This is a genomic window from Staphylococcus xylosus, from assembly GCF_002732165.1.
GTDB classification, from domain to species: Bacteria; Bacillota; Bacilli; order Staphylococcales; family Staphylococcaceae; genus Staphylococcus; species Staphylococcus xylosus.
The window spans coordinates 57,672-173,014 of record NZ_MRZO01000003.1 but is presented as its reverse complement, the minus strand read 5'-3'; the positions used below and the strand labels follow the sequence as shown (position 1 = coordinate 173,014).

Genomic DNA, 115,343 nt, shown 5'->3' with positions numbered 1-115,343 from the left:
GTTCCTATTATAAGAATAGGTCCAACAAGTCCTGTCCATCCTTTTCCAATAGCTAGTGCAGCTGCTGTTGTGGGTCCACCTGCTGTGGCATTACTTGCTAATAATATTTCTTCAATTTTAAATTTAAATGCTTTACCTAACAACAAACTTAACCCTAAATTAAAAATAAGTATCATAATAACAAAAACAAAGAGTAAAGGTGCCGTTGTTATAATTGTGGCAAAAGAGGCAGGAATCCCTATAACTACAAAGAAAATATAAATTAAAAAAGTTCCTATTTCAGATGCACCAGCTAACTTTTCAAAGAAGTCTCCCCATATCGCTACCACAATTAATGTTAAAGTAGTTAATAAAAGATAGGCATCTCCAAAGAAAGAACTAATAATAGTGAGCACAACGTTACTTTTAGGTATCCATTGTTGAACCAATTCAGCACCTTTAAAACTTACTGCTACAAGTGTTATTGCACTCGCTACCGAAAATGCTATATCTAGCAATTGAATTTTTTTGGGTTGCCAATACGATTGTTGCACCTTTGGAGATTGTTCTATATTATAATCTGTTTTAAAATACTTTTTAATTAATGGAAGTGAAGGGAGCGCAATTAATAGCATAAAGTACAACGCCATAACGCTATTATCTGCGACTACTGTTGATGACACCATATCCCCTGGTGTTTCAAGTTTAGAGCTTAACGCCGCAAAATTAACTCCACCACCAATATAACTACCTGTCATCATCGCTCCTATCTTATTCAAATAAGGTATCCATTGATTTAATATAATAAATGCAACAAATGTTCCAATCATAGTTCCTATCGAAGCAATGAAGAATATAATCAACAATCTTCTACTTTCTTTCCATATTTTCATAATATTAGAACTAAATAACAGTAATGGTATCGATAAAGGTACAATGTAATCCCATACAGTATCATAAACTGGTGAGCTCGTTGGTATCACCTTAAAGTTAGATAATACCATCGCACCAACAAGTGCAATAATAGCCCCAGAAATTTTACTAGCCCATTGATACCTCTGTTCTAAAAATAAGCTCATAGTTGCCCACACAATAATGATTGCCCATAAAATCCATGTATCTCCTTTGTCTATAAGTGCCCCCACTACCATAAAATCATCCCCTTGCTTATATTTGTTTTAATCTATTACCTATATTCTATCAGTCTCAGTTGTATATTTTTATAATTTTCTGAAAAATTAATTGTCTATACGTTAGCTTATTGATATTCTTACAGTTATAGCGTCATAAACAAGGGGGAAATAATTATGAAACAAAAAATCGGGTTATTTTTAGGCCCTTTACTTTTTCTTATTTTTTACTTTATTCCTGGGATAACAGGGTTGGATGACTCACCTAGAGCTGTACTTGCAGTTACACTATTTGTGGCAATATGGTGGATAACCGAAGCTATTCCTATACCAGCAACATCCCTACTTCCATTAATTCTACTTCCATTAACAGGAGGCACTGATGAAGTTATCGCATCGAGTGCTTATGCTGATCCTATCGTATTTATGTATATGGGTGGATTTATTATTGCTTTAGCCATTGAGAAATGGAACTTACACAAGCGTATTGCAATGACCATTATATCAATGATGGGAACAAGTAGTAACCGTATCATCCTAGGTACTATGATTGCTACCGCCTTTATCTCTATGTGGATTTCAAATGCGGCTACGGCACTCATGATGTTGCCTATTGCTTTAGCACTCATCAAAGAAATTAAAGACGCACAATTTCTTAAGCCTGAGTCTGCTAGTAAATTTAGTAAAGCACTCCTCCTAACTGTAGCCTATTCGGCCTCTATAGGTGGACTAGCAACACTTATCGGTTCAGTGCCAAACGCCGTTTTTGCGGCAATTGCGTCGTCTAGCCTTGATAGGAAAGTATCCTTTGCTCAGTGGATGATTTTTGCCGTACCTCTTACTGTCATATTATTAGCAATTCTTTATTTCTTACTAACGAAATGGTTATTCAGAATTGAAGATGCTGATCATATATCATCAGATTTTGCGAAGAAAGCATTACATGATTTAGGACCTATGTCTAAGGAAGAGAAACTTACGGGAATTGTTTTTCTATTTGTCAGTCTTTTATGGATATTTGGCGGATTACTCCCTGGTTCATTACATATAACAGACACTAGCATTGCAATGTTTGGCGCAGTATTACTGTTTCTCATTCCTGCAAAATCCAAAAAAGGAGGGCTACTTATATGGGGCGATATGACTAAACTCCCTTGGGGTATACTACTCTTATTCGGAGGCGGGTTATCTTTAGCTGCAGCCTTTGAAGATTCAGGACTTACAAAATGGTTTGGTAGCATGATGGGAATTGTAAAACCTCTACCATTAATATTAATCGTGCTAGTATTATCAACAGCAATTCTATTTTTAACAGAGGTGATGTCAAACACAGCTGTTTCTAATATGTTGATGCCAATTAGTATTGGCTTTGCAGCAGCGATTAGCCAAGATCCGTTTATAATTATGGGTATAGTTGCCCTTTCATCTACATGTGCATTTATGCTGCCGATTTCAACACCACCGAATGCAGCCATATTTAGTTCTGACGAAATAGAGATGAAAGATATGGTGAAAGCTGGCTTTATATTAAATATTTTCGCTATCATTGTAATTTCACTCTTTGCTTACTTCTGGTTACCTATCGCATTCGGATTATAAAAAATAAATTAAACACAATCATTTAATATACAACATACAACTTATGTATGATACACTTTCTATACTATGGACGCATGTTTTACTAGAAAAAACACTGTAAAATAACGTTATAAACTTATAGAAGGAGTCAATAATTATGAAATTCTTATTTAAAGGAGCGATAGCAATTGTCTTAATACTTGGTATAGTAAAAACATTCCAGGAACACGATGTTGTTTCAGAAGCGACAAACTATTATAACCAAGTTAAAAGTGGTGAAATTGTACAAAGTATTGAAAACATTAACTTCGACAGCTTAAAAAATTTAGATTTCAATGATCTGAAACCTTCAGATTTCTTCTAACGTTTATACACTTTCTTCTAGATAAAATAATCTACAACTGACATAAATTGTTTATACTGAAATTTCCAAGACAACCTTCAGACATAAAAGCAACGAGACAGCCAAAAGACTGTCTCGTTGCTTTTTATTTTTAATTTTATATTATGATGTGATATAGTCTCCGCCATTCACATGTATAACTTGACCAGTAATATAAGAACTGTCTGCATATGATGCTAAGAAAACGTATGACGGTGCAAGTTCTGCTGGTTGCCCTCTTCTTCCCATTGGTGTATCTCCACCTTGATTCTCAACTTTATCTTCTGAAAAAGTAGCAGGAATTAATGGTGTATAAATTGGTCCTGGCGCAACAGCATTTACTCGAATACCTTGATCAATTAAAGATGACGCTAATGAACGTGTAAAAGCAACGATTGCACCTTTTGTAGCAGAATAATCAATCAGATGAGCCGATCCTCTATAAGCAGTTACACTTGTAGTATTTATAATTGCATCACCATCTGTTAAATGCGGTGCTGCAGCTTGTGATAAGAACATCATGCCAAAAACATTTGTTTCAAACGTCTCTTTAATCTGTTCTGGCGAAACATCTTCAAAGTTATCCTGAGGGAATTGTACGCCTCCATTGTTAACTAATATATTTAATCCTCCAAAATCTTTAACGACTTTATCAATTAAATTTTGTGATGCGTCGACACTTTTTAAGTCATGCGCATATGCTTTCGCATTGACACCTAATGAAGTTAATTGTTCTACTACCGCTTCAGCATCTTCCTGTTCATCGAAATAACCAATCGCCACATCTGCCCCTTCTTTGGCATATAATACCGCAACAGAGCGACCAATCCCCGAATCTCCCCCAGTAACCAATGCAATTTTACCTTGGAGTTTACCACCACTTTTGTAACCTTCCATCTCAGTAATAGGTTGTGGATTCATATCTTTTTGTATACCTGGCTGTCTATCTTGCGTATATCCTTTAATTTCTTTATGGAATTCAGTTAAATTCATATGCTACATACCTCCATTTTACCCTTTTACTGCCAAATACCACTTTCAATAGGAATCAAACATGTTCGACCAACATTCAATAGTAAACAACTTATTAATACCACAAAAAAAGCCTTTGAGAAATATACGGATTTCCCAAAGGCTTACATGGTATAAACAACGTGCAATTTATTCAGCAGACACCTCTGCTAATCATTTATATCTACTTTGTAGTAAATATACTTTTTCTAGAATTAACCAATATAGGCAAGCTTACTTCCATCTATAGCAGTTAAGTTCTATCTTATTTTAAATGACTTCTATGATTTCCTTTAAATTGAATGCTTTACGATCCTACTTGAATGTACAAATGCCATAATTGCAAATATACAATACACAACAGAATAAGTACCCATAACAATATAAACTGGTAACATACTATTACCGCCCATAAGTAATATAAATGCTTTTGCTGCAAAATAAGCATGCAGTAAGGATACAATGAGAGGTAAGCCAAAGTTAAACATCACTTTTAAAGCTAAACCTTTTAACATATCGTAATGTGTATAGCCAATTTTACGTAAAATAATAAAATTTGGTATTTCATCTTCAGTTTCATCCATCTGTTTAATGTAGATGATACAGCCCGCTGCGACTAAAAAGGCTAATCCTAAAAATGATGTAACAAATAATAAAATACCTACAGTATCATCCATCGATTGACGTACCATTTTTTTCGATTCGATATTTGGCGACACTGATTTAGCAACTTGGTTTGCTGCTTTCCAATCACTTTGTTTTTCCAAATTATAACCAAATTGTTGTCTTGTTTCGCTAGAATTAAGTTTTAAATCATTATATTTATCATCACTAACTAATAACACCGGACTACCAAAACTAATTGCACTCATGAAGTTAACGTCTTTTTCTGATCCAACGACTTTAAACGTTTGTTGGGATTGATTTTCTAACACAATCTCACCTTTTTCATTGTGCTGAACCATTCCTCCAGGAGCTACCATATTAACCACTTTCGCACGATTACCATTAACTTGATTATCATTAAAATTTTTGTTGCTCGTAATTAACATCGAATCACGTTTAAACATATCTGGATTACCATTATCTTTAAAAAAAGTATCTTTCGACATTTTCACTTCAGAAACTTCTTTATACTTTTTATCAAAATCGATATGCGCTTCTTTCATTTTACTTTCAAATGACTCTGCTTGTTTATTGTCAATAAAATTAAAATCTTGAGGTGATGTCAAGGCGACATTATCATCAATAGTTGATTTACTGATTGCCCCAAAACAAAGAACAGTAACCGTTACTGCCGATATAGTTGCAATTATCGTTAACGACAAAGCATTTTTCTTCATTCTATGCATGATTGAAGATGTAAATACAACATCAGTGATTGACACTTTGCCACGTTTTGCATTTTTTATCATTTTAAAAATAACAGATACAGAACTTCTAAAGAATAAATAAGCACCTACTACTGTTAAAAACAATATAATAAATGGTGTAAACATCATGTTACTTGAGAATTTCCCAAACATTTCTGTAGACATATAATAGCCAATCACAATCATCACAATACCTAAGATACCTGAGCAAACCTCAACTATTGATATGGTATTCTTTGATACTTCTGATTTTGTACTATCATTCATCATCGATAAAATACTACGTCTGCGTAAGAAAATATAGCTTTGTATAATAATTAGCAGCATAGATATGAATATTAGTAAACCTGTTTGAAATACTGCAGCAAATTGGAAAGTTAAAGCTACACTTGTACTAATATGCAAAACTTTTAACACAACCATGAGTAATAACTTAGATCCAAACACCCCTACTATGACACCAATGATACCAGTGACTAAAAACATAGCAATCTGTTCAATTATAAGCATGCGCAATATATTAGACTTAGTTAGGCCAATCAATTGGAATAAAGCAAATTCACGCGTACGTCTCTTAATAAACAATTGATTTGCATACATTAGGAAGATAATGATGATAAAAAATAAGAAATAAGATCCAACGTCAGACCCCTTTCTTATAATTGCCATTGAATTCTCATTATTAATACTATCTGTATATTTTAAAGTCACGAAACTAAAATATAATACGATACTTACAATCAATGAAAAAATATACATCGCATAATGACGTAAGTTCTGTTTTAAATTCTTAAGTACAATTTGATTAAAACTCATGTGCGACACCGCCTAATGCCGTCTGCATATGAATAATATTTTTATAAAAGGCTTGATTTGAATCATCACCTTGGTACACTTCAGAGTGAATATTGCCATCTTTTAGCATGATTACTCTATTAGAATAACTTGCTGCGACAGGATCATGTGTAACCATAACGATTGTCGCTTCTAAATTTTTATTTAAATCTTCTAAGCGATTTAACAAATCTTGTGCACTTTTAGAATCTAATGCACCTGTTGGTTCATCCGCAAATATAATCGCTGGTTTATGAACGGACGCACGCGCTGCTGCAGTACGTTGTTGTTGGCCACCAGATATTTCATTAGGGTATTTATGGCCTAAATCTTGAATCCCTAAAGCCTTAGTGACTTCACTATAATTTTGCTCTTTCTCTGTTTTAGACATTTTTTGAATGGAAAGTGGTAACATAATATTTTCTTTAACTGTAAGTGTATTTAGCACACTATAATTTTGAAAAATAAAGCCCACTTCTTTTTTTCTGAAATCAGCTAATGCTTTATTACTCATTTTATTTATTTTATTGCCATTGATTTCGACCGTACCACTCGTAATATAATCAATAGAACTTAAGACGTTTAGCAATGTTGTTTTTCCTGATCCTGATGGCCCCATTATCGTAACAAACTCGCCTTTTTCTATAGAAAAATCAAGGCCTTTAAGCACTTCTTGTTGTCTATGTCTGTTGCCATAGCTTTTAGTAAGCCCCTCTACTTTTAATATAGACATGTCCTTCACTCCTTAAATAATTTATAACCTTAGTTTAACTAAGACGCAGTATATTTTCGTTCGTTTCATCTAACAACCTTAGGTTCTAAAATGACAAACTTGTCACACCTTTTGAAAATCATGATTCACTCATATTTTGAACTTTTTATTTTAGAGCTACTTTTATAGCTTAGGAGTAATAACTTTCACCATATGATATAATAGTCTAGTTCATTTTTAAATAAGGAGTAAAATAGATGTTAAATAAAATCAAACGCGAATGGCTAACCGCTCCAGGAATCAATATATTGGCTGGTATCGTCGTCGCCTTAGCATTAATTCCAGAAGCCATTTCATTTTCAATTATAGCAGGAGTAGACCCTATGGTTGGTCTATATTCCTCCTTTATTATTGCAGTTGTTATTTCTTTCGTAGGTGGAAGACCAGCTATGATTTCTGCAGCAACAGGATCTGTAGCTCTAGTTATTGTACCTTTAGTACGTGATCACGGTGTCCAATATTTATTAGCAGCCACTATTCTAATGGGGCTTATTCAAATTATTTTCGGCATATTAAAAATTGGTCGTTTAATGAAGTTTATCCCCAACTCTGTCATGATTGGTTTCGTTAATGCCTTAGCAATCATGATTTTCTTAACACAAATCAAACATATTTTTGGCATATCTTTTGCTACTTATCTATTTGTTATCGTTACCTTATTGATTATCTACCTTTTACCACGTATTTTTAACAAGATACCTGCACCACTAATTGCAATCATATTATTAACAGTAGCTTACATAGTGACTGGTGCAAATGTAGAAACAGTTGGAGATTTAGGTGAAATTAAACGTTCATTACCTCAATTTTTTATTCCTGATGTTCCGTTCAACTTAGAAACACTAAAAATTATTTTCCCATATGCCTTATCTATGGCGATTGTTGGACTTGTGGAAAGCTTGCTTACAGCTCGAATTGTTGATCAAGCAACAGATACCTACAGTAGTAAAAACCAAGAATCTCGTGGCCAGGGAATCGCCAATGTTATCACCGGTTTCTTTGGTTCTATGGGTGGCTGTGCGATGATCGGTCAATCTGTAATCAATGTCCGCTCTGGTGCTACGACGCGCCTTTCAACCTTCACTGCTGGTGTGTTCTTAATTATTTTAATCATCGTATTTGGTGATTGGGTCGTTGAAATTCCGATGCCAATTCTAGCAGCTATTATGGTTATGGTTTCTGTGGGGACTTTTAATTGGGGGTCATTTAAATTCATTAAAAAAGCACCTCGTACAGATGCGCTCGTGATGCTTCTTACCGTAACTATCGTATTAATTACAAGCAATTTAGCATTAGGCGTAATTATTGGTGTAATTGTAAGCGCCTTGTGTTTCGCTACCAAAATTTCAAATGTTTCCGTACAATATGAAGAAATTGACCATGCTATTCATTACAATATCAAAGGGCAAATCTTCTTTGTTTCTATAGATTCATTAATGAACCAACTCAATTTAGAATTACGGGACAAAACTATCTATCTAAATTTTAAAGAAGCACATTTATGGGATGATTCAGCAGTTAATGCCATAGACACATTAATTGAAAATTACCATAAAAAGAACAACAAAATTTATGTCCAGCATCTAAATAAAGATAGTCGTAAAATTGTTAACGAATTAAGTAAAGTAAACCAGCAGCATCTTTTATAAATTCAAGTTAGTTCGCATAGAATACAGAATAAGCATATTAAATTGATTTTGTTGTTTCATTTATTAAGTTCCAACAAAACTAAACTATAGTAAAGTAAAATACGATTATTTTTTATTATTAGTGTGTTTATCATTGAATCAACCTTACGAACAGAATGTATAAAGCAAACAAGCCAAATTAGTAAATCATTATCGTAATATCTTGAGGGACTAGAAATACAAAGTCAATTTGTAAATTTTGATTTTGTATTTCTAGTCTCTCTTTTTTAAAACAACAACATTGACAACTATACCTACTAGGGGTATATTAATGGTGTAAAGATTCTATTGTTACGGACATTTATTTGCAACCTGAAAGGAGGCTACTCCAATGAGTGAACAGAAAAAAACTACTTTCAATATTACGGGTATGACATGCGCAGCTTGCGCTAACCGTATTGAGAAAAATTTAAACAAAATGGATGATGTTGAAGCTAACGTTAACATAACAACTGAAAAAGCCACAATAATTTATAACCCTAGCTCGACTTCGTCTACTGACCTTTCCAATACAATAGAAAAATCAGGATATGGCGTATTAAATGAAAAAGTTGACTTAGACGTGACAGGCATGACATGTGCCGCATGTTCTAACCGTATTGAAAAGGTATTGAATCGTACTGATGGTGTAGAGGAAGCTAACGTAAACCTTACAACTGAAAATGCTACGATTTTATATAATCCTAATTCAACTTCCGTCGATACTTTAATTGAAAAAATTCAAAAATTGGGCTATGATGCACAGCCTAAAAAAGAAGCTGATGAAAAACAATCACACAAAGCAATAGAGTTAAAACGTAAACTTACAAAATTAATTGTTTCAGCTATATTGGCTTTCCCGTTACTATTAACTATGTTTGTACATCTCTTTAACATGCAATTGCCTTCAATTTTAATGAATCCATGGTTTCAATTTATCTTAGCAACTCCGATACAATTTATCATTGGTTGGCAATTTTATGTTGGGGCATATAAAAATCTTCGCAATGGTTCAGCAAACATGGATGTATTAGTAGCATTAGGAACGAGCGCAGCCTATTTTTATAGCTTATATGAGATGATTAAATGGCTGAACAATACAGAGATTATGCCTCATTTGTATTTCGAAACAAGTGCTGTACTCATTACACTTATTTTATTTGGTAAGTATTTGGAAGCACGTGCAAAATCACATACAACAAATGCCTTAAGTGAATTGCTAAACTTGCAAGCTAAAGAAGCACGTGTACTACGTAATAATGAGGAATTTCTGATACCTTTAAGTGAAGTCGTAGAAGGCGATTATTTAATTATTAAACCGGGAGAGAAAATACCAGTAGATGGAAAAATTGTCAAAGGCAAAACTTCTGTAGATGAATCCATGTTAACCGGTGAATCTATACCTGTTGAAAAAACACAGCGCGATTATGTTATTGGTTCAACAATGAATCAAAATGGCGTGCTCACAATCGAAGCCACGAAAGTTGGAAAAGACACTGCGCTCGCTTCTATTATCAAAGTAGTTGAAGAAGCTCAAGGTTCTAAAGCACCTATTCAGAGACTTGCTGATATTATATCTGGCTATTTTGTGCCTATTGTAGTTTGTATTGCTATTCTAACATTTACTATATGGATTACTTTAGTACGCCAAGGCCAATTTGAACCAGCTTTAGTAGCAGCAATTGCCGTCATGGTTATTGCTTGCCCTTGTGCACTTGGGTTAGCCACTCCTACTTCGATTATGGTAGGTACTGGAAAGGCTGCCGAAAACGGTATTCTATTTAAAGGTGGCGAACATATTGAACGTGCGCATCAAATCGATACCGTTGTCTTAGACAAGACAGGAACTATCACATACGGAACACCTGTAGTTACAGACTTTGATGGCGATAGTGAAACATTACAATTATTAGCTAGCGCTGAAAAAGCTTCTGAACACCCACTCGCAGAAGCTATCATTAATTATGCAAAAACAAAACAAGTTGATTTATTAGAAGTTCATGACTTCGAAGCGGTACCTGGACGTGGCATCAAAGCTACAATTGACGGAAAATCTTTATTGGTGGGTAATCGTAAATTCTTAGAAGATTATCACGTAACCATTAATAGTTCTGAACTACAATTATCCCAGTTTGAACAATCAGGTAAGACGGCTATGTTGATAGCGGTTGATCAACAATTAAGTGGTGCAATCGCAGTAGCTGATACTGTCAAAGATTCTACCAAGAAAGCAATCCAACAGTTACATGATTTAAATATAGAAGTCGTTATGTTGACTGGAGATAACCAACTTACAGCAGAAGCCATTGCTTCACAAGTTGGTATAGATACAGTCATTGCACAAGTGTTACCAGAAGAAAAAGCGACTAAGATAAAATCATTACAAGCTAATAATAAGACTGTAGCTATGGTAGGAGATGGCGTAAATGATGCCCCAGCATTAGTCCAAGCAGATATAGGAATTGCTATTGGTACAGGTACAGAAGTTGCCATAGAAGCCGCTGACGTTACCATTCTTGGTGGTGATTTGTTACTCGTACCTAAAGCAATCACAGCTAGTAAATCGACTATACGTAATATACGTCAAAACCTATTTTGGGCATTTGGTTACAACGTTGCAGGCATTCCTATTGCTGCACTAGGTTTACTCGCACCATGGATTGCCGGTGCTGCAATGGCTTTAAGTTCTGTAAGTGTTGTCGCTAATGCGCTTAGATTAAAACGCATGAAATTATAATTAAAATTTGAGATGATTATATGACAAATCATTTTTAAGGAGGTGATTGATATGGCAACTGAAACAATTAAAGTAGAAGGTATGAGTTGTGAGCACTGTAAACATGCAGTTGAAAGTGCCCTAACAAATCTTGATGGTGTATCAACAGCTGATGTTAACCTTGAAGAAGGTAATGTTAAAGTTGATTTTGATGATAACAAAGTCACATCACCAAACATGTACGAAGCAATAGAGGATCAAGGTTATGACGTAAAATAAAGTTGCTAGGACATATTTAATGTCTCGGTCTCAACTCAGTGTGATAGCAGTAATTAAATAGAGTTGAAAAAAGCTTTTAAACCAGCCTTTTTCAACTCTATTTATCCATACCGGAGTAGGACAACGAAATCTTCTCTAACAAATTAGATTTCTGTCCTGCTCTTTTTTTATATTTTCACGGTTTAAATCTATATTTGCTCTCTTATTAATTCACGCGTAATTTAGTATCACCAGTCTCAATAACTTCGATTGTTGCATCTAAAGCATCGACAATTAGGTTTTCAACAGCAGCATCTGTATAAAAAGCAATATGAGGCGAAACAATAACATCTTGTCGTTCGATTAATTGCTTTAATACTTCATCCTTTAATCCCGTTTGTCGTTGGTCGCTTGGAAACAATCCTTTTTCACATTCATATGTATCAATTGCTGCCCCTTTTAAAATACCGTTATCCAGCGCATGTACTAACGCACTAGTTTTTACAATGGATCCTCTTGCACAATTGATAAATACTGATCCTGGTTTAAATTCATTAAACAATACATCATCAAATAAATAATCGCTATCCTTACTTGCAGGAATATGAACCGTAACAATATCAGCCTCTTGCACAGCTTCTTTTATACTATTGGCATACGTTAAAAATGACTTATAGCTTTCATTAGGGACAACATCGTAAGCAATCACTTCAGCTTCAAAACCTTGTGAAAAGATCTTAGCAACGATTGAACCGATACGACCAGTTCCTATAACAGCAACTTTCAAATCTTTAATAGAGCGTGATAAGATCTCTGGTTGCCATCTAAAGTCATATGAAGCTGTTTTTTGTTGTATATCATTATAGTTTCTAACCAAATTAAGCGCCTGTGACACTGTGTATTCAGCAATAGAATGCGGTGAATAAGATGGCACATTAGAAATAATTAAATCATATTTTTGAGCTAAATCGAAATCATATATATCAAAACCAGCACTTCGTTGAGCAATTTGCTTAATTCCAAATTCATGCAACTTGCGATATACATCTTCACCAAAAGGAATTTGCTGTGATATCGAAACACCATCAAATCCTTTTGCACGATCGACAGTTTCTGATGATAGTAATGCTTCATCTAAATCGACAGTTACACTATGCTTTGTTGACCATGCCTTAATATAAGGTATATCTTCTTCTCTTACTCCAAAAATTTTAATACTTGTCATAAGTTAATCACTCCAATCAGATTTGTTCTATTCATAAAGATGCTTAAGCGCTTGTATCCTTTCTGCAGCCTCTAATAATGATTCATCATCTAATGCTAAAGAAATACGCACATAATCTTTTCCATGTTCTCCAAATGGTATACCTGGCGCAACAAGGATTGACTGTTCTTGTAATAAATAATCAACAAAACTTTCCCCATCAAAGTTTCTTGGCGTACGTAACCATAAGAAAATGCCACCTTTCATTGGTTCAAAAGGTATGTCGGCTTGTTGTAGTTTAGCTTCAAATTCATCTCTACGACGTTTAAATGTTATATTTTGCTCTTCTAGAAAAGCGTCATAATTATTCAAAGCGTATGTTGCTGCGTCTTGCAATGCGCCAAACATACCTGCATGTGTATGTGATTGATATTTTTTTAATGCTTGTATAATATCTTTGTTTCCTACTGCAAAACCCACTCGAAATCCTGACATATTGTAGCCTTTTGATAATGAAAAAATTTCTAATGCTAAGTCTTTTGCTCCTTCTGCTTGCAATATGCTAGGATTTTTAGCATCGAAACCAAAAGCACTATATGCAAAATCATGAACGATTTTTGTCTTTGTTCCCTTAAAACGCTCAATCGCTTCCTCAAATACTGATTTTGTAGCAACTGAACCTGTCGGATTATTTGGATAAGTCAAATAAACTAAACGAGTATTGAGTAATATTTCTTTGCTTATTTTGTCCCACTGAGGCAAATAATAAGGAGGTTCTAAAACGAGTGGTTGTGGTCGGGCATCAGCAAGTAATACCCCAGCTTTATAATCCGTATATCCAGGATCTGGTAACAACACATTTTCCCCTGGATTCACGATGCATGTTGGTAAACCTACAAGACCATTTTTAGTACCATATAAAATACATACCTCATCTTCTTTATCTAATTCAACTTGAAATTGTCTTTGATAAAAATCTACTATTGCTTGTTTAAATGAGTCTTTACCATGGAAAGCAACATACTTTTGATTGTCGGGCTGACGTAGCGCATCAGCAAAACAGTCAATAATTCCTTTGGGCGTTTCACCATCAGGAATACCTACAGCCATATTAATTAAAGGTAATGGACCATGTTCTACTTTCTGGCCCATTGTTCTTGCAAAATAACTATCTGGTATCTGTGCCAATCTATCTGAAATTATCATAAAAATCCTCCTATTAAAAAAACTATATGCCGACTTGTGTGGCATATAGTTACACATGTCACCTATCTTTCAAGCATTATTGCTTGTTGGAAGTAGCACAGTACTTTTATAACAAAGTCTGTTGCTGAAGCTTCATCAGGCCAAATCCCTCAGCTTCTCTGGATAAGTTTATTAAATTACCATTAATTTTATCAGAATATTCACGCTTGTCAATCTACTTATAAAACAAAAAATTGACATCAAAATCTCATAGTGTAATAAGATTCTGATGTCAGTCACATAAAAACATCCAATTAAATAATAAAACCCGGAACATATATGTTCCGGGTTCTTCAATCTAAGACAACTAAATATTTCTATTTAGTTATTTAGATCCTACCACCATCCATTAGAAGCACGGAAAGCCATAGCTGCTTCCATTGAACCGTAACGGCTTTCACCGTAGTTAATCATACCTTTAGTTTGGCTAGCTACTGAACCAGTTCCCCATGATTCTTTAGTTTGACCTAAACCTCTGTAACCAGCTGGGTTAACCGCATTTGGGTTACCACTTGATTCAGGCATTACAATTGAATTCCACATAGCTTCTGTACCACCAGCAGCTAAGAATTGAGCTTTAACTGACCCACCAGTTGATGCAGCTGATGTTTGAGCAACTTTGTAAGTTCTAGTTGCAGCACTTGTTTGAGTGTTTGAAGAAGCTTTAGGCGCTTCAACTGCTGCTACTGGAGTATTGCTTGATTGTTTTTGAGCACTTACTTCACTAGCTGAAGTTTCGTTAGTGTTTGTAGTTGCTTGAGTAGTTACGTCTTGTACTGAGTTAGAAGTTGCACTTTGAGCACCTGCAGCTGTGTAATTCCATGACCAAGATTGACCATTTGAAGTGAATGTATATTCATTTCCACCTAAAACGAAGTTATAGTTATACGCGCCAGCGTGTAATGGTTTTTGGTTTAATTCTTCAGGATTGTTTTGAGCTAAATCAGCTAAATGCGCTTTGTCGATATTTTCTTCTGAAGCGTGAGCTTGATTGTGGTCTGCTGTTGTTGCGTATCCTGTTACACCTAATGCTACTGCTAATGATGATGCTAAAATTGTTTTCTTCATAATTAAAAAATCCTCCAATTAAAATCTTTTTAAGTAAAATTATATTTTCGTTAAATTATTTATCGTATGTGCTGTAATCGATTAATTTTTATGTTTTATTTTTTCGCCACAAATAATATAACACATATTTCGCCTTTTTATATTACACTTCAATAACAAAACGTTACAAAAGAAACTATACTTTGTAACATTGAAACATCGCTGTTTTGTTTTGTAATGCATAATTCTTACATCATTTTCAAATTATATTGTGTATAGCGCTGTTATATTAAGCTTCATAACTTTATCATCGAATAATCTTACGTAGTCTGAATTATTACAGCAAATCTTTTTGTTACACAACTGTAAAATAATAAAAGGACAAAAAAATTATACTTTGGAGTAAAACTTGCAAATTTTTTTGTCTGAAATTTAAAAAGACCACTGTTTTGTGGCCTTTTTAATATATTTTCTTCTTTTGTCCATCATTCAAAACATTACATTATATTACAGAAATAACGATACATTTTAAACATTATTTATAATTTTACGCCAAGAATTTGAAGATTTCTCTATCATATAGCTTTAATGTTTTCATATAAAACGTATTTATCAAATATCCCATTACGAACGGAACTACAAAAAATGCAATAAATACATACATTAAGTTTAATAATATTGAATGTTCCATAAATCTAAATGCACTAATTGGCCCAACAAGCCCAATGATTCCAAAACCTGCTGATTCTTTTGTTCCACCAATTCCTATGAGCGCACCAACAAAGCCAGTGATTAGTGCATTAGAGAAAATTGGTAATAGAATAATAGGATGCCTTACCATATTAGGTATCATCATTTTCACACCACCTAAAAAGATTGTTAAAGGCACACCAGCTCTATTTATTTTTAACGTACCTGCAACTAATGCACCTTCACATGCCACAATCCCCAGTGAAGCAGACCCAGCAGCTAAACCGCTAATACCTATAGCTAATGCAGTTGCTACAGTTGATATAGGTGAAATAATTATAAAACTAAATACTAATGCAATAAGCATAGACATCAATACTGGTTGTAATTCTGTAAATGTATTGACTAAATTGCCAATACCAGTTGTAATCATTTGGACATATGGCAATATAAGTACACCTATAAAACTCGCTATCACACCGACAATGGTCGGCAGAATAATTAACGTTAAACTACCAAATCTTTCACCAACGACTAATATTAAAAACACAGCAATTGCTGCAGTGATCATTGTGTTAATAAGATCTCCAACACCTACAAGCATCCAAGCACCATCTTTAAATTGCGCTGCGCCACTCCCAACAAAAGCAGAACTCGCGACGACAGCCGTTGCTAAAGGTGATAAATTGAACCGCATTGCTATTAGTGCACCAACTAATAATGGTACAGTAAATTGAATACTTTCTACTACTTGTAATAATGTTTGAAAAACCTGGTACTTAGGAGCGAAAAGTTTGAATAATTCTCCTAAAATAGCGTTAGGTATTAACCCTGCTACTATGGCAATCGCTACACCAGATAGTACATTATATAAAAATTGTTTTGGACTTACTTTAATCATAGAAGTTCCCCCTAAGCTGAAATAAATACTAATATATCATATTTTCTTAATTTTCAGAATATTGTTTCTGTATTTTCCTCAAATATTTTTATATCTTCGAGAAATTTTTTTATCAAGATAGCAACTAAAATTACCCACCTACAATTAAAATATTGCAATATAAAAAGTAGGCAACCGAAATCTCAATTTTTAAATTCGATTTCGTCTACCTACTTCTATATATAATTCACATATTTCCTAATGATATTATTGCAAGGAAAGAAAATGTTAGTAAAACAAAATTGCAATTTCATTGCTTCATTAGACTTGCTGTTAGGACAAGCCCTTGAGATGCCGTTTCAAAAAATTCCAATTTTTGCAATTGGTTGTTCTTAGGTAAATTTTTTTCAAATTGTTCCCATATCCATATAGCAATATTTTCAGCAGTTGTATTCATTTCGGGTAACGTATCATTTACCAACTGACCATCTAGATATGGTTCAATTTCTTTTTGGTATAATTTATCAACTTCATTAAAATCTAATGCCAATCCATATTTATCTATGTCTGATAAAATCTCAATATTAAATTGATATTGTTGATCCTCTAGGTCTTTATGCGCTGTATTTGTAAAATAAATTCGATTATCACAAGTGAATTCATAATAATTCTTTATCAAAACTTGGCCATCCCGATATTTAAACTGGCCAGGTGGCTGAATATGATCAAATTTAGTCATTACGGTCACTCCTATAGTCATTTTTATTAATATACCCTTTTATATAACAAGTACATATTTATCCGTAAACGTTTTTCATTCAATTTTTAAAGGTAATGATTAAACTAATAGGTAAACATTTGAGGAGGTTTATTATATGACGATATACATTCAAAGAATTTATGAAGACAAACAACAAGAAGGCTTAAGGATACTTGTAGATCGCGTATGGCCAAGAGGTATAGCCAAAGACGATGCACATTTAGATCATTGGATAAAAGAAGTGGCGCCAACTTCCGAATTAAGAAAATGGTTTAACCATGACACCAAGTTATATGCTGCTTTTAAAGAAAAGTACAAGAAGGAACTCCGTGAAAATATTGATCAAAAACAAGCATTTGAAGAATTGCAAAATAAAGTTTCTGAGACTGATAAAGATATTATTTTATTATTTGCTGCTAAAGATAAAAAACATAATCAAGCTATTGTGCTTCAAGAGTTACTACAGTAAACAACCATAATTATCGTAAACAAACGTAAAACTACCGCTTATCCTATCAACACTTTAGGGTAAACGGTAGTTTTTTATAATGATGTTATAATAAACGCTTTGGTTATTTGAGTTCGTATAGACTTTTCTCACCATCTGGTAAATTTTCAACAAAATCTTTAGGATCTTCCGCGTAATCATTACCGATCCCACCATTCATTCTCTGAAAATGAAGATGAGATCCGGTCGTTTGTTCCCCCGTATTACCAGAGAGTGCAATTACATCTCCCGCTTGTACATTGTCTCCTACTTTAACTTTAAATTGGTTTAAATGCATATACCATTGGTGATACTGTCCGTTCGTTTCAGCTATTTGCACTACCTTGCCACCTAAGTCATTCTCAAACGTACGAGTAACCTTGCCATCTGTTGCAGTTTTAACTGGCGTATCTTCAGGCAAATCATAATCTATTCCATAATGCTTCCCATCAAAACCGCTAAACTCATATTCACCGAAATTTTCAGTTTCTCTGCTTCGATCAAAAAAATCTGTATAAGATGTCGAGCGCTCATTTGTATTATTTTGATTTCTGATTTCTGAAAAATTTTCATTTATACTTTTTTGTATATAATCCATATTCATCATTAAGAAAATAAATGGAACGATTATAATGATTAATAGTACAATTGTTTTTAACGTATTTTTCACTAAATGAATCACCTTTTAAATAGTTATTATTAGTTCATAAGTATACTTTTTATAGCTCTAAAAAACTAATAATACGCTTAAAAAGCACCTCATACTTTAGTTTGACGTAAAAATCTATAAACTATTTCTTATTTCTGCTTCCACATATAACTTAAAACTGTACAATTATTATTTTACAGGTATTGAAGCACGACCAAACAGTGTACATACAACTCTCATTTAAATTTTCACTAATTAGTTATTGGGCATCACCATAACTTTTAAGTATATCTTCCATTAATATCCATACGCGTTCAACATCTACAGTAGTCGCAAAATAAGCATTTTTTTCATTATTTGTAATATCATTTAAATCAACAGCCATCGTTCCATAGGTAAGTGCACTTTGGTATTCGATATCAATATGTGTGTGTTGCATGGTAAATAAATTGGGTTCTAATAAATACAAAATAGTACAAGCATCATGTATAGGGCCACCATCCATATTAAAGTGTGTTTTATATGTAGATTTAAAGAATTCTAAAAGTTCCACTACAAATTTTGCAATTTGATTATCTATAGCTTTAAATCTGTTGATGATGGCATCGGTCGCCAACACTTGATGTGTTACATCTAAACCAAACACGTTAATAGGTACGCCACAATCAAATACACGTTTTGCCGCTTCAGCATCAACCCAAATATTAAATTCTGCAGTAGGCGTCCAATTTCCAAAGGTTCCTCCACCCATAATTGTTATAGAATCTATATATTGTGTGATACTTGGCTCTTTAATTAAAGCCGTTGCAATATTCGTCAAAGGGCCTGTAGCCACTAGTGTTACAGGTTCATCACTCTGTTTTAGTGTTTCAATTATTACATCAACGGCATGACTTTGCGTTGGTTTTAACGAAGGTACTTCTGGTAATTTCGGACCATCTAATCCACTATTACCATGTATTTGTGATGCAAATGAAGCTGGCTTAATCAATGGTCTTGTAGCACCAACAGATACACTAATATCTCCTCTTCCCATTACTTCCAATACATTCAAAGCATTTTTCGTATTTTTTTCAACTGATTGATTACCAGCCACTGTTGTTACAGCTAATATATCTAACGTACTATTTTTAGCTCCTGCTAATATTAACGCAATCGCGTCATCATGCCCTGGATCACAATCCATAATAATTTTTTTACTCACATTCTTCACTCCAATCATAAAAATATATGACGTGTATATTTCAAAGTTAAAAGTTATTAGACTGCATGTTTTTTGTACTGTCTATACATAATTGCAAGTACAACTAACCACAACGGCGCAAAAATAACACCTATTCGTGTCTCTGGATTTACAAATAATACACAAAAAATAAAAGCAAAAAATATAATGATACATAACGCCATTATCTTACCACCAGGCATTTTGAATTTACTTCCCTTATGTAAATCAGGTCGAGCACGTGTATATCTATAATACGCAATCATAATCAATGTCCATATAAATATATTTAATACTGTAGAAACCGTACTAATATAAACAAATACAGTTGTCGCATTAGGTATAAAATAATTTAGTAATACTGCAAAGAGCAATAATGTACATGTTACTAATATTGCTGTAACAGGTACGCCTCTACGATTCGTTACTTGGAATTTAGGTGGCGCTTGTTTTCTATCTGCTAATCCAAATAATGTTCTACTATTTGCAAATATACCACTATTACAAGCAGATGCCGCTGCAGTTAACACAACAAAATTAATAATCCCTGCAGCAAATGGGATACCGACTAACGCAAATACTTTAACAAACGGACTATTGTCTGGATCTAACTGATTCCAAGGTATAATAGAAATAATGACTGCTAGTGCACCGATATAAAATATTAAAATTCTAAACGGTACATTATTAATAGCTTGTGGAATAGTTTTGTGGGGATTTTTAGTTTCTCCCGCTGTAATACCAATCATTTCAATACCTAGGAAAGAAAAAATAGCCATCTGGAATGACATTAAAAATCCTGACATACCATTTGGAAAAATCCCCCCATTATTATAAATATTAGAAACACTTGCATGTCCAAATGGTGTTTGATAAGCCATTACAATCATAACAATACCTATAATAATCAATGCGATAATAGTAACAACCTTAATAATCGCAAACCAAAATTCTAACTCTCCAAACAATCTTGTACTTAGTAAATTGAATGACATTAGTAATAAAATACACGCTAATGCCGATAACCAATTTGGAATTTCTGGATACCAAAATGATACATATTTAGCTACCGCTGTAACTTCTGCCATACCAGAAATAATCCACGTTAACCAATAAGTCCAACCAGTAATAAAACCAGCGAGTGGGCCAACATATTCATTTGTTATATCCGCAAACGAATTGAATTTTGTATCTGAAAGCAACATTTCTCCCATAGCCCGCATAAACATAAATAATGCAAATCCTACAATAATATATGTAAGTAAAATTGATGGACCTGCCAAACTAATAGACTGACCAGCTCCTAAGAACAAACCTGTACCTATTGCGCCACCAATAGCAATTAATTGTATATGCCTATTACTTAACTCTCTCTTTAATCTGTCTGCCATAGTTCCTAACCCCTTAACCTTGAAATATGTGCACATTTCTATTTTACTACTTTTTTACTTGAACAAGAACGTTACAACAAAATCACATTAATAGTGTGTTAACATGCTTTTAGCAAATAATTTCTCCTATTATATTTACTATTAATTCAATAATAAAAAAATCAAACCTCTTTATGTATGCGCTTACATAATATTACAATCATAAATCAACTATATTCATATTTCAACTTAAATTATTTTTTTAAAAGTTTTCTATACATTACTTATATTGTATTCATAAATATTCTACTCTTGCTTATATTTAAAAAACTGTTAAATTAAAAATATTAACTTATATATAAGGGGAGATTTGATGCGCGCGATCTTTATAGGCATTCTCGGAGCGTTATTTTTTTCAGTCACTTTTATACTAAATCATTCAATGGCAAGTAGTGGTGGCAATTGGTTATTCAGTGCCTCATTACGTTTTATATTTATGTTCCCATTTCTTTTTATTTTTGTTTATATAAAAAAAAGACACCGATACATACTTGGACATATTAAAAAGCACTTCTTACAATGGTTACTTTGGAGTACTCTTGGTTTTGTCTTTTTCTATATTCCAATTACATTTGTCTCTAATTACAGTCCAGGTTGGTTAATATCAGCAACATGGCAATTAACAATTATATGTGGTTTATTACTTGCACCTTTATTTTATGAATATGTTCAGCTTGATAAACAATTAGTTAAAGTTAGGGAACGTATTTCTTGGCGTTCTGTTAGTACTTCTAGCGTTATGGTATTTGGTGTCGTGTTAGTTCAAATACCTCAAATTACGTCCATAGAAATGCAAACCTTTATTCTATCTGTTGTTCCACTAGTCATTGGAGCTTTCAGTTATCCTTTGGGTAATCGTAAAATGATGGAACTTGTCGACAATGAATTAACAACAATTGAACGTATTTATGGTATGACTTTAGTTACGTTACCTATCTGGGTTATTATCTTTGTAATCGGTGTTTTGAACAGTGGATTCCCCTCTGCTAACCAAGTATTACAAACGTTTTTAGTCGCTGTATTTTCTGGTATTATAGCGACTACGCTTTTTTTCTATGCGACAAATTTAGTAAAAAACAACCAAGCTAAATTAGCTGCTGTTGAAGCAACTCAAGCTACCGAAATAGTCTTTACACTCATTGGTGAAATGTTATTTTTAGGGTTACCTTTACCAGATCCTATTAGTATTATTGGTATCATTATTATCACTTTAGGTATTTTTGTTTATAGCTTTATGAATGCCAAAATTAGAGAAAACAATAGTGAGATTCAAAATTTCAACTAATTTATCAAATTACATCAATGTATACTATTTCGTTATAACTTCAAAACGATTTTCAAAATATAATGAATACTATGTCTTCAACTTGAACCAAACAGTCACATTGACATTCTCCTTTGAAAGCAAGATAATTTATATCAAATAATATGCTAGTGATTTAAATTAAAGGAGGTTCAAGGTCAATGCCGACATCTCATGTTGACCCAAGAATTACCAGAACTAAAAAATTATTAATGGATGCCTTCCGAGCTATAGCAAAAGAAAAGAAACTTCAATCCATAACAGTGAAAGACATTACAGACCGTGCAACTGTTAATCGTGCAACGTTTTATGCTCATTTTTATGATAAATATGACATTATGGACTATACATTATCGGAAACTTTACTTAAAAACTTAAATGACTCATTAAATATATCAACGAAACTTAATGAAGAAACACTATGTAAAAGTTTTATTACTATCACAAACTATATTCAACAGACGCATAATGAATGCAAGTTAAATAGTGAAGCTTATGGACAAGTTGTAGAGAAAAAGGTGAAAGAAGAATTAGAAGATATCTTTTTAACACTGCTAGTACAACAACACGTTAACGAAAATCGTGAAACGCTTGCTACAACTGCGAGATTTTTGTCTTGGGGACTTTATGGAACGGCAAAGCATTGGTTCCATACGAGTCAATTACCAGCTCAAACTTATATTAAACAAGCACTTCCTTTCCTAATGAATCAAAATACTAATTAAATATATTTAAAGAGCGGAGCTATAAAACCAAATGGCATTTTTGATTTTATAGCTCCGCTTTATATTTTATACTGTAATTTAAATATCATTTTACAATTTCAAATGTATATTTCTTAATTCTTTATTCTCTATTTTCATTTATAAAATCTAACACTTTACCTGTTATCGCCACTGCGCTATTACTTTCGCCTTCAATACCACCTTGATGTAATCCAATGACTTCATTATTTTCATTAAAGAGTGGTGAACCAGAGTTACCACCATAAGTACTCGCATCATATGTAAGTATATTGCTATTATTAGCTAAAATCTCACCTTTACTTTCCCACATTGTCGCTAGTGACTTATCTCCAGGATAACCAGTAACTGTTATAGGTGCACCTTTACTAACATTTGAAGCGTCTTGTAACGTTGCTGGTTGAACAACATCACCTACTGATTGACCGTTTTTATTTTTATTAAAATGAACAACCACTAAGTCTTCCTCACCAGGGTACGCTTTTATTTCTTTTTCAGTAAAAGAACCATTAGGAAATGTATCAGCATCTTGGGCAGCTGGTGCAAAGGTCATGTTGCCATCTGAAAGGTCTGCAACATGTTTATTCGTTAACACCGTATTCTTATCTATTACAACACCTGTTGCGATATTGTCTCCAATATTGATATAACCAATAGATTGATAATGTCCACTATTTGTATTTTCAATTTGTGTTCTATCTTCGTTGGGTAATATAACTCTTGGCATTGCTTTGTTTTCAGCAGGACGATCTGCTGTATTTTGCGTCGCTTCAGTATCTTGCGCTGTTGCATTAGTATTCTGAGCATCGACCTTACTATCACTATTAAACATTGCTAATGACAATGCAGCAATAAAAGCACATGCAATACTATTAATTAATATTCTTTTCAACATAAATTAACCCTCCAATAAAATATAAATCTCTTCTTCAATTTAAAGAAGTTTCTAAAAATAATCAAATTATATTATATTTTAAATTTCTTTGTGAAAAAGCATTTCATTATTTATAGAATAATTTATATTCATTAAATAAAGATTTGCATATCTAAACAACATTTAACATTATTTGTTGTTTACACGATATATGCATAAACATGTTGTTTGCTTTAAACAGAAACACGTTATACAATACATCTATACAACAGGTGTTAGTTAGACAATTCGTGTTGTAAATTAAAAGTTAGGAGGGATAGACGTGACAACAATCCAACACCATCATGGCTTCCAACGAACTTTTCAAAAGGATCACTTGACCTTAGGGTTAGCATTTCCTTTCGACAATTCGGAAGACCATGAATTATCATTTGAAAATCAAATTGAGTTAGCTCAATTTGCTGAAGAACTCGGATTTACTAGCCTATTTGTACGTGACAGTCCGCTTTATAGTCCACATCTAGGAAATGTAACGACAAACTACGATCCATTTGTATTTTTATCTTATCTCAGTGCCAAAACATCTAAAATCGCTCTCGGAACCTCTAGCATTGTTGCTACATTACGTCATCCGATTCATATAGCTAAGGCTGCTACTTCTCTTGACTTAATTTCAAATGAGCGCTTTTTGTTAGGTATGGCGACGGGAGACCGTAAATTTGAATTTCCTACATTTAAGATAAAAGAAGAACAGTTAACAGAAACATTTCAAGATGCTATTTCGGCTATAAATGAGTTATGGCAAGTACATTCACCAGATATATCGAACTCAATATTTGAACTATACGAAGATTCAGGGCTACAAATGTTGCCAAAGCATAAACATATCCCAATGTTTGCCACAGGATATTCAAAACAACAAATGTCTTGGTTAAAGTCAAATATGGACGGATTAATGTTTTACCCACAACCATTTCAACAACAGAAAACGCTACTTCAAGAATGGCACAACAATGATACTTTCAAACCATTTATGCACCCGCTTGTTGTAGATTTATCAAACCAACCGAACGAATTAGTGAAACCTATTAAAGGTGGTTATCGTTTAGGTAGAAATACTTTAATAAAAATTCTAAAATCCTATGAAAAAATTGGCACAAATCATATTATGTTACATTTAAAATCAAGCGATAGATCATATAAATCATTATTAACAGAAATTGGCGATTATGTAATACCACATTTCCCGCCACATTTATTACAGGAGGAATATAAAAATGACATTATTAGACAGAATTAATGAACTTGCAAATAAAGAAAAAGTAGAAGTATTGAGTGTTGAAGAAAAACAAGAGCAACACACATTAAGACAAGAATATTTACAAATGATTCGTGGACAAGTTATTAACACATTTTCAACAATGAAAGTAGTTGATCCATTAGGTGAAGATGTAACACCAGATAAAGTTTATAAATTACGTGAAGAAATGGGAACATTAGATCTTAACTAAATCACAAAAAAGGAGTGAGTCAGCAATCTAGTTTAAGATAGATTGCTTGCTTGCTCGCTCCTTTTTTTATATCTTATTATGCCAAGATTTGTTTCATAGAACGTTTAACACTTCCCGCATACATATCACCAAATTTAACTAAGTGAACCATCAATAAGTATAATCTATAGAATTCGAGCCTCTGTTCTACCCCTTTATTTAGTGGATAGTATTTATCATATTCATCGTAAAACTCCTCTGTAAAGCCACCAAACACAGTAGTAATACCCAAATCAAATTCTCTATCCCCATATAATGGCGCTGGGTCAAATAACGCTGGCGAACCATCTGCCAGGAACATATAATTGCCGCCCCATAAATCGCCGTGCAATAAAGAAGGTTTACTTGGATGTTGTTTTAATGTATCTACAATTACTGAACGTGCAGATTCATATTGTTTAACATCGTCGTCGCTCCAAGCGCCCTGCTCTACTAAGGTATCTTTCAGATGATCTAAGCGTCGATCTACAAATAATGTTATCCAACTATCTGTCCAGCTATTATCAAATTTTATATCCCCGCCTTCATAAGGCAAATCAAAACCAAACTTGTCATTTTTTTGTTGCTGACTATGCATTTGGGCTACTAATTCCCCCAATGCTTCTTGACTCCCTGAATAACCTTCATCCAAATAAGTTAATAGTAAATAAGCGTCACCCTCAATTTCACCACTACCTATTACTCGTGGGGCAGTAATCCCAGCTTCTTCAAAAAGCTCTAAACCTGAAATTTCAGCATCAAAAAAAGATGCGTTTCGGTTTCGTTGAACTAATAAAAAATAAATTTCCTCAGCTGTTTCAATTTTAAATGCTTCATTTACATCTCCACCGTTAACAGGTGAAATAGACTTTATATTATTTAAAGGCAGTTGTGTTTGCCATGACTGTTTCATGAGTTATACCTCCAATTGTTAAAATTTAAAATAAGCACATCATTATTATTGCCTTTTTTCATCTTATGTAATCACACACAAGTTCAAATAAATTATATGTGAAAGTTTTAATAATTCTTTTATTTACTCTAGGCATATAATACGTAAAATGCTAGTCTATTAAAGACATCATTTTCAATTTTACTTTTACAAAATTGATTAGGCACTCATCACAATACATAGTTTTATTACAAATAATTTGATAAATGGAGCGATTATGATATGTACAAACTCATCAAACCTATTTTATTCCAAATAGATCCTGAAAAAGCGCACGGGATGACAATTAACGCACTCAAATTCGTCCAAAAATATCCAAAACTTTTACCTGTTGTTAACCAATTATTCCACTATAAAAATGAACACTTACACCAAAATATCAAAGGCATACATTTCGAGAACCCAATTGGATTAGCAGCTGGATTTGATAAATCTTGTGAAGTACCTAAAGCCTTAGAAAACGCTGGTTTTGGTGCACTTGAATTAGGGGGTATCACACCTAAACCACAACCCGGTAATCCCAAACCACGTATGTATCGCTTAGTAGAAGATAACGCACTGATTAACAGAATGGGTTTTAATAATTTAGGCATGAATAAAGCTTTAAGTAATCTACGTAAATATAGTTATCAAATTCCGATAGGTCTAAATGTTGGGGTTAACAAGACTACATCTCATGATGCGCGTTATGAAGATTATATTAAAGTTATAGATACATTTAAAAATGACGTTACTTTTTTCACGGTGAACATCAGCTCTCCTAATACAAAAAATCTACAAAGTTTCCATGATAAAGATGAATTCGCCCAATTGTGCGAAGCTATTCAATCTTATAAAGAAAATCAAAATCTAAATGTACCTATTTTCATCAAGCTTACATCTGATTTAACATTAGACGGTCTTGGTCAAATGCTAGAGCCGATAACGCAAACTTTTGACGGTATTATACTAGCTAATACAACTCAGCAACGTGAGCATTTAAATTCAGACAACCGTCATGAAACAGGCGGATTGAGTGGAAGACCGTTATTCAACCGCAATCTAGAATTAATTTCATATGCTTATAAGCAAACAAATGGCAAATTCTTAATTATTGGTACAGGTGGTATTTTCAATGATGCTGATGTCATTAAAATGTTACGTAGTGGTGCTTCATTAGTGCAAATATATAGTTCTTTAGTTTTTGAAGGACCTGGATTAACTCAAAAATTAAATAAGCAACTAGCACTTTATCTCAAATCTAATGGTTATAATAACGTTAGTGAAATTATTGGATTAGACGCCTAATATTTCTAGGTGCTTGTTTGCACTCATTCTTGCACTGCCTCTTTTACTTTAATAATAATAGGGTATATGTATAATAAAAGGAGGTAGTGCCATTATGTATAAAAATATATTATTAGCTTACGATTTTGATAATTCGTTTAACAATGTACCTGAAGCGTTGCAAAATCTAACCGTTGGCGTGGATGATGCTGAAATCACAGTGTTTCATGTTATACCGGAAAGTGAGTTAGAAACTTCAGTACGGTATGATAATAAACATTTTGAAGATTTGGCACATGAAAAAAGCGAATTACTCGAACCTTTTGTTAATCAATTAAAAGACCTAGGTTTAAATGTAAATATTAGATTTAGTACTGGCTACATCAAAAACTCAATTTTGTCAGAAATTAAAGAACACAGCTATGATATTGTTGTAATGAGTAATACGCGTACAAAATCAGATATTAAAAATATACTTGGTAATGTGACACACAAGATTGCAAGTAACGTGGATATACCCGTACTTATTATAAATTAGCCTTCATACAAAAAACTCAATGCTTCTATTCATTTATGATAGAGACATTGAGTTTATTTTTTATTGATGTTGCTTCAAATACTGTTCAATCACTTGTAAGACACCAGAGTCATCATTTGAAGGTGCTTTATGCTGGGCAACCGCTTCTACCTCCGGACTGCAATTAGCCATCGCGTAGCTATGTGTAGTTAAACCTAACATTTCTAAATCATTATTGGCATCTCCAAATGCTAATAACGCGTCTTGTTCAATACCCCATTGTTTTAATATATCTTGAATTGCAACACCTTTATTAACATTTGGTAAAATAAGATCTACACTGTCGTTACCACTTGTTACTGCGCGTAACTCTCCTCTAAATTTAGTTTCTAATGTATCCATAACTTCTTTAACTAAATCTTTATCTTTGATGCGCATAGCAACTTTCACAAAATTATCATCCTCTATTTGCTCAAAGGACTCTACTTTTTCAATATCATAATAGTAATTACTAATAAAATTCAAAAATTCTTCGCTGCTTGTCTGCTTGACATAAGCTGATTGAATACCACTCAATACAATGTCCGTTAACTCAAAGTCTGCTGTAAGTGTCTCCACTACATCATAAATAAGTTGTGGATCAAAATAGTAAGATGTCACCAATTCATTATCATAATAAGTAACAGCACCGTTTTCAGCAACATACGTAATATGTTGATCTTTTTCTGGAAAAAATGACTGTAATTGAGCATATTGATTACCACTTGCCACAATAAATTTAATATCTTGCCGTTTCAATTCATAAAATATTTTCTCAAAATATGCCTTATCATATGTGTGATCTGATTTTAAAAATGTACCATCTTTATCTACTGCGATTGCTTTTATCATCATTGATACTCCTTTCTGTTTTCGAGGTATAATTAAATAGTCATATACTTGTTTAAACTACATTACAATAATATTAAAAAGGTGACCATCAATATCTTTAAATAAACCGCCATAATAACCTTCATGCATAGTACCACTTTGTAGAACTTGTCCACCTGACGCTTCAACTTGTTCTAATAAATAATCCACATCTTCTGGTTCAGCCACAGAAATAGAAATTAATGCACTATTACTTCCGACATTTGAAACTTGAGCAACTTTCTCAAATTGATTGCGTTCAATAAGCATTATGATTTTATTATCTAAAGTTTCAATTCCTCTCATTTTATCTAAAACTGCTTCGTTCCTTTTAATTGTAAAACCTATTTCACTAAAAAATGTTTCACTTGCTGCTAAATCCTCTACCGGTAGATTAAGCCAAGATGATTGTATATTCATTTTAGTCCCCCCATTTTTAATCACCATACCATACTCCACTTTTAAAGCGCTATAATGAAACTATCTCATCCCTCGTCTTTCTCGCTTATACGGTAATTTCCTTAATAAACTACGATAATAAATTCATATTTATTTGACACATAATCTCTAAATGAGTTAAAGTTTTTAACATCTTATTTGCTTATTTTCAACACTTTAAAGCATCTAAAGATAGTTATAACCAAATTATGATGAAATTAAAGTATATTATTAATCATCAGTATTTTATGGCATTTGAATAATCAAATCCTACATATCTCTGATTATTCGTTTTACATTAGCCATATTGTTTTAACTAAAAGGAGTAAAATAAAATGACTATTACAATCAATGTGCACGTCTTACACACTGGTTCAGTGATAGTAGATGAAGCATTACCATTCAACTATAAATATAATCCCCCTTTAGCATGGACTGGATTATTTAGATCTAAAAAGAACCAACTGCGTCTACCTGTATCTGTCTATCTTATAGAGCATCCAAAGGGCCTTGTTCTAATTGATACGGGTTGGCATGAAATCAATCGAACAAAGCCTATTAAAAATTTAGCTTTTCAATATCCAATAAACAAATCAGTTCTACCTAAAGTTTCCGCTGTACATGAACAAATTGAAGCATTAGGCTATCAACCTACTGATATAGATTATGTGATGTTGAGTCATTTACACTGTGATCATGCTGATGGCTTGGCACATGTAGCTGATGCAAAAAATATCTTAGTCAGTGAATTAGAATGGAATGCTGCAAATAACGATAAAATTCACTATCTTCCACACCAATGGGACAATATTAATATTCAAACTTATCCTTTAACAGATAATGGTATTGGACCTACAGGTAAATCCTTTGATTTATTTGGTGATGGTACACTCGAGTTTATTCATACACCTGGGCATAGCGCTGGACTATGTACTACACGTGTTAAAGCGCATAAAGATGATGCACCATATTTATTGTTGGCCTCAGATGTAGGTTATGCTGAAAAATCTTGGAAAAACGGCATTTTGCCTGGTCTCGTAATAAATAAAGATGATGCAATCAAATCATTAAATTGGGTAAAAGCCCAAGCAATAGACGAACACTGTATCAAAGCGATTGCCAATCATGATGTCGAAGTCCAACCACAAGTCATTTCATTATAAAGACAATAAAGTTTGGTATTTGATGTGCAACTATGATAATCAAACACAATATAAATATAATAATCTTAATATATGAATAGATAAACTTAGCTTGTAAGGGCGAGAGTGAGTGATAATTTAATTATACTTATTCTCGCCCTTTATATATATTTCTAAAATCAATAGATTACAAGATTCACCACCACACAAAAGAGTAAATATTCACTTTAAACAACTAATAACACTCAAACGAGCTATATTTCACTATTTTACATATAAATTTCACAAAATTTTCTGAATATTTAGAAGTATTTATGCTATGATATAAATTATCATAATTTAGTTATAAAGTTTTACGATATAGTATTCATTGGGAGAGGTTTATTATGAAAGATTTTTTTAACAAAATTTTTAAAAGGGCGGAACCATCCGTTTATCAAGTGAAAGATGCTCATTTAAATAGAACATTACGAGTTAAGGATTTTTTAGCTTTAGGTGTCGGCACCATAGTTTCTACTTCTATTTTCACGCTGCCCGGAGTCGTTGCAGCACAACACACAGGTCCTGCAGTTGCACTTTCATTCTTACTAGCAGCAGTAGTAGCTGGTCTTGTTTCTTTTGCATATGCTGAAATGTCGTCTGCAATGCCTTTTGCTGGTTCGGCTTATTCATGGATAAATGTAGTATTTGGTGAGGTGTTTGGCTGGGTAGCAGGATGGGCCTTACTTGCAGAATACTTTATTGCTGTCGCCTTTGTTGCATCAGGTTTCTCTGCGAACTTACGTGGTTTAGTTTCACCATTAGGACTCGAATTACCAAAATCACTTTCTAACACATTAGGTAATGATGGTGGTGTCATTGATATTGTCGCAGCTATCGTAATTATTCTTACAACTTGCTTATTAGCATACGGCGTATCAGCAGCTGCACGTATCGAAAATATACTTGTCGTCATTAAAGTATTAGCCGTATTATTATTTATTGTCGTAGGTTTAACAGTTATTGATTTCAGTAATTATGTACCATTTATTCCAGAACATAAAGTTACCGAAACTGGATCCTTTGGAGGGTGGCAAGGTATCTATGCTGGTGTGTCTATGATTTTCTTAGCATATATTGGTTTTGATTCAATTGCTGCTAATTCGGCCGAAGCAATCAATCCACAAAAAACAATGCCTAGAGGAATCTTAGGTTCACTATTAATTGCAGTAGTACTATTTGTTGCAGTTTCACTTGTGCTTGTCGGCATGTTCACGTACTCAGCATATGCTGGTAACGCAGAACCTGTTGGTTGGGCTTTAAGACAAAGTGGATTTGGTGTAGTAGCTGCAATAGTACAAGCAATTTCTGTAATCGGTATGTTCACAGCACTCATCGGTATGATGTTAGCAGGTTCGCGCTTACTGTATTCTTTTGGTCGAGACGGTCTCTTACCTTCTTGGTTAGGAAAATTAAATAATAAAAACTTGCCTAATCGCGCACTAATAATACTTACTATCATTGCAGTTATTATTGGGTCAATGTTCCCATTTGCGTTCTTGGCTCAATTAATATCTGCCGGTACACTTGTCGCGTTTATGTTTGTTTCTATAGGAATTTTTGGTTTACGCCCTAGAGAAGGTAAAGACATTCCAGTACCAGCATTCAAAATGCCTTTTTATCCTGTAATGCCCATTATCACATTCGTGAGTGTAGTCATCGTATTCTGGGGACTAGGTTCAGAAGCAAAATTATATACACTTGCCTGGTTTATCATAGGGCTAATTATTTATCTCGTATACGGTGTGAGACATTCTAAAAAAGGAAAGCCTTCTTAATAAACAAAAACAGGTTCGGAACATTAATGTTGCGAACCTGTTTTATATGTTAGCAAAAGATTAATCTTCATCCTCATCTATTTGGGATAACTTACGAATATTAGAAAAGTCTACTTTTTTAATTAATTTTTCATAGGTATTTAAAGCCGATTCTGTGATTTTAAGTCCTTCTTCTGTTAAATAGATATACATAGCACGTTGATCTTCAACACATTCTTGCCTTACAACTAATGCTTTTTCTGGTTTTTCTATTCGTACAATCAATCTAGACATTGCACTTTGGCTTAAATCAACAATTTTTATCAAATCATTAATTTTGTATTTTTTTCCTTTAGCTTTATAAATTTCATATAATACATAAAATTCTTTCAAACTTAAATTGTAAGATTGCTTCATTTTTTTCTCAATTAATGTTTCTATATAATGAACGTATTTGGTTAATTGTACCCAATTATCGATTTTTTGTTGTTTTTCCATCATATCCTCCCAAAGATATATCTATGATTACTTCTCATAGTTTATCTTTTACTCATAAAAAATCATTTATATTAAAGTTAGCCAATGTAATATACATCCTTCATATATAAATCCCTAATACTCAATTTATTAATTGTTATTAATATTTTACATCATCATAACGTATATTGAAATATTTGCTGAGACCTTTATCAATTAATACATAAATTTGATAAGTATTGCTAAAACATTTATACATCCTTAATACCAATTAATTATTAAACTTCTGTTTGACCAAAAATAATACCTAAAAAGTGCTCACTAAAAAGCATCAATCCATTATAAAGAATAGATTGATGCTTTATTAGAGCATGGTGTTATAAATCAATTAATGTTGTAATAATTTTTCTTTTAAATCTTTACGTTCATAATCTAATGAATAAGGATCATTTAACCAGTAAATACCTTCATCTACTTTAAACGTTTGCCCTTTTTTCACTGCATCTGTATTCTTCCAAACATCTTTATTTTCGAATGATAAATCACTGCCTTTAGCAACTGGTGTTACCACGTAATCACCTGTCATTTCAGGAATTTGTTCTTCAGAGATATCTGCCAAATCATTTTCTTGTGTTGCTTTTTCTACTTTTTCAGGCATTTTCAGTCCAAAGGAATCATATAGAATTTCACTGCCGTGGCCATATGTTTTTCCTAAGGCGTAGATTTTTTTATCAAAGTCTTTAATAATTGATACTGTAGTATCTGCACCAATTGCGTCTTTAATTTCTTTTCCATCGTCTTTCGTTTTTTCTTCCCATTGCTTAACCCATGCGTCTGCTTTATCTTCTTTACCTACAATTTTACCTAACTCTTTATGTTGTTCTTTATAGTCATGTTTCATATAGTCAAAAGCTATTGTAGGTGCAACTTTATTTAATTTTTTGATATTTTTATCTGTATTGTACGTAATTATCAAATCTGGTTTTAGTTTTGCTACACTTTCAACATTTTCAGCATCTACTTTTTCTACATCTTTAAATTTATCTTTTAAAACTTTACTATCGTTTACAATATTAGCTACGCCAACGATATTGGCATCAAGTTGTTTCAATCCCCCAGCATATGTAGCACCTAAGACTACAATACGTTTAGGTTTTTTCGGTATTTCAACTTTTTCTCCTGAGTCTTGTTTATATGTTGTCTTTTCACTATTTTCCTTTGACGACTTGTCATTTGAACCATTGCCACATGCTGCTAACATAAGTATTAAAGCTAGCAATGGTAATAATATTTTTTTCATGCGTAAAATATCCCCTTTTCTCATATTGAATATAATTATACATGAAGTTATATGATTCTCAATAATATGACGCACATTATTTTTAAAATTAAAACATATAGTTTTTCTATCATTAAAAATTAAAAACAGCTACCTAATAAATTGCTAGTAGCTGTTTCGTGTATTCATGGCGCTGTTTGTCGAATAAAAATTTAATATTAAAATCATCTATGATTTCACCATTTTTCATGACAATTAATCGTTCAACGATTTGATTTAAAAATGCTAAATCATGAGATATTAATAACATACCTTTGTGTGTATCTGCGTAGTACTGTTTTAATACTCCGATCATACTTTGCTCAGCAATAACGTCTAAGCTAGCTGTAATCTCATCGCAAACCAACATATCTGGTGCTAACATCAATGTACGAATCGTATTAAAACGTTGTAATTGGCCACCACTTAATTGATCGGGGAACCTATTCAATAACTTTTCGTCTAGGTACATGTTTTTCATTAGTATATGCATTCGCTGACGAACTTCATATGAGTTTGAGTCACGATGATACTTTATCGCTTCTTCTAAAGATTTGGAAATTTTAAATTTTGGGTTAAAACTATCATAAGCATGTTGAAATATAGGTAATAATCGAAAATTATTATTTGTATATTGTTCTTGAGGTACTGGTAATAGACCTAAAATAATTTGTGCCAATGTCGTTTTACCAGAACCACTCTCACCTACAATACCTACAATTTCATCTGACTGTATAGTAAGATTTATATTATTTAAAATAGGGGTTTGACCATATTTAAAATTCAAGTTACTTATGTTAATCATTACTGCTCCCCTCCTTTAATTGGCTACGGGAGTTAAATAATTTCAAGCTATATGGATCTACATCATGATTTTTAAAGGCTTGTATATGGTTTGAATCGACTATTTTTCCTTTTTGGATCACGTGTATCCAATCGCTAAAATTTAAAACATGTGATAAATTATGCGTTATTAGTAAAAGCGTAACTTTATGAACCTCTGCCAAATGTTTGATTAGGTTCATAATGTTAGCGCCTGTTATCACATCTAGTGATGCAGTGGGCTCATCAGCAATAATTAATTTCGGATTGAGCATCAACACACTCGCTATTTGTACTCTAGCAAGTTGCCCACCTGACAGACTAAAACGGTAACTATCCATTGTTTTATCAGGTACTAAATCAACCCATTCAAGCGCTTGCGTTACAAATTTTTTAGCCTTAGCTTTATCTATCTTATAGTGTTGCCTATAAATCGCAATCAATTGTTTACCTAATTTCGTATGCTCATTGAAGCTATGCGTATAATCTTGAGAAATAAAACCAATTTCTTTTCCCAAAAGTTCGTGCATATTCAACAATTTTTCACTGTCATAATTTAAACTGTCGTAGGTCATTGTTAAATTATCAGGTAGTTGTTGCACTAACGCTTTGGCAGTCAAACTCTTTCCCGAACCACTTTCTCCTACCAAAACATTTACTTTACTTGCTTTTAAATTGAGATTTATGTGATCTATCAATGTAGTACATCTTTCATCTTTAATTGTTAAGTTGTTAATCTCAAATAAATTAGTCATACGTATCACGCTTTCCTTTTAATAATTTATCTCTTAATGCATCGCCAGCTAAATTAAACAAGAGAATAGTTGCTGTAATTAAGCACGCTGGAACAATTAAAAGTAACGGATATGAACTAATATAATCTCTGCCTGTATTCAACATTGCTCCCCATTCAGGTGAAGGTGGCTGTGCGCCTAAACCAAGAAATGAAAGCGATGAAATATATAATATTATTTTCCCAAAATCTACTGTCATCAGCACAATAATAGATGGTAAAACTTGTGGAAAGAAATGTTTAAAGATAATGACATGTGTTGGCACGTTAAATAATCGAGCCATTTGTATATAAGGTTTTGTGATTTCACTACTTACTATTGAACGGGTCAACCTAGTGTAAGTCATCCATTTAATAATGGTAATTGCTATAACCAAATTCCAAATACTAGGTTTAAAAAAACTAGCAAATGCAATCATAAGGACAAATTCAGGAATACTTAATCCTATATCAATAATGCGCATAATAATTGTATCAACGATGCCTTTTTTGTAACCAGCAATTAATCCTAATGGCATGCCAATTATGACCGTAATCAACAAGGTAATCAAACTAATAATCAATGTATACCTTGCACCAATAATAACTCTTGAAAGTAAATCTCTACCATAATCATCTGTGCCTAACCAATGGTTTAAGCTCGGCAGTTCAAGACTACTTCCTAAATTCACCTCATAAGCGTTAGTTGCTGACACAAAAAATTGTGCGATGATAAGAACCAATAAATACAATGCAAACACATAAAATATAAGATGCTGTTTATTTAATTGCTTCATTATATTTCACCATCCTGTCTTTGCCGTTTCTTAAGATGGCGTGTGTTATTGAAACGGCGTTTGGGCTCTAACCATAACAATAATAAATCACTTACTGTATTAGCTAAAACCACAAAGAAACCAATCATAATTACCGCACCTTGTACAACAGGGTAATCTCTTGCACGTATACTATCTACTAGGAAGTGCCCAATACCTGGTATTCCGAATAAATTTTCAATGACAACAGTGCCTCCTATAAGACTCCCCACAGACATACCTAGCACCGTTATAACAGGTAAAATCGCCGGTTTAAACAAATCACCCCACAAAATGTATCTTTCAGACATACCTCTAAGACGTGAAGCCTCAACCTCTTTAGATTGGTATAATTCTATTAAATTCGATCGCATCAATCTGACATAGTATGCGCTCATACCCACACTCAATGCTATCACAGGTAAAATGTAGCCAGCTATCGTATCTATACCTGAAGATGGCAAAACATTAAATTTCTGCGCAAAAATATAAATTAAGATTGTACCTAAAAAGAATGAAGGAACACTCACCGTAAAGGATGTTACAGTTCTAATAAATATATCAACCCACGTATGATAATATTTCGCTGCTAAAATCCCCATTGGAATTGCTGTTAGCAAGACAACCACTATAGTTAGAAAAGCAATGCTTAATGTCGGCGGTGTATAATAAATTAATTCTTTTATTACGGGTTCACCTGTTTGGTAGCTCGTTCCGAAATCAAGCTGTACAATTTGTCCTAACCATTGAAAATATTGTATGACAACTGGTTGGTTTAGTCCTAGCTTTTCTTTTGTAGCTTCTACTTGGTCTGAGGATACATTTGCTATATCTAAATGTAGAATTTTATTAACTGGATCGCCAGGTGTTAGTTTCATTAATATGAATGTAATGCTAGAAAGGACAAACAATACAACGATCATTTGTCCAATTCTAGAGAGTATATTTTTAATTATCATTATTTCTTATCGACCTTATAATCGATTAAATAGATACCCTCGGGTGTTGCTTTTAAGTTCTTCACTTCTTTGTTCATGCCGACGATATTATCCATATATGAAATATAGCTATTTGCAAAATCATTTTGCGTAATGCTAATAATTTCATTTGTTAATCGATTACGTTCAGATTTATCTACTGTTTTATTAAACTCATCGATTAATGCTGTTACTTTCTGATTGTTATAGTCTCCAGAATTAATTGCACCTTTAGGTTTGTATGCCTGATTAAAGAAGTACCCTGTATCTCCTCTAGGTATTGTACCAAAGCTATATAAAGAGGCATCCCATTGCTTTTTATCACTTAAATAACCTTCAATATCATCTACATTGCGAATAGTAATATCGATATTGGCTTTTTTAGCATCTGATTGAATGACTTGTGCCATTTTAGGCAGTTCTGGTCGCCCATTATACGTAGATATAGTTAATTTTAATGGATGCGATTCAGAATATCCTTCTTCTTTCATAATTTGTTTGGCTTCTTCTAAATCTTGTTTTTGTATAGGTTGCTTATCTATGAAATCTAATTTTGTATTAAATGGTCCTGTAGCTGGTTGAGCATGATTCTTAGAGACATTACGCGCGATACTTTCACGATTAATAACTTTATCTAGCGCTTTACGTATAGGTTTTGACATTTTGTCACTTGCATGATTGTACATAAGTAATGACGTTCTAAATCCTGATACTGTATCAGTAGTTGTCTTATCTCCATCTTTCAACTCTTTTTCCTTTTCAACAGGAACATCTGTAATTACATCAGCTTTACCTGATGCTAAATCACTTGTACGTGCATTACCATCTTCTTGATATGTAACATTTACATGATCTAGCTTAGGTTTACCTTGCCAGTAATCATCAAAACGATCTAACTTGATATTTTGAGATTGCTTATAGTGTTTAATTTGGTATGGTCCTGTACCAACAGGCGTTTTATTAACATCTTCTACCTCTGTATCGTAAATTGCAGAAAACGGACTTGCTAACTCTGACACTAATTCAGGATAAGCTTCTTTTGTAGTAATCGTAATATTTTGACCATCTACATTAATATCTTTAATTGGAAGCGACCCTTTAACGAGATCACTTTTCTTAATACTTTCTTCCAAACTAGCTTTTACCGCTTCGCCTGTCATTTTCTTACCATTTTGGAATTTAATATCATCTTTTAACTTAATATCCAATTGTGTTGGTGATTTTTGTTTGTATGAATCAACCAATACTTTTTCAACTTTACCATCTGCACCAGCTTTAAATAAAGCTTCTGCAGCACCTATTTTCACAGGCACGTCTGTCTCATAAGGTGCAATAGAAGTTGTTTTTAATGGCAGTTCAACGTCTAAAGTTTTTCCTTTGGACTCATTGCCTGAACCACTACACCCCGCTAAGACTACGGCTGATATTGCAAGTAATGAAACAATTTTTTTCACTATAATTCCTTCTTCCTAATAAATTAATAATCAATTAGAAAATCGAGCTACTCTTAAACGATGCCTATATTATAAAATATGATTTAGGATATTGATTCTATAATGCCACGCTAATCAATTTGTTGTACCTTCATTTGATTACCTGCAAACAACATAATCCACGTCGCTATAATAAAAGGAAGCGTAAACACTGGCAAACCGAACGGCGTTAATAAAGTCGTCATGCCCGCGTGTAATACAACTGTCAAAAGGATTCCTAAAACAATGCTGACATATCGTTGAATCCTAGTACGGAAAGCAACACCTAAAGCCAGCACTGTAAGTATGACATTATATCCAAATAATCCATCATTAATTTGATCATGATTTGCACCAAGCACTAATACAGCAGTAAAACCAATTAAATTGGCTACTATAGCAAATAAACCAGCCTTTCTTGAAGCAATAAAAATACCTATAAGAATCAATAATCCTGCCATAATACTCTTCAACAAGAATATTTCACTAAAGCCTGATAAAAAAGCATTTATAAAATGTATACTATGTCCTGAAAATTGTATCTCTTGTACTATATCAGGCAATATATTGACATCTGCATTTACAAACTTAAATTGAAATGACATTAGTAAGATTACCCAGCTAACAAACACATATGGCATAGTTAACATAGGCACACCAAAAGGCTTAAAAAATTCTCTAAATGCTGAGCCGATTGGCATTGTAATCACAATTGCTATAAAAGCAATTAATATACTGTACCATTCTGGCACTAAAAATAGTGTCAATGCAATTGCTGTTAGTACTGGATTGAAACCTGCTAATCCCGTATTAATCTCTTCTTGTGAGTAATTTGTTCGTTTCGCTAATAATAATGCAATAATACTCGCAGCTAAGGCCATAATACCAACTTTCCAATTTCCTACGAATAAACCTAATAAAATAAATAGCCCTGTCCATGCATTATCTAAGAGCAGTACTTGTGCGATGTTCTTTAATATGATTCGAACAGCGTTCACATTGTCACCTAGTTTCTATACTTATTCCACCATACAATATAATATATTATACCGGATAAAATTTAAAGCAATACATATTTAATTTCAACCCTATTTTTTTCGTCATTAATTTAATTCAGAGGGTTATTCTTGTAGTATACGTCCAATCGTCTTATTATTAGATTAGTCACATACTATATATTTATTTTATAAAAACGTCGAAAGGTAGTGAGCATGTGCATTTTACACAACGTGAACAAGACAAACTAATGTTAGTTATTGCAGCGGATTTAGCTCGTAGACGTCAACAAAGAGGTCTTAAGTTGAATTATCCTGAGGCAGTTGCCATTATAAGTTTTGAGTTATTAGAAGGTGCAAGAGATGGAAAAACTGTTGCAGAACTTATGAGTTACGGCAAGCAAATACTAGGTGAGGATGATGTAATGGAGGGCGTTTCAGATATGTTAACCGAAATGGAAATTGAAGCAACTTTCCCTGATGGTACTAAATTAATTACCGTTCATCACCCAATTGTGTAGAGGAGGAAGTTAATTATGAAACCTGGCGAAATTATAGTTAAACGTACAGAAATTGAAGTTAATCGCGGACACAACGCTACTATACTCGATGTAAAAAACACAGGAGATCGCCCTATTCAAGTAGGTTCTCATTATCATTTTTTTGAAGCGAATCCCGCCTTACAATTTGAACGAGAAAAAGCTTATGGGAAACGTTTAGACATCCCTGCTGGTGCCGCAGTGCGTTTTGAACCTGGTGACGAAAAAGAAGTTCAGCTCGTTGAATATAGCGGTAAAAGAAGAATTTTTGGTTTCCATGGTGAAGTGAATGGACCTATTGACGAGGCGCGTGTTTATAAGGCTGAAGATGACGACAGCGCTACAGAAGTTATAGCTGAAGAAAATAAAGTCAGCGAAAATGCTAATAAAGAAAGTGGGTATAACAGATGAGTTTTAAAATGACGCAATCACAATATACAAGTCTATATGGCCCTACTGTCGGAGACTCTGTAAGATTAGGAGATACCAATTTATTTGCTCGTGTCGAGAAAGATTACGCAACATATGGTGATGAAGCCGCATTTGGTGGCGGTAAATCAATCCGTGACGGTATGGCTCAGAACCCTAATGTGACACGTGATGATAAACAAGTAGCAGATTTAGTAATTACAAATGCGCTAATTCTTGATTACGATAAAATTGTTAAAGCAGATATTGGTGTCAAAAATGGTTATATTATGAAAATAGGTAAAGCTGGCAACCCAGATATTATGGATAACGTAGACATTATTATTGGTGCAACTACAGATATTATTTCTGCAGAAGGTAAAATAATAACAGCTGGCGGTATCGATACTCACGTCCATTTCGTAAATCCTGAACAATCTCAAGTTGCCCTTGAAAGTGGTATTACAACGCATATCGGTGGTGGGACAGGAGCATCTGAAGGTGCTAAAGCAACTACTGTTACTCCAGGCCCTTGGCATTTACATCGTATGTTACTAGCAGCAGAATCGTTACCTTTAAACATTGGTTTTACTGGTAAAGGCCAAGCAGTTAACCATACTGCTTTAGTAGAGCAGATACATGCTGGCGCTATCGGTTTAAAAGTACATGAAGACTGGGGTGCGACACCTTCAGCATTAGATCATGCCCTTCAAGTTGCTGACGATTATGACGTTCAAATTGCATTACACGCAGATACATTAAACGAAGCAGGCTTTATGGAAGAAACAATGGCTGCGGTTAAAGACCGTGTACTGCATATGTACCATACAGAAGGCGCAGGTGGCGGACATGCACCTGACCTAATTAAATCCGCAGCTTATTCCAACATACTACCATCTTCCACAAACCCTACTTTACCTTACACTGTAAATACAATTGATGAACATCTAGATATGGTTATGATTACTCACCATTTAAATGCTTCTATACCAGAAGATATTGCTTTTGCAGATTCACGTATTCGTAAAGAAACGATTGCTGCAGAAGACGTATTACAAGATATTGGTGTATTTAGTATGGTTAGCTCTGATTCACAAGCTATGGGACGTGTCGGTGAAGTAATTACAAGAACTTGGCAAGTTGCACACCGTATGAAAGAGCAACGTGGTTCACTAGATGGTGACAGCGAATATAATGACAATAATAGAATCAAACGCTATATTGCGAAATATACAATTAACCCTGCTATTACTCATGGTATTTCAGATTACGTAGGTTCAATCGACGAAGGTAAACTCGCTGATATAATTATGTGGGAGCCCGCATTCTTCGGCGTTAAACCTGATGTCATTGTTAAAGGTGGATTAATAAACACTGCAATTAACGGGGATGCTAATGGTTCTATCCCAACTTCAGAACCACTAAAATACCGTAAGATGTATGGTCAACTTGGAGGAAATATGCAAGGTACTTCAATGACATTCGTATCTACTACTGCTTATGAAAATGATATTGGCAAATTATTAGGTTTAAAACGTAAATTAAGACCTGTGCATAATATTCGTAAGCTAACTAAAGCAGATATGAAAAATAATAGTGCAACGCCAAAAATAGACGTTGATCCGCAGACATATGAAGTATTTGTAGATGGTGAAAAAATCACGAGTGAACCAGCTACAGAACTACCATTAACACAACGTTATTTCTTATTCTAGGAGGTTAAAAATGATCATCGAAGAAATCGTAGGTAATATTGCTAACATTTCAGATAGCGATAAAGGAAAACATATAGAAAAAGTATATTTAGAAAACTCTGATTTAGTTAAACGCATTCAACGTGTTAAAACAGATCACGGTAATGAAATTGGTATCCGTTTAAAACAGCCAATCGACTTACAATATGGAGATATTTTGTATAAAGATGATACTAATATGATCGTCGTAGATGTAAATTCTGAAGATTTGCTTGTAATTAAACCTCGCTCTTTACAAGAAATGGGAGATATCGCTCATCAACTTGGTAATAGACATTTACCTGCGCAATTTACAGAAACTGAGATGCTCGTTCAATATGATTACTTAGTCGAATCACTATTGAAAGATTTAGGGATACCATATGAACATGAAGATCGTAAAGTTAATAAAGCATTCAGACATATAGGTCATTCACATGATTGATCACGCACACCTACGCTTGTTTCAATTTTGTGATTCACAATTTCCAACAGGTGCTTTCAGCCATTCATTTGGACTTGAAACTTATATCCAACGCGATATCGTTCATGATGAACAAAGTTTTCAGCAATGGCTCATACTTTTTCTAAATGAACAATTAACTTATGCTGATGGCTTAACGATGCGTCTCGTATACAATGCGCTCGAACAAGATGATACACAAGCTATTTTACGATTAGATCGTATCCTTTTTGTACAAAATATACCAAAAGAAACACGGCAAGGTTCTAAACAGATGGGTAATCGTATGGTGAAACTTGCTTCTGAGCTATATGATAGTGATTGGTTAGACTGGTATCATGCTCAAATGCTTGATAAAAAAGCGATATTACACCCCGCTATTTGTTTTACTATGCTTGGCCATCATCTCGGGGTCGATATAGAAACGATTATTGATTACTATTTATATCAAAACGTATCTAGCCTTACTCAAAATGCAGTACGCGCAATACCCTTAGGTCAAACTGCTGGGCAACGTATCGTTCATCAAATGATACCTATCATGAAAGATACTAGAGATCATATTATGACTTTAGATGAATCACAACTTGGTATTACTGCACCAGGTTTAGAAATCAACCAGATGGAACATGAAAACGTGAACGTAAGAATTTTTATATCTTAGGAGGTCAAACTTTATGACAGACACAATTAAAATAGGTGTTGGTGGACCTGTTGGTGCAGGAAAAACGCAACTTATTGAAAAAATTGTAAAACGCTTAGCAAAAGACATGAGTATTGGTGTCATCACGAATGACATTTATACAAAAGAGGACGAAAAAATATTAGTTAATTCTGGCGTATTACCTGAAGACAGAATTATCGGTGTAGAAACGGGTGGTTGCCCCCATACAGCTATACGTGAAGATGCCTCAATGAATTTTGCTGCAATTGATGAATTAAAAGAACGAAACGATGATATCGAACTTATTTTCATCGAATCTGGTGGCGACAATTTAGCTGCTACTTTCAGTCCAGAATTAGTAGATTTCTCTATCTATATTATCGATGTTGCTCAAGGGGAAAAAATCCCTCGAAAAGGTGGACAAGGTATGATTAAATCCGATTTCTTTGTTATAAACAAGACTGACTTAGCACCTTATGTTGGTGCGTCATTAGAACGCATGGCCGAAGATACAAAAGTATTCCGTGGCAATCGTCCTTTCACTTTTACAAATCTTAAAACAGATGAAGGTTTAGATGAAGTTATTGAGTGGATAGAACAAGACGTATTTCTTAAAGGGTTAGCTTAATGTCTGATGGACAGAATCAATGGACCGGCCAATTAGATTTAACTGTCTTTAATAATGGCAAGAAATCGGTGGCGCGTGATATTTTTTCGAAAAAGCCTTAAAAGTCATGCGACCAGTTTATTTAAATAACTCTGATATACCTACATTTTATATTGTAAATGTAGGTGGCGGTTACTTAGATGGAGATCGTTACAAAATGGATTTTAATATTGAACCTAATGCAAAAGTTATCTTAACTTCACAAGGTGCTACAAAAATTTATAAAACACCTAATGATCATGTAGAACAATACCAAAACTTTAGTATTCAAGATGATGGATATGCTGAGTATGTAGGCGATCCAATTATCGCTTTTGAAAATGCAAAATTCTATCAACATAATACTTTTCATTTAAAACCTACAGCTGCATTATTTTATACAGACATATTAACTCCAGGTTATTCTAAAGATGATAAAAAATTCAGTTATAAGTATATGCACCTATTAAATGAAATTTATGTTGATGATGAATTGGTAGTTTTTGATAATACTTTGCTTGACCCATCCAAGAATAAAGTCGATGGGCTTGGTTATATGGAAGATTACACACACTTAGGGTCGTGTTATTTTATACACCCTAATGTAAATCAAAAATTAATCGACAGTGTTTATGAACAAATCAAGCATTATCAACAGCAATATGATTGTCGTTTCGGCATCACTAAGTTACCAACACACGGTTTTAGCATTCGAATATTATCAAACAAAACACAAATAATAGAAAAAATATTGACGACCTTACAAGAATTTGTAGTAAAAACAATATTTGATCGTGATGTGGATTTTTTAAGAAAATATTAAAAACTATAATCTAAAGGAGAGCCCAAAATTTTGCGCTCTCCTTTTTATATTAATCTAGTTTGATAATTTAACTAACGACTAATCTAAATAACACTTACTGTAAAACTCATGGTATTATAATTAAAAAACTAAATTATATTCAAGAACCACACAAGACTAGATACTAATAATACAATCGTCGTAATATAAATTGTTAATTTTTGACTTTTTTTCAATTCATTTTCTTTTTTAGTAAACAAACTAAATAATGTCCCATCTTTCCCCATTAATAAAGTAATAGAATAAATAAGTAAAACTAAAGATAAAATAAATAATATTAATGCAACGAACACCATAAAATCCCCCTCCCATCTGAGTAACATTCACTAAAATTACTAATTGTCATACCATCTTAACCTAGTTTATTAATAAAGAATACCAAATGCTTTTTATAAATAAACAAATTGTTAACTCTGTACTTTTATTATTGCTACAATAGTAAAGGCTAATAAATAATTTCTGGTAGGAGTGATCTTGTGATAGAAGAATATATTTATAAAAACACAGTACAACCATCTTGGATAGATAATAATAATCATATGCATGATGCGCAATATTATTCCGTATTTAGTGATGCAGTCGCTGGATTTTTGGAACATATTGATTTTTCAACTGATTATCGTCACAGCCAAGACGTTACAATATTTAACGTTGAAGCGCACATTTCTTATTTAAAGGAACTATTACTTCACGATGCTTTTTACATCAAGATTCATATTTATAATTATGATGCTAAACGGATACATTTATTCTTAACTATGTTCAACGCAAATAATGAACGCACTGCTACATATGAAGCGATGATGATGGGGGTTAACAACCATACTAGAAGTAGCACAGAATTCCCAACACCTATTCAAGAAAAAATTAAAAATTATTTTGATCAACAACAACATTTTGATGCACCTAAACAATTAGGTCATGTTATTCAAATACCTCAAAGTAAATAGTGCATTGCGACATACTTCACTTTTGACATCATATCTCTCTATTGATACCATAAGGTAGAATGACCATTCTATTTTGGAAGTGTGAGATACTATGTCGCAGAAGAAACAAGATATACTGAGTGTTGCGGAACGTTTATTTTATGAGCATGGCTTTCGTGGTGTTGGTTTAAAGCAGATTATTCAAGAAGCAAATGTTGCAACCATGACACTATATAACCATTTTGAATCTAAAGATAATTTAGTAGCACAAGTATTAAAACAAAGAGAAGCACGCTATTGGCGTTATCTCGATAGTTTCGTCGAAAAACGCCCAGATAAGCCTTTTATTTCAGCCGTTCAAGCACATTGTCAATGGCTTAATGACTACTCTTATAAAGGTGATATGTTTATGCGAGCGATTGAAGATTATGCTGATACTGATAATGAAATCGAAAGCACTGCAAGAGGACATAAAGCACGCCTGTTGCATTATTTAGAAAAACTCGCTAACGATGCAGGTATTGATAACGGCTATGATCTCGCTGTACAATACACATTGTTATTAGAAGGCACAACTTCAATGACTGCATTACTGGGGTCTAAAGAAGCTACTGAACATGCTATTACTATGGCAAAGTTATTATTACATGAAGCGCATAATCAATAAATCATAGACGAGTAGGTACTAGTATTCGAAAGAATCACTATCCTACTCGTTATTTCAAAACAAAAATAGAATGAACATTCTATATATTTTTATCTTTTATTAGAATGAGCATTCTATATAAATGTGGAGGTATTTTATGAAATTTTCAAAACTTGTATTACCAGGTATCGCTATGATTGCTACGACTTATGGCTTGGGCAGATTTAGTTTTGGTCTCTTTCTCCCAGAGATTTCCACAGACTTAAGGTTAACAGCTTCTCAAGCGGGTATGATTTCATCACTATTTTATTTGGCCTATTGTTTTACAATTATTTATTCTACGTTGAAAACTGACAAGGTCGGCCCTAAACGGATGATTATCTTTGCAGGGCTTTCTGTATTAATTGGCTTAATTCTAATAGGCTTCTCATCAGATACAATCATACTTTCCTTAGGTGTCATATTTGCTGGAGCTAGTACTGGATTAGTATCACCACCCTATGGTTATACAATTTCTTTATGGATTAAAATGCAAGATCAAGGCAAAGCAAATACATGGATTAATTCAGGTACAAGTTTAGGTTTAGTGTTCACTGGTATAACTGCTATGTTTATCTTTCTTGATTGGCGTGACACCTACCTAATCTATGCATTTATATCATTAATTGTATTAACTTGGAATTATATTATAATTCCAAGTCTACAACAGGATATTAAAATCGATACTGGTAGTTTGAATATCAGAGATATTTCCGCTAGTAAACGTATTGTAATGGCTTCTACAATACTCGGTGTTTCAACTGCACCATTTTGGACCTTTTCAAAGTCATTTGTTCAACTTACTGGTCATTACTCAGATATAGCTCTTTCTATATTTTGGATTTTAATTGGTATTTTCGGGGTGATTGGCGGTATATCTGGAGCTATTATCGATAAGAAAAGTCTTCATTTTGCGTTTAATATCGGCGTAATTGCGTTAGCATGTGCCACAGTTTTACTAGCATTCACCCCAAATATATGGTTACTCCCATTTATTTCATCTTCATTATTTGGTATGAGTTATATATTTTTAACAGGTGTTTTACTTGTTTGGGGGATTAAATTATTTGTAAAAAATGCTTCGTTAGGTATAGGTATTCCTTTTTTACTATTAGCAGTTGGACAAATCATCGGTTCTTCTTTCGCAGGTGTATTCATAGATATACTAAGCTACAAACAGACTTTTTTAATATATGGCGTAATTGGTTTCATACCTCTATTAATTTATCCTAAGGTTGAAATTACCAAAAGCAAAGTACCTAAAGGATACTATAGCAAATTACAACAAACCAATGCTGATGTTTTAAATTCAGAACGTTCTTTTGAATTTGAAACACCATCGCAAACAGAATATAACAATAATTAAGCTATTCAATTTCGTATAAATTGAAAATAACCCAGTTTTCTTCTGAAAATGATCAGACCCTTTAAAGAAGTTTTTAACATCTTCTTTAAAGGGTCTGATTAAATGAAGTATTTCCTGGGTTATCTTTATATCTAATTAATTTAAAGTACTTAGTGCTGTTTTTAAATCTTCTACTAAATCTTCTGTATCTTCAATACCAACAGACAAACGAATCAAGCCGTCTGCAATGCCTTCTTTCTCACGAATATCTTTTGGTATAGATGCATGCGTCATTAACGCAGGTACGGAAATTAAACTTTCTACCGCACCTAAACTTTCAGCTAACGTAAAATACTTAGATGCTTTAATTACTTGCTTAGCACTTTCTATATCTGCAACTTCAAATGCAATTACACCTGTATGCCCTTCTGCTTGGCTTTGATGAATATCATAATTTAAGTGAGTAGCAATACTTGGGTGGAATACTTGTCTAACAGCATTATGTTCTTGCAACATTGCTATAATTTCAAGGGTATTGCGTTGTACTTGTTCCATACGTATACCTAAGGTTTTAATACCTCGAATTAATAAATAACTATCTTGTGGTCCAAGTACACCACCTGTTGAATTTTGAATAAATCCAATACGTTCTGCTAATGCTTCGTCATTTGTAGCAACTAAGCCAGAAACAACATCACTGTGACCTCCGAGATATTTTGTTGCAGAATGCAATACAATATCGATACCAAATTTTAATGGATTTTGGAAATAAGGTGTCATAAACGTATTATCTACGACGGAAATCAAATTATGATTTTTAGCTAGCTCGGCAGATTTTTTAATATCTGTTACACGTAATAATGGATTAGATGGTGTCTCAATGTATAACATTTTCGTTTCAGGTTTAATATATTGTTCAATTTCGTCAATTTTTGTTGTATCAATAAAATCAGCTTCTATACCAAAACGAGTAAACACTTTAGATAATGCTCTATACGTGCCACCATAAACATCTGAATTAATTAATAAATGATCACCTTTATCTAACAACATAATAACTGCTGAAATGGCTGCCATACCAGAACCGAATGCATAGCCAAATTGCCCTTCTTCTAAATCTGCAATTAGCCCTTCCAACGCAGTTCTTGTAGGATTCGCAGACCGTGAATATTCGTAACCTTGTCTCATATCCCCAATATCATCTTGAATATAAGTACTCGTTTGATAAATTGGTGTCGTTACTGCGCCTGTGTATGGGTCTGTTGTCACGCCGCCATGTATTAATTGTGTTTTTTTATTCATAATCATTCTCCTTATAATTTAAGATTTGTTTTGACATATATCGGTCACTTCCATCAGGAAAAACTGTGACAATAACACCTTTGTTAATATGTTTTTTTATGTCTAGTGCTCCCTGTAGTGCTGCCCCTGATGAACTGCCAACTAAGAGCCCTTCTTGTTGAGCGATTAATTTTACATTTTTAAATGCGTCATCATCGCTGACTTTTATAATATCCGATACTAATGTTTCAGGTAAAAATGATGGCCATTGTTCAGAACCAATGCCTTCTATATCATGTGCATGTGCTTGGCCACCGCTTAAGATAGATCCTTCAGGTTCTACTATGACACTTTCAATATTAAATTGAGATAAATGTTCAGCAATACCTGCAAAGGTTCCGCCAGATCCTACACCACCGACAAAATAATCAATGTCATCTAGTTGGTCCGTAATTTCCTGTGCTAAGGTATATTGATAGGCTTCAGGATTATGTTTCGATTCAAATTGATTTAAATAAAAAGCTCCCGTTTTTGATTCGAATTCTCGTGCTGCTATTTTTGCACCTTCCATACCAAGTTCTTGATCTGTTCTTATTACTTTCGCTCCTAAAGCTTTTATAATAGACACTTTTTCTTCAGAGAAACCTAAAGGCGCAAAGATTACACTATTTAGACCATAATAGTTGGCTGCAAGAGCAACGCCGATGCCCGTATTACCAGCTGATGCTTCAACTACTGTATCGCCCTCATGAATCGCACTATCTTTCAAAGCTACCTCGATTAAATGCTTCCCTAATCTATCTTTTATGCTACCGCCAGGGTTGAACTGTTCTAACTTTGCATAAATTTGAACGTCTTTATTACTAAATGATTTTAAAAGTACAAGCGGTGTGTTTCCTATTAAGTCAAAACCAATCATTTTTTCCTCCATGAATTAACCATTTCCATTCTTTTTCACAATATCCTACTATAACGATAAGAATTATAAACAATTTCTCTTCTCTTTGCAACCTCTTTGGATTAAATACATTGTAAAAAACACAAATTAATTCTTACTTTTTTAATAAGAAATGGTTGAAAAGGTTAAAAAGCTCTTGTATAGTGAAAATTATCAGAAAATTCTAATTTTAGGAGGATTTATATCATGACTCAAAACCCTTGGCATTTAGATACACTTTCCATCCACGGCGGTCAAGTAACAGATGATTTTTCAAAATCACGTGCAGTTCCTATTTATCAGACTTCTAGTTATGTATTTGATAATACTGAACATGCGAGAAAGCTTTTTGCTTTAGAAGAACCTGGCAATATTTATACTAGAATAATGAACCCAACGCAAAATGTTTTTGAAGAACGTATTGCAGCACTTGAAGGTGGCATCGGAGCTTTAGCGACGTCTTCAGGACAAGCTGCAATTCATTTAGCACTCTTAAATATTGTAGAATCTGGAGACGAAATTGTAGCTTCTTCTAACTTGTATGGAGGAACTTATAATTTACTAAATGTTACTTTTAAAAAATTAGGAATCAAAGTTCATTTTGTAGATCCAAGTGACGCTGAAAATTTTGCACACGCTATTACCGATAAAACAAAAGCTGTTTATGCTGAAACTATAGGTAATCCAAAAATTGATGTGTTAGACATTGAAGCAGTCGCAACCGTTGCCCATCAAAATAACATCCCTTTAATTGTGGATAATACTTTCCCAACACCATATTTACTACGTCCTTTTGAATTTGGTGCAGATATTATTGTACATTCAGCAACTAAATTTATAGGTGGTCACGGTACTTCTATAGGTGGTGTTATTGTAGATAGTGGTAATTTCAATTGGGATAATGGTAAATTCCCAGGCCTTGTGGAACCTGATTCAAGTTATCATGGCATTTCATATGCTAAAGATGTTGGAGAAGCAGCCTATATAACGAAGGCACGTGTACAATTATTACGTGATTTAGGTTCAGCAGTGTCACCGTTCAACGTTCATGAATTTTTATTAGGATTAGAAACTTTACATTTACGTTTAGAAAGACACTCTGAAAACGCCTTGCGTGTTGCACAATATTTGGAACAACATCCAAACGTAACTTGGGTGAATTATCCAGGATTAGAAAACAATAAATATCACGATCTTGCCCAAAAGTATTTACCCAATGGTCAAGGTGCAGTGCTCACATTTGGTGTAGACGGTTCTGTTGAAGATATTGCAAAATTTGTTGATGCTTTAAATCTATTCTCTCACTTAGCAAATGTTGGGGATTCTAAATCTTTAATCATCCATCCTGCTAGTACTACACATTTACAATTATCACCTGAAGAACAACAAGCTTCAGGCGTTGTACCAGAACTTGTAAGATTATCAGTTGGAACTGAAAATATTGATGACATAATTAATGACCTTGAAAAAGGTTTTAAAGCATCACTTGAAAATTAACGTAGGAATTTTCTTAGTGATGCTTATGCAAAGATTACTTTTGTATTCCTTTAAACACTTGAAAATTAGCGTAGCAATTTTCTTAGTGATGCTTATGCAAAAGAACACTTTTGTATTCCTCTAACCACTTGAAAATTAACGTAGCAATTTTCTTAGTGATGCTTATGCAAAAGATTACTTTTGTATTCCTTTAAACACTTGAAAATTAGCGTAGCAATTTTCTTAGTGATGCTTATACAAAAGAACACTTTTGTATTACTTTAACCACTTGAAAATTAACGTAGCAATTTTCTTAGTGATGCTTATGCAAAAGAACACTTTTGTATTCCTCTAAACACTTGAAAATTAGCGTAGCAATTTTCTTAGTGATACTTATGCAAAAAAACACTTTTGTATTCCTCTAACCACTTGAAAATTAACGTAGGAATTTGCTTAGTGATGCTTATGCAAAACAAAACTAAACTAAAAACTAGGTTAATACTAAAAAGGCTGAGGCAAATTAATTGCCTCAGCCTTAATCATATATCATATGTAAAAATGAATAGTGAAGTACAATACATAGGTTCCTCCTATCCACCAGTCAATGAACTTTTTAGACTCCCTAGGACTATGACCTCACACAAACCTAAGCCTCCCCTCTATATTCGCTATACCTTTATCTATGCTTTATATTTCATATTGAATTTGTAAATTAATATTGGGATAATAATCATATTAATCGCATAAGTTGGGGTGTTCATTTGAGTGAAAATAAAGACAAGTTAACCGTAAGTGTTATCCTATTAGCTGGAAAGATACTACTTTCCTCTGGTGCTGAAGTATCAAGAGTAGAAGATACCATGCGCCGCATCGCAATTTGTATGGGCTATTATAATAGCCAAGGTTATGTAATTAATGTGTTCATCAACTTTTCATTAAGCGAAGAACATGACACACGTATATTACGCATAAACAAAAACAGCACCAACTTATTAAAAATATTTCAAGTTAATTCAATTTCTAGACAGCTTACCAGTAACCAACTATCTATTGATCAGGCTTATATTCTATTAAAAAATATCGATCGCGCTAATTTAAGTATTCCATTATGGAAAAAGGTAATGGCTGCAGGAATAATTTCATTAAGTTTTCTATATTTACAAGGGGGAACCTGGGCAGATGCAATCACCACAATTATTGCCGGGTCAATTGGTTTCTTAATTGTTGAATATATGCAGAGTAAATCATTGACGATGTTTATTCCTGAATTTGTGGGTTCTTTTGTACTTGGTATGCTGGTTATTTTGGGGTCCAATTTATTTAATGTCAATAAAATGTTCGGTCCAGCGATGATTGCAGCTGTTATGCCAATAGTTCCAGGTGTACTAATAACAACAGCTATTCAAGATTTGTTCGGAAGACATATGTTAATGTTTACAGCCAAGTTCTTAGAAGCACTTGTAATCGCATTTGCTATAGGGTCTGGCATTGCTATCGCTTATCTCATCTTTTAAAGGGGGGATCGTAATGACGATTCTATTCACATTTCTATGTAGTTTCAGTGCATCTTACTTTTTCAATGTGATTTACGATGCACCTAGAAAAATATTCTTACCTGCCGGATTGGCTGGCGCTATGGGTTATTCCATAACTTTTATTTTAGAAAGAAACTTTCATATGGATAGTATATACACAAGTTTGTTAGGAAGTTTAACACTAGGTTTAATAGCACATATCTTAAGTCGTGTTTATAAAGCACCAGTTGTGTTATTTATGATTCCTGGTATTATACCTTTGGTCCCTGGTAGCATTGCCTTTAGAGCGACCCAGCAACTTGTGACGCTCAATTTCACAGATGCTACAAATACATTTATTCGTGCTATTTTGATTGCTGGATCAATTGCTCTAGGCCTGTTACTTTCTGACCAGTTATCGAAGACACTCAATATCCGTAAATTATTATTAGTGAAAAGAAACAAATTATAAAAAGTTCCACAGTGCGCATGTGATTGAAATATAAATAATGTTTCTGTCTCAACTCATTATAATGGTAAAGATGACTAGAGTTGAAAAAGCCTTTAAAAGATGTTTTTCAACTCTAGTCTCCCTTGCCTCGGAGAGAGAACAGAACCTTTTCATCAAAAATAGATTTCTGTATCACTCCCATAGACACTAGAAAGCCTTTATTTATTTTTGTTCACAAAATAAAGCCCCGTTAGCACATTCGCATCTAAATCACTTATTCTGACTACTATTTCTCTATTTTGAATCAAGTGATGTTTTTGTGCATATGCTTCAATTCGCGCTTTATAAGGTAATGAACTTTGTGTTACACCACCTCCAAGTACGATATCATATACGTTGAAGATACTATATAGGTTCGTGCATAACTTTTGTGTTAAATCTATTACTTCTTCTATCATCTGTACGATTTGCTTATTTTCTCCTGCATTATATAGTTCTATTGCTTCTCTCGTACTAACTTCTTTATTAAGCAATACACCTGCTTTTCTACTTATTGCTAGTCCAGAAATTTCATTTTCGACGCAACCATATTGTCTACAAACAGGGCATAGGTAGTCACTATTATCTTTAATAATTGTATGACCAATCTCACCGAAATTACCATCGCTACCAGAAACTAGCTTGCCATTTCTCATATATGCCATGCCAACACCTGTACTTATAGTTAAATATATAAAATCTTTTGTGCTCGATGAAACATAGCGTTGTTCTGCTAATATAGCAGCATCCGTATCATTTACAAAATATGGTTTGAATGAACTATGTTCAGTGATGAATTTACCTGCCTTAAAGCCATTGTATCTTTGCAAATTAGGAGGATTTAAAAAAACACCCTGAGTATAATCACACGGCCCAGGCATAGCAATATTTAGTACTTTATCATCCACATGTTCAACACTTTTTAAGTAAGTGTTAGCTATATTGATTATTTCAGTAAACTGTTGTTCAGGATTATCTATATACGTTTCAAATTTATGGCTCTCTATAATTTCTAAATCTTCATTAATCAAACCTACAATTGTCTTTGTTCCACCTATATCTGTACAAATTTTCAGCATGGTAATTACCTCCTATGATTACATAGATAGGCAGAGATAACTAAAATTATCTCGCCTTTAACTTTTTTATACATAGCTAACGATAAATGTCATCTCACCTTTAAATGTTATTTCTTCATCCTCAGTCGTCAGTATAAAATGTGCCCCTTTTTCTAAAGTAATAGTTTCATTATTTACCGTAACTTCGCCATTGCCCTCTACAATAGATACTAGACAATATGATTGTGGTTTTGTATAAGTTAAATGACCATTGATTATCCATCTTTCCACTGTAAAGAACGTATTAGATACAAATTGCGTATAATCCTGACCTTGAATCATTTCATGCTTAGCTGATGTATTGGGTGAGCTAGCCGAAAGGTCAATTACCTCTTTGCTTTCTTCTAAATGAAGCGCTCTTTTATTGCCATCCTTATCAGTTCTATCGTAATCATAAATGCGGTAAGTAGTATCAGAAGATTGTTGTGTCTCTAGGATTAATATCCCTTCTCCTATTGCGTGCACGGTACCCGCTGGCACATAGAAGAAGTCTCCTGCTTGTACTTTAACTGATTTGAATAATGCATCGAATTGTTTGTTATCAATCATTTGATTTAACTCATTTTGATTCTGTGCATTTACACCGTAAATAATTTCTGCATCTTCTTTTGCATCTAAGATATACCAACATTCAGTCTTACCATATTCACCTTCATACTTTTGCGCATACGTATTATCTGGATGTACTTGTACTGACAAATTATCATTTGCATCTAATATTTTAGTTAATAATGGAAACTTATCTTCTGTAGGATTTCCAAATAATACTTTGTCTTCTGCCCAAACTTCATCTAATGTTTTACCTTTATGACGTCCATTCTCAATAATGTTTGGACCGTTCGGATGTGCTGATATCGCCCAACATTCTCCAGTATGATCATTAGGTATATCATAGTTAAATGCTTTAAGTGCATTGCCTCCCCATATTCTTTCTTGAAAAACAGGTTTTAATAATAATGGCATTTATTCCTACCTCCCACTTATATTTCTTTAAGTAAGTCGTACATTTGTTGAGTTTGTGTTGCTTCAATTAACTGCTTGCGAATATTGTCGTCCATTAATGTTCGTGATAGTCTTTGTAACAGTTTTAAATGTGTATCGCTGCTATCGTTAGGTACTGCAATTAGAAATACAATATTAGGCAATGTGCCATCTAAACTCTCCCAGTCGATACCATGTTTATTATTCATTACAGCGACAACAGGTTGTTTCACTGCTGATGATTTTGCGTGAGGTATTGCAACATGCATCCCAATTGCTGTCGTTGCTTCTGCTTCACGTTTTAGCACAGCGTCTTTCAATTCTTTTTTATCCGTAATGTAATCATTCTTATCTAGTTGATCTATGAGATCGTCTATCGCTTCGTCTCTTGTATTTTTCTTATCAACTATTTTAATAACATTTTTATCAAATACATCAACTGTGTTATTTATCTGCTCAGTTGTTTTTTCTTTATTTATATTCGTTGTAGTATGTGTTGTAGCACTGGCTTCTGATTCGTTATCTTGTTGTTCCGTTACCATTCCTGTTGCAATACCATTAGTATCAATAGCTAATGCTGGTGTTTTTTTTCTTAAAAACAGCACCGAACTCATCGTGACAAGACTTCCAACTATCACAGCAATAAAGAACCATAAAATCTGATCTATACCACCTAAAACAGCTACAATCGGACCGCCATGAGCCACTCTATCGCCTACACCACCTATTGCTGCAATAGCTGCTGCTACCATTGCCCCTACCATATTGGATGGAATAATTCTTAATGGATCTTGTGCAGCGAAAGGAATAGCACCTTCTGTAATACCAAATAATCCCATAGTAAATGAAGCTTTCCCCATTTCTACTTCACCTTTATTAAATTTGCGTTTATTAATAAACGTAGCTAAACCTAAACCAATAGGTGGTGTACAAACCGCTACTGCAACCATTCCCATTACAGCATAGTTACCTTCAGCAATTAGCGCTGAACCAAATAAGAAAGCAACTTTATTTACAGGGCCTCCCATATCAAATGCAATCATCGCTCCTATAATTAATGCTAAGATTACAATGTTAGTACCTTGCATACCTTTCAACCAAGTTGTCAATGCTTCAAAGATACTCGCTATTGGTGCACCAATTAAGAATATAAATATCAATCCCACAATGAGTGATGAGATAATAGGAATTATTATAATCGGCATAATGGGCGCCATTACTTTTGGTATTTTTACATTTTTAATCCATTTCGCAATGTAACCTGCTATAAAGCCAGCAACAATACCACCTAAAAAGCCAGCTCCAGCATCACTACCGTAGAAGCTACCGTCAGCCGCTATAGCGCCACCAATCATACCTGGTACAAGTCCAGGTTTATCAGCAATACTCATTGCAATGTAACCAGCCAATATAGGAACCATAAAACTGAAAGCTAAATTGCCTATATTTTCAACTGATTTCCAAAATGAATCTTCTGGAATCACCAAACCTTTTGAAGTTGCTTCTCCACCAAGCGTCAGAGCAATCGCCATTAACAATCCACCTACAACGATAAAAGGAACCATAAACGATACACCGTTCATTAAATGCTGATAAATCATCTGAATACCTGTTTTGGGTTTATCTTCTTGGCTAGACTGACTAGCTCCATCAGTTACATGATGGATATGAGCATCTTTATCAATAATACGTTGAATCAATATTTCCGGTTTATGAATACCTTCTCTAACGCTTTCGTTAATTAATAACTTCCCATCAAATCTTGATAAATCTACTTGGCGATCTGCTGCGATAATAATGCCGTCCGCTTCTTTAATTTCTTTTGTTGTTAAGACATTTTCTGCACCTACACCACCTTGTGTTTCAACCTTGATATGTACGCCCATATCTTTGGCAGCTTGTTCCAATTTTTCTTGGGCCATATACGTGTGCGCAATCCCATTTGGGCACGACGTAATCGCTAAAATTTTCATAACGTTCATCCTCCTCAAATAAATTGTAAGCGTATTCACAAGAGTATAAAAAAGAATAATTGCCGTTACTAGTGGCAATTATTCATTAATTAAGTGTATGATTTTCTTTTTTAAACTTTGATCTTCAAGTACTAACAATTGATCTACGGCATTCTCATCCAATTTAGCAATAGTATGAATAATTTTCTTCATTATGGGAATGTCTTGTTCTGTAATTGCTAAGAAAAAAACAAGCTTAGCTTTATTTTGTTTCCAGATATAACCTTGCATATTTTTGAAAATAATTACGTGTGATTTTAATACTTTTTCCGGATCACCATGTGGCATACTCATCCCGTTATCAATATACGTAGAAGAAAATTTTTCTCTTTCCAACGCACTTTTCATGTAATCTTTGGTGACTGCATGATTGTTTTCCAAAATCTTTTGAGCCTGTTCAAAAACATAACTCGCAACCACTTGTTCCTGTTTATCTGAGCATACACTAAACTGAATTGAAGCTAATTCAGTTTGATGTAATACCGGATTTTGCTTACTGTTTAAAGCTGTAGCAATTTTATTTTCATCCTCCTCTGAAAATAGAGGAGATACTTCTATACAAGTTAAATCATTAGGCAGTTGTGTATCCTCGATAGGATGCGTAGAAACCAGAACATCAATATCGCTAAAGTTATAATCATTAATATCTTCCATTTTTAATGTATCTACTATATGAATACTATCATCTATATTTTTAATTTTCGCTTCTAATAAACTAGAAATTCCTAATCCATAATAACAAGTGATAACAATATTAAACGAGTCTTTTTTACGACGATCTATGGAAGATTGAAAATGTAACGCCAAAAATGCAATTTCATCTTCAACTAAATTTATTTTTGCATCTTTTGCAAGATGACTTACTGTCTCATACAATACATTAAACACAAACGGATAATACTTTTTAATATCTTCAGTTAAAGGATTATTAATATAAACATTCTTTACTATTCGTAAGTAAGTTCTGCTGAAATGCGCATATAGATTGTCGCGTAGTTCTAGATCTTCTGAAAAATCTACTCCTACATTTTTCTCCATCTGATGAATCATGCGATCGATATAACTTTTAACAAAGATTTGTTCAAACCCTAAATCGTATTTATTAAAATAATAGCTAATAAAAAATGATAGAAGTTGCGCAGTTTCATCTGAAAGTCGATAACCTAATTCCGAATTGATATCTGTAATACATTGTTGTGCGATTTTGTAAGAGGATTTATCGACTACCCATGAATAGCCGTCATCGTTTTTACGTTTAATTATAATAATTAAGTGTATGAGTAATTGCTTTATTCTTATTTTAGAAGTTTGTATATGATGTGCATTTAAGTTACGTTCAATAATTTTACTAATGATCTCGCTATGTGCCTTAGGTATTTCATCTAATATCACATCATCAACCGTTTTATTTTTTGAAGATAATTGATTTAAGTGTAGAATCGCATTTCTAATATTCATTTCGTTTCCGTTTACAGTGACACCTTTTTTCTTAGTTAGGTTAATAGTAATATCAAACGAATTGCACCAGGACTGAACACGCATTAAATAATCACTAACTTCTGATTTAGATAAATTAAAGTGATGTGCTAATGAATCTAAAGTTGTGGGTTGTTGATGCATTAAGAGATGATAACCCAATTTTAGAAGTAATTCGCTTTCTTTATTTGTAAAATAAGAAACGATTTCCTCTATATACTCTATACTATATAGGTCTTGGTTCACCTTGAAACCTCGACCTTTGATACTGACAATTAGTGCCGATAATACTTCAACATTAATGTATTTAATATCGTTCCTCACTGTTCTATTAGAGACGTTTAAGTAATTTGCTATTTCATCTGCGCTTAAAAAATGATTACTGTTATTGAGTAACAATCTTATGAGTTTGGCATGTCTTTCTAACATCATTGCACCGCGCTTTCCCATATTTCCACTCTTGCTCAAAGATGATTTAATATTTAAATTCATTGTAGCTATTACCTATTATTTAAGCAACTTTTGGAATAATGACATAATAAAAAGCAAATGCCTTAAATCATAAACACAAACAAAATTTTGAAATCTCGAAAGTGTTTATCACATTTAAGCATTTGCTTATACTATTGATTTTTGGACAATCTCAGTAATTATAATTTTAATATATCAGTCTTCAAATTCAGTATTATGATCCGTGGCTTGACAATTTTTTGAGAACAGACATTTATAATGTAATTATCCGCTTCATATTTATGAAAATAGCATTGCTTCTGCTCAAATGTTTTTGGTGATAATACATTATAAGTAGCAATATCTTTATTCAGTCCAATGCCTAATAATTTTACATAACTTTCTTTTCTAGTCCATATTTCTAGAAAAGCTCGCTCTTCTTCTTCACTTTGACGAATAAATGTTTGTTCTTCATAGTGCAAGCAAGTAATTATATCGTCATATTCTACTCGATTCATTTGTTCAATATCTATACCAACAGGCCGATTATCAAATACGCAAACAACATATGGATAGGCATATGATATATTAAAGTTTAGCGTACTTTCATGTATCAAAGTTGGTTTGCCATAATCAGAAACACTGTAATACCAATCATCTGGATTAATATTAAAAAACTCCTGCAAACCAAATTGAACGACTATATCTCCTATTTGATGTATTAGGACATCTTTATCCAAACGATATTGAATTAGCGTACGCTTGGTTGCCCAACGGCTCTCTTTCAAATTATCTTTTATATAAGGCACTGAGTCTTCTATCTCTGTTAAGATTACAATCATTTAATCCCCTCTTCATTAAATGAATTTTCTATAAAACTACGCCAACTCTGAATCCATGATTGATTCAATGGTTTCCACTCTACTCCTATTTTGTGTAGAATATCCTCCGTTTGCACTGAGGTCAATTGTGCTTGTCGTTGTGCTTTTCTTGTACTATTCAATCCTACAATTTCAAACATATTCTGTTTATTTAACAATTCTTGAAATGCTTGATCATCTATTACGCTTATAGGTTTTCCTGATGTTCTACATTGGTTTAATAATGTTTGAATACTTAACATATACGGATTATAAACATGGAACATATTTCTATCGCTATTAAGCATGGCTATGTTGACAATAGCCTCTGCAACAGTATCTACATTGGAACATTCTACATTCATCTGTGCTATGGTTTCTCCAATTTCATCAAGTGCTAATAAGTCTTTCATGATAATTGAAAAACGATTCGTTGTGACGTGCTTCATATTAATGATACCTTGTGTGCTAGGTGTTAAATTGCCCACTCGGATAATCTTCGCATCTAATCCTAAACGTATGCATTCAAGCACTGCAACTTCACCATAAAATTTACTCAAAGTATAAGGAGAATCAATACTCTGTCCTTTATAAAGATCACATTCAGAAAAATGATTATCTGTATGTGTTTCTGGAAACATTGACCCAACACTAATTGTGGATATATAAATAAATTTCATATTTGCTTGCTGTGCAATTTCTAATAAACGTTTTGTACTTCCAACATTTGTGCGATAAAATGCTTCCTCATCTCCAAAATGGTCTGTGCGTGCTCCTGCATGAATTATCGTTTGAATGTTATGTTGTGATAATCTTAATTGATCTTCAAAATTTCCTACATGAATAACAACCTTACTCAAAATTTTTGCTATCTTTTCATCATCAAAATAACAAGCTAAATTATCTTTTAATTTTTCAACAGCTGTAACTTCATTATTTGCACGCACACAGCAAATAATCTGGTCTGTATGGTATTGCAGCATATCTAGTAAATATGCACCTAAAAAACCAGTCGCACCTGTTAAAAATACATTACCTAATTTATTTTTAACCACCGGTTGATAAACAGGTTTGTCGTTAACTTTTAATAGTCTATTTAGGTCATTTAAATGCTCTGGAACTTGCACATTAATTTCTGAAGTTGCGTTTAATATTTGTCGAATTGTTTTATGCTGGTAAATAGCTTGCATGGAAAGAATGATGTGAGATTTTTGCATATGTGCTACAACTGCCATAGCATCTATAGAACTCCCACCAAGTTCAAAGAAATCATCATCAATACTTACGTTCTTTATCTTCAACACTTTACTGACAACATTTGCAAACAAACGCTCTTCTTCGTTACGTGGTGCAATATACTTGTGAGTTTTTTCTACTATTTGTGGTAATTGCTTATACTCTATTTTCCCATTTTTATTTAACGGAATACTCTCTAAGCGTACGAAGTGATTCGGAATCATATACTGCGGCAATTGCTCACTTAGCAAATCTATAATTTCTTTTTCCTGATCTACATCACTGACATAGTAACCGATTAAAAATTTTCTTTCTTCATTAGAACCAACTACTACGACACTGTCCTTCACACTTGAGTGGCTATTAATCAAATTTTCAATTTCCGTTAACTCAATACGGTAACCATGTAACTTAACCTGATTATCCATACGACCTAAAAATTCTATATTGCCATCAGGTAAATATCGAGCCAAATCACCTGTGTGATACAAATATCCTTCACCAAAAGGATTGGGAGCAAACCTCTGTTTATTCATGCCCGATTGATTTAAATAGCCTTTACTCAATTGTGCCCCTGTAATACATAACTCTCCTGGTATATTTATGTCACATAATTGATTATCTGACATAATATATGTTTGGATATTTGTCAGAGGCTTGCCTATAGGAACCGTGTCGATACCATAATCATTATGATCCGATGTTGACCAATACGTAGTAATTACTGTAGATTCTGATGGTCCGTATGCATTGATATATATATCACTATGTTGCTTAACTTTTTCAACAAATACCTTTGTACTAACAGATCCCCCTGTAACCAGACGTTTAAGATGGTAGTTTGACATCATATTGCACACTTGAACTGGAATAGACGCTACACCGATATGTTGTCTGTTGATAAGGTCCTCTAGTTCATGAACATCCAAACGTTCACTTTCTGAAGCAATCACAAGTGTATGCCCCATTAACAAGGCAGTGTATATTTCCCATACTGATGCGTCAAAGACATAATTAGCGTATTGTAAAAAGACTTCATTCTCAGTTAAATTCAACACTTCACTCCAAGAAAGGACCAAATTATGCACGTTACCATGGTCAATAACAACTCCCTTAGGGTGACCAGTCGTTCCTGAAGTATAAATAACATATAGTGGTTGTTGTGAAGAAACAGCTACACTATTATATTGTAGGCTCGTCGCCTGAATTTCAGTTAAATCAATTATCGGTTTATGCGTCGAGATTACGTTGCTCTCAGTTAGCACAACTGTTACATTGGCATCATTTAAGATATAGTTTATTCTAGCTTTTGGATAATTAGGATCAATTGGCACGTATGTGCCACCTAATTTAGCCACTGCTAACATACTTGCAATCATAGTGAAACCTCGATTCATGGCCAATCCGACTGTGTGTCCACCTTGTACACCGCTCTTTATTAACCGATGAATGATTGCGTTAACCCTTTGGTTTAATTGTACGTAAGTCAGTGTTTCACCTTTGAATATTAATGCTACATGATTTGGTTTTATTGATACTTGTTGTTCAAACATCTCAGCAATGTTATTCACTTGAGGATAGCTTTCTTGTTTATTATTTACATGATGCGCAATCCATTGCTCCATATGTTCACTAGCTGTAGAAATATGAGCTATCTTCTTATCTTCTGTCGTCACCAACGCTTTCATAATATTATTGAGTTGTTCTGCCATAATTTCCACTGTTTCACATGTAAACAAGCTCGTACTGTATTCCAAATTCAAAATATATTCTTCATTCACCTCTTCAATAATGAATGAAAGATCGAATTTGGCTGTATCCGATTTAGGCATAATATGCGTCAATTTACTATGTCCAAAATGAGCATGGTTCGTCTCATTGTTTTGCAATACGAACATTACATCAAAAAATGGATTTCGAGATGCATCTCGATTTTTTACTAACTCATCAACCAAACGTTCAAATGGATAATCTTGATGCTCATAAGCCTCTAAACATGTTTGTTTTATCTCATTTAAAAATGATGACCACTGTTTATTTTTATTCGGAAACCCTCTGTATACCAATGTATTAGCAAACATACCTAGCATGTTTTCAGTATCTCTATGCGTTCGGGCACTAATAACACTTCCTACAATAATATCCTCCGTCTGAGTATATTTACTCAGCAATAACATCACACTACTCATGAAAAACATAAAGTCTGTCACACTATGTTGTTGTACATATTTTTTAATTGCATTACTTAATGCCGCATCAAATTTAAATTTTATCATGTCCCCGGCAGTTTGCTTTGTACTGGGACGAGCATAGTCTGTTGGAAAATTCATTATAGGTATACCATCTTCAAATCTTTCATGCCAATATTTTTGTTGTGCTGATAAATCTCTCTGTGTCATCCATTCACTATAATTTTTATATTGCTGTTCAAGTTTAGGCAATGGTTTATTTTGATACAGATGATTTAGTTCTTTTAATAAAATTGTATTACTCATACCATCGTTAATACTATGGTGTGCATCAATAAATAAGTAATCTTGATCAGTTGCCATGATATATCTCACTCTAATCAAATTACCCTTTTCTAAATCAAATGGCATTGTAAAATGACGTATGATACTTTGTTCATCTGTAAGTGATGTTTTTTCAGTGCTAAAATCTATACAAGGTGTTTCATCGATTTGTTGATACAACATATTATTTTTGATAATAAACTTTGTTCGTAATATTTCATGTCTTTCTATCAACTTCTCAACAGCTTGTTCTAATTGCGAAACATTTAATCTTGAACTTAACCGCCATAAAAAGGGAATGTTGTAGACAGTGTCGAGTGGGTTTAATTTCCACAACAAATACATACTACGTTGTACTGGGCTCACAGTGTAGTAAGTTTGCTTGCTAGTTTTAGGCAAATGTTCTACTTCTGTTGGGTTTTTATTTTCTATTAAATTACTAAGCTTTTCTACTGTAGGTGCTTGCATAAATTCGCTAATGGTAAGTTTTTTGTTAAATCGTTCTACTATGCGATTAACTACCAAAGTTGCACGTAAAGAATGACCACCTAATTCGAAGAAGTTATCGCTGACACCTACTTTTTCTACATGTAATACTTCTTCAAAGAGATCACATAAATATGCTTCATTTTCATTTTTTGGTGCTTTATAATTAGCCGCTATATCAACATCAATTTCAGGTAAAGCCGCTTCGTTTATTTTTCCATTTATCGTAGTTGGTATTTTTTCAATTTTTTTAAAGAAATTAGGAATCATATATTGTGGTAGTTCTTCCGCTAAATGTTGGTGTAATATCGAGTGTGACATTACATTGACACCTTCATAATAAGCAACTATCTGTTTGTCTTTGTAGCGTGTTTTTACAACAACAACTGCTTTATTAATACCATCAATTTTTTCCAACAATTTTTCAATTTCTGTTAATTCAATTCTGAATCCTCGTATTTTAACTTGTTTGTCTTTTCGACCAATATAATCTAAGTTACCGTCAGGTCTTAAACGCACAAGATCACCACTTTTATATAGCTTTCCTTCACCAAAAGGGTTATCTATAAACTTATTCTGTGTTTGTTCTGGTTGATTGAGATAACCTTTTGCTAAGCCATCTCCTGCAATATATAATTCTCCTGGAACGCCAAAACCACATTGTTGCTCACCTTGCATGACATAGACTTGAGTTTGATTAATAGGTTGTCCAATAGGTATATGTGACTCATATAAATCACGAATGACAAATGTTGTTGTGAACGTCGTACTTTCTGTAGGACCGTAGCCATTAATAATTTGAGGGTGCTTTTCACGACTATTCAATAAATTCACCCATTTTGTTGATAAAGCTTCCCCACCTATCAATAAGTATTTGAGTGACTCCAATGCTTCTATCTTTTCACTCACTACTTGGTTGAACAAAGATGAAGTGAGCCACATCGTGTTCACACCATGATTTATAATTGCTTTTTCCAATTCATTTGGATCCAACAAAGTTGATTGTTGTGTTATAACCAATGTGCCTCCATTAAGTAACGCACCAAAAATTTCAAATGTCGTCGCATCAAAAGCAATTGTCCCTGAAAGTAATATGACTGTGTCGCTATTTAACGGAACATATTTGGAATTAATAACTAAACGTTCAATACTACGATTACGAATCAATGTGCCTTTAGGTTTACCAGTTGTGCCTGAAGTATAAATAACATTAACCGTATCATCTAAGTGGTTAATAATCGTTGGATTAGATGTGTTAGAACAAACGATTTCGCTTATATTTTTAGTTGGACCTGGTTGGTTATAAGCAACGTTGTGTAATAAAATAATTCTGGATTTAGCATCATCCACAATATATTTCACACGTGATTGAGGGGCTTGAGGGTCAATTGCTACATAAGCTGCACCAGCTTTAATCGTTCCTAATATCGCTATAACCATTTCTATACTTCTCTCAGCTAATATGCATACGTGTTCATTTGGCTGTATATCTAAACTTCTTAAATAATGAGCCACTTGGTTTACACGTTGATTCAATACATCATACGTCAAAGATTCATTTTTAAAGACTAATGCAACATCATTCGCATGTAGGCGAACCATTTTTTCAAACAATTCAGAAATGACACATGACTTCTCTACTTTCTTTGTTTCATTCATCTTATCGATACATAGTTTCGCTTCTTGATCTAATAATAAATTCATGTGTTGAAGTGTTTGTGAATCATCCTCTGTTATTTGCATATATAATGATTGCACCAAATCAAAATATGTTTGGATGGTTAATTCATCATAACTATTCGCATTATAAGACAATTCTAAGCGATTTTGATTAAGATAAAATGCTATATCTTGCTCACTATCATTTCCATAAACACTTTCTACCTTACAACTTTCTCCATCTATATCTATACTTTCTATGATGTCACTACAATAAATAGAAGTTTCAAAATGCATATTTTGTGCCAAGTCATGCTTTTCAAATATTGCTGTTGTATTGTTCGACATCGCCTCAAGCATTGTTTCACATTCATGACATAATTGATATAAGGGCGTATGTTTATCTACATGCAAATTCAATGGATACATTTTCATATCAGGATAAATGTAGTTAGTTTGTTCATTAGTAGTTGCGCTACTATGCAATACACCTAGTGTAATGTTATCGTTATTGCTCATAAAATAATTCGCTAAATAAATGCTCACTAACATTCTTGCATGTGACATTTGCTCTACTCTACAGCGTTTTGAAACAGTTTGAATACCTTTAATATAACTTTTTAATGGCATATACATAAAATGCTCATTTTCAACTTCACTAACTTGCCAATGTACGCTCTTACGTATTGCATTAATATTTTGGTGACTCGTAGTCTTCAACAATTGTTGTAAATTATATGTATCTGACTTTAAATTTATTGCGCAGGAAATGTTTGAATATATTGTAGATAGTTGAGCTAGCAGTTTATTAATATGTGCCTCATCAATTATTAAACATGTGAATTTCAATAACAATAAATTATTATCTGTGCATTCCAATATTTTAAAATTAAATTGAGGTGATAACGATGTACCATCGTCTTGTAATTCGCTATCTAAGTAAGGATTAATATCAACATGCGCAACTGTTCCCTCTATTTTTATCACTTCAATATACGGAAAAAATTTCTTCTCGATTAACTTTTCTTCTTGTTCATTTATTTTGCATGTAGCACGTAACATTGGTTGTTGTTGTACTAATTCGTTTAATGCTAGCATAAGTTTTTTAGTTTCAATATTTTTTGAACACTTAACAGTCAATGCTATTGATTTTTTAGAAACTGAACCACTTTGAAAATTTTGATAACGATATTTCTGTATTGGTAATACTTCTCTTATTTCTTCCATACCTCTTCCTCCTAGCAAATGAATAAAATTAATCCATCACTATTGGGCTCCAAATCATTTTAGTAATACGTCTTGATGTCCAATGATGAAGTTAAATCAATAAATCCTTTAAAACCTTTTATACTATTTTTATTTTTACATTATAGTACTTTTTAAATTTTGTTCAACAATATTTATCACCATTTATTAATATTTACAAAATGTTAACATTACATATCAGATTATATAAATAATATTTATAATATATCTAAAGTTTTTAATCACATTATATTTTAGTTATTTAATCAACTTTTGGAATAAAGACACAACAAAAAAACACCAATTCAAAAGACATCATCTAATGAATTGGTGTTTAAATTATTTTTTATTTTATTTTTCAGATGTGCGGATAGTCTCTTTAATATACTCGTAAGCTTCCTTAAGCTGTTGTAATTCATGTTCATCTAGCGTTATTTCAAATCTCTGAACTATACCAGAGCAATCAACTAACGTAGGTAAACTAAATGCACCATCCGTTAAGTCATATTCTTTACTGATTGAAGTCAGTGGAATAATAGTACGTTGACCCAGCGCAATCGTTTGTATCAATGAGGTTGTAACTCTTGAGATAGCAGCATTAGTCCAACCTTTTTGATAAAAGACATCCATAGATACCTCATTAATAATAGATGTTATATGCGCTTTATCAATTTCTGGACTATTGCTTAACGCTTCATATTCTGTTAGGGGCATACCATGAATACGAACTTTACTCCATACAGGTATTGCATGTTCTCCATGTTCTCCAATAACAAATGCCTCAACATTTTTTGGATCGATGTGGTAATGATGAGCGATAATTGTCCTGAACCTTGAACTTTCTAAAGCTGTTCCTGTTCCAATTATTTTATTTGATGGATAATCTACTTGATTAGCAAAATATACCATCGAATCCACGGGGTTAGAAATCAAAATAATGATTGCATCTTGCGTTACTTTAGAAACTTGACTCATAATATTTTTTATAATGTCATGATTGCCTTGTGCTAATAATGTACGATCGCCATCATTTTTATCTGTTGGTACACTCGCAGCAACCACAATAAAATCAGCATCTGCTAAATCTTGATAATCTCCAGCTTTAATCTTGATATGTGCAGTATTAAATAATCCTTGTGAATGATTATGATCAAGAGCTTCTCCACTTGCAATTTCATCTTTATTATCAACCAAAACAATCTCTGAAAATAAATTCAAATATTGTACATCTGTTAAAACTTGACTACCTACTCTTCCTAAGCCAACAATGCCTAGTTTAGACATACACTACACCCCTTTTTCATTACTGATATGTGTTCATAATCATTTATTTTTCATACGGAATTACATCTTTACCATATTCTTTCTTAATGAATTCCTTCATGTCTTTAGATTGTAGTACTTTTATAAGTGCTTGATACTTTTCGTCATCTTTATGTCCTTTTTTCACAGCAACGATATTCGCAAACGGTGATGACTCAGTTTCACTAATGATAGCATCTTTATGTGGCGTTAACCCATTATCTAGCGCATAGTTTGAATTCATAATAACTGCAGCACCTTCCTTACTTTCATATGTCTTAGGTAAGAATTCTGCCCCTTGTTTATTATTAAACTTCAAATCTTTTTTATTTTCTACAATGTCTTCAAATTTTGCGTCTTCTATACTAACACCTTTTTTAATCTTTATTAATCCTTTATCTACAAAGAATGATAAGAATCTACCCTCTTCAGCTGGATTGTTAGAAACGTATATTGTTGAACCTTTTGGAATATCTTTAATATCTTTATATTTTTTACTATAAACACCCATAGGTGTAGTAAATACTTTACCAACTTCTTCTATATCATAATTGTGATCTTTCTTTTCTGCTTTTAAGTATGGCGTATGCTGGAAGAAATTGGCATCTACATCACCTTTATCTAATAGTTTATTAGGTACTTTATAATCATTTACTGTTTTAACTTCTAAATCATATCCTTGTTTTTTCATTTCTTCTTTCGCATGTTTCAATACTTCACCGTGTGGAGCTGGTGAAGCTGCAATTGTTATTTTTTTGTCCGTATCTTTACCATTTGAATTGCCACATGCCGCTAGCACGATGGTTAGTATTAATAATGAGCCTAAAACAATTAATCTCCTCATAATTTATTTCACTCCTCATGAATTTTTAAATTTCAAACTAAATAAAAAAATACTTTCTCTTAATTTTATAAGAGAAAGTATAAACCTTCTCTCATCTCTAAAAGTTAGATAACTTTTTGTGAATTAGCACCATTTCGTATAACGATGGTTGCTGGGTTTCATAGGGCACGTCCCTCCACCTCTCTTGATAAGAGTAAATCAATATGTAGTTGCATTGTTTTTATCCTAGCATTATGCTCATGTTTAGTCAACGAAATTTTAGAAAATTCTAAATAATACGTCTATTAAATCAATTCTGTTCCATGTGAAACAAAACAATCTCTTAAAGCTATTTATATTTACAGAAGAACCATTGCTACATATGCAATAAAATTATTTAATGCATGCAATGCTATAGCAGTAGCTAAACTGCGTTGTGTTTTTAAATAAATAAATACAATCCCCATAGCGATAACGAGATACATAACAATTTCTAATGGCGATTGCGCTTCTGTTACGTGTAGAGATGCAAAAACACATACAGATATTACTGACATCACTATAAAATTCAGTTTCTTTCCTAATTCCCCAATTACCAAGTGTCGGAAGAGAAATTCTTCAGTAACCGGTGCAATAATTACAATAGAAAAGAACGCAAGCACCGTTGAGAATGGTGTACTAAACATTTGTTGAACCAATAAGTCATTTTGTGTTTCTTCAAACTTCCATTGTTCAGGTGCAAACGCATCAACTAATACAGGAAAAATTAATTTAAATATAAACATAACAATAAATGTAACAACAATAAGTTTCCAGTATTTTTTAATATTATTGAATCCACTTTTCCATTCAACTTTATAACTATTTTTATGAAACAATATCCAAATAAGCATGATAAATATAAATACAGCAATTTCCATTAACAAAGCAATGGAACTCGACGAATCAATTCCATCATTAAAGTACCTATCACCTAAACTTATATTAATTGCCCATAATATAACTAAAATTATAATTGATAATATAAAATTACTAGCTAAATAAATGATTGGTAGAAAAAAATCTTTCCCGTTAATATCCTTCCATCGATATTTCTTTTCATTTTTAAATGTCATTGTATCCTCCTAAAAATTCATATACAACATACTTTTACATTGTACAATTTTTATTTACTTTAAACATTTTACAATAATATAAATAGATAGTATAGATAGACATTAAAGCTAAGAATTTTAATTTTCAATGCGTAGAAAGAAATGAAAAGTGGTATATAGAGATTAAATATACTATACATATTTTAAGGAGCTGTTGTAGATGCGCATATTAGTACTAGGTGCTGGCGGAATTGGTGGTTATTTTGGTGGTCGCTTAGCTGAGGCTGGCAAGCATGTTACATTTTTAGTTCGGCCCAAACGTAAATCATATTTAGAGAGAAATGGTTTAGCCATTCATAGCGAAAAAGGCGATTATCATTTTAATCCACAACTCATCACAAAAGATGATCGTGTCGAACCTTTTGATATCGTACTATTATCCTCAAAGTCTTATCACTTAGAGCATGCTATTGAAGATTTAAAACCATTTATAGATCATAACACTTCAATTATTCCACTACTTAATGGCGTTGCACACGTTCCAAAATTACAAAACGCTTTTGGAAAAAATAAAATCATGGGTGGTTATTGCATTATAGAAACAACGCTTGACAGTACTGGAGAGATTATCCAAACCAGTCAATTTGATAAACTCTTTTTTGGGGAGTTAGACGGTACTGAAAGTAATCGTGCTAAATATATTGAACAAGCATTTTCAGGAACAAAAGCTGAATTTATCCTCAACAGAAATGTCGAACAAGGTATGTGGCATAAATACTTAATGATCACCGTATTATCGGGCGTAACAACACTTATGCATGCACCTATCGGACCTATTCGTGATAGTGAAGGTGGTACAGAATTTATTAAGTCCTTATACAATGAGGCTGCTACTATTATGCGTAAACACAATGCACCCATATCTGATCAAATTGTTTCTAAATACATGCAATCCCTAAATCAATTATCTTATCATTTCAAAACTTCCATGCAACGTGATATGGAAAAGGGACTCAATATTGAAACCGACCATTTACAAGGTTATTTATTACAATTAGCAGCACATTACAATTTAGAAGCACCACTGCTTACTAGTGTTTATCAAAATCATAGCGTATATAAAGAAATGCTACAGTAAACCTCTACACATATAGGAGGGTGACAGAAGCGAGTTTTTAACTTTACTTACTGTGCACCTCCTAAATTTTTGATTTTTTTAATATCAACATACTATAAGTATTTTATTTAAACTATTTGAATAACTTATTAAAAAACGGAGGCGTTCGTTATGCAATCTAATCAACCACAGCATCCATTTGATTTAGCAACTCAACTTACACACCAGAAACCAGGTGTATATTCAGGACATACTTCTAGCGCCTATGGGAATATGATTGGGCCATTCGGTGGTGTTATAGCATCCACATTATTACGCGCAGTTTTAGAACATGATGAAATTTTAGGAGAGCCTATCTCTCTAACAATAAACTATGCTGCTCCTATACAAGAAGCAATTTTCAGTATAATTGCCTATCCATCGAGAACGAATCGTTCAACGCAACACTGGTATATAGAGCTAAAACAGAATGATAAAACCGTTATTACTGGAACAGCAGTTACTGCTAAACGCCGAGATACATGGTCATCAACTGAACTGTCCTTTCCTGATGTTCCACCTGCAGACAAAGTAACACTTACAGCATTAGAAAGTGCGCCTCCATGGGCACAAAACTATGACATCAGAATGATTAAAGGTGCGCCACTAGCAATGAATCCTACCGAGCAACCAGATTCTGTAACGTTACAATGGATCAAAGACAAACCTAATAGAGATTTAGATTTTTTATCTCTTGCGTCTATATGCGATGCATTCTTTCCACGTATCTATGTACGCCGTAAAGCGTTCGTTCCTATCGGGACAGTATCACTCACTATATACTTTCATGCTAATTCTAAGACTTTAAAGAACAATGGAAGCCAGCCGCTACTTGGACATACACGTGCGCTTAAATTTTTTAATGGTTTCTTCGATCAAACAGGAGAAATATGGAGTCATGATGGTGATTTACTTGCAACTACAAGTCAGTTTGTATATTACAAAGAATAAATTTTACACTTCTATGATACAACTATAATTAATACTGTTAAAAACAAAGAGGTGTTTAAACTTGAAACAACCACAAGAAATTACAATTAACACATTAAATTTTGATGATGATGGGCAAATACCTAACAACCCTTATTTAGTTGTTTTAGTTTATCAAAACGTATTTTCAGAGACTGATGATTTAAGTCATATATTATCCACAAATCAGTGGGGTAACACTTGGGAAGGCGGTATTTTCCCTTATCATCATTATCACAGTAATTCACATGAAGTCTTATTGGTAATCAATGGAACCGCTCAATTAATGCTAGGAGGTAGAAGTGGTACTCCTATTAAGATTACAAAGGGTGATGCTTTAATATTACCAGCTGGTACTGGTCACAAACTGTTAAGTCAAAGTAGTGACTTTACAGTCATGGGCGCCTATCCCCATAGTCAGTCATATGATATTTGTGTTGGTAAAGCAAGCGAGCGTCCTCAAAATTTATATAATATTGAAAATGTCTCCATACCTAATTCAGACCCAATATATGGTAGTCATGGACCATTGAAGAAGCATTGGAACTAGCATCATAGTTTTATATTACTAATCAAATAACATAAAAAAATAGCCCGTTTCACATCTATACTATGAAACGGGCTATTAGGTTGTGCTAATTAGTAGCCTATTAGGATGGGTACAGTTCATTAATTGTCTCAACTGTTATCATTATATTGCATAGCTAACGCGGAAGGTAAAACCTTTCCAAACAAATTAGCTTTTTGTCCCACTCACCTTAAAATATATACTATTTTATTATAATTTCTACTACTATTCTTTTGCTTCTTTTTCATTTGTACGTTTTTGTAAAATGATAGCCAAAACTGCAACTACTAAAATTAGAATTATGATGCCAATTAGACCAAGGAATTTCGCGATATTTCCAAATACAATACCTACAACTAAGAAGTCTGTATCGGAGAATGTCGTCGCTGCGCCACCTAATTCTCCTAAGAAAGGTAAAAACAGTAATGGCAAGAACGTAATCAATAATCCATTTAAAGCAGACCCTGCAACTGCACCTTTAATACCGCCTCTTGCATTACCAAAGACACCTGCAGTTGCACCTAAGAAGAAGTGCGCAACAACACCTGGAAGTATCACGACGCCACCAAATAAGAACAAGATAAACATGCCAATTACTCCCACTATAAAGCTAACAAAGAATCCTATTAACACAGCGTTTTGTGCATACGGGAAGACAATCGGACAGTCTAAAGCTGGCTTTGTATTCGGTACCAATTTCTCTGAAATACCTTTAAATGCTGGTACTATTTCAGCTAAAATTAAACGTACGCCCGTTAATATAATAAATACACCTGCTGCAAAAGTCACACCTTGTATTAGTGAAAATACAATAAAGTTTTGCCCATTGCTAATCTCACTATGTACATAAGTTGGTCCCGCAAATAATGCTGCAACAAAATACAATAATGTCATTGTTAAAGAAATACTAATCGTACTTTCTCTTAAAAAGCTTAAACCTTTCGGAAAATTAATTTCTTCTGTAGACTTTGATTTACCTTTAAATAGTTTCCCAACTTCTCCTGCTGCCCAATAACTTATTGTCCCAAAATGACCTAGAGCAACTTGGTTATTACCAGTAATTTGTTTCATCGTAGGATGTGCCAATGCCGGTAATATCGCCATTATCAATCCTAAGATAATCGCTCCGACAATTACCGTTAATGTACCGGTAATATTGCCTACAGATAATAATATTGCTAAAAATGCTGCCATATAAAAGGTATGATGACCAGTTAAAAAGATATATTTTAAGTTAGTAATACGCGCAATAATAATATTTACAATCATACCGAATACCATTATTAGTGCTGCAGTTGTACCATATTGTTCTAATGCAATTGATATAATCGCTTCATTATTTGGTACTACACCTTGTACACCAAATGCATGTTGAAATATTTTCCCAAATGGTTCGAGTGATTGTGTTACCACATTTGCACCTGCGCTTAACACTAAAAATCCGAGAATTGTTTTAATTGTTCCAGATGTAATATCTGTCGCCGATTTCTTCTGCATAATCAACCCTATAAAAGCAATTAATGCAACTAATATCGCAGGTTGACTCAATACATCAACAATAAAATCAAGTATTGGTTTCATTTTACTGCCCCCTTAAATTTTATTTATAAGATATTCAATTCACTTAATTTATCCTTTAATTTTTGTTGTAATTCTTCTTTATCTAAAATGTTATCTAATACAATGACGTCGCCTAGATTTTTAGTATTTTCCTCTAAGTCTCTACCACAAATAAATAAATCAGCCATATCAGGGCTAGCACTCATCACATCACTGTGTTCCACTTTAATATCGGATGACGCATTTATATTTTCCAACGCTTCTTGCGCATTCATTTCCACCATAAAACTACTTCCTAGACCGTGACCACAAACTACTAAAATTTTCATTTTCATCATTCTCCTTTAAATATATTTACTATTTCATTGACTTCTTGAGCTGCTAATAATTGATTTACTATATCTTGATCACCTAATTTAGTTGCTAAATTTCTTAAAATTGCCAAATGGCCATCATTATCTATAGCACTAAGTACAAATATAAGTGATGCAAAGTGTCCTTCTTCAGAAAAATTAATATGTTCATTTAATTTTAATAAACTTAAACCAATGTGTTTCACATCATCATTAGGCCTTGCATGAGCAATTGCAATTTCTGGTGCAATTACGATATAAGGTCCTAATTCTTTCACACTGTCAATCATTGCTGTAACATAACTTGGTGCAAAATAATCTTGTGTAAGTAAGGGATTTGCAGCTATTGTTATTGCTTGTTCCCATGTTTCTACTTTATCTAATATTTGTATCTTATCTGCAGACAGTATTTCCAAACTCATCTATATCCTCTCCTTACAGTTGGCTTACATGCTTAATATGTTCCATAATAGCTGTTATATCTCCTGAAAACACAGCCTCTCTTGCTGCTTCATCCATAATTAGTGTACTTAGTTGCCGCAACGCATTTAGATGGATTTGAGGTTGTGCTGTAGCTAAAGTAATGACTATATACACCGGGTCATATTGATCATGTGAAAAATGAACACCATTTTCATATTGGATCAAACTAAAGCCCACTGGTTGTTGTACATGATCATGCTTTGCATGAATCAATGCGATATGAGGACTAATGACCATATAAGGACCAAACGTATCCAATTGTTGGATGATATCAGTCGCATATGCTTTGTCCACTACGCCATCTTTTTCTAGCGTGGATACAGCTTGTTTAATCGCATCATCACGTGCAAGTACTGGTTGCTGCGTTAATATTCTGGATTGTGGTAACACCTGTTCTAGAGTAGGACCAATACCACGTAAATCATCAATGTATTGTTCTCTAGAGTGATTAATAATTTCATTTAATTGGATACGATCATTCTTATCTAAAAATGGTGAAACTCTAATCACAGGTACTGTTACTTGATTGAAAGGGACTGTAGATATAATGTAATCAACCCCTTCATGCTTTAGCATACTGTCATCTATTTCATATATAGAATAAGCATCAACTACCTCGAGTTCTGGATAAATGTGACCGATTCTACTTTTTAATAGTTGTGAAGTGCCTACCCCAGAACCACATAACAATACAACTTTAATTTTATTTGTTGTCACAGTCGAAATACGCTCAATTGCTGAGGCAAAATGCAAGGTTATATAAGTTAGTTCATTATTATCAAACTCAATATTATAAGTTTCTTCAATGCCCCATATATGCTTTTTTATACCTTCCATCAGTTGCTTGTATTGCAAGATAATTTCTTCTTTCAAAGGATTGTCATGTGTCATATCAAATTTCAGCCTATGAATTGCTGGTCTTAAATGAACAACCAAACCGTATAACAATTTACTATCTGACATTAAATCTAATCCCAAGTCTCCACTCATTCGCTCAATCAGTTGTTCCGTTAAAATATCCAAATCGTCTATTTCACGATGATACTGATTTACTTCTGAAGTCTTTGCGCCTAGCAGATGTAAAGTAATAAAAGCAGCTTCACTTTTTGGAAAATGAAGCTTAAAAATCTGTTCTAATTGCGCTTTAATTTTTAAGGCTATTTGAAATTGTTCTGTCTTCTGTAACTTTTTATATTCTTTATCCGGAATCTCAAAAATAAAATCCTCATTCGCCCGATGAATCGCAATTAAAATGTGGTAAATCAATCCATCAATTGCACTCTGTACGAGTTGATAATTTGCATCAATCAACACCGAAGCTACACTTAAGCGAATTTGTTCTAATTCATGATTTGAGAATAAATGATGGCCCATTTGGTGCGTATGTGTTTGAAAATATTCATGAACCATTTCTGCATATGCCTTACGATAGGCATTTTCATCGCCCTTAATTAAGAACCCTTTATTCTTCTCATATTTCAACTGTAAATCGTGTTCCTCGAGCCATTGCTGTACACGTTTTAAATCTTCCACTATCGTACGTCGAGTCACTGAAACCATGGTTGCCAGTACTTGTGAAGCAGTTGGGGTTGTAGATTCAAAGAGCTTTAAAGTAATATACAACAACCGTTCGTCTTTGGAATAATGTATAGACGTTGACAAATATTGAGGTTCTACAGCCTTTAGTTGTTCTGATGATGTCGTGATTTTAATACCATCATATTTGTTTCTTTGAATCGTTAAAGCTAATTTACTCGCCATATCTTCAATGTATTCAAGATCATATTGAATGGTTCTCTCTGAAACATTGAAATGTGTTGCTAAATTATGAATTTGCACAAAAGTCTCTCGTTCAATAATGAACGTCAAAATATGATACTGCCTCTTGCTTAACATATTAGCAACCTCCTTACATTTATATTGTAATCGCTTTCTTACGCTTGTAGATGTGTAATCTTCTTCGCTTACTAATACGAAAAGTTGCACATCAAAAAAATTATCTTCTGTTAATAAATTATATAGTGACATTTGTATGGTCGATACATTTTATAATAATTACTTTTAAAAAATAAAAAATGAGACTTCAGCTATTTAGCTTCCGTCTCATTCAAACATTATTTATTTTACGCTTCTCTAAGCATATTCAAAAAGCGTTGCAACTCTGTTGTTTGTGGGTGATTAAAAATTTGTTCAGGTGCACCTGACTCCCCAATAACACCATCATGAATAAACACAATTTTATTTGAAACTTCCTTCGCAAAACGCATCTCATGCGTAACTATAATCATAGTCATTCCTTCATTTGCTAGGTCTTTAATTACACGTAATACATCGTTTACTAGCTCTGGATCTAATGCAGAGGTAGGTTCATCAAAGAGCATAACTTTTGGGTTCATCGCCAAAGCTCTCGCAATCGCTACACGTTGTTGTTGTCCACCAGATAACGCATTAGGCCTTTGGTCTTTTACAGCTGTTAAGTCTACTTTCTCTAAAAGCACTAGCGCTTGTTGTTGCGCCTCAGCCTTTTTCATTTTCTTAACAGTAATTAGTCCTTCCATGACATTTTCTAATGCCGTTTTATGCGGAAAGAGATTATAACTTTGAAAAACCATCCCCGACTGCCTACGTACTTTAATTTGTGATTTTTTATCTTTATTGTCATAAGTTTCACTATTGACGTAAACAGCGCCTTCTGTCGGTAATTCTAGTGCGTTGATCATTCGTAACAGAGTCGTTTTACCAGAACCTGAACGTCCAATAAAGGTAACTACTTCTCCTTGATCAACTTTTAAATCAATACCTTTAATCACTTTTTTATCATTAAATGTTTTCTTTATATTTTGCAATTCAATCATGAACGATACCCTCTTTCAAGATAAGATTCGTAAAAGTTCTGGACGATTGAAATAATAAAACATACAACCCAGTACATAAGTGCAACGAGTAGATAAATTGTTAAATATTCATAAGTCGTCGACGCAACTTCTTGTGCTTTTCTAAACATTTCAGCAACAAGTATAAAACCGAGTAACGACGTATCTTTAATTAAACTTAGGAACGTATTACCTAGCGCAGGCACAGAAACTCTTATTGCTTGTGGTAGTATGATACGTTGAATCGTTTGACGGTAATTCATACCAATTGAATACGCTGCTTCTGTCTGGCCTTTTGGAATAGACATGATGCCTCCACGAATAATTTCAGAAGCATATGCGCCTACATTTAAAGATAGACCAATAATTGCAGCTATTACTGGTGCTAACGTCCATTGATTTTCTGAGTTGTTAGTTAATAGTCTGCCGAGTTCAGGGATACCATAAAAGATAATGAATAATTGTACAATCATCGGTGTTCCTCTAATGATTGAAATATAAAAACGTGCAATCCCTCTGAGAATACGGCTTGTTGATATACGCATTAATGCAGCTACAAGTGCTATAACCAATCCTAATACAAAAGTTACTAATGTGATAGGAATTGAAAATTTCACCAATCCTTCAAGCATTGGCATAAATGCTTGTCCGGCTGCATCTAATGCATGTTGTTGTTCTGAATTAAGGTTTAGAAACATCTTCACCAAACCATTTTTCGCTTATTTTTGCTAATTCACCATTATCTTTTAATTTTTTCATTGCTTTATTAACTTCTTTAATTGTTTTGTCGTCTTCTTTCTTACTGAAAGTTAAAGCAGATTGACTCTTTTCAGCATTACCTTCAATCGCTTTTACCTTAGCGTTAGGTTTTTGTTTTTTATAATCTAAGTAAGAGATATTATCGTTAAACGTACCCTCTACTCGATTTGATTGTAATAAATCCATCGCTTGGTTGAAGCCATCAACTTTTGTAAGTTCTGCACCTTTAGATTTTGCTAATTTACCATAGTTTGAAGTAAATGTTTGTGCTAATTTCTTACCTTTAACATCATCAAATGATTTGATATCTGTATTATCTTTATTTACTACTAATACACCTTGTGAATAAGTGTAAGGTTCAGAGAATTTATATTTTTCTTTACGTTCATCGTTAATACCAACTTGGTTAGCTACAACATTAAATCTGCCTGAATCTAATCCTGCAAACATTGAATCCCATTGAGTTTCTTTAAATTTAACTTTATAATCCATTTCTTTAGCTACTGCTTTCACTACATCTATATCATAGCCAGTTAATTTATCATTCTTATCGTGAAACGAAAAAGGTGCATAAGTTCCTTCTGTTCCTACGACAAATGTTTTATCCTCACTAGCTGTTTTGCTTTTACTATCGCTATCTTTTTTGCTTGAAGAGTCATTACCACATGCTGCTAGTCCCACTGCCACAATTAAAGTAACCAATACCATTAATAATTTTTTCATTTCTCGCCCTCTATTCATATTATTCTTATCGGATTAAAATCAGTTTAGTCCTATCCCACTATTTAGTCAATAGATTTTCATCGATAAGATAATATTTTTTTTAATTTCAGATAATTTTAATTTTTTACAATTTTATAGAACTCTCTTCATTTAGTGTTTAATATTTGATATCGATAAAGTCAGTTCAGTTTCAATTATACTCCCCAAAAGTAGACATCGATTGCGTTTGAAAATAATTTTCAAAAATTAAAATAATAGGATTATTTTATAAAAATACAATCACCATTAAAACCTTCATATATCAATGTTTAAACTTATTTCAAATGTGTGACAGATCCCTATTATAATTGTCACAATTTTCGCAACATTAATTTGTAAGCGTATACAAATGTAAAATTACATGCTAAGATTCGCTTGAATTCAAACAAAAGTTTATTTTCAAACAATTGTTTAGATTTTATCAAAAGGAGGTCTCATCAATGAATAGTAATGAAAGAGAGGTTTTGAAACGCATACAAGACAATCCATTTATTTCTCAACAAGAATTAGCATTATCAATTGGTTTATCAAGACCCGCAGTAGCTAATATTATTTCAGGATTAATACGCAAAGAATACGTCTTAGGTAAAGCTTATGTTTTAAACGAAAATTATCCTATTGTATGTATCGGTGCTGCTAACTTAGACAGAAAGTTTTATGTCCATCATACATTGCAACTAGAAACTTCCAATCCTGTAACTTCTACACGTTCTGTAGGTGGTGTAGCTAGAAATATTGCAGAAAATCTTGGTCGAATGGGTGAAACCGTAGCATTTTTATCTACCAGTGGTAATGACAGTGAGTGGGACATGATACATAAATTATCAAGCCCTTTCATGAACCTAGATCACGTGCAACAAATAGAAAATGCAAACACAGGTTCTTACACTGCACTCATAGACAATGATGGTAATATGCAATACGGCTTAGCTGATATGGAAGTATACGACTATATCACGCCCGAATTTTTAATTAAGCGAACACATTTACTAGTTAAAGCCAAATGTATTGTCGCAGATTTAAATTTAAGTAAACCTGCAATTGATTTTCTGTGCGCATATTCTGAGAAGCACAACATCAAACTAGTAATTATACCTGTATCATCACCCAAGATGAAGCATATGCCTGATTCATTACATGCAATAGACTGGCTTATTATTAATCGAGATGAAACAGAAACTTATTTCAATATGGAAATCCAAAACATAAATGATATGAAAAAAGCTGCACAAAAATGGATAGATGCTGGCGTCTCTAAAGTGATCATCACAAACGGAGTTCAAGAACTTATCTATAAAGATAAAAAAACAGAAATCATTAAACCCGTTCTTAGTTCAAAAGAGGTTGTAGATGTGACAGGAGCAGGTGATTCATTTTCTAGTGCAGTGGTCTTCAGTTGGCTGAATGGTCTAGGTATAGTTGACATACTAAATGCTGGCATGATAAATGCGAGGAAAACGATAGAAACGAATTATACTGTTCGTCAAAATTTAGATAAAAAACAAATATTTAGAGATTTGGAGGAATATAAAGATGAAACAATACATTGAATTTTCACAAGAAGTACAACAAGCCAAAGATAGTAATAAACCTATAGTGGCTTTAGAATCGACTATTATTTCACATGGCATGCCCTATCCACAAAATGTTGAGATGGCTAAAAATGTTGAACAAATAATTAGAAATAATGGCGCAATCCCTGCAACCGTTGCCTTAATTAACGGGAAAATTAAAATAGGTTTAGAAACTGAAGAACTAACATTACTAGCTAAACATGACGATGTTGCCAAAGTATCACGTCGAGATTTAGCAGAGATTATTGCTACTAAACGTATCGGTGCAACAACAGTTGCCTCTACAATGATTTGTGCTGAATTGGCAGGTATTCAATTCTTTGTTACTGGAGGAATTGGTGGCGTACATAGAGGTGTTGAACAAACTATGGATATTTCAGCCGATTTAGAAGAATTAGGACAAACTAATGTAACTGTTATCTGTGCAGGAGCAAAATCCATCTTAGACTTACCAAAAACACTTGAATACCTTGAGACAAAGGGTGTACCTGTTATTGGTTATCAAACCGAAGAACTTCCTGCCTTTTTCACACCCGAAAGTGGTATTAAATTAAACAGTTCAGCCGACTCTCCTGAGGCTATCGCTCAAATTTGCAAAGCTAAAAATGATTTATCTTTAAATGGCGGTATCGTCATTGCTAACCCTGTACCAAAAGCACATGCGCTATCTAAATCCTATATTGATCGCATTATCACAGATGCTGTAAAGGAAGCAGAGGAAAAAGGGATTAGCGGAAAGGATTCCACACCATTTTTACTTGGAAAAATTGTCGAAAAGTCTGAAGGTAAAAGTTTAGAAACAAATATAAAACTTGTTGAAAACAATGCAGTTCTAGGAGCTAAAATCGCTGTTGCTTTCACTCAATTGTAGGTGATTTAAATGTCCATTCTATTTTGCATTACCGGTATTCTATTTGCATTAATACTTTCTTTTATTTTTAGTTATGATAGAAAATCCATTGATTTTAAAAAGCCTTTAACCATGTTAGTCATTCAAGTAATTATCGTAATATTTATGATGAATACAACTATTGGTTTAACGACACTAACAACACTCGGCTCATTTTTTGAGTCTTTATTAGATATTAGTAAAGCTGGTATTGGTTTTGTATTCGGTGGTTTGCAAAATAAGGGAGCTTCTACATTTTTTATTACTGTATTACTTCCTTTAGTATTTATCTCGGTATTAATAGGTGTATTGAATTATTTTAAAATACTTCCATTTATTATTAAATATATTGGTATCGTCATCAATAAACTGACTGGTATGGGACGTTTAGAAAGTTATTTTGCTATTTCTACATCTATGTTAGGTCAGCCAGAAGTTTACTTAACTATTAAAGAAATGATACCGAAACTATCTAAAGCTAAATTATATACAATAACTACTTCTGGTATGAGTGCAGTGAGTATGGCGATGTTAGGATCCTACATGCAAATGCTCGAGCCTAAATTTGTTGTTACCGCAGTGATGCTTAATATTTTCAGTGCATTAATTATTGCTAGTGTAATTAATCCGTATAAATCCGATGATAAAGATGTTGAAATATCAAATTTAACGGCTAATCATAGTGTGCATGAGAACAATACTACAAAACCTAAAAAAGTACCTTTCTTCCAAATGATTGGTGATAGTGCTACAGATGGGTTTAAAATTGCTGTTAGTGTCGCTATTATGCTACTAGCATTCATTTCACTGATGGAAGCTATCACTGTATTATTCAACTTAGTCGGGTTAGACTTCAGACAATTAATTGGTTTCATCTTTGCACCAATTGCTTTTATTATCGGAATTCCTTGGCATGAAGCAGTTCAAGCAGGTTCAATTATGGCTACAAAATTGATTACTAACGAATTCGTTGCTATGCTAGATTTCCAAAAATTAGCCGATACGCTTTCACATCGTACCCAAGGTATTATCTCAGTATATCTTGTTAGTTTCGCTAACTTTGGTACAGTTGGCATTATTGTTGGATCAATAAAAGGATTTAGTACCGAACAGGGGAATAAAGTAGCTTCATTTGCTATGCGTTTATTGATTGGTTCTACCTTAGCTTCAATCATTTCAGCATCTATGATTGGTTTAGTATTATAATACGAATTATTGTTCAAATACTTTCACACATCGTTGACCCTGAAATATGGGAATAGATCGTTAATTGGCTTACCTAAGCTTTGCTCACGTATAAGAACTACTAATTTTCATTAGTGAAAATAGTAGTTCTTTATGTTTTCATGCGTTCTTTATTCACATTTACCATCACAATACACCCCTTTTAAAATTGTATAATTGTTATTTCTTGAAACAATATTTTTATAAATATAAAAGCGCAGTACCGAAATCTAAAATAATTTCTTTAGACTTCTGCACTGCGCCATTAACCTCATTTCAACCACTAATATAATTACTGTTCACAAGTTACGTCATAATATTATGATTATAATTTAGTGATATTTATTCAATTGGAATATTTCATCATCCACGATCACTTCTACATTAGCATGTTGTCTCAATATACTGGCAGGTAACGATTCGGATATATCACCTTCTAAGAGCTGTTTGATTGCCTCCTTCTTATGTTCACCTAATGCTAACAAAATAATTCGCTTCGCTCGCATAATAGATGAAAGTCCCATCGATATTGCTTGTTTAGGTACATTTTCAATTGTTTCAAAGTATTTGCTATTCGCATTAATTGTTGAGGGTGTCAAATCGACTACGTTCGTCACACTTTCAAAAGATGTATATGGCTCATTAAACCCAATATGTCCATTTTCACCAATCCCTAATATTTGAATATCTACTGGGCCTATATCACATAAAAGTTGTTCGTAAGCCCTAGCTTCTTGTACAACATCTTTTGCATTTCCCATTGGTAAATGTATATTACCTTCTTGCCACGAATCATTATGTTTAAATAAATGTTCGTTCATATACACATGATAGCTCTGTTTATGGTCTGGTGCTAAACCAATATACTCGTCTAAATTAAATGTAACCACACGTGATAAATCAATTTGATTAATATTCAATAATTCTGATAGATATTTATACACGTTTATCATTGTACTACCTGTAGCCAAACCTAAAACTGTATCAGGTTTAGTCTTAAGTTGTTTTAACAACTCAGTTGCTAAATATTGACTGGCTATAGTTTGATTTTTCAAATTTATAACATTCATCTTTTCACCCTATCTTTCTTCAATCGTTAATATCGCCTCATATCTTTTCAAACGTTATATTATAATTTTTCATTTTCTAAAAGCACCTCAACCTCATTTTTTATCGTAGTAACATGAGGACCATATATAATTTGAACGCCATTCCCTTTTTGAATAACTCCTCTAGCTTGCGTGGCTGTCAACATAGCTTTATCTACTTCTTTATCGCTGTTTAACGTCACTCTCAAACGAGTAGCACAGCAATCAACTACGTCTATATTTTCTTTACCGCCAAGTGCTTGAATTATTGTCTTAGCACGATCCGTTACTTCTACAGTTTCAGTTGCCGTTTCATCTTCACGACCAGGCGTTTTGAAATTGAACTTCGTTATCAAGAATCTAAAAATAACATAGTACATCATAAACCAGATGATACCAACTGGGATTACCCACAAGAAATTTGTTTTAGAATTTCCTTGAAGCACACCAAATAATAAAAAGTCTATAAATCCTCCACTAAAGGTTTGGCCTACAGTTATATTAAAAATATCTGCCATCATAAATGCTAGGCCGTCTAAAAACGCATGAATCACATATAATATGGGAGCAACAAATAAAAAACTAAACTCTAATGGTTCTGTAATACCTGTTAAAAACGATGTTAAAGCCGCAGAGAGCATCAATCCTCCTACAACTTTTTTACGTTCTGGTTTAGCCGTATGGTAAATCGCTAATGCTGCGCCACAAAGCCCAAACATCATGGTAATAAACCTACCCGACATATATCGTGAAACACCTGAAAAGTACTTTGTAACGTCAGGGTCCCCTAATTGTGCAAAGAAAATATTTTGCGTTCCTTGAACCATATGTCCTTTAACTTCTAACGATCCTCCCAAAGCTGTTTGCCAAAATGGTAAGTAGAAAATATGATGCAATCCAAAAGGACCTAACAATCTCAAGATAAAGCCAAAGAAAAACGTACCAATTACCCCTGTTTTATCTACTAATCCACCGACACCAAAGATCCATCCTTGTACTGTTGGCCAAACAAAAAACATAATGACACCCAATACAATGGATGCAATTGCTGTAATAATCGGTACAAAACGTGAACCACCAAAGAAACCAAGGTAGTCAGGCAGCGATATCTTATAAAACTTATTGTGTAAAAGCGCTGTCATTATACCAGTGACAATCCCACCAAACACCCCTGTTTCTACAGTTTGAATACCTAGTACCATGCTTTGTCCTACTTCTGCTAAGTTGTCTTTTGCTAATGTTCCAGTTATAGTTAACAATCCGTTCATAGACGCATTCATGATTAAAAATCCAAGCATTGCCGCTAATCCGGCAGTACCTTTATCACTCTTCGCCAATCCTATAGCTACGCCTACAGCAAAGATAACTGGTAAGTTTTGAAAAATGATATTTCCAGCAGATGACATTAAAATAAAAATATTCTGTAATAAATTAATATCTAATACTGGATAAGCTTTAACTGTATTCGGATTACTTAATGCACCACCGATTCCTAGTAATAAGCCTGCTGCCGGCAAAATTGCTATGGGTAACATAAATGATTTCCCAAATTGTTGTGCTCTTTCAAACAATTTACTCATAATAGCTAACCTCCTAATTACATTAAATATACAATTACAGAAAATTATAATCAATATTTATATTAATAATGAAAATTATTTTCAAAAAAGGATTCATTTTTCTTTTGATTAACATATAAATCTACAAAAAAGAGGCTGAGACATCTATAAATGTCTCAGCCTCGAATAATATATTGGTAGTGACTAACAGTATCGAAAGTCATCTTGTCATAATTTCTGCAGTAAATGTTAATATACTAGTGATAGGTAAAAACATTAATTAGAAAAATATTTTTGACCTAATCTTTTGAAGATAATTATTTAAAAGATGTCACCTAATGTAACGGCCATTATTGCTTTAATTGAATGTAATCTATTTTCTGATTGATCAAAAATAACAGCATGTTTTCCTCTGAATACATCGTCTGCAATTTCCATTTCAGTCAGACCATATGTTTCATATATTTTTTGACCTACTTCTGTGTTCACATCATGAAATGCTGGTAGACAATGTAGCACGATAACATCTGGATTCATCGTATTCATTAGCATAGTTTCATTTACCTGGTATGGCAACAATTGATTGATGCGAGATTCTAATAACCCTTCATCTTCACCCATAGAGAACCAAACATCTGTATAAATTGCATCAGTTTGATATATCGCTTGTTGAATATCATCAGTAATCAAAATATCACTTTGCGAATCAGCAGCATATTTTTGAGCCAATAATTGAATATCTTTATTGGGTTGTAAAGATTTTGGTGCAGCAATATGAACGTTAACACCTAAAATTGCCCCAGTAATTAGCAAATCATGTGCTACATTATTTCTAGCATCGCCTACATAAGTTAACGTCTTACCTTTTAAAGTGCCCCAGTTCTCTTTTAATGTGAAGAAATCTGCAATCATTTGCGTTGGGTGCCACTCGTTAGTTAAGCCATTCCACACTGGTACGCCAGCACTTGTAGCAAGTGCTTCTACGTCTTTTTGGTGATGTCCTCTAAATTCAATACCATCATACATTCTACCCAATACTTTTGCAGTATCTTCTGCAGATTCTTTAACGCCTAAATGAATATCTCCTTGCCCAAAATATTCAGGATATGCACCTAAATCATAAGCAGCAACACTGAAAGCTGAACGAGTTCTTGTAGACGGCTTTTCAAATAAAAATGCTAAATTTTTACCTTTTAAATAAGGATGCGGGATATTACGCTTTTTCTTTTCTTTTAATTCACCAGTAAAATCAATTAAAGTGTGCAACTCATCAGCGGAAAAATCGCATGTTTTTAAAAAATGTTTACCCTTAAATGTTTGTAATTTGTTTAGTGCTGTTGTGTACGCCCCAATTCCATCACTCCAATATTTTTATAAGATTTATATACATAATAACTGTAATTTTAAATAAAATCAAGTATAAATATACCTTATAGTGTATATTATTGAATTATCTTATAATTCAACGACCTTAAAAACGCTATTTCTGAGTATTTCTACACATAAGCGTAATTTTATGTCATTTAAGCAATTAAAATATCTGACAATAAACACTTATGAAGTTAAAATTTTTATTTATGCGTTACAAAACATTTATTATTTTCTTTATAGTATCTTTATATTGTAATAAGTTAATTGATGGAGGTGAATTGTGATGTTTAAAGAAATCTTAGCTCTTATAAAACAAATCGCTGCTCATTTTGTTTCTGGCGGTTTTCAGGAAAAATAAACAAGTACATTGTTGTTCCACCCCAAAAACCTCATAATCACATTAAATTTTAAAAATGAATATAGTAACCAGTCATTAAACGTCGATTTATTAAAAGCCTATTAAGCTATCCCACCATAGCTTAATAGGCTTTATGCCGTGTACTTATTTTCAAATTATATACTTACCTTTTGCATAGAATTTTCATATTCATTCAATTGATAATAGTGTTTTAAACAGCTTCCTTACTTTCACTTATCCCTCTCTCTTCTGGAGTTTTTAAGAAACGCGTCATAATAGCACTAGCTACATATAAACCAAATATTAAGTACATCATACCTTTTACACCAATACTATCGTAGAACAACGCAACTAATCCTGGCCCAGCAAAAACACATAATCCTGCACCTAAATTCAATATCGCCATTGCTGGACCTTTGTCACCATCATGAACAAGAGAGGGTACAAGTGCCGATATTGGTACGAAACCTGCTAAACACATCCCCCATAAAAAACCTACAGTTCCAACGATAAATACGTTCCCAGTAAACACTTCAGGAATAAAATATAATCCTAAAGTGAATACAGCACAACCAATACCACCGATATATGAAATAGTGTTCTTCCATCCTATTTTGTCACTCAAAGCCCCAAATATTATATTAAAAATAATATTGGCTATAAAAATAGTCCCCCATATATTTAGCCACGTTGTTGTAGCTATACCTTTGGTTGATAAATATATTGGAAGAAACAATGGAAATGCATATTGTGCGGCCTGGTTTATAATTCTCACAATACAGGCTAATGCTACTCGAGGTTCTCTCTTTAATATTGTAATACCGGCACCCATTTCTTTCAGATGTGCTTTAAAACCATCTTCTTTATGCTCAAGTTCAAATTGATCACGATTTACAAATACTGCTAAAAACGTTCCGATAAGCACCCAAATAATAGCCGTCCATAAAGTAAAGAAATGCCCAAATAATTGAATTGTAATTGAAGAATAAAATGATCCAAGGACACTCAATCCTCCTGTAAATACAAACCAAAACCATCCGACAGCTGCGCCTAATCGTTTTTGTGGAGAACGATATGCAACCCAAACTAAAAATGAATAAGCAAATAAAGGATAACCAAAACCTCTAATTGCATATGACGGAATCATCATTTCATAGTTCATATTTGGAATTGCTAGACCTACAAAAATAATATGTCCGATAATATATAGCAGTGTACCTAATAACATTACTTTTCGTGGCCCAATCACTTCTACTAAAACACCCGAAAACCATGATCCTATGGCGATAGTTATACCATAACAAGTTGTTAATAATGCCGTTTGTTGTATGGATAAACCTTGTTCATGTAAATATGGACTAATCCACGCTAGTTCTAGACCGTCTCCCATCATAAATATAAGTACACCAAAGTACCCCCATATTAGCGTTGGTGGAATTCCCATTTTAGCTAATTTATCATTCATATATAACACCCCTGTTAATAAAATATCGTTTCTAATTATTCTTAATTTCAAAAATAATTTTTCTCTAATGCTAAAGTTACTTGATCCATAATGCGCTAACTACAATTCAGAAAGCGCTTCCAGATGTTGTGGTTATTTTATTTCATTTTTTTATTTTATGCAAATTTATTTTCGTTTATTTTCGTTATTTTAGGTTATTAGTAATAAAATGCTAAAATATAAATTTTCAAAGCAGCATGCCGATACATTCTTCCTTGTCTAAAAAGTGTATTTTCTCAAAAATATAATAGATTTTTAATGGAATTTTTTATTTAACAATGATTGAAATTTTCTATGAATGCGATTACAATTAAGGATATTTAGTCATCATATGACTTGATGATATTTATTTTATGGGAGATGTGATTTTTATGATGCTTCTTGTTGCTTTTAGTGCAGTTATTGTTCCGTTTATTTTCTTAGTATTATTACGTATGTCTGCATTAAAAGGAATGACGATAAGTGCAATTATTATAACGTTATTAGGGATTTTTGTTTGGGGAATGAATGGTGATGTTATCATTGCATCGTTATTACAAGGTACACACAAAACATTTACTATTCTTTATATTTTATTTGGCGCTCTCTTATTACTCAATACATTGCGTCAAACTGGTGCAGTAACTCGTATTAATGAAGGATTCAAAAAGATATCAGGTGATATGCGTGTCCAAGTTATCTTAGTCGCTTTTTTATTTGGTTCTTTAATTGAAGGTGCCTCTGGTTTTGGGACGCCTGCAATGGTAACTGCCCCACTAATGGTTGCGTTAGGATTCCGCCCGATTGTCGCAGTTGTAACTGCACTAGTTGCTGATAGCGTAGCCGTTTCATTCGGTGCTGTTGGTACACCTGTCCTTGTAGGGCTTAGTACATTACATGACGCAGATAGCTCTTTCTTTCAATCGACGGCAGAACGTATTACAACTTTAGATTTATTGAGTGGCATTTTCATACCTATTATTTTAATTACTGCAATGGTGATATTCTTTGGCAAAAATAATAAACTTAAATCTATCGTCGAAATATTACCTTGGCTTGCGCTAATTGGTATTGTTTATGCAGGCTCTGCCTTTGTATATGCCTTTTTATTTGGCGCAGAATTTGTTGCTATTTTAGGTTCTTTAACTGGATTAATCGTTGCTGTTATTACCGCTAAAAAGGGCTGGTTATTACCTAAAGAAGAGTGGACAGATGGTTTAAGTCCTGATTATGAAGTTAGTACAAAAGAACAATCAATGCCATTGTTAACCGCTTGGGCCCCATATTTAATGGTTGTTGTCTTATTATTACTTACTAGAACTGTTCCAAGCATCAAACATTTTACAACACACGTATTGGATATTTCTTGGAATAACATTTTAAATTTTGAGTCTATCGCATCTGAATGGGCGATTTTATATTCACCAGGAACAATCCTTATACTTTCAGCGATTTTTGCTGTTTTTATACAACGTAAACCATTAAAGGATATAGGACATGCCAGTCTTGATTCGTTAAATACTATTAAGACAACTGGAATCACGCTCATTGCTACGCTTGCAATGGTACACGTATTTATTAACTCTGGCATTAATACACATGATTTAATCAGCATGCCAGAATATATCGCTAAAGATATGTCACACTACTTAGGACCAATTTGGTTATTTGTCGCTCCATTTTTAGGTGCATTAGGTTCATTTATAACAGGAAGTGCAACTGTTTCTACGTTGACATTCTCACCTATCCAATTAAATATTGCTCAAACAATTGGTGCCGAACCATTTACTGTATTAGCAGCTCAAATTATCGGAGCAGCAGCTGGAAATATGATATGTGTACACAATGTTGTAGCCGTCTGTGCTGTTGTGGATATGCCCGGAAAAGAAGGTAGTGTTATCAGAAAAACACTTGGACCTGCGTTACTATATTGCCTACTTGTAGGTATCAGCGCTTTTCTATTTACGTGGTTATTCTTTTAGCTAACACTTGCTGCCATTAAGCAATAGCAGTATATATTAAAGTCCCACTAGCTCAATTAAATGAGAAGTGGGACTTTTTGTTATCTTAAATTATTTAATTATCTGACCAAACTAAAATTTGAGTCTATACTCTCAATCCTAAATAATAAATATACATTTATAGTTTAATCATTACCTTAGATGATAATCTAGAATTTGCAGCTATTTCAAAAGCTTCTCTAAAGTTTTCGATATCATATGTTTGAGTAATTACATTAATAATCTTTTCGTTTTTCGCTAGCACTGTTAAAGCATCTTCAATTTCTCTATTAAAACGATAACATCCACGATATGTAGCCTGTTTGATATTAATCGGGCTTAAGTTAATTGGTGAAGATTTATCCTGTAAATTACCAACTTGGATTATTGTACCACCTATATTTACAGCCTTAAATGCAGTCGTTACTGCCGGAGTAGCTCCAGAACACTCTAATACTATATCGTATCTATCTTCAGGAATATTATTATCTGTAATATTTAATATTTCTATATCGCCTAAATCATGTGCACGCGCTAACGGTTCCTCTAACATATCACTTATCGTCACGCTTTCTGCGCCCAAGGTATAAGCTGCTCCTGCAGCTAGTAACCCAATTGGACCAGCTCCTGACACAAGTACTTTTTTACCTGTAACACCACCTGCTAAATTAATTGCATGCATCCCCACACTAAGAGGTTCAGCTAGCGCTCCCATCTTTAAAGAAACTCTATCCGGTAGTGGGAATATTTGCGATTTATCTACTAACATTTTTTCTACCATACCACCTTGTTTATGTGGTAAATATCTAGCCGACCCTAAATATGAACCATTCGGCCATATCTCAGGATTATGTGGTGCATGTGCTAATTCATCACCATATGTTGCAGGGTGAACTGTAACTTTTGTCCCTTTTGAAAGTGTCGTTCCTTTATAATCCATAGATTCAAGTAGAACACCACTCAATTCATGTCCAGGTATTAAGGGTTCTCTAATCACTGCTGGACCACTAGCACCTTCTGCCAAATAGTGTAAATCCGATCCACATATACCCACGTACTTAACTTCTATAAGTACTTTTTCAGGATTATTTTGTGTACTTATTTCTTCAATTTCTTTTAATTCAATATCTTCTTTCCCATTAATAAACACAGCTTTCATCGTATTCATTCTCCTTTCAAATTAAATAATCATATTTAAAATCAATACAAATACTAGACCACAAACCGATATTGCTGTCTCTAAAACAGACCACGTTAAAAAAGTTTCTTTTACGGTCAATCCAAAATACTCTTTAAAAATCCAAAAGCCAGTATCATTCACGTGTGAGAATATAATACTTCCTGCGCCAATGGCTAAAGTCACTAATGCAAGATTCACATCTGTGGCTTGTAATAAGGGTAGTACTATGCCTGTAGTAGATATAGCTGCGACTGTTGCTGATCCTTGTGCTATTCTCAACAAAGAAGAAACAATCCAAGCTAATAAGATTGGAGACATACTAGAGCCGACAAACATGTGTTCAATTGTTTTTCCTACGCCTCCATCAATCAAGATTTCCTTAAATGACCCACCTGCACCTAAAATAAGTAACATCATCCCAATTGGAATAATGGCAGATGTGGCACTATCCATAATTTGATTCATTGTCCTCTTTCTACGAATACCCATTGAATACATGGCAAATAGTAATGCAATCAACATTGCTATTGGTGCATTACCAATAAAGTAAATAATACTTTCTAATTGGTTGGTTGCAGCATCTTGATGACCAGTGATCATTTGTACAATTGTCGCAAATAACATCAATATAACTGGTAACAAGGCAGTAAACACACTAAGTCTAAACCCTGGTTGATCTTTTTCTTCAATCGATACTTCAGAAACAATATTGGCCATATCAATTTCTTTACTATATGCACTGGGAGACAATTTAGGTAAGATTTTGACTAATAGTCCGCCAACAATGACCACTGTTGGCACAGCTACAATAAGTCCATAAAATAATACTTGTCCTAAATTGGCATTTAACTCTTTTGCAATGACTACGGGACCAGGATGCGGAGGTAAAAATCCATGCGTTACTGATAGTGCAATAGCCATTGGTATACCAATCTTCATATGTGATACACCTAAGCGCTTTGCAATTGTAAACGCTAAAGGTATTAATAGTACTAATCCAACTTCAAAGAACAGTGCAATACCAATAATGAATGACGCTAAAATCATTGCCCATTTTATATATTTCTCACCAAATTTATCTATAAATGTATCTGCAATTCTATTTGCGCCACCACCATCAGCAAGCAATTTACCTAAAATAGCTCCTAATCCAAATATTATTGCTACACTTCCTAAAGTACTTCCCATACCTTTTTCTACCGTTTCTACTATCTTTTCTAGTGGCATACCTAAAATCACACCAGTAAAAATTGATGTAACTATCAAAGATATAAAGGCATTAATCTTGCATTTAATAATTAAAAATAACAGTACAACAACACCTAATACAACGCTGATTAGTGGCCAGAACTCTCCAAACATTTCAATACACTCCTTTTGATGTGTAGCTACCTATAGATTTTGTATTTTTTACCCTTGTTCCACATTGTGTAATGGTATATCATATAATAGAATACTTTATTAGTATAAAGCTAAAATGAAAACGTTGTCAATTTAAGGAGTGTAGTTATGTCCAATGTTCAATCAATCGATCGTGCTTTAAATTTATTAGAATTGATATCACATCATAGCCCGATATCATTAAATGAACTTGTAGCAAAAACACAGTTATCTAAAACGACTGTACATCGTTTAGTTAAATCTTTAATAGATAATTATTATGTGAAACAAAACCCATTAACACATCAATATGAATTAACTTATAAATTATTTCAATTAGGCTACTCCAGTATCAAAAATATTGATTATTTAAATATCGCTAAAAGTTTTATTAGTCAACTTTCTTTCACAGTTAATGAAACATGTCATTTAGTTATTGAAGATAAAAATGAAATTCTCTATATTGAAAAATTCATTCCAAATGATGCGATTTATACAATGGCTTCTAAAATAGGTCTACGAGCACCTATGTATTGTACTGCCGTAGGAAAAGCAATATTATCAAAGTATGATGACTATACGATTCAAGCTGTTTGGAATAATTCTGAAATCATCCCTTATACAAAGCATACTATCACTAACTTTGATGATTTTATGGAGGAAATTGAAATGATTCGCAAACAAGGTTATGCAGAGGATAAACAAGAAAATGAAGAAGGTATTTATTGTGTTGGCACTTATTTCGTTAATTATCGTAATGAAGTACAAGGTGCGATTAGTTTGTCTTTTTCAACGAGTCAATTGCCAAAAAAAGAATTTTATATTACTCAACTACAAACTACAGCAAATAACATTTCAAAAAATTTAGGTTTTATAAATTCTTAATATTATCATCATCGTTATTATTTTGATAAAGTACAGTTAAATCATTTATTATATATGGGTACTACGTGGGGATGGGATATGCATATGAAATTTGAAAGTATAACATTATTAACGTCAGAATTGGAAGAAACAAGACAGTTCTATGAGGAAACATTAGAGTGTACGGTTGAAATCATTGACCAAGAGTCATTTATGGTTGAAATTGGTGAAACAGAATTGTATTTTAGACATTCACATGACATTAACCAACCTTATTATCACTTTGCTATTGATATTCCTTATAATCATTTTTATGATATGAAAAACCATTATCAAAATATTTTATTTCTATTGATGGAAGACAAACAACATACAACTTACTTTGAAGATTTTGTTGCACATTCTGTTTACTTTAATGATCCTTCTGGAAATATTGTCGAATTAATTGCTAGGGTCTCTAATATGACAGATGAGCCTGAATTTTCAAGAATTAGCGAGATTGGTTTTGTATGCAATGATACAGAGTCTATCTATCAAGCTTTAACGCAATATCAGTTGGAAACACATGAACAAAGACAGTTTATACCTGACGCCTTGAATTTTCTAGGAGATAAACATGATGAAAGTTTTATTTTATTAACGCCTGAACATAGACGATGGTTCTTTTCTGAAAAGACATCCTCCGCCTTTCCAATAGAAATTAAAACACAACAATTTGATTTAACTTATGACCACTTCCAACAGTGGCATTTAATGCCTTCATAATTATGACATAATTAAAGCGATACGCATTTTAAATGTGGAATCAGCAATTTTGATTTCACACGTGTGCGTATCGCTTTTCAAATTATTGAAGACTTTTCTACCTTCTCCTAATTCAAATCGCTAAATATATTAATATGCCATACATTTATGCTATACGCACGTGTCATATGGTTCGACTTCAAATTATTCCGTCACTTGAGATTTATCACTGACAAACTTTTTTAACGTCTTATTCAGACCATCTTTCGCTTCTTGATCATAGTCATATGTCCCATCTTCATTTGCAGTAATATGCTTATCTAAAATAAATCTACCTTTATGAATCGTATCTGCGCCTAGTTCCTTAATCACTGGGTCTAAGCTATATTGAATAGCAAGCACATGTGCGAATGTCCCACCCAATGCTAACGGTAATACTGTTTTTCCGGTTAATGCACCACGTGGTAATAAATCGAGATAAGTCTTAACTATACCTGAATATGCCGCTTTAAATACTGGAGATACGATGATAATGCCATCCGCGTTTTCAATTTTTCTGTGCGTTTCATTAATTGAGCTATTTGAAAAATCTGCCGTAATTAATGCTTCTGCATCTAACTGATGTACATGAATGACGTCAGTTTCAATACCTACATCATTCAAATATTGTTCAGCGTAATCCACAACACCTGTTAAACGTGATTGTATTTTATTGCCACCTGCAATAATTGCTACACTTGCCATATTAATGAACCCCTTCCCATCGCGTGATATAACATCACTCTACTAAGCAGCATATAATCTGCTACCTTTAAATAATAATTATTCTATGGGCCTACCGTATCATCAATGATTAATACTGTCATAACATAGGTCTTAAATATCAACGCTTTACTTCTCTCTCATTCAAATCATTATTGCGGAATCCGTTCGACGATAACAATTTCATTTTTTAAATTTACGTAAGCACATGTTCCAGCATCAATACTTATATGCCACTTGTAAATTCCTGCTTGAGCCATTTCATCACAAAAGCTTGAAAAATCTGTTTCCCCTATTTGATGTTGTTTTAATGATTCTTGTAATTGCTCTTTATCTGTATGATGTGATATAGGTACAGTACTCTTCACACCCTTATCTATAATTTGTTCTCCACTTTGATGCGTATATACTGTAGTTCCATTTTGAATATCAACGGTATTAATTGTTATCCCCATTGCTTTAAAAGCTTGAAATAGTTTTGGAAAATTTACTCCAGTATATTGTTGGTGTGTTTGTTGAATTGCAGACAATTAAAAAGTCATAATCTTTCTCCCTTAGTATCTTATTTTTTACTATCATATTTTCAATAATCCGACAAAACAAGGTTTCCCACAATCAAATATAGCGTAATAACTTTACACAAAATAAATAAAATTATTATAAGTTTTTAAATAAAAGTCCTTTTGCTTATCAAATTAAATTGCCAGATGTATAATTGTGATAGTTTTTAAAAAGGAGTGGTATGTTATGAGTACATTTTCCAACGAAGAAAAAGTACAAATTTTATCTGATATTGTGGCAATGAACACAGTAAATGATAATGAAATTGAAGTGTGTGAATATTTTCAAAAACTATTTGCACAACACGGTATCGATTCTACGATTGATAAAATTGATGACCGTAGAGCTAACTTAATTGCTGAAATTGGCGAAGGACAACCTGTTATCGGTATTTCTGGTCACATGGATGTTGTTTCTGAAGGTGATCACAGTCAATGGACTTACGAGCCATTTACATTAACTGAAGACAATGGTTTCTTATATGGCCGTGGCGCTGCAGATATGAAATCTGGTCTTGCCGCTTTAGCGATTGCATTAATTGAAATCAACAACACACAATCATTGAAACAAGGACGCATTAAATTCTTAGCTACAACTGGCGAAGAAATGGAACAACTTGGCTCACAAAGTTTATACGAAAAAGGTTATATGGACGATGTTGAGGCACTTGTAATAGCTGAACCATGCCAAGATATGATGGTTTATGCACACAAAGGTTCAATGGACTATCGCATAAAATCTCACGGTATATCCGCACATAGCTCAATGCCAATCCTCGGCTTTAACGCAATTAAACCCTTAATCGAATTTATTCAAGATATTGATGCTTCTTACAATAAAATTTCTAAAGAAGTAAAAGGCAACGCTTTAGATTTCACTCACTTTATAGATAGAATGAAACAATCCCTACCTGCAACATATGCTGCAGAAGAAATTGAAAATGCCCTACAGCTGTAATAACAAATACTTTAATTAAAGGCGGCGTTCAAGTCAATTCTGTACCAGAAGATGCAGATGCAGATTTCAATATTCGTACAATTCCGGAGTATAATAATGATCAAGTTAAAGCATTGTTTGACGATACAATCGAAAAACATAATGCTAACGGTGCTAAATTAGAAAGTGATTTATATCTCGATTTAGACCCTGTTCTCACTACAGGTGAAAATAGCCTAATCGATACGGCTCAAACAATTGCTAAATCAGCGTTTGATAAAGAGTTCATTGCCGCTCCAATAGGTGGCGTTACAGATGCTTCTAATTTATTACGTGGTAAAGACGAAAACTTCCCATTCTTAGTATTTGGTCCTGGTGAAAAACCACATCAAATTGACGAACGAGTTGAAAAATCAATGTACTTCAAATTTATTGATTTCTATACAGACTTATTAACTACTTATACAAACAACCATAAGTAGAATGAATCATTAAATATGAAAAAGGGCTTAACTCTTATGTGTTATAAGACTTAAGCCCTTTTTCATATTCTTTATACTATTGCATATATTAATAATCTACATACAGTTATTATTCAAAAATACGTCTATTGTTTTATAGTTGTTCCTACATTTTCACCGTCTTGTAATTTTTGAATAATATGTGATTCGCTTCCTGCCGCAATCACAACTTTCTGACAGCCTAGTTCAATAGCTTGAATTGCATCTTGTACTTTGGGAATCATCCCTCCATATATCAATTCTTCATCGATAAAACACTGAATACGTTCTGCATTCAACGTAGACTGTACTTCTTTATCGATTAATACGCCTGGAATATCACTTAAAAGATATAGTGGCGCATTAAGTGCTTGTGCTATTTTATAAGCTAATGTATCCGCGTTAATATTATATAATTGTGACGTTGCTTGATTCATACCAATTGAAGCAATGACTGGAATAAATTGGTCCGTTACTTTATCAAATACAGATGTATTTATATCTATAGGTTCGCCTACGTATCCATATTTCTCGTCTAGTGGCGCTACATCAAAAAGTTTAGCATCTATACCATTCATACCAATACTTTGTATATTAGATTGATTAATTTTGCTTACTAAGTCTGGATTTACAGTACCTATTAACGTTTGACTAGTCACTGTTAATACTTCTTCTGTAGTAACTCTTAAACCATCTTCAAATAAAGGCGCCACACCTCGTTGCTCTAATGCTTTATTTATAAATGGTCCGCCACCATGAATAATAATTGGTTGATAGCCTTGTTGCTTTAATTTAGAGATATCTTCAATCGTCGAATCATGTAAATTAGTTAATGTGCTACCGCCTATTTTTATAACAATATAACTCATCTGACACACTCCTTATGTTCTATACGATGCGTTAATGCGTACATATTCATATGATAAATCACAGCCATATGCTGCCGCTTCACCATCACCGTCTCCAACTGAAGCTTCTATTACAATGTTATCTTCTGTTAGACGTTCTTTTAATAACTGCTCATCAAACTCTACATGAATCCCTTGTTCTAGCACTGGTAACTGACAAAAAGAAACATTTGTCTCATTTGGTTCTACAAATTGTGACGCGTAACCTATTGCAGTTACAATTCTACCAAAGTTTGAATCTTCACCATGTATAGCAGTTTTCACCAAATTGGACGATACGATACTTTTAGCAATTTTTTTTGCTTCTTTAACATTAGGTGCACCTGTCACTTTTGCAGTAACTAATTTCGTAGCACCTTCACCATCTTTGGCAATTGATTTTGCAAGGTATTGACTTACAAAATTAAAGGCATATACAAATTTATGCCATTCTGGATGTAAGTCGTCAATTTTATTATTGTTCGCTTGACCATTAGCCATACATAGTACCATGTCATTTGTACTTGTATCACCATCAACTGTAATCATATTAAACGACTGATCTGTTGATTGCTTCAGACAATAGTCCAAAGTATCCGCATCAATATTAGCATCAGTTGTTATAAACCCAAGCATTGTAGCCATATTTGGGTGTATCATCCCAGAACCTTTAGCACTACCACCAATAGTTACTGTCTTACCATCAATCTCAACTTGTACTGATAAATTTTTAGTTGCAGTATCTGTTGTCAAAATGGCTTGATTGAAAAATTGACTATTATTATATTCTTCTTTCAAAACATGCTGTGTACCATAATGGATTTTATCCATAGGTAAGAACGCACCAACAACGCCTGTGGATGCAACACCAACGTTTTGTTGATCAATATTCAAGCGTTCAGCTACCCAAGATTGCGTATCTAGAGCATCTTGCATACCTTTTTCGCCTGTACATGAGTTCGCATTTGCTGAATTTACCACAATTGCTTGTAATTTTTTATTAGCGTTAATACTTTCTTCAGTTATTTTTAAAGGAGCAGCCTTAAAACGATTCAGTGTATATACACCTGTAGCTGTCGCTTCTGTAGTCGAATAAATCCAACCGAAGTCTTTTTTCTTTCTTCTTAATCCTGCATGAAACCCGCCTGCAATATAACCTAATGGCGAACTTACATCACCTTGTAAATCTATATTTAATTGGTTTAACGTATCAATCGTTTCAATATCTATCATCTTCTCTCCCCTTTCAAATTAGCTTATGGATATACTGGTGTTTGAGTTAATCCTGTATTTTCTTTCCATCCATGCATTAAGTTCAAGTTTTGTATCGCTTGGCCGCTTGCCCCTTTAACTAAGTTGTCAATTACCGATACAATAATTGCACTTTGACTTTCTTCGTCGACATAAATACCAATATCACAAAAATTACTGCCGTAGACTTCTTTCGTTTTCGGATAAATGCCAATATCTCTAATACGGACAAATGATTTATCTTCATAATAATCTGTGAAAGTTGCATGTAAATCTTCGCTAGTCATATGTTGATTAAGTTTTACATAAATTGTTGATAATATACCTCTCGTCATTGGAACAAGATGTGGGGTAAATACTACTTTTACATTTTCATTTGCTAGCTTTGAAATATACTGTTCTATTTCAGGTTTATGCTTATGCTTACCGATGGCATAAGCGCTAAAGTTTTCATTCATCTCTGAATAATGGACATGTTGCGCTAGTGATCGTCCTGCACCTGAAATACCCGTTTTAGCATCAATAATAATAGAATCATTGTTAATGATTTGTTGATCAACCAGTGGATGTAAAGCTAACAATGTTGCAGTAGGAAAACAACCGGGGTTGGCAACTAATTGCGTATTGTTCGGTTCAATATTTGACCACTCCGCGATACTATAATTGGCTTTTTTTAATTGTTCTTGTGGTGCTGCTGTTTCACCATAGAATTGTTTATATGTCGTTCTATCAGCTAATCTGAAATCACCTGACAAATCAATAACCTTAATGTCTTTTTCAATTAATGATGGTGCTAAATCTTTACTTATATTAGAAGGCGTTGCAAAAAATACAACATCACAGTCAATATGCTCACTATTTAGCGCTTCATATTGATGTGTTAAGTGACTCAAGTGAGGAAATGTTTCTTTGATTGGTTCGTCAATTTTTGAATGCGAGAACACATACTTAACATTTACATATGGATGATGTGTTAATAATCTAATTAATTCAATCGCTCCATAACCACTACCTCCAACAATGCCAACATCTATCATGGCGTTCAGTCCTTTCTGAATATTCGGTCTTTTAAAACGCTATTATTTGTCTTTTTCTAATACTTCAGTAATCACACTGATTACTTGATCTATCTCTTGCTCATTAATAACTAGTGGTGGCGCAATACGAATAATATTGCCTTGTGTTTCTTTACATAACACACCTTTATCAATCATCTCTAAGCAATATGGTTGCGCTGCTTCTGTTAGTTCTAATCCGATAAATAATCCCCTACCTCTCACATCAGAGATGATATTACTATCTATAAGTTGTAATTCATTTAATAATTTCTGTCCAAGTTTTTCAGAATTCTCTATTAGCTGTTCTTCAATTAGTACATCTAATGCAGCCATTGAAACTGCACATGCAAGCGGATTACCTCCAAATGTAGATCCATGGGTACCTGGAGTTAGTACATCCATCACGTCGTGGTTAGCTAATACTGCTGATATTGGATAAAGACCTCCACCAAGTGACTTACCAAGTAGATAAATATCAGGTTCTACGCCTTCCCATTCCATAGCAAACATTTTACCTGTACGTCCAAGGCCTACCTGTATTTCATCTGCAATAAATAACACATTATGTTCATCACATAACTTACGCACTTCTTTTATAAAATCATCGGGTGGAATATTGACGCCGCCCTCACCTTGAATAGGTTCTAATATAATAGCTGTTGTATTGTTATTAATTAAATCTTTTAAATGACTTATATCACCAAAGTCAGTGTAGTGAACGTTATCTAACAATGGCCCAAACCCTTGTTTATAACTTTCTTGGGAAGATAGCGACAAGGCACCTAGCGTACGGCCATGAAAGTTGCCATTCATCGCTATAATTTCACCTTCACCATCAGCAATGCCTTTGACATCTGTGCCCCATTTACGAGCGATTTTAATCGCTGTTTCAATAGCTTCAGTACCTGTGTTCATTGGAAGTACTTTTTCTTTATTAGCAAGTGAGCATATCTTTTCTTCCCACTTTCCTAGGTTATCACTATATAGAGCACGAGAAACCATTGTTATTTTTTCACTTTGTTCTTGAAATGCTTTTATAATTTTAGGATGACAATGCCCTTGATTGACGACTGAGAAACCCGAAACACAATCTATATAATTATTTTCTTCTACATCCCAAACTTTAGCGCCACGGCCTTTAGCCAGTGCTAATTTCAACGGGCTATAATTGTTCGAACTATACTGATCTGTTAGTGCAAATAAATCGTTCATCAAAAATCCTCATTCCTTTTATATTTATTCTTAAAACTGAATTAATATTCATATATAATACGCTTATTTTTACTATTAGTCAAAGTTTTTTTGAATTTTTACACTTAAAAACCATTTAAAACCTCGATTCATAGCAATTAAACCGTAATTTATCTAAATTTTCAAAATAATTAGCGTGGAGTTATATATTCTTTTATATGCATTTATCCTGCATAACATATAGCATACCGTTAAATTGTACTCCAATAAAATAGGGGTAGTTCATTATGTAAAACAATCCAGATAACCGTAAAACACAAAATTAAATAAAAAAGGCGAGCACACGAAATTACAAAATAATTTAATTCCGTATGCTTGCCCCACAAAGTTGACTTGATTCTCTATAGTTCGAGACAAATTTAAAGTTAGATGTTAGTTCATTACGACGTGCTATGAGCGCATCGTTAAAGCACTCTCTTTGTATATTGCTCTATTAAAAAAGTCTGCTTCTTACTCTATCTCTTGTTTCTCTATTAAATCTTCACGCATATCTTTATTTATCTTCTTAGCACGTTTAAAGTAAATACTTTCAAAATAACTAGACGTACCAAATTTATAAAACATTAGTGCAATGATGATAATTACTACAAAATCATATGGATAGTGAATCCAGTCCATACCGTTAAATTCTTTACTTCCTATAAATGATAAGGTAGCAAGTACAATAAGATATAAAATAATCCACAAACTACCGCCAATTTGTTTCTTAGTATTTTTCCAATTCATTTTATATTCATAAAAGAAGTAAATTGGTAAACCTAAAATTATAATAAAGATTACTTGTGCAGTCGTCGGCCACATCGCCCAATAAATCGCTAGCGATGCCATAACAAATGAGAAAGGCGCCATAAATTTCAACAAGTTAGCACGAAACGGCCTATGCATGTTCGGAGCCATTTTTCGTAATGAAATAACTGTAGTCGGTCCAGTTAAATAGGCAACTAGTGTAGCTGTTGATATAACACTTGCCAATGTCGCCCAATCACGGAATAATGACACCATTAACATACTAATAATGGCATTAAAAATAATAGCCACACGTGGAATGTTATATTTTTCATTCATCTTACCTAAAAATTTAGGGATGTGACCATTTTTTTCCATTGCACGTAGTACACGACCAGTTACCGCAACAAATGATACACCTGTACCAAATGGTGAAACAACAGCTTCCATATATAACAAAATAGCTAACCAATTCAAACCTAAAAGAATAGCCATATCAGCAAATGGAGAGTTAAAGTTAATACCACTCCAACCATTTTCATGAATCATGTCACTAGGCATTGATGTAATAAATGTACTTTGAAGCACTATGTATAACGCCGCACTTAATGTTAGTGAGATAGCTATGCCTCGAGCGATATTTTTTTCGGGCTTTTGTATTTCTGATCCCATATTAATAATAGTTTGGAATGCATTAAAAGAAAATATAATACCTGAAGCGGTTGTCGCTGCAAATATAGGTGCTGAACCATAAGGCATAAATTGACCTGCCGTATGACCATAATTGCCTGTATCAAAACCGGAAATCATCAACATTATAATTGTCAATAACGGTACACCTAATTTAAATACTGAAATTAAACTTGTAAATGAAGTTAACAGTTTAACTGACCAATAGTTCAATAATGAAAATATAATAATAATTACAAACACTGCCATTAATCCAGCGTTACTTATAGAACCATCTTTCATTAATCCTGTTGTGAATTTTGCCCATGACCATGGCCAAGAACTCATATATTGTACTGCTGATACTGCTTCGATTGGGATAATAGTTACTAATGATACCCAGTTAGCCCAAGAAGCAATAAAACCTAACAATGAACCATGTGTATATTGCGCATAGTTACTCATTCCACCCGATTGCGGAAACATTGTACCTATCTCTATGTAGTTATAGGCAATTGATCCAATGACTACAAAACCAATAACCCATGAGATAATTGCAGCTGGGCCTGCTATAGATGACGCTTCCCAAGCACCGAATAACCAACCAGAACCAATAAGTGATCCCAACCCTAGCAATACCAACTGTGGTAAATTAATCTTATTACTTTCATCCTTTTGTTCCATAATTACTCCTACTTTAAACATCTTTTATATTCATATCAAGAAAATGTAAAATTTATACACGCTCTTGTATATTTCGTTATTATACTCTGATTAAAATTCAAGTCAAATCAACATTCCAATTGCCAAACTATGTATATTTTAGTATTTTTATACAAAATAGAAGTGGAAAATGTATGATAGTTTTGTACAATTAATACGCTTTGACCTCCCGATACAAACAACTTGAAGGGCTGTTTTGTTATGTTACTCATTTATTCATTTAAAGTATAAATACAAATAAATTCTAAAAAGTAGTAAATGCTGCTTGAAGCCTATAACATCAGTGGTTAAAGCATTTTATAGTACGTTGAAAAACAAATTTAATATAACATTTACTTTTAATGTGTATAAATACAAAATAAAGCAGTATTTACAGTTTATTCTTAAAATACCTTGTAAATACTGCTTTTCTATAATGTCACACAAATATAAAAATCAAAAAATACCTATATAATTACATACAATTCTCTACTTATAGTGTATACATTTCTACAAAAGGAACTGCTATTATTGTTAAGTAAGTTCTATTATTTCCGAATATTTATATTACTTTTTAGGAATCTCTTCTGATTCCCACCATAATGCGTCTTTAGGATTTTTTACAACATCTTCATAATCTTCTTGAGTTTCAACATTAGGATATGAACCTCTAAGTGATTTATTCGATGTAGATTTAAACATTGTTATAAAAATAATGAGTCCAATCACATTAATAAACATTAGATAATAAGATGGCGCAATTCGTTGCCCTGTAGTTTCTACTAAAGTAGACAAGATAAATGGCGTTAAACCACCAAAAACTGCGGCACCAATATTATATACAAGTGATAGCATACGCAGTCTTACTTTTGTATGAAACATACTCGGTAAGACTGAGGGCATTACACCTTCAAATGTAGACATGAATAGTGCAATAATAAACAAGCCTAATAACACGAATGGAATCATTGGTATACTCATTAACCAAAAAGCAAGTATGGAAAATAAACTAAATCCTGCTAACCCAAATATTATTGTACGTTTGTTACCAACCTTATCACTATACCAACCAAAGAAGAACACTGCAGGTATCATGATTAACATTGTTACAATACTTAATATAGAACCCATCGTTCCACCTAAATTTATGGTTGAGTTAAGGAAAGAAGGCATATAAGAAAGTACCATGTAGTTTGCGACATTCAAAAATGCAACACCAGTGAAGCAAACGACAACATCTCTCCAGTAATATTTAAATATATCTAAATAAGAATATTCTAATTCTTCTTTTTCTTCTAATGTAGATTCGTAGGCAGGACTTTCGTCTAAGCTTGAACGTAAAATAATACCCACGATACCTAAAGGTGCAGCAATAATAAACGGAATTCTCCAACCCCAATCCACCATTTGTTGATCACTTAGTAATGAATACATCAAGCCTGCTAAAATCGCCGCCATTATACTACCAGAAAGTGTTCCAATTTCTAAACCGCTTCCCAATTTACCACGAGTCTTATCAGGCGCTGTTTCAGCAATATAAGTCATTGCTCCTGCATATTCTCCCCCTGTCGAGAATGATTGAATCATACGAACTACTAGTAATAGAATCGGAGCCCATATACCAATTTGTTCTTGTGTTGGTAATAAGCCGAGCATCAGTGTGGATGCCGCCATAAGTAGTATCGTTGTCGACAGTACAATCTTCCGTCCATATTTATCCCCTAAATGACTGAAGAATATACCACCAATAGGTCTAACAATAAATGCAAAAGCAAATACAGCAAACGTAGAGACTATTTGCATTTCTTGCGGTAAATTTCCAAAGAAATTTGCGCTTATAATGACTGCTAATTGAGCATATAAGCCAAAGTCAAACCATTCAATGGCATTACCGATACTCGTAGCTACCACACCTTTTTTTGCTTGATCTGAATCTACTCTGTTAACTTTTTCTTTTTCAAACTTCACAAATAAAAACACCCCTTAATTTGTTTCCATTTAATATAACATAACCTATGTATTATTTTGTAAACACTTAAAATTCGCATGATAATCGATTTAATTTCCAAAAATATTTTTCAATTGATATGTACTGCTCATTTTTATGACGATTATATTCAACTAAAATATCCAACTTAAATTAACATTTGTAGTTAACAAAAAACTTATATTAATGCTAAGCAACTACTTTCAAGCTCATAACTAATACGATTTAATTTTGTTATAATAAAAGCATCACAACTTATGGAGGCGTATTTAAAAATGAAACAAATTTATTTTAATCATGATGGTGGCGTAGACGATTTAATTTCCTTATTTCTTCTATTGCATATGGATGATATAAAACTTGTTGGTGTTAGTGCCATTGGCGCAGATAGTTATATCGAGCCTGCAGTAAGTGCCTCTCAAAAAATTGTCAATCGTTTCTCTGAACAACCAATTCACATAGCCGCTTCAAAAGAACGCGGTAAAAACCCATTTCCCAAAGATTGGCGTATGCACGCTTTCTTTATGGATGCGTTACCCATCTTAAACGAACCTACAAATGGACGTTCTAATATTCTAAAACATGAAGCTTATCTAGATATAATTGATAAAATTCATAATAGTACTGAAAAAGTTACTTTACTCTTTACTGGACCACTTACTGATTTAGCTAAAGCAATCACTGTAGATGCTACAATTGTTCAAAATATTGAACGCTTAGTATGGATGGGCGGAACATTTTTAGAGAAAGGTAATGTGGAAGAACCTGAACATGATGGCAGTGCAGAATGGAATGCCTTTTGGGATCCTGAAGCCGTAAAAACAGTTTTTGATACAGAGATTAAAATAGATATGGTTGCTTTAGAAAGCACCAATCAAGTACCTATGACTTGGGATGTTAGACAAGCGTGGGCCAATGAACGCCATTATCCTGGGGTAGATTTTTTAGGTGTAAGTTATGCAGCTGTCCCACCATTAACTCATTTCCAAACGAATTCAACTTATTTTCTTTGGGATGTCTTAACTACAGCTTATATTGGCATGCCTGAGCTGATTCGTAAGCATGATTTAAATGTATCTGTATATACAGAGGGTCCTAGTCAAGGTAAAACTTATGTCGACAATCAATGCGGTAGACCCATTTCAGTAATCGACCATGTTGACCATGATAATTTCTTCAAATATATTACTGATTTAGCTAAAAAAGTTACAAAATAATAGGCACCCCCCTGAACTTTAATTCAACAGTTCAGGGGGGTTATATAATATAAAATTTTAATAACTAGTGTCATCTAAATATTGATTATCTATGACTTTTCTAGTAATAGATTCCATTTTATCTTTAGTCATTTCATTTTCTTCAGTTGTATTCAAAGCGTGTTGCTTAGCTTTATTATTACTATAATCAGACAGTGGATACATTTTAAAATTTTGTCTTGTATTATTATCAAGTGGATTCGCAATTTCATAATGTGTTACTAATGACTTCCATTTTACATCTTTGATTGTTATGACTTTAGGTTGTTTTTCAATATTAAACTGAAGGTTGCCCCCTAGCGCATTGCTTTCATTGCCAGTAGATTGGCCATTGAGGAAATTTCCCAGGGAATAAGCAACCAATGTTCGATGATTATCGTTGCCGTTCACCCATTGGACTGGCTGAATCACGTGAGGATGTGTTCCTATTACTACATCGACCCCAGCATTAGCAAATACCTTGGCGTATCTTTTCTGTTTGGCATTAGGCTCATGTTTGCCTTCATTACCCCAATGTGCCGATACCATAACCATATCACTTTGTTCTTTAGCTTTTGCGACATCTTTCTTGATTTGTTCCTCATTAAAGTAGTTAATTTGATATTTATTTTCTGGTTTAATATCGTTCGTGCCGTATGTATAACTTAACATCGCAATTTTTATACCATTTTTGTTAAATGTCGGAATGGTATCTCTATCTTTTTGTGATTTAAATGTACCTGTATAAAAAACACATTTGAAATGCTCCCACACATTAATTTCATTTAATAATCCATCAGTACCTTGATCCAAAGCATGATTGTTGGCGCCATTCACTACATTAAACCCAGTATTGATAACATCTTTAGCAATATCATTAGGGGTATTGAACTGTTTAAAACCTGAAAGTCCCTTTTCATCCCCACCAATCGGTGACTCCTGATTTATATAAGCAATATCTGCTGCTTGGATTTCTTACTTTAATGATTTATACATAGGCTCAAAATTATAACTACCATTGCTTTGTAATGCGTCATGATATACAACGGGATGTATTAAATTATCACCTACAGCATAAAAAGATGCTTTATGAGTTAAATTCTTTTGATCTGATAAACAAAATATACATAACGTTAAAAAAAGTGAAATTAATAAAGTTAAAAGTATACGATACCTCATCAAAGACGCCCTCTCATCAAGAATTATCTTTTAAATTTAATTATATTAATTTCAGTATAGTTTTTATCGTTCTGCGATTCAATTATATTGAGAAACTATTTTAACGTTAACAAAGTGGAAATTATTAATGGAACAGGAATCTATTTTATTTAAAAATTTTCGTTATCCTACACTATTGGCAAAGACAATTAGTATTGTATGAATAAATATTTCACCTGAGCAATCGCTCAAGTAAAAGTTCTATATAATAATTAAGGCTGAGACAATTAATTTGCCCCAGCCTCAATCTATAGAATATTACAGAAATGACAAATAGATAAAAGTCTTAGAATAAGTACCTTTAAATACTAGTCACTTCATCAAGTTGTAAATACGCTTTGATGTTTACTATTCTTTTTTTGATGATTTTATATTCAATTATATTCAAATAAATGATTTAGCTACTCAGTTTATTGTCAAATGAATGACTAAACATATTTTGTAACAGTTTCAGTAGGTAATCTATATGAATCATGCGCTGGATTTTTTGCTTTCCCAATAGCAACGATTAATACAGGTACATAACGTTCTGCGTCAATATCAAATGCATCAGCTATTTGATCACTTTCAAATCCACCAATTGGGTTTGTGTCATAGCCATGTGCTTTAGCAACTAACATAAATTGCATTGCAGCTAAACTGCTATCAATTTTAACGATATCATTCATTTGAGCTTTAGATGCGCTATCATATAGTCCTACAACTTTATCTAACATTTCATTTTTAACTTCTTCTGGCATAAAACCGTGTTTTACAGCATTACCATAAATTTCTTCACCGTAAGTTTGGCTTTTCATATCACCAAAAATAACTACCATTGCTGATGATGTATCGTTTTGACGTGTGTTAAAACGAATTAGCGGACGTAATTTCTCTTTACCTTCATCACTTTCCACTACTAAAAAACGCCAAGGCTGCATGTTAACAGATGATGGGGCTTTCGTTGCTTTTTGAATCATTTCGTTCATTTCTTCTCTAGGGATTTTAAATTGGTCGTCAAACACTTTCACAGATTTTCTATTGTTTAAAATATCTTCAAAATTATTATTTATCATTATTTTCTACTCCTTAATTATTTTTAACAAAATCAAATTATACTCAATTTGAACACTTTTACAAATCATTTGTTTATAAAATTTTTTCGCAACATAACAAAACCTTCTAAAACCTTATTCCAATCATTGTTTACATGCATAAATTTTTTCTAAATGAGATGCTATACTTCTAAATAATTAGTTATGATTTAAACCAACATAAAATTTCACTAATCAAATTTAAATATCAATAGACATGGTAATAGTCCTTTCACGAAAGCCTAATTTTTCATATAAATGTTTCGCACAGTTTCCCGCATATACGTTGAGTCTTACTTCACTCACATTATGCCTTTTATAGTAATCATTAACAAAGTGAACTAACGCTTCAGCTATACCTTGATTTCTATAAGCTTCTAATACATACAATTCATAAATAAAACCATATTCCTTCTGTTCAAGAGCGTCCACCTTTTTATCAACAAGTACAAACCCTTGTATGACCTCATCTTCACTATAAATAAAATACGATGCACCTTCTTGTAGTAATTGCTTAGACATCGCACGCATACACGTCTCACTCAAGTCAAAATCTACAGTTACAGATGATTTAAACACATCTGGCACCATTCGATTTATTTCTTCTAACTCTTTAGAATTTGCTTTTCTAATAGCCATAATCTATCCCACTCCTTCATTATGCATAATATAATACGCATATAATCTAGCTTTAATTCATACTTCATTTCCCTAAAATAGCTGTTTTTTTGCATAAAAAATGAAAAATTAACTCAATGTAAGCGTTTAATATGTTTTAAATTTTAATTACACACTATATTAATTGTAAATTTATAGTAAAATATATTAGTGGCATTTTCACAAAAAAATAATAGACACAAAAGAACTGAAGCAATTTATAATTATTTTTGCATAAGTATCTAAACACGTTTGTTTTTAATTACAGTTTTAAATCACGGTATAATTTATCTTTTAGATTCAATGGCTCAATACTACCTATACCATGATTTCAGAGCATAATTTTACAAAATCAGTCTTTCTATCCATGTATTAATAGTTGATATTTGAGATTGAAATTTGTTAATATTTTACCTTGTATAAAAATATAGAGAAAATTTAAAAAAAGAGGGAACATAATGAAGTCCATTTCAGTCATAGTGACTTATTACAACTCAGAAGATTATATCGAAAGATGTTTGAGTAGTCTTAAAAAACAAAGATTCCAAGATTTTGAACTCATTTTAGTTAATGATGGTTCAACTGACAATTCTAAAGAAATCGCGACAGAAACTACTAAAGATTGGGATATTCCCATTAAGGTCATAGATTTACCACATAATACTGGTCATGCACATGCCAGAAATATGGGTCTTAAAGAAGTTGAATCACCTTACTTTATTTTTATTGATTCAGATGATTATCTAGCTTCTTATGCTTTATCGTTTTACATGAAAAAATTGAATAGTTTTGATGCTTTAATTGCACCTATTCATTCTTTTACTTTAGATATTCCTCAGTACGTGGATCAAAATTTAGTACGTACAGAATATTTAAATACACAAACAAAATCAAACCAATTTTTACGTAAACAAACGGTTTGTAATATTATTTTCAAAACGGCAATCGCACGTGGGCATAATCTACAATTTAACGAAGACTTAAATATCTTTGTTGATTGGTCATTTATATTAGAATTCATTAAATATGCTAACGACTTCGTGCGTATCAGCCGATTCCCTTTCTATATTAAAGGGGAAATCTATGATCCATTTTTAAAACCAGCATTATCTCAACAAGACTTTGGCATCATATTTAACGATTATGTCTATAGTTTCTCAGATTCTGTTAAACGCGCACCACTAAAAGAAAACAAGATATTCATTAAAAATAAAATGAAAAACTTATTCAAACAATCTTTTGAACCATCACTGAGAAAACTACCTGAACGTTACGAAAATAATAGTGAATTACTTCCAAAAGTTACACGCGAATTACTACCAACAATATTTAAAAATGAAAAACCGTTATTTATGATCGAAGCATTAATGCTTATGTTCAACAAGCGTAGATCTGCTTTTAAAGTGAACCAATTTAGAAAGCAAGCACGTTTAGTTAAAAATATTGTTTTACGTAGAAAAAATAAAAATCGTGCACTCTATCAATTAACTGATAGCGAAGATAAAGTGAAGAGTAACAGAATCGTATTCGAAGCCTTTGCTGGTAAAAATTATAGCGATAGCCCAAAATATATTTATGAATATATGATGAAGCATCACCCAAACTATGAATTTATATGGGTCTTCAAAAACCCTTCAAAAGTCCAATTACCTGGATCGGCTAAGAAAGTTAAAAAAGGCTCTAAAGCTTATTATGAGGCTTATTCAACGGCTAAATATTGGGTGACTAACGCAAGACTACCTTTATATCTAAATAAAAAACCTAACCAAGTTTATATTCAAAATTGGCACGGTACACCTTTAAAACGTCTAGCAAATGATATGAAAGTAATTCGTATGCCTGGAACGACAACTGATAATTACAAGCGTAATTTCAGAGAAGAAACGAGCCGTTGGGATTATCTTGTTTCACCTAATGCTTATTCATCTAAAATATTCGAAACTGCTTTTTGGATGAATCCAGAACAAATTCTTGAAATTGGATACCCTAGAAATGATGTATTGGTAAATCACGCAAACGACGAAGCATATATTCAACAAATCAAAGAAAATCTAAACTTACCTTCAGATAAGAAAGTTATTATGTACGCGCCAACGTGGAGAGACGATGAGTTCGTTAAAAAAGGAAAATATCTATTTAACCTCCAAATTGATTTAGATAACTTACAAGCGCAATTAGGCGATGAATATGTCGTATTACTAAGAATGCATTATCTTATTTCTAACGCATTGGATTTACGCGGTTATGAAGACTTTGCAATTGATGTGTCAAACTATAGTGATATCTCTGAATTGTATTTAATTTCAGATTGTCTAATTACGGATTATTCATCTGTAATGTTTGATTACGGCGTGCTTAAGAGACCACAGTTCTTCTTTGCTTATGATTTAGACAAATATGGACAAGACTTACGTGGTTTCTATCTTGATTACCACAAAGATCTACCTGGTCCTATCCATCAAGATCCTTACCAGTTAACAGAAGACCTTAAAAACTTAGATCAAGTAGCTATAGATTATAAAGATAAAATTGATAAATTCTATAATGACTTCTGTTCTTTAGAAAAAGGTAAAGGTTCTAAAGCAATTGCAGATTTAATTACAGGTAAAAATCATAAATAAATTATTTTACTTTATTGTATGATAACAACCTAAATTTAATTACAGTCACTTCATTGAGGCTTAATTACTAAAAAGGCTAATAATAAAATACACAGAGCTATACTAGTGCGCTTGCGTAAGTAACCTCTAAATAAAGAAAGAGCCCGTACATTTTGGCCTCCCAGAACGTAAACAAACCTTAGGAGATAATTCTCCTAAGGTTTATTTATATGTGCATAGTTATTTTTCAAAATAGTAATGGGCTTTTATATAATAATTAAGGCTGAGACAATTAAAAATTGTCTCAGCCTTAAGATTATCTATATGAAGCTAAACATCTAGTATTTATTTAACTGTACCAGCGTCTTTATCATGTACACCATGACGATAGAAATCGATGTATTCTGGGTCTAAT

97 protein-coding genes, 3 pseudogenes and 2 riboswitches (2 of these 102 cut by a window edge) are annotated in these 115,343 nt (G+C 33.2%); of the genes and pseudogenes, 39 read left to right on the top strand and 61 right to left on the bottom strand.

The window, feature by feature from the left end; all coding sequences use genetic code 11:
- Nucleotides 1-1,130, bottom strand: partial view of a DUF819 family protein gene (locus BTM19_RS05910; RefSeq protein ID WP_038679189.1) — the 5' portion only. It extends 67 nt beyond the left edge of the window; 1,130 of the gene's 1,197 nt are visible here — the first part of the coding sequence; the start codon lies at nucleotides 1,128-1,130; the stop codon falls past the left edge of the window.
- 156 nt (nucleotides 1,131-1,286) lie between these two features.
- Here BTM19_RS05910 and BTM19_RS05905 point away from each other — a divergent pair, with 156 nt between their 5' ends.
- Complete coding sequence (locus tag BTM19_RS05905) at nucleotides 1,287-2,708, top strand: SLC13 family permease (RefSeq protein WP_099265785.1); 1,422 nt, start codon at nucleotides 1,287-1,289, stop codon at nucleotides 2,706-2,708.
- Between the two features lie 136 nt (nucleotides 2,709-2,844).
- Nucleotides 2,845-3,051, top strand: a complete 207-nt coding sequence (locus BTM19_RS05900) for a hypothetical protein (RefSeq protein ID WP_029378178.1) — start codon at nucleotides 2,845-2,847, stop codon at nucleotides 3,049-3,051.
- Nucleotides 3,052-3,192: 141 nt separating this feature from the next.
- On the opposite strand, the gene BTM19_RS05895 is transcribed toward BTM19_RS05900, so the two are convergent.
- From BTM19_RS05895 to BTM19_RS05885, 3 genes are all read right to left on the bottom strand, one after another.
- Nucleotides 3,193-4,062, bottom strand: a complete 870-nt coding sequence (locus tag BTM19_RS05895; RefSeq protein ID WP_029378177.1) for an SDR family oxidoreductase — start codon at nucleotides 4,060-4,062, stop codon at nucleotides 3,193-3,195.
- A gap of 311 nt (nucleotides 4,063-4,373) precedes the next feature.
- Complete coding sequence (locus BTM19_RS05890; protein WP_099265784.1) at nucleotides 4,374-6,269, bottom strand: FtsX-like permease family protein; 1,896 nt, start codon at nucleotides 6,267-6,269, stop codon at nucleotides 4,374-4,376.
- Nucleotides 6,259-7,020 (bottom strand): ABC transporter ATP-binding protein, encoded by a 762-nt coding sequence (locus BTM19_RS05885; RefSeq protein ID WP_029378175.1) that lies wholly within the window; start codon nucleotides 7,018-7,020, stop codon nucleotides 6,259-6,261. The genes BTM19_RS05890 and BTM19_RS05885 overlap by 11 nt, the downstream gene beginning before the upstream one ends.
- Nucleotides 7,021-7,256: 236 nt before the next feature.
- Here BTM19_RS05885 and BTM19_RS05880 point away from each other — a divergent pair, with 236 nt between their 5' ends.
- The 3 genes from BTM19_RS05880 to copZ all read left to right on the top strand — a co-directional run bounded on the left by BTM19_RS05880 (nucleotide 7,257) and on the right by copZ (nucleotide 11,721).
- Nucleotides 7,257-8,708, top strand: coding sequence for a SulP family inorganic anion transporter (locus BTM19_RS05880; protein ID WP_029378174.1), 1,452 nt, complete (start codon nucleotides 7,257-7,259; stop codon nucleotides 8,706-8,708).
- 370 nt (nucleotides 8,709-9,078) lie between these two features.
- Nucleotides 9,079-11,463 (top strand): heavy metal translocating P-type ATPase, encoded by a 2,385-nt coding sequence (locus BTM19_RS05875; protein WP_099265783.1) that lies wholly within the window; start codon nucleotides 9,079-9,081, stop codon nucleotides 11,461-11,463.
- 51 nt (nucleotides 11,464-11,514) lie between these two features.
- The gene (gene copZ / locus BTM19_RS05870) at nucleotides 11,515-11,721 is read left to right on the top strand and encodes a copper chaperone CopZ (RefSeq protein WP_029378172.1); all 207 of its coding nucleotides are present in this window, start codon (nucleotides 11,515-11,517) and stop codon (nucleotides 11,719-11,721) included.
- 205 nt (nucleotides 11,722-11,926) lie between these two features.
- Here copZ and BTM19_RS05865 read toward each other — a convergent pair whose 3' ends face one another.
- From BTM19_RS05865 to BTM19_RS05845, 5 genes are all read right to left on the bottom strand, one after another.
- Nucleotides 11,927-12,925, bottom strand: a complete 999-nt coding sequence (locus tag BTM19_RS05865) for a D-lactate dehydrogenase (protein WP_029378171.1) — start codon at nucleotides 12,923-12,925, stop codon at nucleotides 11,927-11,929.
- A 27-nt stretch (nucleotides 12,926-12,952) separates the two neighbouring features.
- The gene (locus BTM19_RS05860; RefSeq protein WP_099265782.1) at nucleotides 12,953-14,110 is read right to left on the bottom strand and encodes an aminotransferase class I/II-fold pyridoxal phosphate-dependent enzyme; all 1,158 of its coding nucleotides are present in this window, start codon (nucleotides 14,108-14,110) and stop codon (nucleotides 12,953-12,955) included.
- A gap of 59 nt (nucleotides 14,111-14,169) precedes the next feature.
- Nucleotides 14,170-14,279, bottom strand: a riboswitch (SAM riboswitch).
- Between the two features lie 206 nt (nucleotides 14,280-14,485).
- Nucleotides 14,486-15,217, bottom strand: coding sequence for an aggregation-promoting factor C-terminal-like domain-containing protein (locus BTM19_RS05855; protein ID WP_037557168.1), 732 nt, complete (start codon nucleotides 15,215-15,217; stop codon nucleotides 14,486-14,488).
- Between the two features lie 526 nt (nucleotides 15,218-15,743).
- Nucleotides 15,744-16,787: a PTS sugar transporter subunit IIC gene (locus BTM19_RS05850; RefSeq protein ID WP_029378169.1), complete on the bottom strand. Its 1,044-nt coding sequence runs from the start codon at nucleotides 16,785-16,787 to the stop codon at nucleotides 15,744-15,746.
- A gap of 289 nt (nucleotides 16,788-17,076) precedes the next feature.
- The gene (locus BTM19_RS05845; protein WP_029378168.1) at nucleotides 17,077-17,505 is read right to left on the bottom strand and encodes a 6-pyruvoyl trahydropterin synthase family protein; all 429 of its coding nucleotides are present in this window, start codon (nucleotides 17,503-17,505) and stop codon (nucleotides 17,077-17,079) included.
- A 136-nt stretch (nucleotides 17,506-17,641) separates the two neighbouring features.
- Here BTM19_RS05845 and BTM19_RS05840 point away from each other — a divergent pair, with 136 nt between their 5' ends.
- On the top strand, nucleotides 17,642-17,995 hold the full coding sequence (locus tag BTM19_RS05840) for a DUF488 domain-containing protein (RefSeq protein WP_029378167.1): 354 nt from the start codon (nucleotides 17,642-17,644) through the stop codon (nucleotides 17,993-17,995).
- A 103-nt stretch (nucleotides 17,996-18,098) separates the two neighbouring features.
- Here the strand turns inward: BTM19_RS05840 and BTM19_RS05835 are convergent, their stop codons facing one another.
- The 3 genes from BTM19_RS05835 to BTM19_RS05825 all read right to left on the bottom strand — a co-directional run bounded on the left by BTM19_RS05835 (nucleotide 18,099) and on the right by BTM19_RS05825 (nucleotide 21,275).
- The gene (locus BTM19_RS05835) at nucleotides 18,099-18,620 is read right to left on the bottom strand and encodes a M23 family metallopeptidase (RefSeq protein WP_225489609.1); all 522 of its coding nucleotides are present in this window, start codon (nucleotides 18,618-18,620) and stop codon (nucleotides 18,099-18,101) included.
- A 301-nt stretch (nucleotides 18,621-18,921) separates the two neighbouring features.
- A complete protein-coding gene (locus BTM19_RS05830; protein WP_029378165.1) occupies nucleotides 18,922-19,866 on the bottom strand; it encodes a nucleoside hydrolase in 945 nt (314 codons plus the stop codon).
- Between the two features lie 56 nt (nucleotides 19,867-19,922).
- Complete coding sequence (locus BTM19_RS05825) at nucleotides 19,923-21,275, bottom strand: amino acid permease (RefSeq protein ID WP_058625648.1); 1,353 nt, start codon at nucleotides 21,273-21,275, stop codon at nucleotides 19,923-19,925.
- A 352-nt stretch (nucleotides 21,276-21,627) separates the two neighbouring features.
- Between BTM19_RS05825 and BTM19_RS05820 the strand changes: the two genes are divergently transcribed.
- Nucleotides 21,628-22,599 carry a DMT family transporter gene (locus tag BTM19_RS05820; RefSeq protein WP_029378163.1) on the top strand — a complete coding sequence of 324 codons (972 nt, stop codon included), beginning with the start codon at nucleotides 21,628-21,630 and terminating at the stop codon, nucleotides 22,597-22,599.
- Between the two features lie 179 nt (nucleotides 22,600-22,778).
- Nucleotides 22,779-23,342, top strand: coding sequence for a TetR/AcrR family transcriptional regulator (locus BTM19_RS05815; RefSeq protein WP_029378162.1), 564 nt, complete (start codon nucleotides 22,779-22,781; stop codon nucleotides 23,340-23,342).
- A gap of 121 nt (nucleotides 23,343-23,463) precedes the next feature.
- Here BTM19_RS05815 and BTM19_RS05810 read toward each other — a convergent pair whose 3' ends face one another.
- A complete protein-coding gene (locus tag BTM19_RS05810) occupies nucleotides 23,464-24,255 on the bottom strand; it encodes a trypsin-like serine peptidase (protein WP_029378161.1) in 792 nt (263 codons plus the stop codon).
- A gap of 301 nt (nucleotides 24,256-24,556) precedes the next feature.
- Here BTM19_RS05810 and BTM19_RS05805 point away from each other — a divergent pair, with 301 nt between their 5' ends.
- Nucleotides 24,557-25,534 (top strand): LLM class oxidoreductase, encoded by a 978-nt coding sequence (locus BTM19_RS05805; RefSeq protein WP_029378160.1) that lies wholly within the window; start codon nucleotides 24,557-24,559, stop codon nucleotides 25,532-25,534.
- Complete coding sequence (locus tag BTM19_RS05800) at nucleotides 25,512-25,745, top strand: DUF896 domain-containing protein (RefSeq protein ID WP_029378159.1); 234 nt, start codon at nucleotides 25,512-25,514, stop codon at nucleotides 25,743-25,745. Before BTM19_RS05805 ends, BTM19_RS05800 begins: the two co-directional genes overlap by 23 nt.
- Before the next feature lie 76 nt (nucleotides 25,746-25,821).
- On the opposite strand, the gene BTM19_RS05795 is transcribed toward BTM19_RS05800, so the two are convergent.
- Nucleotides 25,822-26,676 carry a fructosamine kinase family protein gene (locus BTM19_RS05795; RefSeq protein WP_029378158.1) on the bottom strand — a complete coding sequence of 285 codons (855 nt, stop codon included), beginning with the start codon at nucleotides 26,674-26,676 and terminating at the stop codon, nucleotides 25,822-25,824.
- A 261-nt stretch (nucleotides 26,677-26,937) separates the two neighbouring features.
- Between BTM19_RS05795 and BTM19_RS05790 the strand changes: the two genes are divergently transcribed.
- Together BTM19_RS05790 and BTM19_RS05785 are read left to right on the top strand one after the other, a co-directional pair.
- Nucleotides 26,938-28,002, top strand: a complete 1,065-nt coding sequence (locus tag BTM19_RS05790; RefSeq protein WP_029378157.1) for a quinone-dependent dihydroorotate dehydrogenase — start codon at nucleotides 26,938-26,940, stop codon at nucleotides 28,000-28,002.
- A gap of 94 nt (nucleotides 28,003-28,096) precedes the next feature.
- Nucleotides 28,097-28,519 (top strand): universal stress protein, encoded by a 423-nt coding sequence (locus BTM19_RS05785; RefSeq protein ID WP_029378156.1) that lies wholly within the window; start codon nucleotides 28,097-28,099, stop codon nucleotides 28,517-28,519.
- 60 nt (nucleotides 28,520-28,579) lie between these two features.
- On the opposite strand, the gene BTM19_RS05780 is transcribed toward BTM19_RS05785, so the two are convergent.
- Complete coding sequence (locus BTM19_RS05780) at nucleotides 28,580-29,389, bottom strand: Cof-type HAD-IIB family hydrolase (protein ID WP_038679199.1); 810 nt, start codon at nucleotides 29,387-29,389, stop codon at nucleotides 28,580-28,582.
- Between the two features lie 57 nt (nucleotides 29,390-29,446).
- A complete protein-coding gene (locus tag BTM19_RS05775; protein WP_029378154.1) occupies nucleotides 29,447-29,827 on the bottom strand; it encodes a VOC family protein in 381 nt (126 codons plus the stop codon).
- 353 nt (nucleotides 29,828-30,180) lie between these two features.
- On the opposite strand from BTM19_RS05775, the gene BTM19_RS05770 reads away from it, so the two are divergent.
- Nucleotides 30,181-31,008 (top strand): N-acyl homoserine lactonase family protein, encoded by an 828-nt coding sequence (locus tag BTM19_RS05770; protein WP_069796946.1) that lies wholly within the window; start codon nucleotides 30,181-30,183, stop codon nucleotides 31,006-31,008.
- A 365-nt stretch (nucleotides 31,009-31,373) separates the two neighbouring features.
- Nucleotides 31,374-32,804: an APC family permease gene (locus BTM19_RS05765; RefSeq protein WP_029378152.1), complete on the top strand. Its 1,431-nt coding sequence runs from the start codon at nucleotides 31,374-31,376 to the stop codon at nucleotides 32,802-32,804.
- A 60-nt stretch (nucleotides 32,805-32,864) separates the two neighbouring features.
- On the opposite strand, the gene BTM19_RS05760 is transcribed toward BTM19_RS05765, so the two are convergent.
- From BTM19_RS05760 to yut, 8 genes are all read right to left on the bottom strand, one after another.
- A complete protein-coding gene (locus tag BTM19_RS05760; RefSeq protein WP_029378151.1) occupies nucleotides 32,865-33,281 on the bottom strand; it encodes a MarR family winged helix-turn-helix transcriptional regulator in 417 nt (138 codons plus the stop codon).
- A gap of 367 nt (nucleotides 33,282-33,648) precedes the next feature.
- On the bottom strand, nucleotides 33,649-34,560 hold the full coding sequence (locus BTM19_RS05755) for an ABC transporter substrate-binding protein (protein WP_029378150.1): 912 nt from the start codon (nucleotides 34,558-34,560) through the stop codon (nucleotides 33,649-33,651).
- A gap of 133 nt (nucleotides 34,561-34,693) precedes the next feature.
- Nucleotides 34,694-35,383, bottom strand: coding sequence for an ABC transporter ATP-binding protein (locus BTM19_RS05750; protein WP_029378149.1), 690 nt, complete (start codon nucleotides 35,381-35,383; stop codon nucleotides 34,694-34,696).
- A complete protein-coding gene (locus BTM19_RS05745; protein WP_029378148.1) occupies nucleotides 35,376-36,155 on the bottom strand; it encodes an ATP-binding cassette domain-containing protein in 780 nt (259 codons plus the stop codon). The genes BTM19_RS05750 and BTM19_RS05745 overlap by 8 nt, the downstream gene beginning before the upstream one ends.
- Nucleotides 36,148-36,969, bottom strand: a complete 822-nt coding sequence (gene nikC, locus BTM19_RS05740) for a nickel transporter permease (protein WP_099265781.1) — start codon at nucleotides 36,967-36,969, stop codon at nucleotides 36,148-36,150. Before nikC ends, BTM19_RS05745 begins: the two co-directional genes overlap by 8 nt.
- Nucleotides 36,969-37,946 (bottom strand): nickel ABC transporter permease, encoded by a 978-nt coding sequence (nikB, locus tag BTM19_RS05735; RefSeq protein ID WP_099265780.1) that lies wholly within the window; start codon nucleotides 37,944-37,946, stop codon nucleotides 36,969-36,971. The genes nikC and nikB overlap by 1 nt, the downstream gene beginning before the upstream one ends.
- Nucleotides 37,946-39,418: a nickel ABC transporter substrate-binding protein gene (nikA, locus tag BTM19_RS05730; RefSeq protein WP_037557159.1), complete on the bottom strand. Its 1,473-nt coding sequence runs from the start codon at nucleotides 39,416-39,418 to the stop codon at nucleotides 37,946-37,948. The genes nikB and nikA overlap by 1 nt, the downstream gene beginning before the upstream one ends.
- A gap of 110 nt (nucleotides 39,419-39,528) precedes the next feature.
- Nucleotides 39,529-40,434 (bottom strand): urea transporter, encoded by a 906-nt coding sequence (yut, locus tag BTM19_RS05725; RefSeq protein ID WP_029378144.1) that lies wholly within the window; start codon nucleotides 40,432-40,434, stop codon nucleotides 39,529-39,531.
- 215 nt (nucleotides 40,435-40,649) lie between these two features.
- Between yut and BTM19_RS05720 the strand changes: the two genes are divergently transcribed.
- The 7 genes and pseudogenes from BTM19_RS05720 to BTM19_RS05690 all read left to right on the top strand — a co-directional run bounded on the left by BTM19_RS05720 (nucleotide 40,650) and on the right by BTM19_RS05690 (nucleotide 45,707).
- Nucleotides 40,650-40,952: an urease subunit gamma gene (locus BTM19_RS05720; protein ID WP_029378143.1), complete on the top strand. Its 303-nt coding sequence runs from the start codon at nucleotides 40,650-40,652 to the stop codon at nucleotides 40,950-40,952.
- Between the two features lie 15 nt (nucleotides 40,953-40,967).
- Nucleotides 40,968-41,381, top strand: a complete 414-nt coding sequence (locus BTM19_RS05715; protein ID WP_029378142.1) for an urease subunit beta — start codon at nucleotides 40,968-40,970, stop codon at nucleotides 41,379-41,381.
- Nucleotides 41,378-43,093 carry an urease subunit alpha gene (ureC, locus tag BTM19_RS05710; protein ID WP_029378141.1) on the top strand — a complete coding sequence of 572 codons (1,716 nt, stop codon included), beginning with the start codon at nucleotides 41,378-41,380 and terminating at the stop codon, nucleotides 43,091-43,093. The genes BTM19_RS05715 and ureC overlap by 4 nt, the downstream gene beginning before the upstream one ends.
- Before the next feature lie 10 nt (nucleotides 43,094-43,103).
- Nucleotides 43,104-43,556 carry an urease accessory protein UreE gene (ureE, locus tag BTM19_RS05705; protein WP_029378140.1) on the top strand — a complete coding sequence of 151 codons (453 nt, stop codon included), beginning with the start codon at nucleotides 43,104-43,106 and terminating at the stop codon, nucleotides 43,554-43,556.
- Complete coding sequence (locus BTM19_RS05700; protein WP_081225186.1) at nucleotides 43,549-44,238, top strand: urease accessory protein UreF; 690 nt, start codon at nucleotides 43,549-43,551, stop codon at nucleotides 44,236-44,238. Before ureE ends, BTM19_RS05700 begins: the two co-directional genes overlap by 8 nt.
- A 13-nt stretch (nucleotides 44,239-44,251) precedes the next feature.
- Nucleotides 44,252-44,866, top strand: a complete 615-nt coding sequence (gene ureG / locus BTM19_RS05695; RefSeq protein WP_017723828.1) for an urease accessory protein UreG — start codon at nucleotides 44,252-44,254, stop codon at nucleotides 44,864-44,866.
- A pseudogene (locus tag BTM19_RS05690) lies at nucleotides 44,866-45,707 on the top strand (urease accessory protein UreD). The gene ureG and the pseudogene BTM19_RS05690 overlap by 1 nt, the downstream one beginning before the upstream one ends.
- Nucleotides 45,708-45,835: 128 nt before the next feature.
- Here the strand turns inward: BTM19_RS05690 and BTM19_RS05685 are convergent.
- Nucleotides 45,836-46,042, bottom strand: a complete 207-nt coding sequence (locus BTM19_RS05685) for a hypothetical protein (RefSeq protein ID WP_029378137.1) — start codon at nucleotides 46,040-46,042, stop codon at nucleotides 45,836-45,838.
- Between the two features lie 180 nt (nucleotides 46,043-46,222).
- On the opposite strand from BTM19_RS05685, the gene BTM19_RS05680 reads away from it, so the two are divergent.
- The 3 genes from BTM19_RS05680 (at nucleotide 46,223) to BTM19_RS05670 (ending at nucleotide 48,726) form a co-directional block, all read left to right on the top strand.
- A complete protein-coding gene (locus tag BTM19_RS05680; RefSeq protein ID WP_029378136.1) occupies nucleotides 46,223-46,696 on the top strand; it encodes a thioesterase family protein in 474 nt (157 codons plus the stop codon).
- A gap of 91 nt (nucleotides 46,697-46,787) precedes the next feature.
- Complete coding sequence (locus BTM19_RS05675) at nucleotides 46,788-47,342, top strand: TetR/AcrR family transcriptional regulator (protein ID WP_029378135.1); 555 nt, start codon at nucleotides 46,788-46,790, stop codon at nucleotides 47,340-47,342.
- A gap of 136 nt (nucleotides 47,343-47,478) precedes the next feature.
- Entirely contained in the window at nucleotides 47,479-48,726 is a 1,248-nt protein-coding gene (locus BTM19_RS05670) for an MFS transporter (protein ID WP_029378134.1), read from the top strand.
- 135 nt (nucleotides 48,727-48,861) lie between these two features.
- Here the strand turns inward: BTM19_RS05670 and BTM19_RS05665 are convergent, their stop codons facing one another.
- Both BTM19_RS05665 and BTM19_RS05660 read right to left on the bottom strand, forming a co-directional pair.
- Nucleotides 48,862-50,007, bottom strand: coding sequence for a bifunctional cystathionine gamma-lyase/homocysteine desulfhydrase (locus tag BTM19_RS05665; RefSeq protein WP_029378133.1), 1,146 nt, complete (start codon nucleotides 50,005-50,007; stop codon nucleotides 48,862-48,864).
- Nucleotides 50,000-50,905 carry a PLP-dependent cysteine synthase family protein gene (locus tag BTM19_RS05660; RefSeq protein ID WP_058625513.1) on the bottom strand — a complete coding sequence of 302 codons (906 nt, stop codon included), beginning with the start codon at nucleotides 50,903-50,905 and terminating at the stop codon, nucleotides 50,000-50,002. Before BTM19_RS05660 ends, BTM19_RS05665 begins: the two co-directional genes overlap by 8 nt.
- Before the next feature lie 225 nt (nucleotides 50,906-51,130).
- Here BTM19_RS05660 and BTM19_RS05655 point away from each other — a divergent pair, with 225 nt between their 5' ends.
- The 3 genes from BTM19_RS05655 to BTM19_RS05645 all read left to right on the top strand — a co-directional run bounded on the left by BTM19_RS05655 (nucleotide 51,131) and on the right by BTM19_RS05645 (nucleotide 54,385).
- The gene (locus tag BTM19_RS05655; RefSeq protein WP_029378131.1) at nucleotides 51,131-52,420 is read left to right on the top strand and encodes a homocysteine synthase; all 1,290 of its coding nucleotides are present in this window, start codon (nucleotides 51,131-51,133) and stop codon (nucleotides 52,418-52,420) included.
- A 740-nt stretch (nucleotides 52,421-53,160) separates the two neighbouring features.
- A complete protein-coding gene (locus tag BTM19_RS05650; RefSeq protein WP_029378130.1) occupies nucleotides 53,161-53,913 on the top strand; it encodes a threonine/serine exporter family protein in 753 nt (250 codons plus the stop codon).
- A 13-nt stretch (nucleotides 53,914-53,926) separates the two neighbouring features.
- A complete protein-coding gene (locus BTM19_RS05645) occupies nucleotides 53,927-54,385 on the top strand; it encodes a threonine/serine exporter family protein (protein ID WP_029378129.1) in 459 nt (152 codons plus the stop codon).
- Nucleotides 54,386-54,582: 197 nt separating this feature from the next.
- Here the strand turns inward: BTM19_RS05645 and BTM19_RS05640 are convergent, their stop codons facing one another.
- The 9 genes from BTM19_RS05640 to BTM19_RS05600 form a co-directional block, all read right to left on the bottom strand.
- Nucleotides 54,583-55,482 (bottom strand): ROK family protein, encoded by a 900-nt coding sequence (locus BTM19_RS05640; protein ID WP_029378128.1) that lies wholly within the window; start codon nucleotides 55,480-55,482, stop codon nucleotides 54,583-54,585.
- Between the two features lie 66 nt (nucleotides 55,483-55,548).
- Nucleotides 55,549-56,484, bottom strand: a complete 936-nt coding sequence (gene manA / locus BTM19_RS05635) for a mannose-6-phosphate isomerase, class I (protein ID WP_038679203.1) — start codon at nucleotides 56,482-56,484, stop codon at nucleotides 55,549-55,551.
- Between the two features lie 17 nt (nucleotides 56,485-56,501).
- A complete protein-coding gene (locus BTM19_RS05630; protein WP_029378126.1) occupies nucleotides 56,502-58,475 on the bottom strand; it encodes a PTS fructose transporter subunit IIABC in 1,974 nt (657 codons plus the stop codon).
- Nucleotides 58,476-58,553: 78 nt separating this feature from the next.
- Nucleotides 58,554-60,440, bottom strand: a complete 1,887-nt coding sequence (locus tag BTM19_RS05625) for a BglG family transcription antiterminator (RefSeq protein WP_231291644.1) — start codon at nucleotides 60,438-60,440, stop codon at nucleotides 58,554-58,556.
- A gap of 200 nt (nucleotides 60,441-60,640) precedes the next feature.
- Nucleotides 60,641-61,282 carry an aureusimine biosynthesis 4'-phosphopantetheinyl transferase AusB gene (gene ausB / locus BTM19_RS05620; RefSeq protein ID WP_099265779.1) on the bottom strand — a complete coding sequence of 214 codons (642 nt, stop codon included), beginning with the start codon at nucleotides 61,280-61,282 and terminating at the stop codon, nucleotides 60,641-60,643.
- Nucleotides 61,279-68,421: an aureusimine non-ribosomal peptide synthetase AusA gene (ausA, locus tag BTM19_RS05615; protein ID WP_172606467.1), complete on the bottom strand. Its 7,143-nt coding sequence runs from the start codon at nucleotides 68,419-68,421 to the stop codon at nucleotides 61,279-61,281. The genes ausB and ausA overlap by 4 nt, the downstream gene beginning before the upstream one ends.
- Before the next feature lie 369 nt (nucleotides 68,422-68,790).
- Nucleotides 68,791-69,723, bottom strand: a complete 933-nt coding sequence (locus BTM19_RS05610) for a lactate/malate family dehydrogenase (RefSeq protein WP_038679204.1) — start codon at nucleotides 69,721-69,723, stop codon at nucleotides 68,791-68,793.
- 43 nt (nucleotides 69,724-69,766) lie between these two features.
- Nucleotides 69,767-70,585 (bottom strand): MetQ/NlpA family ABC transporter substrate-binding protein, encoded by an 819-nt coding sequence (locus BTM19_RS05605; protein ID WP_029378121.1) that lies wholly within the window; start codon nucleotides 70,583-70,585, stop codon nucleotides 69,767-69,769.
- 88 nt (nucleotides 70,586-70,673) lie between these two features.
- Nucleotides 70,674-70,779: riboswitch (SAM riboswitch) on the bottom strand.
- Nucleotides 70,780-70,923: 144 nt separating this feature from the next.
- A complete protein-coding gene (locus BTM19_RS05600) occupies nucleotides 70,924-71,679 on the bottom strand; it encodes a CPBP family intramembrane glutamic endopeptidase (RefSeq protein ID WP_029378120.1) in 756 nt (251 codons plus the stop codon).
- A 199-nt stretch (nucleotides 71,680-71,878) separates the two neighbouring features.
- On the opposite strand from BTM19_RS05600, the gene panE reads away from it, so the two are divergent.
- The 3 genes from panE to BTM19_RS05585 all read left to right on the top strand — a co-directional run bounded on the left by panE (nucleotide 71,879) and on the right by BTM19_RS05585 (nucleotide 74,333).
- Complete coding sequence (gene panE, locus BTM19_RS05595) at nucleotides 71,879-72,796, top strand: 2-dehydropantoate 2-reductase (protein ID WP_029378119.1); 918 nt, start codon at nucleotides 71,879-71,881, stop codon at nucleotides 72,794-72,796.
- A gap of 150 nt (nucleotides 72,797-72,946) precedes the next feature.
- Entirely contained in the window at nucleotides 72,947-73,765 is an 819-nt protein-coding gene (locus tag BTM19_RS05590) for a thioesterase family protein (protein ID WP_029378118.1), read from the top strand.
- Nucleotides 73,766-73,826: 61 nt separating this feature from the next.
- The gene (locus BTM19_RS05585) at nucleotides 73,827-74,333 is read left to right on the top strand and encodes a cupin domain-containing protein (RefSeq protein WP_029378117.1); all 507 of its coding nucleotides are present in this window, start codon (nucleotides 73,827-73,829) and stop codon (nucleotides 74,331-74,333) included.
- Between the two features lie 243 nt (nucleotides 74,334-74,576).
- Here the strand turns inward: BTM19_RS05585 and BTM19_RS05580 are convergent, their stop codons facing one another.
- The 7 genes from BTM19_RS05580 to BTM19_RS05550 form a co-directional block, all read right to left on the bottom strand.
- A complete protein-coding gene (locus BTM19_RS05580; protein WP_029378116.1) occupies nucleotides 74,577-75,932 on the bottom strand; it encodes a PTS ascorbate transporter subunit IIC in 1,356 nt (451 codons plus the stop codon).
- Nucleotides 75,933-75,955: 23 nt separating this feature from the next.
- Nucleotides 75,956-76,240 (bottom strand): PTS sugar transporter subunit IIB, encoded by a 285-nt coding sequence (locus BTM19_RS05575; RefSeq protein ID WP_029378115.1) that lies wholly within the window; start codon nucleotides 76,238-76,240, stop codon nucleotides 75,956-75,958.
- 5 nt (nucleotides 76,241-76,245) lie between these two features.
- Nucleotides 76,246-76,686 (bottom strand): PTS sugar transporter subunit IIA, encoded by a 441-nt coding sequence (locus BTM19_RS05570; protein WP_029378114.1) that lies wholly within the window; start codon nucleotides 76,684-76,686, stop codon nucleotides 76,246-76,248.
- A gap of 13 nt (nucleotides 76,687-76,699) precedes the next feature.
- A complete protein-coding gene (locus tag BTM19_RS05565; protein ID WP_029378113.1) occupies nucleotides 76,700-78,643 on the bottom strand; it encodes a BglG family transcription antiterminator in 1,944 nt (647 codons plus the stop codon).
- 227 nt (nucleotides 78,644-78,870) lie between these two features.
- Nucleotides 78,871-79,602, bottom strand: a complete 732-nt coding sequence (locus tag BTM19_RS05560) for an amino acid ABC transporter ATP-binding protein (protein ID WP_029378112.1) — start codon at nucleotides 79,600-79,602, stop codon at nucleotides 78,871-78,873.
- Nucleotides 79,599-80,318 carry an amino acid ABC transporter permease gene (locus tag BTM19_RS05555; RefSeq protein WP_029378111.1) on the bottom strand — a complete coding sequence of 240 codons (720 nt, stop codon included), beginning with the start codon at nucleotides 80,316-80,318 and terminating at the stop codon, nucleotides 79,599-79,601. Before BTM19_RS05555 ends, BTM19_RS05560 begins: the two co-directional genes overlap by 4 nt.
- A complete protein-coding gene (locus BTM19_RS05550; RefSeq protein ID WP_029378110.1) occupies nucleotides 80,302-81,102 on the bottom strand; it encodes an amino acid ABC transporter substrate-binding protein in 801 nt (266 codons plus the stop codon). Before BTM19_RS05550 ends, BTM19_RS05555 begins: the two co-directional genes overlap by 17 nt.
- A 479-nt stretch (nucleotides 81,103-81,581) precedes the next feature.
- Here BTM19_RS05550 and BTM19_RS05545 point away from each other — a divergent pair, with 479 nt between their 5' ends.
- The 3 genes from BTM19_RS05545 to BTM19_RS05535 are packed head-to-tail and all read left to right on the top strand — an operon-like array spanning nucleotide 81,582 to nucleotide 84,810.
- Nucleotides 81,582-82,691 (top strand): carbohydrate kinase, encoded by a 1,110-nt coding sequence (locus BTM19_RS05545; protein WP_029378109.1) that lies wholly within the window; start codon nucleotides 81,582-81,584, stop codon nucleotides 82,689-82,691.
- Nucleotides 82,675-83,586, top strand: coding sequence for a pseudouridine-5'-phosphate glycosidase (locus BTM19_RS05540; protein WP_037557157.1), 912 nt, complete (start codon nucleotides 82,675-82,677; stop codon nucleotides 83,584-83,586). Before BTM19_RS05545 ends, BTM19_RS05540 begins: the two co-directional genes overlap by 17 nt.
- Nucleotides 83,587-83,595: 9 nt before the next feature.
- On the top strand, nucleotides 83,596-84,810 hold the full coding sequence (locus BTM19_RS05535) for a NupC/NupG family nucleoside CNT transporter (protein ID WP_038679205.1): 1,215 nt from the start codon (nucleotides 83,596-83,598) through the stop codon (nucleotides 84,808-84,810).
- A 350-nt stretch (nucleotides 84,811-85,160) separates the two neighbouring features.
- Here BTM19_RS05535 and nagB read toward each other — a convergent pair whose 3' ends face one another.
- From nagB to BTM19_RS05515, 4 genes are all read right to left on the bottom strand, one after another.
- A complete protein-coding gene (gene nagB / locus BTM19_RS05530) occupies nucleotides 85,161-85,898 on the bottom strand; it encodes a glucosamine-6-phosphate deaminase (protein WP_029378106.1) in 738 nt (245 codons plus the stop codon).
- 59 nt (nucleotides 85,899-85,957) lie between these two features.
- Nucleotides 85,958-87,496, bottom strand: a complete 1,539-nt coding sequence (gene ptsG / locus BTM19_RS05525; RefSeq protein WP_029378105.1) for a glucose-specific PTS transporter subunit IIBC — start codon at nucleotides 87,494-87,496, stop codon at nucleotides 85,958-85,960.
- A gap of 300 nt (nucleotides 87,497-87,796) precedes the next feature.
- Complete coding sequence (argF, locus tag BTM19_RS05520; RefSeq protein WP_038679207.1) at nucleotides 87,797-88,828, bottom strand: ornithine carbamoyltransferase; 1,032 nt, start codon at nucleotides 88,826-88,828, stop codon at nucleotides 87,797-87,799.
- Nucleotides 88,829-89,415: 587 nt separating this feature from the next.
- Nucleotides 89,416-90,669, bottom strand: coding sequence for an MFS transporter (locus BTM19_RS05515; RefSeq protein WP_029378103.1), 1,254 nt, complete (start codon nucleotides 90,667-90,669; stop codon nucleotides 89,416-89,418).
- Between the two features lie 410 nt (nucleotides 90,670-91,079).
- On the opposite strand from BTM19_RS05515, the gene BTM19_RS05510 reads away from it, so the two are divergent.
- Nucleotides 91,080-92,669: an L-lactate permease gene (locus BTM19_RS05510; protein ID WP_058625723.1), complete on the top strand. Its 1,590-nt coding sequence runs from the start codon at nucleotides 91,080-91,082 to the stop codon at nucleotides 92,667-92,669.
- 157 nt (nucleotides 92,670-92,826) lie between these two features.
- Here BTM19_RS05510 and BTM19_RS05505 read toward each other — a convergent pair whose 3' ends face one another.
- Both BTM19_RS05505 and BTM19_RS05500 read right to left on the bottom strand, forming a co-directional pair.
- Nucleotides 92,827-93,846: an alcohol dehydrogenase catalytic domain-containing protein gene (locus tag BTM19_RS05505; RefSeq protein WP_038679209.1), complete on the bottom strand. Its 1,020-nt coding sequence runs from the start codon at nucleotides 93,844-93,846 to the stop codon at nucleotides 92,827-92,829.
- Nucleotides 93,847-93,867: 21 nt separating this feature from the next.
- Nucleotides 93,868-95,229 carry a gluconate:H+ symporter gene (locus BTM19_RS05500; RefSeq protein ID WP_029378100.1) on the bottom strand — a complete coding sequence of 454 codons (1,362 nt, stop codon included), beginning with the start codon at nucleotides 95,227-95,229 and terminating at the stop codon, nucleotides 93,868-93,870.
- 147 nt (nucleotides 95,230-95,376) lie between these two features.
- Between BTM19_RS05500 and BTM19_RS05495 the strand changes: the two genes are divergently transcribed.
- Both BTM19_RS05495 and BTM19_RS05490 read left to right on the top strand, forming a co-directional pair.
- Complete coding sequence (locus tag BTM19_RS05495) at nucleotides 95,377-96,132, top strand: IclR family transcriptional regulator (protein WP_029378099.1); 756 nt, start codon at nucleotides 95,377-95,379, stop codon at nucleotides 96,130-96,132.
- A gap of 84 nt (nucleotides 96,133-96,216) precedes the next feature.
- On the top strand, nucleotides 96,217-96,876 hold the full coding sequence (locus BTM19_RS05490) for a hypothetical protein (protein ID WP_029378098.1): 660 nt from the start codon (nucleotides 96,217-96,219) through the stop codon (nucleotides 96,874-96,876).
- Nucleotides 96,877-97,059: 183 nt separating this feature from the next.
- On the opposite strand, the gene ssuE is transcribed toward BTM19_RS05490, so the two are convergent.
- Together ssuE and BTM19_RS05480 are read right to left on the bottom strand one after the other, a co-directional pair.
- Nucleotides 97,060-97,599 carry an NADPH-dependent FMN reductase gene (gene ssuE, locus BTM19_RS05485; RefSeq protein ID WP_029378097.1) on the bottom strand — a complete coding sequence of 180 codons (540 nt, stop codon included), beginning with the start codon at nucleotides 97,597-97,599 and terminating at the stop codon, nucleotides 97,060-97,062.
- Between the two features lie 170 nt (nucleotides 97,600-97,769).
- On the bottom strand, nucleotides 97,770-98,147 hold the full coding sequence (locus BTM19_RS05480) for a DUF1398 family protein (RefSeq protein WP_225489442.1): 378 nt from the start codon (nucleotides 98,145-98,147) through the stop codon (nucleotides 97,770-97,772).
- Between the two features lie 217 nt (nucleotides 98,148-98,364).
- On the opposite strand from BTM19_RS05480, the pseudogene BTM19_RS05475 reads away from it, so the two are divergent.
- Nucleotides 98,365-99,596 (top strand): annotated as a pseudogene (locus BTM19_RS05475) (ArgE/DapE family deacylase).
- A gap of 125 nt (nucleotides 99,597-99,721) precedes the next feature.
- On the opposite strand, the gene argB reads toward BTM19_RS05475, so the two are convergent.
- From argB to BTM19_RS05445, 6 genes are all read right to left on the bottom strand, one after another.
- Complete coding sequence (gene argB / locus BTM19_RS05470) at nucleotides 99,722-100,483, bottom strand: acetylglutamate kinase (RefSeq protein ID WP_069796966.1); 762 nt, start codon at nucleotides 100,481-100,483, stop codon at nucleotides 99,722-99,724.
- Nucleotides 100,484-100,495: 12 nt separating this feature from the next.
- The gene (gene argJ, locus BTM19_RS05465; protein WP_029378094.1) at nucleotides 100,496-101,734 is read right to left on the bottom strand and encodes a bifunctional glutamate N-acetyltransferase/amino-acid acetyltransferase ArgJ; all 1,239 of its coding nucleotides are present in this window, start codon (nucleotides 101,732-101,734) and stop codon (nucleotides 100,496-100,498) included.
- Nucleotides 101,735-101,757: 23 nt separating this feature from the next.
- Nucleotides 101,758-102,789 (bottom strand): N-acetyl-gamma-glutamyl-phosphate reductase, encoded by a 1,032-nt coding sequence (argC, locus tag BTM19_RS05460; protein ID WP_069796968.1) that lies wholly within the window; start codon nucleotides 102,787-102,789, stop codon nucleotides 101,758-101,760.
- A gap of 42 nt (nucleotides 102,790-102,831) precedes the next feature.
- Nucleotides 102,832-104,022 (bottom strand): ornithine--oxo-acid transaminase, encoded by a 1,191-nt coding sequence (gene rocD / locus BTM19_RS05455; RefSeq protein ID WP_099265778.1) that lies wholly within the window; start codon nucleotides 104,020-104,022, stop codon nucleotides 102,832-102,834.
- 489 nt (nucleotides 104,023-104,511) lie between these two features.
- Nucleotides 104,512-106,140, bottom strand: a complete 1,629-nt coding sequence (locus BTM19_RS05450; RefSeq protein WP_029378091.1) for an APC family permease — start codon at nucleotides 106,138-106,140, stop codon at nucleotides 104,512-104,514.
- A 585-nt stretch (nucleotides 106,141-106,725) separates the two neighbouring features.
- Nucleotides 106,726-108,126, bottom strand: coding sequence for an MFS transporter (locus BTM19_RS05445; protein WP_029378090.1), 1,401 nt, complete (start codon nucleotides 108,124-108,126; stop codon nucleotides 106,726-106,728).
- 294 nt (nucleotides 108,127-108,420) lie between these two features.
- Between BTM19_RS05445 and BTM19_RS05440 the strand changes: the two genes are divergently transcribed.
- Nucleotides 108,421-109,362 carry a nucleoside hydrolase gene (locus tag BTM19_RS05440; protein ID WP_029378089.1) on the top strand — a complete coding sequence of 314 codons (942 nt, stop codon included), beginning with the start codon at nucleotides 108,421-108,423 and terminating at the stop codon, nucleotides 109,360-109,362.
- 57 nt (nucleotides 109,363-109,419) lie between these two features.
- On the opposite strand, the pseudogene BTM19_RS05435 reads toward BTM19_RS05440, so the two are convergent.
- The 3 genes and pseudogenes from BTM19_RS05435 to BTM19_RS05425 all read right to left on the bottom strand — a co-directional run bounded on the left by BTM19_RS05435 (nucleotide 109,420) and on the right by BTM19_RS05425 (nucleotide 112,310).
- Nucleotides 109,420-110,562: pseudogene (locus tag BTM19_RS05435) on the bottom strand (CapA family protein).
- 464 nt (nucleotides 110,563-111,026) lie between these two features.
- A complete protein-coding gene (locus tag BTM19_RS05430; protein WP_029378087.1) occupies nucleotides 111,027-111,653 on the bottom strand; it encodes a nitroreductase family protein in 627 nt (208 codons plus the stop codon).
- Between the two features lie 219 nt (nucleotides 111,654-111,872).
- Entirely contained in the window at nucleotides 111,873-112,310 is a 438-nt protein-coding gene (locus BTM19_RS05425; protein ID WP_069796969.1) for a GNAT family N-acetyltransferase, read from the bottom strand.
- 476 nt (nucleotides 112,311-112,786) lie between these two features.
- Between BTM19_RS05425 and BTM19_RS05420 the strand changes: the two genes are divergently transcribed.
- Nucleotides 112,787-114,949, top strand: a complete 2,163-nt coding sequence (locus BTM19_RS05420; protein ID WP_029378085.1) for a bifunctional glycosyltransferase/CDP-glycerol:glycerophosphate glycerophosphotransferase — start codon at nucleotides 112,787-112,789, stop codon at nucleotides 114,947-114,949.
- Nucleotides 114,950-115,273: 324 nt separating this feature from the next.
- Here BTM19_RS05420 and betA read toward each other — a convergent pair whose 3' ends face one another.
- Nucleotides 115,274-115,343, bottom strand: partial view of a choline dehydrogenase gene (gene betA / locus BTM19_RS05415; protein WP_029378084.1) — the final stretch only. 1,613 nt of this gene lie beyond the right edge of the window; 70 of the gene's 1,683 nt are visible here — the last part of the coding sequence; its start codon lies off the right edge, out of view — the gene reads right to left on this strand; the stop codon is at nucleotides 115,274-115,276.

Coding starts and splice junctions, on each gene's coding strand:
- BTM19_RS05905 (WP_099265785.1), top strand. CDS start 1,287: ATGAAACAAAAAATCGGGTTATTTTTAGGCCCTTTACTTTTTCTTATT.
- BTM19_RS05900 (WP_029378178.1), top strand. CDS start 2,845: ATGAAATTCTTATTTAAAGGAGCGATAGCAATTGTCTTAATACTTGGT.
- BTM19_RS05895 (WP_029378177.1), bottom strand. CDS start 4,062: ATGAATTTAACTGAATTCCATAAAGAAATTAAAGGATATACGCAAGAT.
- BTM19_RS05890 (WP_099265784.1), bottom strand. CDS start 6,269: ATGAGTTTTAATCAAATTGTACTTAAGAATTTAAAACAGAACTTACGT.
- BTM19_RS05885 (WP_029378175.1), bottom strand. CDS start 7,020: ATGTCTATATTAAAAGTAGAGGGGCTTACTAAAAGCTATGGCAACAGA.
- BTM19_RS05880 (WP_029378174.1), top strand. CDS start 7,257: ATGTTAAATAAAATCAAACGCGAATGGCTAACCGCTCCAGGAATCAAT.
- BTM19_RS05875 (WP_099265783.1), top strand. CDS start 9,079: ATGAGTGAACAGAAAAAAACTACTTTCAATATTACGGGTATGACATGC.
- copZ (WP_029378172.1), top strand. CDS start 11,515: ATGGCAACTGAAACAATTAAAGTAGAAGGTATGAGTTGTGAGCACTGT.
- BTM19_RS05865 (WP_029378171.1), bottom strand. CDS start 12,925: ATGACAAGTATTAAAATTTTTGGAGTAAGAGAAGAAGATATACCTTAT.
- BTM19_RS05860 (WP_099265782.1), bottom strand. CDS start 14,110: ATGATAATTTCAGATAGATTGGCACAGATACCAGATAGTTATTTTGCA.
- BTM19_RS05855 (WP_037557168.1), bottom strand. CDS start 15,217: ATGAAGAAAACAATTTTAGCATCATCATTAGCAGTAGCATTAGGTGTA.
- BTM19_RS05850 (WP_029378169.1), bottom strand. CDS start 16,787: ATGATTAAAGTAAGTCCAAAACAATTTTTATATAATGTACTATCTGGT.
- BTM19_RS05845 (WP_029378168.1), bottom strand. CDS start 17,505: ATGACTAAATTTGATCATATTCAGCCACCTGGCCAGTTTAAATATCGG.
- BTM19_RS05840 (WP_029378167.1), top strand. CDS start 17,642: ATGACGATATACATTCAAAGAATTTATGAAGACAAACAACAAGAAGGC.
- BTM19_RS05835 (WP_225489609.1), bottom strand. CDS start 18,620: ATGATGAATATGGATTATATACAAAAAAGTATAAATGAAAATTTTTCA.
- BTM19_RS05825 (WP_058625648.1), bottom strand. CDS start 21,275: ATGGCAGACAGATTAAAGAGAGAGTTAAGTAATAGGCATATACAATTA.
- BTM19_RS05820 (WP_029378163.1), top strand. CDS start 21,628: ATGCGCGCGATCTTTATAGGCATTCTCGGAGCGTTATTTTTTTCAGTC.
- BTM19_RS05815 (WP_029378162.1), top strand. CDS start 22,779: ATGCCGACATCTCATGTTGACCCAAGAATTACCAGAACTAAAAAATTA.
- BTM19_RS05810 (WP_029378161.1), bottom strand. CDS start 24,255: ATGTTGAAAAGAATATTAATTAATAGTATTGCATGTGCTTTTATTGCT.
- BTM19_RS05800 (WP_029378159.1), top strand. CDS start 25,512: ATGACATTATTAGACAGAATTAATGAACTTGCAAATAAAGAAAAAGTA.
- BTM19_RS05795 (WP_029378158.1), bottom strand. CDS start 26,676: ATGAAACAGTCATGGCAAACACAACTGCCTTTAAATAATATAAAGTCT.
- BTM19_RS05790 (WP_029378157.1), top strand. CDS start 26,938: ATGTACAAACTCATCAAACCTATTTTATTCCAAATAGATCCTGAAAAA.
- BTM19_RS05785 (WP_029378156.1), top strand. CDS start 28,097: ATGTATAAAAATATATTATTAGCTTACGATTTTGATAATTCGTTTAAC.
- BTM19_RS05780 (WP_038679199.1), bottom strand. CDS start 29,389: ATGATAAAAGCAATCGCAGTAGATAAAGATGGTACATTTTTAAAATCA.
- BTM19_RS05775 (WP_029378154.1), bottom strand. CDS start 29,827: ATGAATATACAATCATCTTGGCTTAATCTACCGGTAGAGGATTTAGCA.
- BTM19_RS05770 (WP_069796946.1), top strand. CDS start 30,181: ATGACTATTACAATCAATGTGCACGTCTTACACACTGGTTCAGTGATA.
- BTM19_RS05765 (WP_029378152.1), top strand. CDS start 31,374: ATGAAAGATTTTTTTAACAAAATTTTTAAAAGGGCGGAACCATCCGTT.
- BTM19_RS05760 (WP_029378151.1), bottom strand. CDS start 33,281: ATGGAAAAACAACAAAAAATCGATAATTGGGTACAATTAACCAAATAC.
- BTM19_RS05755 (WP_029378150.1), bottom strand. CDS start 34,560: ATGAAAAAAATATTATTACCATTGCTAGCTTTAATACTTATGTTAGCA.
- BTM19_RS05750 (WP_029378149.1), bottom strand. CDS start 35,383: ATGATTAACATAAGTAACTTGAATTTTAAATATGGTCAAACCCCTATT.
- BTM19_RS05745 (WP_029378148.1), bottom strand. CDS start 36,155: ATGACTAATTTATTTGAGATTAACAACTTAACAATTAAAGATGAAAGA.
- nikC (WP_099265781.1), bottom strand. CDS start 36,969: ATGAAGCAATTAAATAAACAGCATCTTATATTTTATGTGTTTGCATTG.
- nikB (WP_099265780.1), bottom strand. CDS start 37,946: ATGATAATTAAAAATATACTCTCTAGAATTGGACAAATGATCGTTGTA.
- BTM19_RS05715 (WP_029378142.1), top strand. CDS start 40,968: ATGAAACCTGGCGAAATTATAGTTAAACGTACAGAAATTGAAGTTAAT.
- ureC (WP_029378141.1), top strand. CDS start 41,378: ATGAGTTTTAAAATGACGCAATCACAATATACAAGTCTATATGGCCCT.
- ureE (WP_029378140.1), top strand. CDS start 43,104: ATGATCATCGAAGAAATCGTAGGTAATATTGCTAACATTTCAGATAGC.
- BTM19_RS05700 (WP_081225186.1), top strand. CDS start 43,549: ATGATTGATCACGCACACCTACGCTTGTTTCAATTTTGTGATTCACAA.
- ureG (WP_017723828.1), top strand. CDS start 44,252: ATGACAGACACAATTAAAATAGGTGTTGGTGGACCTGTTGGTGCAGGA.
- BTM19_RS05685 (WP_029378137.1), bottom strand. CDS start 46,042: ATGGTGTTCGTTGCATTAATATTATTTATTTTATCTTTAGTTTTACTT.
- BTM19_RS05675 (WP_029378135.1), top strand. CDS start 46,788: ATGTCGCAGAAGAAACAAGATATACTGAGTGTTGCGGAACGTTTATTT.
- BTM19_RS05670 (WP_029378134.1), top strand. CDS start 47,479: ATGAAATTTTCAAAACTTGTATTACCAGGTATCGCTATGATTGCTACG.
- BTM19_RS05665 (WP_029378133.1), bottom strand. CDS start 50,007: ATGAATAAAAAAACACAATTAATACATGGCGGCGTGACAACAGACCCA.
- BTM19_RS05660 (WP_058625513.1), bottom strand. CDS start 50,905: ATGATTGGTTTTGACTTAATAGGAAACACACCGCTTGTACTTTTAAAA.
- BTM19_RS05655 (WP_029378131.1), top strand. CDS start 51,131: ATGACTCAAAACCCTTGGCATTTAGATACACTTTCCATCCACGGCGGT.
- BTM19_RS05645 (WP_029378129.1), top strand. CDS start 53,927: ATGACGATTCTATTCACATTTCTATGTAGTTTCAGTGCATCTTACTTT.
- BTM19_RS05640 (WP_029378128.1), bottom strand. CDS start 55,482: ATGCTGAAAATTTGTACAGATATAGGTGGAACAAAGACAATTGTAGGT.
- manA (WP_038679203.1), bottom strand. CDS start 56,484: ATGCCATTATTATTAAAACCTGTTTTTCAAGAAAGAATATGGGGAGGC.
- BTM19_RS05630 (WP_029378126.1), bottom strand. CDS start 58,475: ATGAAAATTTTAGCGATTACGTCGTGCCCAAATGGGATTGCGCACACG.
- BTM19_RS05625 (WP_231291644.1), bottom strand. CDS start 60,440: ATGGGAAAGCGCGGTGCAATGATGTTAGAAAGACATGCCAAACTCATA.
- ausB (WP_099265779.1), bottom strand. CDS start 61,282: ATGATTGTAATCTTAACAGAGATAGAAGACTCAGTGCCTTATATAAAA.
- ausA (WP_172606467.1), bottom strand. CDS start 68,421: ATGGAAGAAATAAGAGAAGTATTACCAATACAGAAATATCGTTATCAA.
- BTM19_RS05610 (WP_038679204.1), bottom strand. CDS start 69,723: ATGTCTAAACTAGGCATTGTTGGCTTAGGAAGAGTAGGTAGTCAAGTT.
- BTM19_RS05605 (WP_029378121.1), bottom strand. CDS start 70,585: ATGAGGAGATTAATTGTTTTAGGCTCATTATTAATACTAACCATCGTG.
- BTM19_RS05600 (WP_029378120.1), bottom strand. CDS start 71,679: ATGACATTTAAAAATGAAAAGAAATATCGATGGAAGGATATTAACGGG.
- panE (WP_029378119.1), top strand. CDS start 71,879: ATGCGCATATTAGTACTAGGTGCTGGCGGAATTGGTGGTTATTTTGGT.
- BTM19_RS05590 (WP_029378118.1), top strand. CDS start 72,947: ATGCAATCTAATCAACCACAGCATCCATTTGATTTAGCAACTCAACTT.
- BTM19_RS05580 (WP_029378116.1), bottom strand. CDS start 75,932: ATGAAACCAATACTTGATTTTATTGTTGATGTATTGAGTCAACCTGCG.
- BTM19_RS05575 (WP_029378115.1), bottom strand. CDS start 76,240: ATGAAAATTTTAGTAGTTTGTGGTCACGGTCTAGGAAGTAGTTTTATG.
- BTM19_RS05570 (WP_029378114.1), bottom strand. CDS start 76,686: ATGAGTTTGGAAATACTGTCTGCAGATAAGATACAAATATTAGATAAA.
- BTM19_RS05565 (WP_029378113.1), bottom strand. CDS start 78,643: ATGTTAAGCAAGAGGCAGTATCATATTTTGACGTTCATTATTGAACGA.
- BTM19_RS05560 (WP_029378112.1), bottom strand. CDS start 79,602: ATGATTGAATTGCAAAATATAAAGAAAACATTTAATGATAAAAAAGTG.
- BTM19_RS05555 (WP_029378111.1), bottom strand. CDS start 80,318: ATGTTTCTAAACCTTAATTCAGAACAACAACATGCATTAGATGCAGCC.
- BTM19_RS05550 (WP_029378110.1), bottom strand. CDS start 81,102: ATGAAAAAATTATTAATGGTATTGGTTACTTTAATTGTGGCAGTGGGA.
- BTM19_RS05545 (WP_029378109.1), top strand. CDS start 81,582: ATGAATAGTAATGAAAGAGAGGTTTTGAAACGCATACAAGACAATCCA.
- BTM19_RS05540 (WP_037557157.1), top strand. CDS start 82,675: ATGAAACAATACATTGAATTTTCACAAGAAGTACAACAAGCCAAAGAT.
- BTM19_RS05535 (WP_038679205.1), top strand. CDS start 83,596: ATGTCCATTCTATTTTGCATTACCGGTATTCTATTTGCATTAATACTT.
- nagB (WP_029378106.1), bottom strand. CDS start 85,898: ATGAATGTTATAAATTTGAAAAATCAAACTATAGCCAGTCAATATTTA.
- ptsG (WP_029378105.1), bottom strand. CDS start 87,496: ATGAGTAAATTGTTTGAAAGAGCACAACAATTTGGGAAATCATTTATG.
- BTM19_RS05515 (WP_029378103.1), bottom strand. CDS start 90,669: ATGAATGATAAATTAGCTAAAATGGGAATTCCACCAACGCTAATATGG.
- BTM19_RS05510 (WP_058625723.1), top strand. CDS start 91,080: ATGATGCTTCTTGTTGCTTTTAGTGCAGTTATTGTTCCGTTTATTTTC.
- BTM19_RS05505 (WP_038679209.1), bottom strand. CDS start 93,846: ATGAAAGCTGTGTTTATTAATGGGAAAGAAGATATTGAATTAAAAGAA.
- BTM19_RS05500 (WP_029378100.1), bottom strand. CDS start 95,229: ATGTTTGGAGAGTTCTGGCCACTAATCAGCGTTGTATTAGGTGTTGTT.
- BTM19_RS05495 (WP_029378099.1), top strand. CDS start 95,377: ATGTCCAATGTTCAATCAATCGATCGTGCTTTAAATTTATTAGAATTG.
- BTM19_RS05490 (WP_029378098.1), top strand. CDS start 96,217: ATGAAATTTGAAAGTATAACATTATTAACGTCAGAATTGGAAGAAACA.
- ssuE (WP_029378097.1), bottom strand. CDS start 97,599: ATGGCAAGTGTAGCAATTATTGCAGGTGGCAATAAAATACAATCACGT.
- argB (WP_069796966.1), bottom strand. CDS start 100,483: ATGAGTTATATTGTTATAAAAATAGGCGGTAGCACATTAACTAATTTA.
- argJ (WP_029378094.1), bottom strand. CDS start 101,734: ATGATAGATATTGAAACGATTGATACGTTAAACCAATTAAATATAGAT.
- argC (WP_069796968.1), bottom strand. CDS start 102,789: ATGATAGATGTTGGCATTGTTGGAGGTAGTGGTTATGGAGCGATTGAA.
- rocD (WP_099265778.1), bottom strand. CDS start 104,022: ATGAACGATTTATTTGCACTAACAGATCAGTATAGTTCGAACAATTAT.
- BTM19_RS05450 (WP_029378091.1), bottom strand. CDS start 106,140: ATGGAACAAAAGGATGAAAGTAATAAGATTAATTTACCACAGTTGGTA.
- BTM19_RS05440 (WP_029378089.1), top strand. CDS start 108,421: ATGAAACAAATTTATTTTAATCATGATGGTGGCGTAGACGATTTAATT.
- BTM19_RS05430 (WP_029378087.1), bottom strand. CDS start 111,653: ATGATAAATAATAATTTTGAAGATATTTTAAACAATAGAAAATCTGTG.
- BTM19_RS05425 (WP_069796969.1), bottom strand. CDS start 112,310: ATGGCTATTAGAAAAGCAAATTCTAAAGAGTTAGAAGAAATAAATCGA.
- BTM19_RS05420 (WP_029378085.1), top strand. CDS start 112,787: ATGAAGTCCATTTCAGTCATAGTGACTTATTACAACTCAGAAGATTAT.